Below are 112,762 nucleotides of genomic sequence, written 5' to 3' on the forward strand. Positions count from 1 at the left end.
GGCCACCGAGATCGACGGGTTCGGCCTGGAGACGCCCGACGAGATCGCCAAGGACATCCTCGCGGTGCTGTCCCCGCTGGGCGATGACGGCCTGCGAATCGGCGAGCGGGTGGTGTGGCTGCTCGAGCAGTACGTCGAACGGCACACCGACCACGATCCGGACACCGGCAGGGAACTGCCGAACTTCGCCGCGGGCAGCTATCTGGCCTCTTCGAACGGCGCCGAGCCCACCTCGGAGCAGCACGCGCTCGAAGTCGTCGACTCCTATTCGATGTCGCTGACCCTGTGCCTGGCGGCCCTGAAGTTCCTGCGCGGCTTCAGCGGTCCGGTGTCGGCGCTGGCGGTGGGCCGGCGGAACCGGCTCGCCATCGACCTGGGCCCGCGCATCGACCGCCTGGACGCCCACATCAATACCCGTCTGACCGCCGCGATGGTGGGGCTGATCCGCAGTTTCGTGGTGAACACGGTGACGCCCAAATCCCCGGCCGGCCAGGCCATGCTGTCGATGCTGAATCAGACGGGCGGTTCCACCGACGCGGTGGTGCGCGCGGTGCGGGACCGCCTGGACCGGGTTCGGATCCGACTACGCAACGACGCCACGCTGAGCCAGATCGAGGGCGTCGACCTGGACAGTTCGGACATGTTGTTCGAATGCGGCTGGAGCTGGGCCATCGTCCGCAAGGCCGCCGACATCGACTTCGTGGACCTGCCCATCGCGCAGCGGCCCGGCCACGCCGTCGCCCGCCCCTACCTGCATTTCACCGTGGTGGCGCTGGACGGCATCAACGACCTCACCTCACAGCGCACCCGCGAACTCGACCTGCTCGACACCGAGCAGCGCCGCCTGGCCGAGGCGCTGCAGCTGCGCTGGGATCTGGCCCAGCGGTACTGGGCGGCGGTGGCGCGCTTCGGCAATGGCCGCTGGCCGCTGGAGGACATTCCCTGGCGCACCTCCGACGGCGAGGAGTCCGACTACTTCAGTCTCATCGTGTCCGCGGTGCTCATGCAGGATCTGCTCAACCGCGAGGCCAATGACGACGACCTGGATCGCGCCGCCACCATCTTCGACGAACTGGCCCGCCGCGGCCGCATCATCCGCCGCTTCACCGCCGAGGACCCGGCCCGCACCATGCACACCCCGGGCGTGAGTCTGCGCCTGCTGGGCAGCGAGGAGCTGGACGGCCCGCTGCTGCTGTGGACCGTATCCGACTACGCCACGGTGCTTTTGAAGCGCACCCTGCAGGCGGCCCGGCTCTCCGGCACCATCGAGACCCGGGATCAGCTGATGGCGCTGGCCCAGGCCACCATGGACCACCTCGATCTGCGCGCCTTCCGTGAGGGACCGGCCACCGGCCTCTGGGACGACCCCAGCCGGATCTTCGGCGGCAGCGATTCGCATCTGCCGTCCTGGTATCTCACCGAGCGCGTGGTCGAGTGCATGGTGACCGCCGCCCGCATGTACCGGGAACCGCCGCTGCGCGCGCCGAACTCGGTGACCCGCGCGATGGAACTGCTCACCGAGGCCGAACACCTGCTCAACCGGGAGATGCTGGAGCTCAGCGAAACCGACGTCTCCGCGGGCCGCACCGCTTTGGCGCTGGCCGAACAACGCTTGGAACGGGCCCGCACACTCATCGACGAGCGCCCGGGCACCGCCGTCAGTCTGGCCTCGCAGGCCCTCATGGAGCTGGACGAACTCGCCTACGCCCGGCTCGACGCCACCAGGAGCGAATGACCGTGCTCGTGTTCTCCGCGTCCGACAAGGGCGGCACCGGCCGCTCGGTCACCAGCTGCAATATGGCGTACTGGCTGAGCATGAAGGGCCACAAGGTCGCCTATCTGGACTTCGATTTCGGATCGCCCACCGCGGGCGGCACTTTCGAGATCAGCCGCATCGACAACGGGGTGCGCGACGGCACCGGCCTGCACGCGTACCTGCTCGACGAGAACGGCTCCCCCGCCCGGCTGAGCGTGCGCTCGGAGACCGACCGGATGGAACTGAGCCGGTCCCGGCATCCCTCGGGCCGCTTGGTGCTGTTCCCCGGCGATCTCGGCGGCTCCGAGTTCACCACCCTCGACGAGCGCATGATCGACCGCTGCGCCGCGCTGTTCGCCACCTGCGAGCAGGAATTCGACGTCACCTTCGTGGATCTGAGCGCGGGCCGCTCCATCGCGCTCGCGCTCGCGCTCAGCGCGACCAAGCAGTCGCAGTTGTCGCGCGCCGTGTGCCGGTGGCTCATCTTCCATCGCTGGACCCGCCAGCACATCGCCGCCGCCCGCGGCCTGGTGCACGACGACCACGGGGTGCTGGCCACGGGGGAGGCGTGGGGACACGACCGCACCGGACTGCTGAACTCGCTGCGCTTCGTCCGCATCGCGGTCCCCGAACTGAACCGCACCGCCGGACTGCGTCCGGCCCAGGCCGCCTGGCTCCAGGAACAACACAACACCCTGACCCGCGCGGCCAACCGGCACGGGATGGGTCCGAGCGGGATACTGGGCCAGACCCCGGTGGAACCGATGCTGCAATGCCGGGAGCAGGTGATCCTGGATGTGGATGTCGCCGCCCACGTCGCCAATGCCGAGACCGTGGACGCGTTCCGCACGCTCACCGAGAAACTCATGAACGACGCCGTCTGGGAACAGGTGGAGATACGCAGATGAGCTCCGCGACCGATTACAGCGAGGCCGGTGAACGCAACCGCGTGGCCGGGCAGCCGCTCTCGCACCTGTCCATCGAGGTCGGGCACTTCTACATGGACGAACTGGTGAACGGCGTCGACCGGATCCGCGCGCAACTGCGCAAGGTCGCGCCCATCGTCGAGACCCAGATCGCCGCCGCCGAAAAGGAATTCGGTCCGGGCGCCCGGGTCAGCACCTGCTTCCTGGTCGACGACTACTTCTGGGGCCGCACCCCGGGTCGCGGCCGTGACGCCCGCCGCGTCGCCGACCCCCGGCACGTGCTCGAGAAACTGCTGACCGCCGCGGAGGAATGCGAGGTCCGCATCGACTACCTGGCCCGCGAGGCCGGGTGCGCGGAGGTGCCGTCCTTTCTGGACGGCGAACCCGTGGGCGAACCGGTGCGGCTGGCCGAGATGATGGCGGCGCGCATCGTCGCCGAACCCGAACGCGACAGCACCGGCCGTCGCCCGCCCACCGTCGAATCCGGCTGGCTGTGCAACGGCCGCCGCTCCTCGGAATACGATGCCGGCCAGGCCATGCGGATCGCGCGGTACCGGCCGCCGGAGGAATTCGGGGCGCGCAACCACTCCATCTTCCTGGACGTGCAGCTGTGGAGCCGGCAGCTCGAGGAGGTGGCCGGACAGCAGGAGGAACGCATCCTCTGGTCCTGCCCGTTCCTCGCCTCCATCTGGCAGTTGTTGCGGCTGGGGATGATTCGCGACGAGGGCGCCATGGTGGCCGCCCCCGTGCCGTGGGACGACCCGTGGCCCGAGGAGTGGTCCCGGCTGCCCGCGGTGGTGCAGCTGAATCCGCAGGCCAAACCGTTCGCCGCCTATCGGGCGCTGTCGGTGCTGCCCTACAGCTACCTGGGCATCGAGCACGCGGTGCGGGTGATCCTGGACCACCTGCAAATCGACGACGACGTGCACGCCAAGCTCGCCGAACGCGGTGCGGGCGAACGGATTCCGGTCGAGGTGCCGCGTCAGGCCACCCGCCGGTTGAACCACCTGTTCCTCGGTGACGTCTGAGGTGGCCGCCCTATGAGCGATCCGCTGGTCCTGCTGGGGGAGGTGCGCACGGCGCTGCTGCCGAATGCGGGGGGACTGGCGGCGCGGGAGGCGTCCGCCCTGCTCTCGCTGCTGCCCGGGCAGCGGGTGCTGATGCGGGAGCGCCCACTGGCGCTGGCCATCTCGCCGACTACACCGGTGGGCGTGGACTGCCGACTGGCGACGGTGTCGCGGTCCGACAGCCGGGCCATCGGCACGGTCGCCGCGCACGCGGTGCTGGTGGGCGGCCGGGTGATCCAGAGTTCGGCTTGTTCCACCGTGGTACGGGCGGCCAATCAGAACCGGCGGGCCTGGTCGCACTATCTGAACCGGGTCGGGACCGTCGAACTGGTGCACCGCATCGGCGACGACACCGCCACGGCGGTCGACCTCACCGAGGGCTTCCTGGAGGCGTCCAGCGCCACCACCCTCGACCTCGGCTCGATCAGCGAACGACTGCTCACCCGGGTGCGCAACGATCCGCGGCTGGACCAGGACCCGCCGGTGCACTCCGGGGCGACCCGGCTGCGGTGGGCCGCCCGGGTCGCGCCGCCGGTGGACGGGAGCGCGCGGGGGCGGACGCTGTTCGCCTTCCGGCTGGAGGACGAGAACACCCGATCGGTCCGGATCATGGTGCCGACCGTCCGGGATCTGGCCGGGGTGCAGCGCTTCTGCGAAGATCTCGCCGTGCACGACTGGCTGCTGTCCACCCTCGCCGCCGCGCTGTCGGACGCGAATCGTCCCGTGCTCGAACGCGATCCCACCGGCGAACTGGCTCCCCTGCTCGAACAGCTGGTGCACCTGTGGATGCCGGGCGCGCACACCCCGCCCCGGCTGCGTGAACTGTGGACCCGGCTGGAATCCGATCCCGGCTTCACCCGGCAGTGGACCGCGCAGGTCGGGCACCTGCGCGACCGGCTGGCGGTGGCCACCCTGGAGGCGCTGCGCAGCTCCAAGATCAGCACCGTGCAGTGGTGAGGACTGGTCTCAGAGCCGGAACCAGCGACGCACCAACAGGGCGAAGAACACCGACATGGTGACCGCGCCGGTGTACGCCTCGGTGACGAACACCGCCCGGCCGCCCACCCGCAGGTGATCGGTATCGCCGATACCGAGCGGGTTGAGGTAGTTCATCAGCACCTGGTACACCGTCACGGCCACCGGCTGCTCCGCGCGCAACGCCACCGCGCCGGTGAAGACCAGAAGCTGGAACACCACGAACCACAGCATCCGGAACGGCCGATACCCGTAGCCGCAGACCAGATCCGGGACCAGGCCGCCGAGCCGCCGCCAGGCCTGCGGCTGCGCCTGCCGCCGGGCGCGGGACAGCGCGAGCCCGCAGCGGTCCTCGGCGTCGGTGTCCTCGTCGATGCGGTACAGACTGCCCGCGCGCCGATAGGCCAGGGCGGCATGGCCGGGCAGTCCGGCCTGGACCAGCGGACGGCCCAGACGTTCGTATGCCTCGGCGAGCAGCCGATTCTGGGTGCGGCTCAACCGGAGCGGACCCCGGAACTCGACCTCCGCGGCGATGAGCGCCGCGAGCAGCTCGTTGACCGGCACGGCCTGTGGATCCGGCCCGGCCGGGCGGCGCAGCGCGGGCGCGTAGATGTGGCCGAAGACGAGACTGTCGCCGGCCCGGCGGATTCCGGGCGGATCGTAGGTGGCGACCACCGCCTCGGTGTGCCGGGTGAACAGATCCAGCAGGGGTTGTTCGGTGGCACGCCGGCGCAATCCGTGTGGCTGGGCCAGGAATTCGGTGATGCTCTCGCCGTAGGCGTCGGCGTGGCGCTCGATCCGCATGCTCATATCGGCCACGAAGGGTGACGACGGCGCGCTTCTCTCGAGCATGATCAATGATAGATCCTGTGCACCAGCACATCTCGGGGCTCATCGGCGCCGAAGTAGCTGGGCTCATGGTCCGCCCAGGCGAAGCCCACCTCCTTGTACAGGTGGTAGGCGGTGCGATTGCCCGGCTTCACGGTCACGTAGACCTGTTCGGCGTGGACCTTGCGGCATTGGGCCAGTGCGGCTTCCAGCAGGACCCGGCCGAAACCGCGGCCGCGGCACGCGGAAGCCACGGCGAAGCCGAGGAACCACGCCGTGCTGTCGCCGTCGATGGCGGTGAGGACATAGCCGCACACCTCCCCCGCATCTTCAGCAACCGTCCAGTTTGCTCCGTGCAATTCGAACAATTGCCGCAGAACAAAATACGGATACGCGAGATGCTCGAACTCGACCACCTCGAGCGCCCGAATGGCGTCCAGATCCGCGAGCGACGCAGTCCGACATACCGGAATATCCGGCTCTTCGAAGGCCGACAACGGTGTTCCCCTCCACCCCGGGCGCATAGTGCGATGGATTCCAGGGTAAGCGTCACGCCGAGCGTTGGGTGCGGTTCGGCCCGCCCGCCGTCTGTGGAACAAACGGGCCGAACCGCGCTGCTGCACGCGGTGGGGACCACGCCGCCGCTGCCCGGAGGTTAGGCGCGGGGCGTTCGAAAGCGCTGTGCGGCAGCGTTTATCGCGGCCGGGGGCCTTCCCCGGTATGTCCCGGGCCGCGAAATCTTCCGGGTGTGATGGCGCGTGGAACGGGCGTCGAGCACCAGCCACAACAGCCGATACACGACCCGGTCGAAGCCCGAGTGCGCCGGATCGACGGCCGTCATGGCAACGCGCGCTCGTCGAGCACGCACCGTCCCTCCTCCACCAGGGTGGCCCGGGCTCGTCGACGCACCTTGCAGGTCTGCACGGTGCAATCGAGGTGCAATTGCATTGCTGCGTGCGCCTGTTCGGCGGTCATCACCCCGGGATCCCGGCGGCAGCGCGACAAAACGGCGATGTGCAAATTGAGGGACGTCAGTTGCATGTCCAGACCACTCCTCGTTCCCGCTGGTTCCTGAAGTGCCCGGAGGTTCAGGAAAGGAAAGGGGCCTAGCTACACCGCTCCGGGCACACATCTAGCACACCACGAGCAGACGCCAAGCGGGCGAATTTCGACAAGGAGAACGCAAAATTGCGCGAATTCCCAGCAGCGAATCCACTTGGGAGAGGACGATTCTCCATAGTGGACGAACCTCGCGTCCCCCGATCCATGCCCGCGAACGCGAATGGAGCGTGTTGTGTCAGAAGGTCCCGCGTCATCCACACTGCCGCGCCGCCAGCTCGGCCGCTACCTACGGGACTGGCGTATCCAGGCAGGACTGACCATCGCCGAGGCCGCCAAGCTGATGGAGTGGGGCGCCAGCACCCTGCAGCGGCTGGAGAAGGGCAACGCGGACCGCATCCGCACCATCGACATCCAGGAGCTGTGCCGGATCTACGGGATCCCCGTCCAGATCGCCGACGGACTCAAGGGTTTGGCACAGCAGGCGGCCGTCAAGAGCTGGTGGCACTCCTACGGCGACCTGATTCCCGAGAACTTCGACGTCTACGTGGGTTTGGAGGCATCCGCGCAGCAGTTGTCCTGCTACCAATCGGAATTGGTGCCGGGCCTGCTGCAGACCTCCGACTACGCAAGGGCCCTGAACCGGCTCGGATACCCGGAAGAGACGGTGGCCGAGGTGGATCGGCGCGTTCAGCTGCGCATGCAGCGCCAGGCCATGATCACCCGGCGCATGCACCCGGCCGCCATCGCCATGGTGCTGCACGAATCGGTATTGCGCCGCCTGGTGGGAGGTGCAAGGGTGATGGCGGCGCAGGTGCGGCATTTGGCGGAACTGAGTACCCGATCCAATGTCGTCCTGCGTATCCTGCCCTTCGCCGCCGGTGTCCCCCTGGGACTTTCGACCGGCCCGTTCGTGATCCTGGAGTTCGGATCCGACAGCAAGGGGCAGCCGGTGGAGCCCCCGGTGGTCTACGTGGAGGGGTTCACCGGCGATCTGTATCTCGAGAGACAGGGCGACGTTCAGCGTTACCGCCGGGCCCAGGAGGGGCTGGAACGCTGCGCGTTGGACGTCCAGGACAGCAGAAGCCTGCTGCGGCAGGTGGCGAAGGAGTATTCGGCATGAGTGTGGAGCTTTCCGGGGCCCGCTGGTTCAAGAGCAGCCGCAGCGGGGCCGGTAAGGAATGCGTCGAAGTGGCGTTCCTGCCCGCGGGCCGGGTCGGCGTGCGGGACAGCAAGAATCCGCAGGGGCCGGCGCTGGTGTTCGGCGCCGCGGAGTGGTCGTCGTTCACCGCCGGCCTCGAAAACGGGCGCTTCGACAGGTGATTCGCGTGCGGCGGACGATTCGCGAGCGTTGAGAGAACTGAACGAGGTGCGCGGGCTCTTGGGCCCGCGCACCTCGGTATCAGTCGTTCACGATCACACTCAGAGAATCGCGACTACTCCGATCGCGACGGCGGCCACCAGCACACCGATCGCGACCGAAGGCATCAAAGCGCCGGTCAGTACGTATACGCCCATCGCCGATACCGCGAAGAGCATCCCTACGATCAGCCGTTCGACCCAGTCGTCAGGACCCAATTTGCGGTACCGGGGACGTGCATTCTTCAGTCCTCGGTCCACGAATAGTTGGATACCCATGTTTTAACGCGCGTAAACATGGTTTCGTTGCCGAACGGCTGCCGTTTCGTGATCAACTTCCAGCGCTGGGAATCCGGGGCCCCGCGCTGGTGCGCGGGGCCCCGGTGGCAGATTTTCTGTGGTGTTCGTCAGCGACGGAACAGTTTGTTTCCCAGCCAGACGATCGGATCGTATTTCCGGTCCACCACGCGTTCCTTGAGCGGGATCAGCGCATTGTCGGTGATCTTGATGTGCTCGGGACACACCTCGGTGCAGCACTTCGTGATATTGCAGTAGCCCAGCCCGGCGTCCTCCTGAGCCAGATCGCGGCGATCCGCCACATCGAGAGGATGCATTTCGAGTTCCGCAATTCGCATCAGGTAACGCGGGCCTGAGAATGCGTGCTTGTTGTCCTCGTGATCACGCACGACGTGACACGTGTTCTGGCACAGGAAACACTCGATGCACTTGCGGAATTCCTGTGACCGTTCCACATCGGCCTGCTGCATCCGATAATCGCCGGGCTTCAGATCCACCGGCGGCGTGAACGACGGAACCTCGCGCGCCTTCCGGTAATTGAACGACACATCCGTGACCAGGTCGCGAATGACGGGGAAGGTGCGCATCGGCGTCACCGTCACCACTTCGTCCTCGGTGAACGTCGACATCCGGGTCATGCACAGCAGCCGCGGCCGGCCGTTCACCTCGGCCGAGCACGAACCGCACTTGCCCGCCTTGCAGTTCCAGCGCACCGCCAGATCCGGGGCCTGGGTGGCCTGCAGGCGGTGGATGATGTCGAGCACCACCTCGCCCTCGTTCACCTCCACGGTGAAGTCGTGCAGGCCGCCGCCCTCGGTATCGCCGCGCCACACCTTGAACTTCGCCTGATAACCCATGGCTATTCCGCCTTTCCGGCGTCGTCCCGCAGCTCCGCGAGATCGGCGGGGGAGTAGTACTTTTCGAGTTCGGCCAGGTCGAACAGCCGCAGCAGCTCGGCGCGCATCGGGATCTGGGCCTCGGAGGTGACGGTGACCGCGGGCACCGAGAAGCCGACCTCGTCGTCGCCGATCGTGCAGACCAGCAACTGATTCCGCCACACCGGATCCATGCCCGGGTGGTCGTCGCGGGTGTGGCCGCCGCGGCTCTCGGTGCGCAACAGCGCCGCCTGCGCGACGCATTCGCTGATCAGCAGCATGTTGCGCAGGTCGATGGCCAGGTGCCAGCCCGGGTTGAACTGCCGGTGCCCCTCCACGGTGACGTGGTCGTAGCGATCGCGCAGTTCGGACAGCTTCTCCACGGCCTGCTTCAGCTCGTGTTCCTTGCGGATGATGCCGACCAGGTCGTTCATGGTCTGCTGCAGGTCCATGTGCAGGGTGTAAGGGTTCTCCCCCCGGCCCTCGTCCGGCGGATCGAACGGCGTCACCGCCGCTTTCGCGGCCGCGGCGATATCGGTGTCGGAGATCTTGGGCCGCGCAGCCAGCTGCTCCACATAGGTGGCCGCGCCCAGCCCGGCGCGACGGCCGAACACCAGCAGGTCCGACAGCGAGTTGCCGCCGAGCCGGTTGGATCCGTGCAGGCCGCCCGCGCACTCACCGGCCGCGAACAGGCCGGGCACCTTCGCCGCCTGGGTGTCCGGGTCGACCTCGATGCCGCCCATGACGTAGTGGCAGGTCGGCCCGACCTCCATCGGCTCCTTCGTGATGTCCACGTCCGCCAGCTCCTTGAACTGGTGGTGCATGGACGGCAGCCGCTTGACGATCTGGTCGGCGGGCAGCCGCGAGGCGATGTCGAGGTACACGCCGCCGTGTTCGGTGCCGCGCCCCGCCTTCACCTCTTCGTTGATGGCTCGTGCCACCTCGTCACGGGGCAGCAGGTCCGGGGTGCGGCGGGCGGAGTCGTTGTCCTTCAGCCACTGGTCCGCCTCCTCGATGCTCTCGGCGTACTGCCCCTTGAACACCGGCGGGATGTAGTCGAACATGAACCGCTTGCCGTCGGAGTTCTTGAGCACCCCGCCGTCGCCGCGCACACCCTCGGTGACCAGGATGCCCTTCACCGAGGGCGGCCAGACCATGCCGGTCGGATGGAACTGCAGGAACTCCATATTGATCAGCGAGGCCCCGGCGCGCAGCGCGAGCGCGTGGCCGTCGCCGGTGTACTCCCAGGAGTTGGAGGTCACCTTGTAGGACTTGCCGACACCGCCGGTGGCGATGACCACCGCGGGCGTCTCGAACAGGATGAAGCGGCCCGATTCCCGCCAGTAGCCGAAGGCCCCGGAGATCTTGTCGCCGTCCTTGAGCAGTTCGGTGATGGTGCACTCGGCGAAGATCTTGATCCGCGCCTCGTAGTCGCCGGTCTGCGCGAAATCCTCCTGCTGCAGCGAGACGATCTTCTGCTGCATGGTGCGGATGATCTCCAGGCCGGTGCGGTCACCGACGTGCGCCAGCCGCGGATAGGTGTGGCCGCCGAAGTTGCGCTGGCTGATCCGCCCGTCCGGGGTCCGGTCGAACAGCGCCCCATAGGTTTCCAGCTCCCACACCCGGTCCGGGGCCTCCTGGGCATGGAGCTCGGCCATGCGCCAGTTGTTGAGGAACTTCCCACCGCGCATGGTGTCCTTGAAATGGACCTGCCAGTTGTCTTTCTCGTTGGCATTTCCCATGGCGGCCGCGCAGCCGCCCTCGGCCATGACGGTGTGCGCCTTGCCGAACAGGGACTTGCAGACCACCGCCACCGACAGACCGTGTTCGCGGGCCTCGATCACCGCACGCAGACCGGCACCGCCGGCACCGATCACGACGACGTCGTACTTGTGCCGCTCGACTTCAGGCATGGAACCGAATACTCCTGGGAGACTGAGGAATAGAGGACTGTCAGCCGATGAGGCGAGGATCGGAGATGGTTCCGCTCGCGACCAGCATGACGTAGAAATCGGTGAGGACCAGCGTGCCCAGCGTGGTCCAGGCCAACTGCATGTGCCGGGTGTTCAGCTTCGACACCACGGTCCAGAAGCGGTAGCGCACCGGGTGCTGCGAGAAGTGCTTGAGCCGCCCGCCCGCGATGTGCCGGCAGGAGTGGCACGACAGCGTGTACGCCCACAGCAGCAGGGCGTTCCCGGTGATGATCGCCGTGCCCAGGCCGATGCCGAAGCCACCGTCCTTGGCGTGGAAGGAGATCACCGCGTCATAGGTGTTGATCACCGAGATGAGCACCGCGACGTAGAAGAAGTAGCGGTGCGCGTTCTGGATGATCAGCGGAAGCTTGGTCTCCCCAGAATATTTGGCGTGCGGCTCGGCCACGGCGCAGGCCGGCGGGGACATCCACACCGACCGGTAGTAGGCCTTGCGGTAGTAGTAACAGGTGAGCCGGAACAGCAACAGGAACGGCAGCACCAGGAAGCCCAGCGGAATCCACATGGGCAGGTTGCCGATCGGGGTGCCGAAGTGGCTCGAGCCCTCGACGCACGAAGCGCTCAGACAGGGCGAATAGAACGGTGTCAGATAGTGGAAGTCGTTCACCCAATACGCGGTCCGCACAAAGGATCTGACGGTCGCGTAGACAACGAACGCCCCCAGTCCGAGCACCGTCAATGCCGGCGGCAACCACCACCGGTCGGTGCGCAGCGTCCGTGCCGCGATGGCGGCCCGACCCCTGCTGAAAACCCCGGTACTCGATTCAGAAGCCTTGACTGGTGCGGCGCTCACTGCTGGATGCCTCGCTGCTCTACCCCGTGGAACGTCATCGTTACCTCCGGCATCGAATGTGATGGTGAGCACCCTACGACAGGAGTGCTATTACTCGAGCTCGCATCAGCTATTTCGTGATCCCGTGATTTACGCCACATTTCCTGCGAGCTTTCATGTTTCGTTCGCGTAGTGAACTAACGGCAATCGCGCGAACCCGGCAGGCTGTCACGGGGATTGGGCGATTCGGGATTTCGCAGCTCCGGGGTGTCGTTTCCGCCGGTTACACGCCGTCACACGGCAGCAACAACGGTGTGGTGGCCTGTGCCCCTGATGAGGGTTGAAGGGAGCCGCTGATGAGACGAGCCGCCATCGTGATGCCGATGCGCACGCCCGTGGGCTTGCCCGGTGGAGCATTGGCCGCGGTGTCACCGAACCGTCTGGTCGGAACAGTGCTTTCGGCGGTGCTCGGCCGTTCCGGCATCGACCCGAAGCGAGTGGAACAGCTGGTCACCGCGGTCCCCGACTTCGACGCCATCCGGCCGTCCCTGGCGCACTGCGGCCTGTCCGCCGAGCTCGGCGACTTCGCGGTGGGCACGGGATCCGGTGGCGGACTACGCGCCCTGGTCACCGCCGCCATGATGGTGCGCACCGGCGCGGCCGATGTGGTTCTCGCCGTGGGCTCCGAATACCCTTGCGCAGCAGACTCATTCGATGCGCAATCGGCCAGCGTGCCGCCCTTTCCGGCGCCCCGTCCCGGGCCCGGGGACCCCGCGGGGCCCAGCACCGACGAGCAGATCGCGCTCTGGGCTGCCGAACCGCCGCGCGGACAAGCGGAATCGCTGCTGACCGAACAACTCGCCCACGATCACGGTCTGGACCGCGCCGCCGCCGACGACTTCGCCGCCGCGAGTCACCGCCGCGCCGCCCGTGCGCACCGCCAGGGCGTCTTCGGCGCGGAGATCGCGCCGGTGGTGGTGTGCTCACGGCCCGACGACCCGAGTTCGGACGTGGTGCGTCTGGTCGACCGGGATGAAGGCCTGCGCGACGACGTCTCCCCGCGCGCCTTCGCCGCACTGTCCCCGTTCCGGTCCGGCGGCGTGTCCACCGCGGCCAACTGCAGCACCCGCGGGCTCGCCGCGTCGGCCTGCCTGGTGGTCGCGGAGGATCGCCTGGTGGATCTGGGCCTCGAACCCCTGGGCTATCTGACGGATTGGGCCGGTGCCGGCGCGGCCGCCGGGACGACGGCGCCCGCCGCGACAGCCGCGGTCGCGAAGGCCCTGTGGCGCAATGGAGTCGGATTGCCCGAACTGGAATTGCTGGAGGTCGAGGAGACGTCCGCGGTGGAGGTGCTGGCCGTGGCGCGCACCCTGGGTCTCGTGAGCCACACCGGCGGTCTCGCGGACGCCGCCGGTGACCGGCTGAACGTGCACGGCGGCTCGATCGCCCTGGGCGATCCGGGCGGGGCCGCGGGCCTGCGCATGGTCACCACCATGCTGCACGAATTGGCGCGGCGCGACGGCAGCCTCGGGCTCGCCGTGACGCCGACGGGCGCCGGCCGCGCCCTGGCCGCGGTCTTCGAATCACCGGATCGGACACCGGTTTCCGAGGCTCCGCGCGGGGCCCGCTTCCGTGGTGCGGGCGGCAGACGGTCGGGCCGGGGTCGCCACCGGCCCTGAGGATCGTCGGGACTACTCGGTGCGGGGACGGGAGTGGAAGCCGAGACCCTCGTCCTGCGCGCCCATCCAGGCCGCCTCGTCGTGCTTGGCGTCCGGGACGTAGATCGTCTCCTGCTTCGCGGCGGGGGACTCCGGCGGCGGGGTCTGCTCGAACTCGTCGGCATCGATGCTGAGCCGCTCCAGATCGTTCTCCAGCCGGCGGACGGTGCCCGCGTCTCCGTAGTGCGAGCGCAGCGCGCCCACGCACTGGCGGAGCTGGCCAACCGCGTAGCGGAGTTCCGCAATCTCGCTGCGTGTCATCGAAAACCTCCTCGACCCGTGTGACAGACCACACATCGTGATCTACAACACAGTACGTGATCATGCGGGATTCGTCTCGTTCGCGATGGATATTTGCTGGTCGAGGGCCTGTCGAGAGCGCTCGAATTGGGGTCTGACACGTTTCAGATCCACGAATCGGGCCGTTGCCGAGCGGCTTCCGGCTACCCCGCGATGGCGTACTCGGGACCGCCGTCGGGGCCGAAATCCGGGTCCCCGGCCCGCATGGCCGCGGTCGCCCGCGCCACCAGCCCGACCACCGCCGCGGCCACCTCCTCGGCCCGCTCCAGGATCACGCTGTGCCCGGCCCCGTCCAGGCGCACCAGCTCGGCGTCGTCGACCTGGGAGGCCAGTACCACCGAATGCGCGAACGGGATCATGATGTCCGCCGACCCGGCCAGCACCAGCACCGGAATCGAGCCCAGCCGGTGCAGGGTCGCGGACTCGTCGAACTGGATCAGCGACTCCAGGAAGCTGGCCATGGTCAGCAGCGAGGTGTCGTTGAGCATGGCCGTCGCCACCGCCAGCATGCGCGGGCTCACCTTCCGGGTGCCCAGGGTGGCATCGCGCATGATCGGCTCGAAGATCCGGCGGCTCAGGTGCTTCGAGGCCTGCATGGCCCGCGGCGCGCGCTTCACCGCGGCGCGCAGCGAGCTCACCGCGGGCGGGCTCAGCAGCCGTCCCAGCCCCACCCGGGTCACGCCGTTGGCGGCACTGGAGATCAGGCCGACGCCCACGATCCGGGTGCCGATGGCCAGCGGGTGCAGCCGGGCGTACGCCAGCACGGTCATGGCGCCCATCGAATGCCCCACCAGCACAACGGGTCCGGTCGGCACCACGGACCGCAGCACCGCGTCCAGATCCTTGGCCAGCTGCTCGATGGTGTAGGTCGAGGGGTCCGCATTGCCCGAATCACCGTGTCCGCGATGGTCGTAGAACACCATGTGGGTGTCCTCGCCCCAGGTCTCCATCAGGTGCCCGCGCATGAACGCCCACGATTCGGCGCGCAGGCAGTGCCCGTGCACGAACACCACGGTGACCGGGGCATCGGTGGCGCCGAACTCGCGAACCGCGAGGGGCACGCCGTCATCAGCCGTGACGGTGATGTGGCGGCCGTCGAAATCGGCCGCGCGAGAGTTGAGCGTGGACATGACGTCCTCCTGAAGAGTGCGCCTTCTTGCCCGGTTGTCGGAATGGATGCCCCCGGCGTTAACCCCCCACACCAGGCGTTATGCACAAGTTGTCCAACTGTCTCCGCTGATCTATACAGCCTGCCGACGGATCCTCCCCGCCCTCGGCAACTTGCACCTCATGAATATCTACTTAGATCTAGCGAAAACAATAGAAACTCGTAGATAAGCCACGACTAAAGTTGACCCGGTGACACGAGACCGCTTGTTCGGGTTCGTCCATATCACCGGCCACGTGTGCTGGTGGGTCTTCGTCGTCGCGACCCTGTGGCCGGCCGGCGCCGATTTCAGCTGGACCGGCGACGCCGACATGCCCCGCAGATACGCCGACTACATTCCCTCCGACGGCTTCTGCACGGCCAGCCCGATCGCGGTCATAGCCTTCCTCGTCCTGATCATCGCCGCCGCCGTCGAAGCGGCCGCGGTCGGCCGCCTGCTCCCTGGCCTGATGACCGTCGGCACCCCGTTCGTCGCCGCCATCGTGCTCTGGTCGGTGAATCCGACCGGCTGCGGCGGCCACGGCACCTCCGCCGTCCTCCCCGCCCTGCCGACCGTCCTCCTCGCCATCGCCCTCCGCGAGATCTGGGCCCGAGCCTTCGCCCCCCACCCCTCGTCCTGAGAATCTGCCGCTATATAGGTAAGTCACTAGATATCGGCAGACTTCTATTGCACCCTCGGTCAGAAACGGCGTGCATTCTGTTTCAACCTCCCCGCGGTATCCCGCTGGGTGCCTTCAGTTTTGAGCTAGGAAAAGGATCTACCAACGTGCTCGATCTTCGAATCCGCCGTTCCGGTTTCACTGCCGTGGGCTTCGCCGTCGCCGCGTCGGCCGCGGTCCTGGCAGCGCCGATGGCGGCTGCCAGCGTCTACGGTCTGTCGATCGAGAACGCCGGTGGGGATCACTATGTGGACACCCCGTACAAGCTCACGGCAGGCCTCGGCGGCGGGTTCTATCTCAATACCACCGTGACGTTCTCGGACAACGGCACAGTGCTCGGTACCGTGGGGCCGACCGCGATCTACGACGCCAATGGGGTCGCGGTGGCCGGGAACGCGTATTTCACCTGGACACCGAAGACAACGGGTACGCACACCATCGTGGCCGAACAGCTCACGCCCGAGGCGAACGCGATCCCGCAGCAGACGATCACGGTGACTGTGACGCAGACCCCGGCGCCGGCTCCGGCGCCCAAGACCGGTAGCGCCGACTCGATTCCGGTTCTCGGTGGTCTGCTGAGCGCTCTCGGCCTGTAGTCGGCAGGCGGACACCCATTTCGGCATCCGGGTGTCCGCCAGCCGCTCGGCCGATCCGCCTAGGTCGTGGCTCCCGTCTTCGTGGATGGCAGGAACGGGCGGATCAGGTTCGGCTCCACCGACGGCCCGAACTGCCATTCGGCGATCCAGGGGCCGGTGCCTTCGCTCGGGTCCAGGGCGCCGCCTTCGACCCATCGGTAGCGGCCGTCGAGGATGCCGCGGGTCAGGTCGGTGTCGGCGTCGTCGGTGTTGGACCAGAGGGCGTCGAAGAGGCGCTCGATGCGGATGCGGGACTGGCGGCAGAAGACTTCGGCCAGTTCTTCGGCGGCCTCGCCGTCGGGGCTGCCCGCGACGCGGAGGGACTGGGCGCGGACGCAGGCGGCGGCCATGGCGAACAGTTCGGCGCCGATGTCGACGATGCGGCCGAGGAAGCCCTGCTTGTATTCGAGCTTGGCCTGCCAGCGGGCCATGCCGTACATGAGGGCGCGGGCCTGCTTGCGGGACATGCGTTCGACGTAGCGCATGTGGCGGGCGAGGGGGCCGAACTCGCCGTAGCTCACCGGGGCGGTACCGGCGCCGACGGCCAGTTGCGGGAACCACTTGGCGTAGAAGCCGCTCGCGCCGACCGCCGCCTTGGCCTTGTCCTTCAGTTCGGCATTGCGGTCGACCAGGGCGCCGGCGGCGGCCATGTGGGCGTCGGCCATCTCGCGGGCGATGAGTAGGCGCATGATCTCGCTGGAGCCCTCGAAGATGCGGTTGATCCGCAGATCCCGCACCAATTGCTCGGCGGGGACCGCCCTTTCGCCGCGGGCCCGCAGCGAGGCGGCGGTCTCGTAGCCGCGGCCGCCGCGGATCTGCACCAGTTCGTCGGCGATCTGGCAGGCCATCTCCGAGGCCCACAACTTGGCCAGCGCGGCCTCGATGCGGATGTCGTTGCGGTTCTCGTCGCACATGGTGGCGGACAGGTCGAGCACCGACTCCAGCGCGAAAGTCGTTGCGGCGATGAAGGACAGCTTGGTGGCGACCGCGCCGTGCTCGCCGACCGGGCGGCCCCACTGCACCCGGGTGGCCGACCATTCCCGCGTGATCTTCAACGACCACTTGGCCGCCGCGGTGCACATGGCCGGAATCGCCAGGCGGCCCGCGTTGAGGGTGGTGAGCGCGATCTTCAGCCCGTCGCCCTCACGCCCCACCAGGTTTCGCTTCGGGACCCGCACATTGTGCATGCGGGTGACGCCGTTCTCGATGCCGCGCAGACCCATGAACCCGTTGCGCCGTTCCACCGTGATGCCGGGGCTGTCGGCCTCCACGATGAACGCGGAGATGCCGCCGCGGTGCCCCTCGCTCTTGGGCACCCGCGCCATCACCACCAGCAGTTCGGCCACCACGCCATTGGTGGTCCACAGCTTCACGCCATTGAGTTCGTAGGCCTCGCCGTCGGCGGTCGGGGTGGCGGTGGAGGCCATGCGCGCCGGATCGGAGCCGACATCGGGTTCGGTGAGCAGGAACGCGCTGACCGCGCCCTTGGCGCAGCGCGGCAGGAACTCCCGCTTCTGTTCCGGGGTGCCCGCCAGCTTCAGCGGCTCCGGCACGCCGATGGACTGGTGCGCCGAGAGCAGTACGCCGAGGCTGGCGTGCGCCGAACCGACCAGCATGAGCGCGCGGTTGTAGCCGACCTGCGAGAGCCCGACGCCGCCGTATTCCTCGGGAATCTTGAGCCCGAAGCAACCGAGTTCGGCCAGCCCGCGCACGTACTCGTCGGGGATGCGGCCCTCGGCCTCGATGCGGAGGCCGTCGATGGTCTCGCAGAACGCGCGCAGCCGGGTCAGGTAGGCCTCGATCTTGGCCTCGTCGGCGGCGCTGGGGCGGGGGAACGGATGGATGAGGTCGAGCCGGAATCGGCCGAGGAACATCTCCTTGGCGAAGGATGGCTTGGCCCAGGTGGTTTCGCGGGATTCCTCGACGAGTGCTCGGGCCTGTTCTTCGGTGGCGTCGACTTTGGCGACAGTCGCCATGATGTCCTCCTCGACCGTGATGAGAATCACATTCGAGTGTAGGAGCCTTTGTTACCCACCGGTAGGGGTAGATCCACCGTTCGCCTTTTCCTATTGCACGCCACGGAGATAGCGGCCGAAATGCGGAACCGTGAATCCGATGGTGCCGCGCTCGGCCGAATAGATGAGTCCCTTCTTGATCAGCCCGTCCCGGGCCGGGGACAGAGACGCAGGTTTTCGCCCCAATTCGTTGGCGACCGCCGAGGTGGCGACCGGTCCGTCGTCTCCGGACAGATCGGCCATCGCGCGCATGTATTCACGCTCGGCGGGCGTTGCGCGTTCGTAGCGGGAACCGAAGAAACCGACCGCCAATTCTTCTTCGGCGGCGGGTGACGCCACCGCCACGTCCTCGGCCGAGATCGGACTCCGCGCCGCCGCGTCCCACGCCGCCTTGCCGTACGCCTGCACGAAGTACGGGTAGCCGTCGGCCTTCTTGTAGAGCGCGTCCAGCGCCTCCGTCGAGTACTCCACGCTCTCCCGCTCGGCGGGAGCGATCAAGGCCTGGTCCGCAGACTCCCGATCCAGCCGATCGATCCGGTGATAGGAGAACAACCGCTCGGAGTAGCTCTTGGACGCGGTCAGCACCGCGGGCAGGTGCGGCAGCCCCGCCCCGACCACGATCAAAGGCGCGGCGTCCTGGCTCAATTCGTGGCAGGCCCCGCAGATGGCGGAGATGTCGGCGGCCCCGAGATCCTGCATCTCGTCGATGAACACCGCGATCCCGATGCCGTGATCGCGCACCAGCGCCGCCGCCTCCACGAGCAGCTCGACGAGGTCGATCTCGATGTCTCCGGAGTCGGCGCGCCCGGTCACCGCGGGCACGTCGATGCCCGGGTTCCAGCGGTCCCGCATGCCCTTGTCGGCGGTGGAGCGCAGCGCGAAAGCCTTGAGAATCCCCAGGAAATCGTCCACCTGCTCCGGATTGCGGTGTCCCACAGCCAGGGAACGCACCGCCATGTGCAGCGCCGAGGCCAGCGGCCGCCGCAGTTCCTGATCCGGTCGTGCCTCCAGCTTGCCGGTGCCCCAGCCGCGGGTACGAGCCGCGGAGCGAAGCTGGTTGAGCAGCACCGTCTTTCCGACCCCGCGCAGTCCGGTGAGCATGACGCTGCGCTCCGGCCTGCCCTTCGCCACCCGTTCCAGCACGATGTCGAAGGCCGCGAGCTGCCGGTCCCGGCCCGCGAGCTCCGGCGGCCGCTGCCCCGCGCCGGGCGCGTACGGATTCTTGACGGGGTCCATGCGGCCCAACCGTAGCGCGGGAATCACGGATTATCCGGGTATCTATGGCGGGCCCTAGACGCAGCTATCGACCGGCATGCGGCACATGTGCCCGCGGTGTCGCCGGGGGTCTCTACCCTTATGCCTGATTCGTTGGGATCCAGGGCAGGAGGGTTCATGTCGGAAGAAGTCGTACCCCCCACCGTCGCGGAGGTGGTCGAGTCCTGGAACGTCCCCGCCGAGGCGGTGGTCGCCGCGCGCATCCGCAACAACATCCTGGTCGCCATCGAGCGCGGGTACGACGATCCGCAGCTGGTGGCCGACCTCGCGGTGGGACCGCTGGTGATGGCCCTGGGCCAGTTGGAAGTGGACCTCGCCGACGCGCGCCGGCGGATTGCCGAACTGGAGCGGGGCGCCCAGGCGAAGAGTTGATAACGGCCGGAACGATCACCTATATCGTCTCGTGATCCATGGCTCTTTACACCGAAATGACCGCTTAGCGGGACGTTTTCGGAAACATCGGACACGCCACCCGTGTCGGGTGGACAACCGGGCGACCGAGTCGTAATCTTCTCGTGACTTAGCGGAGTCTGTTGCTTCATCGGAGAGGCAGCCCGCGAAGTTACAAGCAGCACGATCGGAGATGCGTCTCAGTGGGTAAGCACAGCTTGCAGCAGGAATCGAAGCTTCCGGCTTCCGTGAAGGGTGCCATCGTCATGGGTGCGATGGCGGCGACGACTACTGGTGTCTTCCCGGCGATCACCGCCACGGCCGCCACCGTCGAGATCCCCGGCATCGGAAACTTCGATGTGCCGGACGAATTCACGCCTCAGGTGCAGCAGTTCAACCAGACGGTCAAGGACGCCGCGACGGCGCTGCAGACCCCCGGCGCTCTGGGCGGCGGCGCCCAGGTCGGCGCCCCGGCGGTCGCGCCCGCTCCGCAGTTCCAGCTGCCGACCATCTTCAACAAGCCGAGCTCTGTGGGTGACATCGCCCTGCACGCGGCCGAGACCAAGGTCGGCGCCCAGTACTCCTGGGGCGCCACCGGTCCCTACAGCTTCGACTGCTCCGGCCTGGTCCAGTGGGCCTACAAGCAGGCCGGAATCGAGCTGCCCCGCACCAGCTTCGAGCAGTCCAATGTCGGCGCCCCGGTCTCCTTCGACGACCTGCAGCCCGGCGACATCGTCATCACCAACGGCGGCGGCCACGTCGGCATCTACGCCGGCGACGGCAAGTTGCTGAACGCGGTCCAGTCCGGCACCCCGGTCTCCTACACCCCGCTGCACGCGGGCCAGGTGGTCACCGCGCGTCGCGTCGTGGCGTGACCGTATCGTCTAGAGCGTGACCCCTGCTCCACTGAGCACTACGGCCCAGGCCCGAGTTGATTCTTGGACCTGGGCCGTCCGCATTTTCAAGACCCGCTCGGCGGCCGCCGCGGCCTGCCGCTCCGGGCATGTCCGGGTGAACGGCGTGCCGGTGAAACCCGCGCACTCGCTGAAACCCGGTGACGAGATCCGGGTGCGCGTCAATGGGATCGAACGCATCGTCATCGTCGAGCAGCTCATCACCAAACGGGTGGGTGCGGCCGTGGCGGTGCAGTGCATGATCGACAAGAGCCCGCCCCCGCCCGATCCGCAGCTGACCGCTCTGATCCCGCGCCGCGATCGCGGTGCGGGCCGCCCCACCAAACGGGAACGCCGCGAGACCGACAAACTGCTGGGTCGCGAATCCGACTGATCGGGTCGATCAGGACTTCTTATCGCCCTGCACCGGAGCCGGATTCCCCGATTGCGTCGTCGCGGCCGATCGGGCTCCCCAGGCGGCCGCGGCAATGGTCACCAGTGCGCCCAGCATGAGGGCGGCCGGTTCGCCTGGTTTCAGCACATGCAGCTGGGTGCCCACCGTGACCGCCGCGACCGGGACCCCGATCTGCGCCGAGGCGATGGCGCCCAGCGGAACCGGCTGACCCAGCACCCGCATGAGCGCGTGGGCCAGCACCGCGCCCGCCCCGAGCGCCAGTCCGAGCAGGATCAGGTACGGGTGGTCGCCGAACTCGCGCAGGTTCAGTCGCGCACCCAGCCAGACGAAGAACAAGGGTGCGAGGAATCCGTCGCTCAGGGCGAACAGCTGCCTGGCCACCCGGCGCGGTTCGCCGACCGCCGCGACCGCCAGGCCGAGGGCGAAGCCCGCCAACATGATCGACACGTGACTGCGGGTGGCCAGCGCGCCGAGGGCGAAGAGCAGCGCCAGGCTGACCCGCAATTCGAGAGCGAACTTCCGGTCCTCGGACACGGTGTGCAGCCGGTGCCGGATGCCGGATTCCTCGAGCCAGTGCAGAAAGAAGTAGACGATCAGCGCGGCCGCCGCGACCAGCAGGGCGCCGATGGCGGCCCGGCCCGCATTGCCCGGATCGATCACCAGCGGCAAGGCGACCACCGCGGCCGCGTCGGCGAGGGCGACCTGGGCGGTCAACTCCAGGACCGGCTTTCCGCCCAGGCCCTGGGAGTCGATGATCGGCAGCACGATGGCCGCCGACGACGAGGCGATGAGCACCGCGTAGAGCAGCCCGTGCCCGGTGTCGAACCAGGCCGCGATGCCCTGCCCCGCGAGCATGGCCAGCACACCCACCGCCACCGCGCGCACCGCGCCGCGCCCGAGCGCCGAGCGGATCGCCGCGTCGCGCACCGGCACATGGGTGCCCGCCACGAACATGACCACCGCGAAGCCGACGTCGGCCAGGAAGGTGAAGGTCGGGTCGGACGGGTGCAGCAGGCCGAAGCCGGTGGTGCCGAAGACGATTCCGGCCAGCAGCTCGCCCAGGATCACCGGCAGATGCCAGGACTGCCGCCAGGCCAGCCAGGGCCCGGCCAGTCCGAGCAGGGTGATCAGGGTGAGGGTCTGGAAGTTCACGCCGAGCTCACGGCATCGGGGCGATCTTCACCGGGATCGCGATGTTCTCGTCGGTGTAGTAGATGGCGCACACCCGGTGGTAGCCGTCCACGATCTGCATGGGCACGCCCTTGCGGAAGTCGCCGCGCACCACCAGGATCGGCGACAACGCCTTCCCGGCCGTGATCTTGGCCAGGTCGCGCCGTACATAGGGGTTGTAGCTCGGCAGGATCTTCAGGTGCGACGCCCGCAACAGGTCCTTGGCCTTCTTGAGGGTGACCGGCGCGTCGCGCAGCGACTGGACGACCCGCTCGATGACGTCCGGCTCTGCCAGCATCTCGAGGTAGTCCGCGGCGGCCGGGTAATCGTGGTCGTCCGGCTCCTTCTTCCACTTGACCGTGATCTCGGGATCCGTCATCCAGTCATCATGCCTCAGCCGGTCCCGATCCTGGCTCAGCCTGCGCCGATCCTGGTTCAGGCCGCGGGCCCGACCTCCCACTCCACGCAGATGACCCGCCGATCCATGTGCGCTTCCGCGAGTTCCCGCACCGCCTCCGGCCCGCCCGCGCCGGGCGCCGAGGTCAGCAGCACCGTGAAATCCGTGGGATCGGCCGCTGTCAGCTCCAGCAGATTGGTCGCCGCGACCAGTCGCGTCGCGCCGGAGGCGTGCACCACGCCCCGCACCGCCGACCCGCATTCGCGAATGTCCTGCAGGGCCGTCGCGAGGTCGGCGCGGTCGGCGCAGTCGCACCGCATCATGACGATCCGATCCTCCATGCCGGTCAGCCGGGCTGGCAGCGGCCGCGGCGTGCGGGTCAGCACCACCACGTCCCGCGCCCCGGCCGCCAGCAGCCACCGCACCGCGGCCTCGCCCTGCGGCCCCAGCCCGCCCGCGACCACGTACGTCCCCTCCGGGCGGATCTCGACCTCCGGGAACACCGGACCGGGTGGATGTCCGTCCGCGGCGAACCCGGGCCGCGGCCAACTGCCCGAATCGCCGGAATCCGGTCGCCGCCACTGCCGTTGCGGCGGTGCGATCGTGTGCGGACCCAGGGCGGTCCAATCCACGGTCCGCCCTTCCAGATACAGCCGCGCGATCGTGCGCAACAGACTCCCCGCCTCGTCATCCGCCGCCAGCACGGGCCACGCGCCGTCCCGCAGCGCGATCCGCTCCCGCACCGCGGAGGTCAGCGCCGAGGTGGGACCGACCTCGACCACGGTCGAAAAGCCGTCCGCGACAACACCGTCCAATGCCGCCGCGAGCTCGACCGTCTGCGAGACGTTCTCGGCCCAGTACGCGCCGTCCATCCGGAGCGCGCTGTTCGGGCTGGTCGGGAGGGTGGGAGTGCCGGTGTCGTGGGCCGAGCCATCCGGGGTGTCGGGGCGTAGCACGCCGCCGCGGCGGGTGGTCGAATAGAGCGGCCACCATGGGTGCCGGGGCGCGAGATCGGTGAGCTCGCCGCGCAATTCGTGGGCGCGGCCGCGGACCATCGGCAGGTGTGGCGGTTCGTGGTCCGATCCGGCGGGTACCCGCTGTGCGAAGATGGCGCGCCGATGGGCTCGCCGGACCAGCACATCGACATACCGTGGCTCGCCCGCCACGGTGATCGCGAGGCCGTCCACCGCGGCCACCGCGACTTCCGCGCTCATCGGCGTGACCAGCTGATTCACCTCGGCGGGGGTCGCTTCCAGCACCGCCGCGGTCCCGCCGCCACCGGCCCGGGCCACCAACCGCGCTCGCGCCACCGCGACCCGCGCCCCGTCCTCGAGTGACAGCGCGCCGCACACGACCGCCGCAGCGGTCTCGCCCGCACCGTGTCCGGCGACCCCGTCCGCGTGAATACCCCACGACTCCAGCAATTCCGCCAGCGCGTACTGGAAGACGAACAGCGAGATCTGGCCGGAGACGATCCCATCGCGGCCATCCGGGATGCCCGTGTCTCCCCCGTCGCCGCTACTGGAGTTTCGGAGATCGCCGTCGATCCCATTGCCGGTCTCCCCATCGGGAAGATCACCCGCGCAGTGTGTCTCGTCGAGCTCCGAGGCATCTGCCCGGTCCTCGCCGCGACTCGATGCGGCGCCGGCCGCGGACGGCGGTGAGTGGTCCGACGCCGGGTGCGGGTGGGCCGAGGTCGGTACGGGGACATGCCCGTTCCGACCGAAACCGTAGCGTGGCGTCCACACTCGCGGCCCGCCCACCGTGACGACCGCGTCGACAGCCCTGGTGAGGGCGGCGGCGAAGACCGGGTAGCGCGCGGCGAGGGCGCGGCCCATGCGCGGATGGTCTCCGGTTCCGGGGAACAGAAAAAGCACGCCGCCGTCGGCACGTTCGCGGACCGGCGTGAAGACATCGGGCCCGGAGACCGTCGCGAACGGGGCGGCTGTCACGGGGCCGGCGCCGGGCGTCGCCAGCGGTGCCCGGGCGTGATCCGGGGCGCGACCCGCCGTGGTGCTCACCTCGATCCGGCGGGCGAGGGCGCGCAACTGGGCGGCGGCTTCGATGCCGTCGCGCGCGATGACGGCGGCGCGGGCCGGTTCGGGCACGAGTCTGGCGGTGGCGGCGGCGAATTCGCGCAGGGATCGGTACGAGCCGAGCGCGACGGCCCAGCGCAGGGCCAGGTGGTGGATGGTGATGGCGTCGGGTCCGGAGACCGGGATGAGGACGGGCGGTTCCTCGCCGCGGTCGGCGTCGGACGATCCACCCCGGCGCGGATCGTCGAGGGCGATGTGCGCGTCCACACCGCGCGCCTCGCGGAAACCGATTCCGGGGCCGCCGATTTCGGCGTACCGGCGGGTTCGGGTGCGCAGCGCGTCGCCGGTGCGTTGCAGCACCAGAACGGTGCACACCCCGGCGCCACCGCTCGCGCGGTCGCCGCCCTCGAGCCCCGCGCCCCGCGGCAGTGGCAGGCGCAGGTCCGAGATGTCCGGGAGCAGGGTGAGATCCACGCCCCCGGCGAGGACGAACGGCACGGATTCGTCGGCCAGCAGCCGGACGCCCATGTCCACCGCCACCAGCGGTGAGGCCCGCTGGCTGTCCACCGTCAGACTGGGTCCGCGCAGGTCGAGTGCACGCGACAGGTGGTGTGCCGTATTGGTGCCGCCGATCGCGCCGAACACGACCGCCGCCTGGGAACCCGTTGCCAGGCAGCCCAATCCGGAGTCGTCGAGGGCTTCGACGGCCGCTTCGAGGGTGGTGCGCTGGCGCGGGGTCAGGCCGACGGCGGCGAGCCGGTCCAGCCCGAACCACGCGTGGTCGAAGTCGGTGCCGGTGGCCCGGCAGCCGACACCGACAATCGACACCCTCGTCGCCGGGATGTGATCGGTGGTCGTTCTCGTACTGTGGTGCACAGGAATGCCCTCCCGTGTCCGCGCGCTGTCGGCCGTCGAGGTACTCCGGCGATTCTGCCAAGATTTCCTCGCGGTCTGAAGACCTTTCGTGCAGGCACGGCCCCGCAACCGGCGCGAGGCTCACCGCCGCCTGGGATTACGAGGCGGTGCGAGAGTGAAAGGGCTGGTCGAAATCCTCGGCCGTGGCGTGGGTACTGAAGAAGCGCAGTGCTAGGTTCACCGCGTCCTGTTCGGTGTACACACCGGAGATGGCCATGGTCCGGCGCAGCGCGTCGTCGTCGAGATAGATTCGAGTGATTGCCATTTCAGGCACCTCCGCCGCATCCGTCGTTACCGAAAAGCATGACGGATCCAGCGTCCGCGGATACCCCGAATGACGAGAGCCCTCGGCACGAGTGCCAAGGGCTCTTGTCGTAATTGTCTGGGACGTACCGACTTTCGCCGGAATCATCCCGACGGGTCTCAGCCGAGCATGCCCGCCAGTCGCTGCCCGATCAGCGCCTCGGCCTCGGCGACCATGCGCGACACCAGCTCGCCGCAGGTCGGGATGTCGTCGATGAGGCCCTGCACCTGACCGGCCGACCAGATGCCGGCGTCCAGGTCGCCCTCCTCGAACACGCGGCGACCGCGGGCACCCGCGACCAGGTCCCGGACGTCCTCGAACTTGCCGCCGGCCTTCTCGATCTCGACGACCTTGCGGCTGATCTCGTTGTCCGCCACCCGCGCGGTGTTGTGCATGGTGCGGAAGATGAGCTGGGTGGCCCGCTCGGAGTTGGCGACGATCTGCTCCTTGACCGTCTGGTGGATGGCCGACTCCTGGGTGCACATGAAACGGGTGCCCATGTTCACGCCATCCGCGCCCAGCGCCAGCGCCGCGACCAGGCCGCGCGCGTCGGCGATACCGCCGGACGCGATCACCGGGATGTCGAGCGCCCGGGTGGCGGCCGGGATCAGGATCAGACCGGGCACGTCGTCCTCGCCGGGGTGGCCGGCGCATTCGAAGCCGTCGATGGACACGCCGTCGACGCCGATCTTCTGGGCCTTGAGCGCGTGCCGGACGCTGGTGCACTTGTGCAGCACCTTGATCCCGGCTTCCTTGTAGTACGGCAGGAACGGCTCGGGGTTGGAGCCGGCGGTCTCCACGATCTTCACGCCGGAGTCGATGATGGCCTGCGCGTACTCCTGGTACGGCGGCGGGTTGATCGACGGCAGGATGGTGACGTTCACGCCGAAGGGCTTGTCGGTCAGCTCCCGCGCGCGGTCGATCTCGCGGCGCAGGTCGTCTGGGGTGGGCTGGGTCAGCGCGGTGATGATGCCGAGGCCGCCCGCTTCGGAGACGGCCGCGGCGAGCTCGGCGCGGCCGACCCACATCATGCCGCCCTGCACGATGGGGTGCTCCACTCCGAAGGTCTCGGTGAATCTGGTCTTCAGTGCCATGGGCGCTGTCCTCTCCCTGCCTCTCGCAACTGCCCCGATACTCGCATAGTTGCATATGGAGCGACAACCCTGATGTGAGTCGGAGTTTGCATAAACGCAGTGCCGTCACCTGTGGGTCTGCGGATGGGTGCCTGTGGACAACTGGGTGGTACACCCCCGAATACAGCCTCTGAACTGCTGGATGACTGGGTGAGAACTTATCGATGAATCCTTCTCTGTAACCCTTGTCACGTCAGAAAGTTAAGCGGTATTCTCACGGTTGATCAGCGTGAAAGGACACCGCATGACCTTCCAGCCGCTAGACGAGCCGATCCGATCGGTTCGCAACCACTGGGTGAACCAGATCGCCACGCACGCGGCCATGCGGCCCGGGCACGTGGCCTTCAAGTTCAAGGGCGCGGAGACCACCTGGAAGCAGCTGCACGAGCGGTCGGAGAAGTTCGCCGACGCGCTGTCCCGTCGAGGGGTCGGGTTCGGCGATCGCGTGCTCATCCTGGCGCTGAACTACACCGAGTACATCGAGGCGGTCATGGGCATCAACGCCCTCGGCGCCATCGCGGTGCCGGTGAACTTCCGGCTCACCCCGCCCGAGGTCGCCTACATCGTGGCCGACTCCGGCGCGCGGGCGATCGTCACCGACTCGGTGCTGCGGCCGCTCGCGGTGGGCGTGGCCGGACAGGCCGCGGAGCTGTCCACCGTGGTCGTGATCAACGGGCAGTCCGGGGAGGGCGTGCTCGGCTACGACGAGCTGCTCGCCGAGCCGGGCGAACCCCATGCGCCGCTGGACATTCCGGAGGACACGCCCTGCCTGATCATGTACACCTCGGGCACCACCGGCAGCCCCAAGGGCGCGGTGCTCACCCACGCGAACATGAACGCGCAGGCGCTGACCTGTATCCGGGCCCTGGAGATCAGCCCCGATTCCATCGGCTTCTGCACCTCCCCGCTGTTCCACATCGCCGGATTGGGCAGTCTCGCCCCGTATTTCATGCTCGGCGGCACCACCGTGCTGCACCCGCTGGGCGCGTTCGACGCCACCGAGTTCCTGGACGCCATCGAGGCCGAGCAGGCCACCACCGCGTTCTGCGTTCCGGCGCAGTGGCAGCTCATCTGTGAGGAGCCCACCGTCAAGCAGCGCAAGCTGGCCCTGCGGGCGCTGTCGTGGGGCGCGGCCCCCGCCTCGGACACGGTGCTGCGGGCCATGGCCGACTGCTTCCCGGACGCCTTCAACGTGGCGGTCTTCGGTCAGACCGAGCTGTCACCCATCACCTGCGTGCTCGAGGGCAAGGACGCGCTGCGCAAGCTCGGCTCGGTCGGCCTGCCCATCCCGACCCTGCAGGTCCGGGTCGTCGACGACGAGATGAACGATGTCGCCCCGGGCGAGATCGGCGAGATCGTCTACCGCGGACCGACTCTCATGCAGCGCTACTGGAACAAGCCCGAAGCCACCGCGGAGGCCTTCCACGGCGGCTGGTTCCACTCCGGTGACCTGGTCCGCCGCGACGAGGAGGGCTTCGTCTACGTGGTGGACCGCAAGAAGGACATGATCATCTCCGGCGGCGAGAACATCTACTGCGCCGAGGTCGAGAACGTGCTCTTCGCGCACCCCAAGATCCACGAGGCCGCCGTGGTCGGCCGCGCCCACGAGAAGTGGGGCGAGGTGCCGGTGGCGGTGGTCGCGCTGGCGGCGGGCATCGACGAGCTGACCCTCGAGGAGCTCGAGCCGTTCCTGAACGAGTCCCTGGCCCGCTACAAGCACCCCAAGCACCTGGTGGTGGTGCCCGAACTGCCCCGCAATGCCAGCGGCAAGGTCGTGAAGGTCGCACTGCGCGACCAGTATTCGGCCTGATCGGCTACGGCTGGTCGTTCAGATCATGTCTTTGGCGGTGAGCCAGCGCATGATCGGCCAGCCGCAGAACACCGGCAGCCAGCAGGTCAGCACGCGATAGAGGAGCACGGCGGGGACCGCGATCCCCGCCGACACTCCGAACGCGGCCAGACCACCGATGAGCGCGGCCTCCACCGCGCCCACACCGCCGGGCGTCGGCGCGGCCGAGGCCAGCGTGCCGCCGATCATGGTGACGATGGTGACGGTCACGAAAGTCGTACTGCCGCCGAAGGCTTCGATACTGGCCCACAGCGCCAGCGCCATACCGAGGGTGGTGGTGGCGCAGCCGCCCACGATCATGGCCAGCCGTCCCGGCCGCCGGGCCAGATCCTTCAACTGGCCCAGCACGTCCGCCAGCTGCGGGCGCACCTCGTTGAGCAGCCACTTGCGCACCTTGGGGACGAACATGGTCACACCCAGCAAGCCCAGCAGCGCGCCCGCCACCAGGTACAGCACGGTGGCACTGGGCACGAAATGCGAGAGGTCCGTGGAGGTTCCGGCGAGCGCGCCGAAGATCAGCAGCAGCACCACGTGGGTCACCACCTGCACGGTCTGCTGCAGGGCGACCGCGGCGGTGGCGCGCACCGCGCCCAGCCCGCCCTTCTGCAGGAATCGCACACTCAAGGCCAGACCGCCCACGCCGGCCGGGGTGGTGGTCGCGGCGAAGGTGTTGGCGATCTGCATGAGCAGCAGGTTGCCGAACTTCACGGCCTCGGAGGCGCACGCCCACAACGCCATCGCCGCGCCCACGTAGGTCAGCGCGGACACGGTCAGCCCGAGCAGCGCCCACCCCCAGTTCAGGTTGCCCAGTTCGGAGGCGAAGGTCGGCACCGCGCTGATGTACGGGTAGGCCACGTACACCAGGCCGATCAGCAGGACCAGCTGGATGATCTGGTTGCGCGAGAAGCGGTTGATCTGCGCGGCCTCGATCTTGTCCTGCCCGGTCTGCGCGGCCACCTCGGCGCGAATGTCCTTCATCAGATCGCCCGCGTCCGGCACGGCCTTGCGGACGTGGGCGGGCATGGCGGTCTTGGTGAGCCGGGCCGAGGCGTCGAGAACGGCCTGTTTGTCGAGCACCTCGAGCGCGGTCCGCACCGCCGGACCGGTGCCGAACAGGTTCGCCGAGGACAGCAGCAACTGCGCCACGTCGGAGTCGAAACGCACCTGGTACGTGCCGAATTCGGATTGCACGAAGCCGCCGAAGAGGACGGCGTCATCGAGGATGCGGATCTCGTCGGTGCGCAGATCGCCGTGCGACATCTGGGCCTGGTGCATGCGGTGCAGCGCCTGCCACACCCGGGTCAGCGCGGCTTCGCCGTCGGCGGCGGTGAGCGGGTGGCCCTGGGGCACGGTGTGCGCGTACACCGTCCAGCCCCGGTCCAGCGCCGCCACCGTGAGCGGCTTGTTGCTGGCCAGCCCCAGATCGGCGATGGCGAATCCCATCAGCGCCTTGTGCTCGACCGCGCGCCGCATGGACGCGAAGGGGGCCGGATACTCGCCGCTGCGAATCGTCAGCCAGCGCCGCAACTGCTGCAGCATGCCGCGGCTGCGCTGGTTCGCGCCGTACATCTCGACGATCAATTCGTCATCGGGGGACGCGGATTCGCCGGTCTCGGCCGCGCCGGTCGGGCCGTTGGGCGAGGCGCTCAGCTCCGCCTGCGGCGTCGTCGAGGCAGAAAGCACCAGCGGCCCACGGGCGGCTGGGCGCAGCACCGTGAACGCGGTTACCCGGATGCCGCGCTGGGCCAGCACCCGCACCGCGGCGGCCAGCGGCACCTCCAGCGCGGGAGTGCCGACCACCAGCACGATCACCGCGCCCACCAGCCAGCCCACCACCAGGCCCAGCGCCGCGCGGGCGGGCACCACCAGCGAGACGAACAGGTGGATCGGCACGAACGCCAGCAGCAGCGTCCACCACCAGCGCCGGGCCCGGGCGGGCAGCCACGGGCTGGCCACCGTGAGCGTGGCGGCCAGCATGGCGATCCAGCGCGGGTCGTCGAGGAACTGCGACAGGAAGGTGTTGACCTGCCCCGGTGCGGACAGATGCCAGCGCGGCGCGGAGAAGCCACTGTCGGTGATGGAGAACAGCGCCAGCGCGATCAGGCCCGCGGAGGTGAAGCCCGCCAGCAGCTTCCACTGCCGGCGCAGCACCAGCCGCACCAGGATGGCGAAGGGCAGCACCAGCACGGCGATGCCGTAGACGATGTAGACCAGGTTGGACTGTTCCGGGGTCAAGAACCCCACGATCTTGGAGACCGATCCTTCCAGCGCCTCCCATTGCGGCCTGCTGATCAGCGATCCCGCGATGACCACGGCCACCGACAGTGCGGACAGCACGACGCGCAGGATGTCACTGGTTCGGCGGATCCGCGGCTGCAGCAGGCTGCCGGAGACGGGAATCTCCCGCCCGTCGACTCGCATGTCCTATTCGCGCTTTCGGATCGTGGGAACGGCTGCGGTCCCAGGGTCGGCTGACGCCGCTAACCGTAACCCGTGCGCCGGACACTGCCCGACAAGCCTGGCCCGAAGCCTCCGCCGCGCCCGGTTCCGGTATCGGTTTTTCCGGCTTATTCCGAGGATCGGGCGGCGGTTCGACCGGCGTGCGAGGATCTGCCCGTGGTGCTCGATCTGCGTGTCTGCTTTCTGGGGGAGTCATTCGTCGCCGGGGTCGGTGATCAGAAATGCCTGGGGTGGGCGGGGCGGCTGGCGGCCCGCGCCACCGCGGCCGGGCAGCCTCTGACCTACTACAACCTGGGGATCCGCCGCGAGAACAGCACCGAGCTACGGGGGCGGTGGGAGGCCGAATGCGCGCCCCGGCTGCCCGCGGGCGCGGACTGCCGGGTGGTGATCTCCACCGGCGTCAACGACACCCAGTTCGAGAACGGGCGTCCCCGAGTCGATTCCGCGGAGTCGGTGCGCAATCTGGCCGAGATCCTGCGCCGGGCGCGGGAAAAGGGTTGGCGGGCAATGGTGGTCGCGCCGCCGCCGAACGTCGACGACGAGCACAATGCCCGGCTGCTGGACCTCGACGTCCGCTACGCCGAGCTGTGCGAGCAGGCGCAGGCGCCCTACCTGCGGGCCCATCAGCCCTTACGCGAGAACCGGATCTGGATGCGCGATATCGCCGCCGGTGACGGCTTCCACCCGAGCGCGACCGGCTACGACGAATTCGCCGCCCTGCTCGCCCCTCACTGGCTGCTCTGGCTCGCCGATCCGGGCTCGGAACTGCCTGTCGTGCGCTGATTCTCGCCGGGGCCCAGCCACTGGTCCACCATGCCCTCCAGCCGCGGCTGCCGGGTGGAGGCCACCAGCCCGGAACCGACCAGCACCCCGAGCGCGATGGCCAGCACCGTGAGCACCGCGGTGACCAGGATGTGCAGGCTGTTGGGGTCGTTGCGGGTGATCAGATCCGACACCCCGCTCAAACTCATGCCGCCGGGCACCAGCATCCAGAAGGCGGGCAGGAACACCGCCTGCGTCGGCGGCGCGTTGCGGTATCGCTGCACCAGGTAGGCGACCGGCACCGCGATCATGCCGCCCAGGAACGAGCCGAGCAGTCCGCCGCCGAGATGCGTGCCCACCTGCTGGCCCGCGAACGCCGCGTACAGCACGATCAACAGCCAGGGCAGGGATTTGGGCGGTGCGCTGGCCCGCCAGCTGTGCCCCAGCCCGATCAGCAGCACACCGAGCGCCGGTGTCCACCAACCCAATCCGTGCCCGGGCTGCGGCGCGACCGTAGTCGCCCGGTCGCCCAGCAGCTGCAGACCGACCAGCACCCCGAAGGCGAGCAGGATCAGCTTGTTGAAGCTGTAGATGGTGCGACTGGCTCCCGCGATCATGGACCCGGTGGCCAGTTCGATCGAGCCGGTGGTGAGCATGGCGCCCGGCAGCAGGCTCGACACCGCGGGCACCAGCAGCTGGGAGGGATTGCCGCCGCCCAGCGCGTTCGGAAAACCGAAGGACAGCAAGGTGACCACCGCGCCCGCCAGCACCGGCAGGCCCGTCGACACCAGCCGGAACCGGTCGGCGCCCATGATCAGCAGCTGCACCACGAGTCCGAGCACGACATAGCCGAGCAGCGCGGTCGAGGTGGGGTTGAGCATCAGGCCCAGTCCCACGGTGAGCACCACATTGCCGAGCAGCAGCCGCCACACCGGCGTCGGCTGCGGGGAGGTGAGGATCTCCGCGAGGTCGGCGGTGGCCTCGGCGGGCGGTGGCACCTCCCGCTTGATCCGGTCGATGAGCCGGTAGAGCTCCGCGATCTGATCCAGGCGCAGGGTGCCGGAGTCCGCCTCGAGCAGGTCCACCGCCGAGCCGCGCGAATCCTGCACGCGCACGAACACTCCCGTGGGGAGCACGAAGAAGTGCACCTCGGTGGCGTCGTAGCGGTGGGCCAGATCGTCGAGGATGTCCTGCACCATGGTGGTGGTCTCGCCGGAGCGGATGAGCGCGACGCCCATGTGCCGCAGCAGATCCAGCAGATCGGCGGAGATCGGCGGTTCCTCCGGCGGCGGGGCCTGATCGGCGGGCGCGGCGGCGTCGGCGCTCACCCGGCGCAGCCAGCGGTCCATCGATCCGGCGGCCCGGCGGGTGACCCCGTACAGACCGCGCGACACGGCGGCCTGCCCGCGGGTGGCGCGCCGGTGCTGGGGATGGTGCCGGGACTGACTCGTCGTCCTCGCCTTTCGAATAGGGCAACCTCGTAGCAATTCGAATCTAGCGCGCGCGAACGCCCGAATCGCCGGACGCGACCACCGTCACTCCCCGCGTGCCGCCCCTCCCGACACGGAACCGCCGGTAGCATGCCGCCCGAATCCCACCTTCCAAGCCAGGGGGTATGCCTACCGGTTGCCCTGTTCCTAACCTGGTGGCATGGATATCGACACGCGACTGCTGCGTTACTTCCTGGCAGTCGCGGATGCGGAGAACCTGCCGCGGGCGGCGCAGCGACTGCATGTCGCGCAGCCCGCGCTGGCGACCCAGATCAAACAGCTCGAACAGCAGCTGGGTGTGGAGCTGTTCATCCGGTCCCGGGCGGGCTGGACCCTGACCGCGGCCGGCAAGGTGCTCGCCGAGCGGCTGCCCGCGCTGCTCGCGTCCTGGGACCGGATCCTGCGCGACACCAAGAGCGACTCCAGCCGCGCCTCCCGGGTGCTGCGGCTGGGCTGTGTGAACAGCGCGGCCGACAGCCATATCCCGGAGATCATCCGGGTCTTCCACCGGCTGCACCCGGACTGGCAGGTCGATCTGCACCAGGGCGGCTGGACCGACCCGACCGCGGGACTCGACGAGGGCGATGTGGATGTCGCTCTGCTGCGCTTGCCCTTTCCCGGCCAGGACGAATATCACCTGCGGGAACTGTTCGCCGAACCGCGCTGGATCGCGCTGCCCGAGGACCATCCGCTCGCCGACCGCCACGACATCGCGTTCCGGGAGCTGTGGGACGAGCCCTACGTCGCCTCCCCCGCCGAAACCGGTTGGTGGCGCGACTATTGGATGGGCCTGGACTCGCGGCCCGCGGACACCGCCATCATCGGCGCCATCGCCCGCAATACCGACGAATGGCTGCGCGCCATCGCCAACGGCTTCGGGGTGAGCTTCACCCCCGCCTCCACCTCCCGCACCGAATTCCCGGGCGTGGTGTTCCGGCCCGTGCACGGCATCGGCCCCACCCGGGTCGCCGTGGTGTGGCCGGACGCCTCCGAGGCCGATCCGGTGGTGCGCTACTTCATTCGCTGCTGCTCCGACATCATGGGCGGCCAGCACGGCGCGGACGGTCGCCGCACGTCCTAGCCCCCGGGGAGCCGCCGGTCGGACATGATGGAGACATGAGCGACCAGCACGAACACTGGCAGCGCACCTATCGCACGCATCCGGGCATGTACGGCGAGCAGCCGTCGGAGGCCGCGGTGTACGCGGCCGACCTGTTCCGCGAGCAGGGCGCCGTCGAGGTGCTGGAACTGGGTGCGGGCCACGGCCGCGACGCGATCTACCTGGCGCGCCGCGGTTTTCGGGTGACGGCCACCGATTTCAGCGCCGTCGGGCTGGCCCAGTTGCGGGAATGGGCGGACGCGGCCGGGTTGAGCGCGCGAGTGACCACCCTGGAACACGATGTCCGCCAGCCGATTCCGCTGCCCTACCGCAGCGTGGACGCGGTCTACGCGCACATGCTGCTGTGCATGAACCTCAGCACCCAGGAACTGCGGGACCTGGTCGCCGAGATCCGCCGGGTGCTCAAGCCCGGCGGGGCGTTCGTCTACACCGTCCGCAATACCGACGACGCGCACTTCGGCACCGGTAAGGCGTTGGGCGACGACATCTACGAGCACGGCGGGTTCGCGGTGCACTTCTTCTCCGAGGCGCTGGTGGACAGCCTGGCCGCGGGCTGGGAACTGCGCGACCGGCACTCGTTCGAGGAGGGCGAGCTGCCGCGGCGGCTGTGGCGGGTCACCCAGCTGCTGCCCTCCCGCTGACGAGACCCGCTCAGTCCTGTTCCAGGACGGCCATGGCGGCATTGTGCCCGCCGATGCCGCTGACCCCGCCGCCGCGCACCGCGCCCGCCCCGCACAGCAGGACATTCCGATGCCCGGTCGCGACTCCCCAGCGCTCCGCCGGGCTGTCGGCGGAGCCGGTGCGATAGGGAAAAGCCAAGTCCGCGTGGAAGATGTGCCCGCCGGGCAGGCCCACTTCGCGTTCGAGTTCGACCGGGGTCCGGGCCTCGATGCACGGGTTGCCCTCGCCGTCCAGGGCCAGGCAGTCACCGATGGGTTCGGCCAGCACCGAATCCAGCTGCGCCAGAGTGGCGTCCACCAGGCGCCGCTTCGCGCCGCGCGGGTCGTCGGCGAAAAGCCGTGCGGGCGTGTGGAGGCCGAACAGGGTGAGGGTGTGGAAGCCGTTCTCGATCAGCTCCGGCGCGAGGATCGACGGGTCGGTGAGGGTGTGGCAGTAGATCTCCGACGGCGGCGCCGAGGGCAGCTCGCCCGCCGCGGCCTCCCGGTAGGCGCGGTCGAGCTGGGCCGCGGATTCGGAGACATGGAAGGTTCCGGCGAAGGCGGTGCGCGGATCCACGCGTGGGTCACGGAGTTTCGGCAGCCGCCGCAGCAGCATATTGATCTTCAGCTGCGCGCCTTCGGGTTTGTCGGCCGACTCGCCCAGCAGGCCCGCCAGCGTGTACGGCGCGGCGTTCACCAGCACGTGCCGGGCACCGGCCGTGCCGGTGCGATCGCCCTGGGTGAAGCGGACTTCCGCGGTGTCGCCGTCGGTGTCGATGCCGATGACGGTGCGGCCGGTCCGGATCTCCGCCCCCGCCCGGCGGGCCGCCGCCGCGAGCGCGTCGGTGAGCGCGCCCATACCGCCGACCGGCACGTTCCAGTCGCCGGTGCCGCCGCCGATCACGTGATACAGGAAGCAGCGGTTCTGCAGCAGTGACGGATCGTGGGCGTGGGTGAAGGTGCCGATCAACGCGTCGGTGAGCACCACGCCGCGCACGGTGTCGTCGGTGAAGGCGGCCTCCACCGACTCCCCCAGGGGCCGTTCGAAGATCGCCTCCCAGGCGGCGGAATCATCGACCGTGCGCTGCAATTCGGCGCGGGTGGGCAGCGGGTGGGTGAGCGTCGGGAACACCCGCTCGGCCAGCCGACCGGTCGTGGCGTAGAACCGCTGCCACGCTTCGTAATCCCGCTCGGACCCGGTGACCTGCGCGAAGCTCGCGCGGGTCGCCGACTCGGAGCCGTTGTCCACCAGCAGCCCCGCATCGCCGATCGGCGTGTACGAGGAGACGCGGCGCTTGCGGGTCTCGAAACTCAGATCCAGGTCCCGGACGATCCGTTCGGGCAGCAGGCTCACCAGATACGAGTACCGCGACAGCCGCGCGTCGAAGCCGGGGAACACCCGCTCGGAGACGGCCGCGCCGCCGGTATGGTCCGCGCGTTCCAGTACCAGCACCGACTTCCCGGCCCGGGCCAGGTAGGCGGCGGCCACCAACCCGTTGTGGCCGCCGCCGACCACGATCACGTCGTATCCCGCCTGCGTCATACACCCATCGCATCACACCGGGGGCGGCGCGAGCGGCTAGCGGGTGCTCATGTCGAGCGCGGCGAGGTAGCTGAACAGCACCGACGCGCCGATCGGGTTGCCGCCACCCGGGTAGACGGTGCCGCTGACCGCGGCCATGGTGTTGCCCGCGGCGTACAGACCCGGGATGGGTTCGCCCGCCTCGTTCAGGACGCGGGCGGCGGTGTCGGTGCGCAGACCGCCCTTGGTGCCCAGATCGGAGATGCCGAAGGCGGCCGCGTGGAACGGGCCCTGCACGATCGGGGCCAGCGGCGGTTCGCCATTGGAGAAGGCGCGGTCGTAGGCCTCGTCGCCGCGGCCGAAGTCCGGATCGACACCCTCGGTCACGAATTCGTTGAAGCGGGCCACGGTGGCGACCAGCGCGTCGGCGGGGACGCCGATCTCCGCGGCCAGGCCTTCCAGGGTGTCGGCGGTCTTCCACAGGCCCGCCTCGATGAAGCGTTCCGCCTCGACCATCGGCACATTGCTGGCCTTGATCGGCGGCACCACGCCCTCGGCGTCGTCGTAGACCATCCAGAACGGGAGGGTCGCCGACCCGTCGTCCAGGTGCTCGATGATGTCGCGGCCGAGCCGGTCGTAGGGCGCGGACTCGTTGACGAACCGTTCACCGGCCTGGTTGACGAAGATGCCGCCGGTGAACCACAGCGCGAACGCCGCGCGCCCGTCGGGATGGATGAGGCCCGGCGACCACCACGCCTGATCCATCAGGTCGGTGTCCGCACCCGCCGCGATGCCCGCCACGTGCGCCTTGCCCTGATTGCCCCACGGCCCCATGGTGTCCCGGGCCACGCCCGGCACGCCGTAGCGCTGCCGCAGCTCGTCGTTGCCCTCGAAACCGCCGGCCGCCAGCAGCACGCCCTTGCGTGCCCGGATGGCGATCCGCTGCCCGTCGCGCTCCACGATCGCACCGGTCACCGCGCCGTCCTCGGTCACCAGCTCGACCAGCGCGGTGTTCAGGTGCAGCGCCACGTTCGGGTACTTCGACAGGCCCAGCAGGAAGCGACCGACCAGGGCGCGCCCGCCGATCAGATAGTCCGGCTGCGGGTCGCCGTGCCGTTCGGTGGCCAGCGGTCCGCGCACGGACTCGCTCAGCTCACCGAGCTTGGCGGCCTTCAGCGGCGCGGGCACGATGTGCCGCTTGCCGTCCAGGCGCGCCTTCGGGGCCTTGCCGAAGTAGTCCGGCCACGGGAACATCTGGAACTTGAACGCCTCGTCCTGCTCCAGGTACTCGATGACCTTCGCGCCATTGCGGATGTAGGTCTCCTGCAGGTCCGCCGGGGTGCGGTCGCCGACCACCGCGCGGAAGTAGGTGAGCGCGTCCTCCACGGTGTCGTCCACGCCCTCGCGCCGCAGCACCGGGTTGCAGGGGAACCAGACGCCGCCGCCACCGGAGAACGAGGTGGTGCCGCCGAACTTCTCGGTGGCCTCGACCACCGCCACGCTCAGCCCCTCGCGGGCGGCCGTATAGGCCCCGGCCAGGCCGCCGCCCGACCCTGCCACCAGGACATCGACTTCTTCGTTCCAGTCCGTCACCGTTTGCTCCCTGATCGACGCGGTCTCTTCGCGCGACGGTATGCGGCCGGGCGCGGCCCGCGCATCAACTATCCCAATGGCCGGATAGCCGATCTGTTCCAGGAGGTCAGAACGATTTTGCCGCGCACCCGCCCGGACTCGCCCAGCGCGTGCGCCGCGGCCGCGTCGGCGAGCGGCAGCACCCGATCGACCACCGCGAGCAAACGACCGGCCACCACCAGCTCCGCCACCCGGGCGAGGTCCGCGCCGGACGGGGTGAAGTAGTGGCGGTGGTAGCGCGGATCGTCGAGCGCCTCCTCGCCCTGGGCGTCGATCACGCGGCCGTGCGGGGTGAGCACGCACAGAGATCGGGCCGCGTAGTCGCCGCCGACCAGATCGAAGGCCAGGTCCACGTCGCGCACCACGGTGGTGAAATCGGTTGTCGTGTAATCGATCAGCTTGTCGGCGCCCAGGTCGCGCAGAAATTCGTGGTTGGTGGTGCGGGCGGTGCCGATCACATACGCGCCGCGCTCCTTCGCGATCTGCACCGCCAGATGGCCGACCCCGCCCGCTGCCGCGTGCACCAGAACCCGTTGTCCCGGTTCGACTTCGGCGAGGGCCTGCCACGCCGTGAGCGCCGCGGTGGGGAGGGCGGCGGCTCGGATGTGATCGAGTCCGGCGGGCTTGGTGGCGAGGAATTCCGCGGGGGTCACCGTGTATTCGGCGTTCGCGCCCGAGCGGCCGACCACATTGCCGAAAACCTCGTCCCCGGGCCGGAATTCGGTGACCTCCGCCCCGACCTCGGCGACCTCGCCGGACAGGTCCAGGCCCAACGTGAACGGCGGCGGGCCCAGTTTGGTGATCGCACCGGAGCGCAGTTTCCAATCGGCGGCATTGATCGAGGTGGCCGCCACCCGCACCAGCACCTCGCGCGCGCCGGGCCGCGGCCGTTCGACCTCCACCGTCTCCAGCACGCCGGGGCCGCCGAGGGTGCGCTGACTGATCGCTTTCATGATCTCGATCCTGCGCGGGATAGTCTCTGTCGGGAAGAAGGCACTATTTCGATCCCGAGGTACCTCATGGATACCGTCTCCGACTGGGAGCCATCCGGAAATCTGGTCGACAGCTACCTGCGGCGCTGCCCCGCCCGCGACGTGCTCGCCGTGCTCGCCGACAAATGGGTGCTGTTGGTGCTGGGCACGCTGCGCAAGGAGGGCGGCCCGATCCGGTTCAACGAACTGCGCCGCCGCCTCGACGGCATCACCCAGAAGGTGCTCACCCGCACGCTGCGGGACCTGGAACGCGACGGGCTTGTCCGGCGGACCGTGTACCCGACCGTGCCGCCGCGAGTCGAGTACGCGCTGACCGAGCTCGGCGCGGACCTCGGCCACATCACCCACGCCATGGGACAGTGGGCGCTGCGGCACGCCGATGAGATCGCCGTCGCCCGAACGGCTTTCGACGAACGGGCTGCCCGCGCGCCGGAACCGATCAGCTCCTGAACCCGGAGTCGCTCACACCTTGACCGCCAGCACCATGGCCTGTGGGGTGCGCTCGTCGGGACGGGCCTCCCGGGCCAGTGTCGCGGTGGCGCGAAAGCCGTGCGCGGCCAGCACTTCGGCGAACGTGACCGGAGCCCAGCGGTAGGCGGGCGCGACCTTGTGGTCGTAGGCGTGCACGCCGGTCGCCTCGTCGGCGGCCTGGAAGCCGAACAGCGCGTGCCCGCCGGGCCGCAGCACCCGGGCGAATTCGGTCAATACGTCCGGAACCCGGACCGGCGGAGTGTGAATGATGGAGTACCAGGCCACGATTCCGGCCAGCGACTCGTCCTCGAACCGCAGCCGCTCCATCGGGCCGACTTCGAAGGACAGGTCCGGGTACAGCTCGCGGGCGATCCGGATCATCTCCGGCGACAGGTCGATGCCGGACACCTCCAGTCCGGCCGCCGCCAGATGCGTGGTGACCCGGCCCGGACCGCAGCCGATATCGGCGACCGGGCCCGCTCCGTGCTCCCGCACCGTGTGCGCGAACGCGTCCAGCATCACGGCGTCGAACGGGCTGTCCTGCAACTGCCGCCGGAACAGATCGGTGTACAGCTCCGCGACCTCGTCGTACGCGTCCCGGGTCACCGTTATGTCCGCACTGTCCACCATGTTTCGACTCTAGGCCTCCGTCGGCACTGCCCCGATCGCGCCCGTGGACGGGGCCCGAACCGGCAAGTACTCACCGTTCAACAGCACCCGCAGCCGAGCCTGCGGCGGCATCAGGGTGCGCAGCGGCAGGATGGCCAGCCGGGCCAGGCGGCGCAGGTCCCGGGGCAGCGCCGGCAGTTGAAGGTCGATGTGCCACAGCGGATACCGGTGATCGGGATGCTGCCAGCCGTCGCGCAGCATGAACTTCAGGACGCGCGGGGACAGTTCGCGGGCGGTGGCGGTGGCGAGTTCCAGACGCAGCAGGTCGCCGTCCCGGTCGACCCGGGCCCGATGCGGGTCCCCGGCATCCACGGTGAGCTGGCCGGAGTCCGCCAGATCGGTGATGAGAGCGGCCAATTCCTCGTAGCACTGCTCCCATTCGCGATCGTGCGCGCGATGCGCGGCCCGCTGCTGCTCGATGATGAGGCGGCGGTCGCGTTCGCCCGGCCGCACCAGATACAGCTCCACCGTGTCGGCCTCCGGAACCAGGCCCAGGGTGAGGCGGTCCTCCGGCCAGGCCGGTCCGTACGCCTGGCCCAGCACCGCGTGCCGGGGCGCTCCGAACTCGGCGCGGAACCCGTCCAGCGCGCGGGCCTGGGCGGCGGTGCGCTGCGCCGCGACCTCGGCGGGCAGGCCCTCGTCGTAGAGGAAGGACTCGATGCTGTCGCTGAGCGTGACGCAGACCGCCTCGAGCCGGTCGCCGTCGAAGCAGAAGCGGGCGCGCGGATCGTCCACGTGGAGTTCGGTGCCGGCCCACACCGTGCGCTCCCCGACATCGGTGTCGTGCACCGGTTTCCAGCCCACAGCGGCGGCGAAACCGTCCAGGTCGGCGCGGGTCCAGGTCCACGCGAAGGCGCGGGCGGCACGGGCGATCTCGACCCCGGCCGGCACATCCACGCGCAGCGGCCCGGCATCGAATTCGGAGATGGCGTGGCGGCGCAGGAATTCCGCGCGCTGGGTGCGGGAGGTCGGGTGCGGCGGAATGCCGAGCGCGGTCACCTCCAGATCGGCGCCGCCCTCCACCCAGGCGTCGGCCACCAGTTCGGTCGGCGCGGCGACCCCGACCGCGCGCAGGGTGTCGGTGGTGCGCAGGGCCAGCCCGCTCATGGCGACGGTGCCCGCGCGCCGGGAGAGGCCGCGTGTCCAATTGCCCTCGCGGGGCGGGGTCCAGCCCAGCTCGATGAGCTGTCGTTCCAGTTCGGGGCCGTAATACCAGGTGGGATCGATGAATTCGCTGCGGGCCAGCTCCGCCGCCAGCTGCTCCGGCCCGGCCTCGAAGTGCACGAAGCGCCCACCGGGCGCGGTCACCAGCAGTCGCCCGTCGACCGGCAGCGTCTCCAGGAATCCGGCCAGGCTCTCGGCGAACCGGATCCAGGGGCCCGCGGCGGCGCGGCGGCGGGCGGCCTCGTGGCGGCGCTCCATCCAATACCGTTGCGCGGTCGGGTTCACCAGCAGCAGGTCCACGGTGTCCGTGCCGATCGTCAGGCCCGCGAAGACATTCGGGAAACGCCAGGCCAGGCCCTCGGCGGGACCCGCGGAGGTGGTCTCCGGATCGCCCCAGCGGGTGGTGAACTCCGCGGCGGCGCGGGCCATGGCGGCGGCGAGCAGGTCCCGGCTGCCGGGGGCCGCGGGATCCGGGCAGTCGGAGATGGCCACGCGCACATGGTCCAGGCCGCGGTCACTGCCCCAGAACATGGCAGAGTCCCACCACACCGGCAGGCCCGTGCGCGAGAAGACCGGACCATTGCGGAGGGTGCCGACCGGTTGCGGCCCGGTCCAACCGACCAGTCGGGCGAATTCCGCGACATTCCCGGAACCCCAACGCCAGCCGAACCCCGCGGCCGCACCGACGATCTCGACCGCACCCGCGATATCGACCCGTACCTCGAATCCCACCCCGCGACACTAACCCCGGCCCGGCCATGCCGGGAAACTTCCCCGCCGCGACTATTATGTAATCGGCCGGCGCTTCCCACGGGGCGGACAACTCACGGGAAGCCCGGCCACGGTCTTCAATGCTCGGTCGGGAATCGCGCACTTCCCGCGTCGCCCGCCGGAATGATCGGCAGCACCAGCGCCGACGGATGGTCCGGGTCGTGATAGACGGTCTGCGTCGCGACCTGCGTATTCGTGTTCTCCCCGAACGGATCACCGGTATTCGGATTCGGCGCGAACTGCGGGAAATCGCTGCTCGACACCTCCACCCGGATCTTGTATCCCGCTTTCACCAGATAACTCGTCGGCCAGATATCGATCGAGAACTTGTACGGCTGCCCCGGCACGAGCGGCGTCGGATGCTCCAGCGAATCCCGGAACGCCGCCCGAATGATCCCATTGTTGAGGTTCACCGTGGACCCGTCCGGCGCCACCGCCACCAGCTTCGCCGTGAAATCGGTATCCGGCGCACTCGAGGCCGCCCACAACGTCATTCGAACCGGCCCGGTGATCTCGGTATCGCCCGCCATGGGGGCGGTCGTATAGGTCAGCACATCCGACCGCTGCTCCACCACGAACTGATCCACCGGCCCCTGCGGCCCCGACGACGCCCCGCAACACGAATGCCCGCCCGCGCTAGGCACCGGATTCAAGGGGTCGTACTCGTACCGATCCGGCTGCTGCGGATCCTTCGGCGTATCGGTGGTCAGCGCGCCCGTCCGCCCCAGCATCGAATTGCCGCCGTTCCCGGACAGGTAGTAGGTGGTCCAGCGGGTATTCGGCACCGGCCACGCCGACGCCGACTTCCACTTGTTCGCACCCATCACGAAATAGTCGACCACCGGCCGCCCGGAAACCTTGTTGTCCACGCCCTTCAGGAAATGGTCGAACCAGGCCAGCATCAGCTCATTGATCGGACTGTCGCCCGCCTCCCCGGTCGCGGCCAGCATGGGCGTCGTGACCCCGCTGCCGGGCCGACCCCACCCCAGGTGATCCCACGGCCCCAGCACCAACCGCTGCCCGGCCCGCGCTTCCGGCGAACCGCCCCCGGCCGCCATCCCAGTGAAGTTCTCCACCCCGCCGGCCAGGAACGCGTCGTACCAGCCCTCGAAATCCAGGACGGGGACCGTGACCTTCGCGTACCGGTCCCGAATGCTCCACTGCTTCCAGTAGTCGTCGCGGGTGGAATGCCGCACCCAGTCGTAGAACCACGGCGCGATCACCGGATCACCCGGGTGTAGCGGCGGAAACTGTTGATAGGGGCGAAAACCCAGCCACCGGGTGTAGTTCGTGCCGTCGGCCGCAAGCTGCTTGGCGGTGCCGGTATCCCCGCGATTCGCGGCCGCGCTCGCCCCGATCGTCTCCATGGCCCACGGCTCCACGAACCCCAACCGGAACGCCCCGCCCTCGTAGGTCCACCCGTCGTAGTAATCCGACGCGGTATTGGCCGGGACGATCGTGGTCAGATGCGGTGGCGTGCTGACCGCCGCGAGCCATTGCGTCGCACCGACATACGACGACCCGTACATGCCGACCTTGCCATTCGTCCCCGGCAGCGCGGCCGCCCACTCCACCGAGTCGTAGCCGTCGGTGATGTCGTTCCCGAATTCGGTGAACACTCCGGCCGACTGACCCTGGCCGCGAATGTCCTGCACCACAACGAGATAACAGTGCGAGGCGAACCATTCCGGCGTCCGATACCGGTACGGCTGGATCTGCGCCGCCGCCTTCCCGTACTGCGTCCGCATGAGCACCACGGGCACCGCATCGCCGGTCTTCGGCCGATACACATCGGCCTTCAACACCACCCCGTCCCGCATGGTCGCGGGCACGTTCTCCTGCTTGTCGACCGCGCACGCCCCGCGGCCACCCGCGGGCGGCCAGCTCGCCGCGTCCTGCGGCCCCGACCCGCCCCCGCCGCCCCCGCACCCGGCGGCGATCAGCGCGACCACGCTGACCACCGCTCCCACCTGTGCGATCCGGCCACGCCGGCGCCCACTCCGGGTCATGGATCGACGGTAACGCCGCGCCCGCCCCGACCGGCCGACAATCGCTCAAACCGCACCGGTGGGCGGAGCCTGCCGCAGCTCGACGACCGCCAGCACCGCCAACGCCACGAACAGGATCGCGCCGAGACCCGCCACGGTATGCAGGCCGGAGGCGAGGGTGCGCGCGGTGCCGATACTGCCGAGAATCGCGACGCCCGCCGCCACCCCGAACTGCCCACCCGCCTCCGCGGTCGCCGACGCGGCACCCGCGATATCGGGCGGAGCCGCGCCCAGGACCAGGTTGTAGCCCAGCGACATGCCGGGACCGATGCCCGCCATCGCCACCGCGAAACCCATGGTCAAGGGCCACAGCCCGGTTCCGTCACCCACGACGGTGACCGCGGCGTACCCGAGCGCCGCGACCAGCAGACCCGCCGCGGTGATGTAGGCCGGGCGAATGGTGCGGGCCAGAGCCGGACCGAGGCCGATCGTGAACAGCATGGCCACCGCCGGAAGCACCATCCACAGTCCCGCCCGCAGCGTCGAATACCCGAGCGCCGATTGCAGGTACAGATTGATCATCAGGATCGTCCCGCCCTGCACCGCGCCCACCAGCAGACTGAGGATGAATGCGCCCCGGAAGACCCGTGCCCGGAAGAGCCGCAACTCCAGCACCGGATAGCGAATTACTCGCTGCCGCAACAGAAACGCGGCGAATGCAACCACGCCCACCAGCAGCGCCGTCCAAGCGAGCACCCGGCCACTGTCCCGGGCGAGCTCCGTGATGCCGTAGACAACCGGCAGGATCCCCGCCAAAGACAGTGCGACACTGAGCGCATCGAGCCGCGGCACCTCGGGATCGTGATGTTCGGGCAGCAGGACCGGACCCGCCACCAGCAGAAGCAGCATCACCGGAACGGCCAGCAGGAACACCGACCCCCACCAGAAATGCGCCAGCAGCACACCGCCCGCGATCGGCCCGACGATCGCCCCACCCATGAAACACCCGGTGAACGCCGCGACCGCCCCCGCCCGCTCCTTCGGATCGGCGAACATGGCCCCGATCAACGCCAACCCCGACGGCGCGAGCGTCGCCCCCGCGACACCCATCACCGCCCGAGCCGCGATCAGCATCCCCGCACTGTCCGCATACGCCGCCAACACCGAACACGTCCCGAAAGCCGCGGCACCCCACAGCAGCAGGCGTCTCCGGCCGATTCGATCCCCGAGCGTCCCCATGATGATGAGAAACCCGGCGATCATGAATCCGTAGACATCGAGTATCCACAACTGCTGTGCAGCACTGGGTTTCAGCTCAACCGCCAGCTTCGGCAACGCCAGATTCAACACACTGAAGTCGACCGATATCAACAGAATGGGCAGTGCGAGCACGGCCAACCCGAGCCATTCCCGCCCCCGTGCGGTCGTCACTGGTTTGTCGGTGATATCCACGGTAGGTCCTTTCCCGAGTCCTACCGACCCGACGAACAGGACTCCCGCGGATGGACCGGTGCGACCTATGAGTAATCGTCAGGGACCGAGCGAACGTACGCGCGATCTGCAACCCGTTCCATCGCCGAATGGTGCGTGTTGCTATATCTGGTCGAATTCAGTGGTACTTACCACCCGGCGTAGACCGGCACCCCTTGGGCAATGAGGTTCTCAGTGCCGGGGACGGTTACCGAGTACACGGGTTGCTCTCCCAGATCCGTGATCGCGGTGATTCGATCCCAGAAGACATCGTCGGTACAGAGCATTGCAAGTTCAGGGGCCTCGAGGATATCCGCAGCGCGAGCCAGGCGCTGGTGGCTCGGCGAGTGCTTCCACATTGTGGAGCCGCAGAACTTGGTCCCCATCGCCGCCTGGAACTCCCGATGAGTCATCTTGCGGGCAGAGAGAAGCGTGCGGACGATATTCCACACCTCCTTGGGGACCGTGTCCACATTGGGATTCGAGGTCATCGTGTCGAGTTCGGCCAGACATTCCGCGGCAGTGATACCACGCGTGCCATGGGCCCCGATGTCCTCGAGGAAGGTGATCTGGTTGTCCCCACCGTCGATCGTGAGGTGCCAGCAGTCCCGATAGCCTGCTTTGGGCACGAGCCGGATCCGTCCATGGACGCCCAGCCGGAGCAGGAGGTCGGACACATCGTCGATGAGCCGCCGACTGGTCGACGTGTAGTAGATGCGGGCTTGCTTTCCGGTCCTGTCCCAGCGCGCCGAGCCATCGGTCGCCCAGAGATGGCGGAGAAAGATCGCGACCTGGTCTGTGGGCATCCCGAAAACTCTTTCAGGGACGAACTTCTCGTAGCTGCGCAAACCGAAGAGTCCGAGTTCGTCGAGCCACTTGGCGATGGGGTTGCGTCTACCGTGGGTAAGGCGGTACGGCGCAGGCAATCTCAGGGTCGTGACCCGAGCAGCTGCGTACTCGTCTCGGATCGGGGTGATGCCGAAATGCATGGCTGCTTCGGTGACGGCGGCGAGGTTCTCCTCGTCGATGCTCGCGTATCGGATCGGCTGCCGTCGAACGCAAGACCCGTCACCGATCATGTGCGCCAGCATGACAACCTCGGGATCGGGCATCTCCTGGGTTCGGGTAGGCGCTGGAATCCATCGGGGGATGGCGACGCGATCGCCGATACCCAGCTGCCCTACCTTGCGCCATCCATTGATGGTCAGCAGCCGTGCTTCGGTCGCGGTGTCGATCGAACGGCCGGAGGCCAACCGCACTCGATCGACCGTGCAACTCCCACTCGGGTGTACATACTCCAGCGGGCGAGCCGTGAAGCGCATCTGCGGATCAAGTGACCAAACAAGCGGACGCAGCTCATCCCGGATCAGGGTCTCCAGCGGCACCGCGACTCCGGTGTCCGCCCGGCTGATTGGCGTAGCGGCCGTTAGCCAGGCTGCACCATGAGATTCAAAAGTGTTGATGCCCTTACAGTTCCACTCCTCGACAGACTGTTTCGGCTGCATGCCAAAACGATATATCGAATCTGTGTTCGATGTGGCGCTATCCGCGAGCCATATCTACGAACCGGCTCAGATGCAATTGGTGCGCAACGGTAATGGTTGCGGTTGGGCCGTTACGGTGCTTGCCCAGAATGAGGTCTGCTTCGCCGCCGCGAGGGTCGTCTCGTTCGAAGGCATCTGGGCGATGCAGCAGGATAACCATGTCGGCATCCTGTTCTAGACTGCCCGATTCACGAAGGTCGGACACCATAGGCCGCTTATCAGTTCGCTGTTCCGGACCACGGTTGAGCTGCGAGATCGCGATCACAGGGACCTCGAGCTCCTTGGCCATCAGTTTGAGGCTTCGGGAGAATTCCGAGACTTCCTGCTGGCGGGATTCGACCTTCTTGCCGGAGCTCATCAGCTGGAGGTAGTCGACGACGATCAGGCGGAGGTCGTGGCGTTGCTTGAGGCGGCGGGCTTTTGCCCGGATTTCCATCATGGTGAGGTTCGGCGAATCGTCCACGAAGAGTGGGGCTTCGCTGATCTCGCTCATGCGGCGGGCGAGTTTGGTCCAGTCGTCGTCACTCATGCGGCCGGAACGCATATCACCCAATTTGATCTTCGCCTCGGCGGAGAGGAGACGCATGACGATTTCGGTGCGGCTCATTTCCAGGGAGAAGATGACGCTGGCCATGCCGTGTTTGATGGAGCAGCTGCGCATGAAATCCATACCGAGCGTGCTCTTGCCGACGCCGGGTCGCGCCGCGACGATGACCATCTGGCCGGGGTGCAGGCCGTTGGTGATCTCGTCGAGTTCGGTGAAACCAGTGGGAACGCCGAGGGAGATGCCGCCTCGGGAGGCGATGGAGTCGAGTTCGTCCATCGTCGGCTGGAGGATGTCGGTGAGGGGGGCGAAGTCCTCGCTGGAGCGGCGTTCGGTGACGTCGTAGAGCTCGGCCTGGGCGCGGTCCACGACCTCGGCCACGTCCTGGCCGTCGGCGCCCGCGTAGCCGTACTGGACGATGCGGGTGCCCGCTTCGACCAGGCGGCGCAGCACCGACTTCTCCGCGACGATCTCGGCGTAGTAGCCGGCGTTGGCGGCGGTGGGGACCGTTTGGGTCAGGGTGACGAGATACGGTGCGCCGCCGATGCGCTTGAGTTCGCCCTTGCGGTCGAGAGTCGCGGCGACGGTGACCGGGTCGGCGGGTTCGCCGCGGCCGTAAAGGTCGAGGATGGCGTCGTAGACGGCCTGGTGCGCGGGGCGGTAGAAGTCGCCGGGGCGGATGACTTCGATGACGTCGGCGATGGCGTCCTTGGACAGCAGCATGCCGCCGAGAACGGACTGTTCCGCCGCCATGTCATGGGGCGGCTGACGGCCGAAATCCTCACCGGGAGCGTCGGGATAGTCGGAGGGCCCGTGATCGTCGCGGCCGCGATCGTCGACGACTGCCATGGGCTCGACCGTCCTCTCTGCTCGCGCCGCAACGGCGTGCAAGACCCGTTGTACGCCAGCGCACCGACATGTTGGGACCGCCACGCTCGAGCCGTGGTCACGACCTCGAAGGCGAACCTAGGCGACCGGGCGGTGACCCGCCAAACCGAGCTGTGTACACACCTGTGGATAACGTGGGTATTGTTCACCGCCTGTTGTGCACCCCCTGTGGAAAACTTGGGGACAACAGTCGATGTCGCTGCTCAAAGCGCTGGTAGTGGCGGAATTCTCATTGTTCGCAACTGTGGATCAATTTCGTGCGGCGTGTCGCTGGACGGCAACAGCCGGGCGTGTTGGGTAAACGAACGGTCACGCGGATGTGACCGGGCGCACAACGAAAACGGTTGGTTTGCTGGGCAATCCACAACCGATCCGAAATCTGGCGATTCCTGAGCAAACAAAAGAAATCGGAGGCCGCCCCCACGGGTGAGGCGGCCTCCGATCAACCGAATTACTCGGCGGCAGTGACCTGCAGGTCGACCTTGGCGATCACATCCGGGTGCAGATGCACCACGACACCGTGCTTGCCGGTGCTCTTGATGTGGGCCTTCGGCAGCTCGATGCTGCGCTTGTCGACGACCGGGCCGCCGGCGGTCTTGATCGCCGAGGCGACGTCGGCCGCGGTGACCGAACCGAAGAGCTTGCCGGTGCCGGCGGTCTTGACCGCGAGCGACACACCGGTCAGGCCCTCGATGGCCTGCTTCAGCTCGTTGGCGTGGTCCAGGTCGCGCACGCGGCGGGCGTCCTGCGCCCGGCGAATGCCCTCGACCTGCTTCTCCGCGCCACGGGTGGCGACGATCGCCAGGCCGCGCGGGAGCAGGAAGTTACGGCCGTAGCCGTCCTTGACTTCCACGGTGTCGCCGGGCGCACCGAGGTTGTCGACATCAGCGGTGAGGATGAGCTTCATCTCTGTGCCTTCCCTTCTCAGCGAGCGGTGGAGACGTAAGGCAGCAGAGCGACCTCACGCGAGTTCTTCACGGCGACAGCGATATCGCGCTGGTGCTGGACGCAGTTGCCCGTTACCCGGCGCGCGCGGATCTTGCCACGGTCGGACACGTACTTGCGCAGCAGCGCGGTGTCCTTGTAGTCGATCTTCGCGCCGGCCGTGTTGTTCTTCTTGCCGGCCTTGTCTTCCTTGCAGAAGGTGCAAGCCTTCTTCTTCAGCACCTTTTCGCGTGCCGGTGCTTTGGCCATGGTCTTTCAACTCCGTAATTTTGGGAACCCTGCCGAAGCGGATTCCGGGGAAAGCCGTTGTCTAGAACGGCGGTTCGTCGTCCATGGGCCCGCCCCCGAAGGAGCCGGCCGCGGGGGCGCTGCCCCACGGGTCGTCGCCGGCGCTCTGGCCGCCACGACCCCCGCCACTGCCACCACCGGAGAAGCCGCCGCCGCCAGCGTTCTGCTGGCCGCCGCCGCCCTGTCCGCCGCCGCCGAAGCCGCCGCCACCACCGCCACGGGTGGTCTTGTTGACTTTCGCGGTCGCGTACCGCAGGGAGGGACCCACCTCGTCGACCTCGAGTTCGACGACCGTGCGCTTCTCACCCTCGCGGGTTTCGTAGGAGCGCTGCTTCAGTCGTCCGCTCACGATCACTCGCGAGCCGCGGGTCAGGCTCTCGGCAACGTTCTCCGCAGCTTCTCGCCAAATGTTGCAGCGCAAGAAAAGCGCTTCGCCGTCTTTCCATTCATTGGTATTACGGTCGAACACACGGGGAGTCGACGCGACGGTGAAGTTCGCGACGGCCGCTCCCGCGGGCGTGAATCGAAGCTCGGGGTCAGCCGTCAAATTGCCGATGACGGTGATGACCGTGTCGCCCTGGGCCATGGTTCCTCCTGCTTTCCGGTGCAGTCCGCAATGCGCTCGCGTTCATCGGTCAGCCTAGAGACAGGGACCGACGGTTACGAGCGACGTCGCGGGAGGACTGGGTCTTACTTCTTGTCGGTACGCAGCACCTTGGTGCGCAGTACCGACTCGTTCAGCCCCAGCTGGCGATCGAGCTCACTCACGGTCGCGGACTCGGCGGTCAGGGTGACGACCGCGTAGATGCCCTCGGCCTGCTTGTTGATCTCGTAGGCGAGACGACGGCGGCCCCAGATGTCGACGTTGTCGACCTTGCCGCCCTCGGTCCCGATGACACCCAGCATGGTGTTCAAGTTCGGGCCTACGGTGCGCTCGTCCATTGCTGGATCGAGGATGACCATCACTTCATAATGACGCACGGACCTCATCACCTCCTGTGGACTGTAAACGGCCCACGGACTGTCCGTGGGCAGGAGGGTTCGTTGCGTCAGCAACCCGACAAGGCTACATGAGCGGCCGCGACGAACGAAAAGGGGGCCGGACGGCGTTCACGGCGCCGGATCCGGGGTAGATAACCAACGCGTGGCCTGCGAAATCGGGTCAGTCCACATTTTGAACAGGCGAACACGCCGACCAGCCACCTAGGGTGATGCGCATGCCGAATCGACCGGTCGTCAGCGTTGCGGCCGCTTCCCGCCGTCGCGATGCGCGCGGGTCGATGATCGCGGTCGTCTCGACGCTGGTGTGCGCGGTCACATTGTTGATCGCGTTCGTGAACAAGGCGCGCTGCGCGGTCGGCCCGTACGACGAATCCGGGCGCAGCGTGCTGTTCGACGTGATCAAGGATTCGGATGTCTGTTATTCCGACATCCAGTACCTGTGGCTGGGTCGCGGCATCGATCACCACGTCTTCCCCTATATAACCGGCGGCATCACCCCGGACGGTCAGCTGACCGGCGGCGCGGTGGAGTATCCGGTGCTCAGCGGCCTGTTCATGTGGATCGGCGGCATCGGCGCGCACACCGACGCGGCCTTCCTGTGGCATTCGGCGCTGCTGCTGGCCCCGTTCGCCCTGCTGACCGCGTACCTGCTGGCCCGCATGGCCGGCCCGGCGGCATTGTTGTGGGCGGCCGCACCGCCGTTGGTGCTCTACGCCTTTCACAATTGGGAACTGCCGGTGGTCGCGACCGCGGTCGCCGCGTTCTATGTGATGACGACGCTGACCCGGTATTCACTGCGGGATCGCGGGATCGCCGCCGCGGTATTCCTGGCGATCGGCTTCTGTTTCAAGTTGTATCCCGGCATCTTCGTGCTGCCGTTGCTGATCTATGTGCTGCTCGGTGAACATCCCTTGCGGGAGAAGCGATTCGATGTGCGCGGCGCGCTGATGGTGGCCGCGACCGCGATCGGCACGGTGGTCGCGATCAATCTGCCGTTCGCGCTCGCGGGTTATGACGGCTGGCGCGCGTCGATCACCTTCCAGCAATTGCGGCAGGCCGATATCACCACGAATTCCATCTGGTACTGGGGAATGCGCCCGCTGTTCGGTCCGTCGGAGGAGTCGGAATCGGCCTTCCAGCACCTGGTGTCGGTGCTCTCGCCGACGCTGGTGGTGGCGTCGTTCGTGCTGGCCTGCTGGCTGGGTGTGCGCCGGTATCGGCTGGCCGGGGTGTATCCGTGGATCGGGGTCAGCGGCGCCATGTTGTGTGGATTCCTGTTGTTCCACAAGGTGCATTCACCGCAGTACACGCTGTGGCTGATCCCGTTCCTGGTGCTGCTGCGGGTGCCGTGGAGCCTGGTGATCGCCTATCTGCTGGCGGACCTGTGCATCGGCGTCGGTGTCTTCCGCTACTTCTACGAGCTCGGGTCGGGTCACCCGTACGAGGTCGAGCAGTATCTGGTGCAGATCGGCGTGTGGGGCCGGGCGGTGCTGCTGCTGGTGTTCTTCTTCGTGTTCGTGTCCGCCTCGGAGCGGTCACCCTTCCGCATCGGCGTTCCGGGCGCGGAAAGCCTTGCCCTTGGCCCGGTTTCCGCAGACCGTCATATCGCACCACCGGCGCGAACCGCCGCGTGAGGTGTCCAGGTAGAGGCGGGTGCAGGCGTCTCGCCCGCATTCCTTGAGCCGTTCGCGTTCCGGGCCGCCGAGTAGTTCGACGGCCGAGCGGGCGATGGCGGTGAACGCGGATTCGATGGCCCCGCCGCGGGTGACCGAACCGTCCGCGCACAGCGTGAGTTCGGGCAGGTCGCCGTGGGCGTGCCGGTTGAGCAGCCGGCGGTCGGCGTCGGCGAGGGGTTCGCCGTGCAGGGTGGCCTGCATGAGCCGCCAGGCCGCCTCGCGCAGCCGGCGCGCGGGTTCGAGGGCGTCCGCGCAGTCGGGCGCGGTGTCGACGATTCCGGCCGCGACGGTCCATTCGCCCAGGTCGGCGGCACTGGTGAGGCGCTCGATGAAGGTGGTGCGCCGTTCCTGTGCCGTGCCGATGAAGTTCAGCGCGAGATTGCCGCTGACGAACAGGTGCGGGTCGGCGAACGATGACATGTCCCGATCATAACCCCCTTGACAGGTTATGCACCGCGGTGCGACGGTGATAACCACCTGAACGGGTTAGTGATGGGAGGGATCATGGAGAACCGGCTCTTGGACGTGGCGGGCCCACCGGCCCTGATCCTCATGTGGAGCAGCGCCTTCATCGCCGGGATCATCGGCGTCGGCGCGGCCCCGCCGATGCTGGTGCTCTTCGCCCGCTTCGGCATCGCGGGCGCGCTGCTCATCGTGTTCGCGCTGCTGTCGCGCGCGGTCTGGCCGCGGGGCAAGATGCTCGCGCACACCCTGGTCGCGGGCCTGCTCATGCAGATGGTCCAGTTCGGCGCGTTCTACACCGCCATGCACGAGCACGTCACCGCCGCGGTCATCTCCCTGGTCCAGGGCCTGAGCCCGGTGGTGATCGCGGTATTCGCCGGGGCCCTGGGCGAATCCGTGAACGCGCGGCAGTGGCTGGGCTTCGGCGTGGGCGGGGTGGGCGTGGGCCTCGCGGTGCTGGATCAACCGGCCTTCTCGCTGCCGGGCCTGCTGCTGTGCGTGGTCGGGCTGCTCGGCCTGAGCCTGGGCACCGTGTATCAGAAGCGCTTCACCCCGGCGCTCGATCCGCGCACGGGCACCGCCCTGCACGTGGCGGTGAGCGCGCCCTTCGCGGGCGTGATGGCCTGGGCCGGTGGGGAATTCCACGTCGCCGACCCGTCCCGCTTCGCCGGTTCCATGGTGTGGATGGTGCTGGTGAACTCGATGGGCGCGTTCCTGCTGCTGAACACCATGCTGCAGCGCTGGGACACCACCCGGGTCAGCCGCTTCTTCTTCGCGATTCCGGCCGTCACCGCGGTGATGGCCTGGCTGGTGATCGATCAGCCGTTGCGGCCCTTGACGATCGCGGGCCTGGGCGTCGGACTGGTCGGCCTGGTCCTGGCGTCGCGCCGGGCGCCGGCCGCGCCCGCCGCCGCCGAACGATCCGGTATCGCCGGGCGACAGCCCGTGCGGGCCTGACGGTTCCGGACACCCGGGCACGGCAGACTGGGCGCATGCTGCACCTGCGGATCCTGGCCCCCGCCACCCTGACCGACCCGGTACTCGAGGTACTCGACGACGACGCGGTGACGGGCCTGGTGGTCCTGCGCGGCGCGGCGGTGCGCCCGGCGGGCGACCTGATCACCGCGCAGCTCGCCCGCGAGGCCGCCAACGACGTCGTCCAGCGGCTGCGCGACCTGCGGGTGCATCAGGAGGGCAGCATCGAGGTCGAGCAGGTCGGAACCTGGCTGTCGCGCAGCGGTTTCGAGGCGGAGGTGCGCACCCCGGGCAGCAGTTCGGATTCGGTGGTGTGGGCGCAGGTGGCGCAGCGGGCCTACGACGAATCCGAACTGAACTGGACCTACCTGAGCTTCCTGACGCTGGCCATCGTCATCGCGAGCATCGCCATCGTCACCGACTCCCAGATCCTCACCGTCGGCGCCATGGTGCTGGGACCGGAGTTCGGACCCATCGCGGCCTTGGGCGTCGCCCTGGTCCGGCGGCGATTCGTGCTGTTCCGGCTGGCCTTGCGCACCTTGGTGTTCGGCTTCGTGGCGGCCATCGGCGTCACCATCGTGCTGGCGCTGATCGGGCGGGCGCTGGGTTGGATCACCGAGGCGCAGGTGACGGGCCCGCGTCCGGCCACCGCCTTCATCTACACCCCGGACAAGTGGTCGTTCATCGTCGCGGTAATCGCGGGGGCGGCGGGGGTGCTGGCCATCACCTCGGCCAAATCCCTGGGCCTGGCGGGGGTTTTCATCTCGGTGACCACGGTGCCCGCCGCGGGCAATATCGCGCTCGGCGTGGCGATCGCCGATGGCGCGACGGTGTGGGGCAGTCTGGCGCAGTTGCTGGTCAATATCGCGGGCATGGCGATCGCGGGGTGGCTGACCCTGTTCCTGCAACAGGTGCTGTGGTCGCGGGTGTCGGTGCGGCGCGCCAAGCATCTGGTCGTCCCGCGCCGCATGGTGTGAACGGAAAAGCCCGCCGTCCGAAATCGGACGGCGGGCTTCGTGTTTCGTGTGCGGATCAGCTCAGGCTGGGCGACTTCTCCAGCTCGGGTTCCGCATCGTCGGCTTCCGCTTCCTCGCGACGATTGCGAATGATGCTGGTGACGAACGCCGCGCCGATGAACGCCACGCCGACGAGACCGCTGATCACCTCGTTGACGTGCACGCCGATGGTGATGAGCAGGATGACCGCCAGGGCGCCGATGGCCCAGAACGCGCCGTGCTCGAGGTACACGTACTCCGAGAGGGTGCCCTTGCGCACCAGGTACACGGTGATCGAGCGGACGAACATGGCGCCGATCAGGCCCAGGCCCAGGGCGATCAGGATCGGGTCGGAGGTGATGGCGAACGCGCCGATCACGCCGTCGAAGGAGAACGAGGCGTCGAGCACTTCCAGGTACAGGAACAGGAAGAACGCCGCCTTACCTGTCGCCTTCACGACTTCGGAGGGTCCGCCTTCGCCGTTCGCGTGTTCCTCGGTGTGGAAGAGTGATCCGAGTCCGTCGACCACGATGTAGGTGATGGTGCCGAGGATGCCGGCCAGCAGCACGGTGCCGCGGTCGTCGTCATGGGCGATGAACTCCGCCGCGATGACGATGCCCGCCAGGGTGAGTACCACCGCGAGCATGTCCAGCTTGCCGAGCTTGGCCAGCGGGCGTTCGATCCAGCCCAGCCAGGTGACCTCGTGCTCCTCGAGGATGAAGTTGAAGAACAGCAGCAGCAGGAACGCGCCGCCGAAGGCCGCGATCTGCGGGTGCGCGTCGGTGAGCAGCTTCTCGTAGGACGGGCTGCCGTCGGGGAAGCTGAGCGCGCCGTCCGCGGGCGGGTTCATGGCCAGGTCGAAGGCGCGAACGGGGCTGAGCCCGGCCGTGATCCACACGATGGCCAGCGGGAACACCAGGCGCATACCGAAGACGGCGATGACGACGCCGATGGTCAGGAAGATGCGCTGCCAGAACTCGCTCATCCGCTGCAGGATGCTGGCGTTGATGACCGCGTTGTCGAAGGATAGGGACACCTCGAGGATGCCCAGGATGGCGCACAGCACCAGGGCCGTGGGTCCGCCGTACACCAGCGCCGCGATCAGCGACAGTACGGTGACGATGATGGAGAGGCCGAATATTCGCACCGCAGTGGGCCTTTCGTTGTGCCGGGGTCGGGTGACATGCCGGTCGAGCGGACACACGAAGAGGGCTCGTGCGATCGAGCCCTCGACGTGTCGCCGTGTGTTCTATTGAGACGCTGGTACTTCGCGCCGTCGCGAGCTGGTCGCGTCAGACGTTGACGCCGAAGTCCCGGGCGATGCCCGAGAGGCCCGAGGCGTAGCCCTGACCGATGGCCCGGAACTTCCACTCACCATTGTTGCGGTAGAGCTCACCGAACACCATGGCGGTTTCGGTGGACGCGTCCTCGGACAGGTCGTAGCGGGCCAGCTCGGTTCCGTTGGAGCGGTCCACGACCCGGATGTAGGCGTTGCGGACCTGGCCGAAGCTCTGGCCGCGCGAGTCGGCGTCGTAGATCGAGACCGGGAAGAAGACGGACTCCACGGCCGGCGGGGTGTTGGCCAGGTCGATGTTGATGACCTCGTCGTCGCCCTCGCCCTCACCGGTGAGGTTGTCGCCGGCGTGCACGATGGTGCCCTCCGGGGACTGCAGGTTGTTGAAGAACACGAAGTGCTTGTCCGACAGCGCCTTCTTGTCGACGCCGGTCGCGATGGCGCTGGCGTCGAGGTCGAAGTCGGTGCCGGTGGTGGTGCGCACGTCCCAGCCCAGGCCGACGGCGACCTGAGTCAGGTTCGGCGCCGCCTTGGTCAGTGAAACGTTACCGCCCTTGGACAAACTGACACCCATTGCGGGGATCCTTCCGTTGTTAAGCGTTCGAAGCGTTTCTTGTCTAACGGCTTCGCCCACTGTCCAGGTTCCGCCGACGTCGACAGTAATGGTTTCCCCAAGCCATGGGTAGGAATGGGTCAAGGCAACCGTGCGACGACAGCCTGTCACAGGACAGGGTCACACACTCCATCGCCGCGGTCGCGGCAATCGTCAACGCGTGGCCGAGATGTTCGCCGACGCACGGTCGCCGTGATCGTTCCCGGTTGCCTACGATCGGTGGCGTGGCAGGCCGTCGAAGCGGATGGTTCCGGGCACCCCGGAACAACGAATGGGTGCAACAGGCCCGGTCGATGCTGACGGCGGCCTTCCTCGATATGGATCGGCGGCAGAGCATCGCCGAGGCCGCCGTCGACGCGTCCGCCGCGCTGTTCCCCGAACGCGGCGCGGCCGCGCGCTGGGAACCGGTGCGCGCCCGCTGCTATGACGCGTCCGGCGCCTACCTCGCCCTCGACGAGCGCCTCGAGCAGGTGGAACGCGATGGCACGGGGGTCGTCGCGCAGCCCGAGATCGACGGCGTGGTCCGGCGGCTCACCGACGCCGCGCGGGCCGTCGACGACTTCTACCGCGGCGATCAAGCCCACCTCGAGCACGCCGTCGCGGTGTTCGGCTCGGTGCCGCAGCTGGTCTCGCAGACCCGCGCGGACGCCCAGCGGATCCGGCAGCAGGCCGACGCCTCCCCGTACGCCGCCTACCCCTCGGTGCGGCAATGCGCGGCGGCTCTGGATGAGGCGCTGCTCACACTCGAGGCCGCCGCGATCGGCGGCGCCGGGGCACCCGCCCGCGACGCCGCGACCCGGCTCGACTCGCGTACCCGCGAGCTGTCCAGCGCCCTGGAAGCCGCTCCCGGCAAACAGCATTCGGCCACCACCGCGCTGGCGTCGGCGGCCACCCGGCTCGATGCCGCCCGCAACCGTCTGGACCGCGTCCCCCCGGCCATGTCCGCGCTGCTGCGGGAATTCGCGGCTGCGTCATCGAACGATTTGGCCAACAATGAGCGACAAGCCCGGGAGGCCGTCGAGGCCGCCGACGCGGACCTGGCCCGCGCCCGGGCCGCCCTGGCCGCCCACGACCCGGAGGACGCGCTCGACCTGACCACCACCGCCCGCGCCCGCCTCGCCGCCGCCGAGGAGAGCGCCGAGGCCGTCACCGACCGGCTCGCCCAGCTACGCGCGGTCCGGGAGCAACCGGCCGAGCGCGCCAAGACCGTTCGCTTCAAACTGCGCGACGCGCAGATGCTGGCGGTCAACAAGGGCGTCGTCCCGCAATGGGGTTCGGTGCTCGACGCCCAGGCCGAACGCCTGGACCGGGCCACCGCGGGCCTGACCGGCCGCCATCCCGACTATTGGGCGTACGTGTCCGAACTCGACGCGATCACCGCGTTCGTCGCCGGAGTCGTCGAACGCATGCGAAATACCGACAGATAGACCGAAAGTCACCAGGAGGACGTCCGCGACGATGACCGCGATGATCACCAGCGACCCGGACGTCGCACCGGTCTCCTTGCGGAAGCGCTTCCCGCTGCGGCATTTCCGGCAGGTGCCGGGTCCGGAGCTGCGGCGGCTGTTCCACCGCCTGCCCGAGGCCTTCGGCGGCTCCCGCGATCGCGACCTGCTCGCCATGGCGCTGGGCGCGACCCTGTACGTGCCCGCGACCCGCGCCGACCTCACCGCCACCATCCTGCGCCGCGCCGAACGCGGCGTCTGCTCGATGGTCATCGACCTCGAGGACGCGGTCGCCGACCACGCCGTCGAATACGGGAAATGGCAGGCCGCCGTCACCCTCGACGAACTGGCGGCCAGCGGCGAGGCCTACCCGCTGCTGTTCGTGCGGGTGCGCGACCCGCAGAGCATCGGCGAGATCGCCGGACGACTCGGGGCGGGCGCGACGGCGCTCACCGGATTCGTGCTGCCCAAGTTCGACAGCGCCTGCGCCGCCGACTACCTGGACGCGCTGGAACTCGCCTCGGAACGGCTGGGCCGCACCGTCTTCGGCATGCCCGTGCTGGAATCCCCCGCCCTGGTGCACCGCGAGACCCGCGACCGGGAACTGGGCCGCATCGGCGAACTGCTCACCGCGCACCGTGACCGCATCCTCGCCGTCCGCATCGGGGCCACGGACATGTGCTCCACCTTCGGGATTCGCCGCGACCGCGACCTGACCATCTACGACGTGCGCGTGGTCGCCGACGTCATCGCCGACATCGTCAACTATCTGGGCCGCGCCGACGGCACCGGATTCACCATCACCGGACCGGTCTGGGAGTACTTCGCCGACCACACCCGTATGTTCCGGCCGCTGCTGCGCACCGCCCCCTTCGCCGAGGTGGACGCGGTCCCGTTCCGGCAGTCGCTGGTCAGCCGGGACATGGACGGGCTGCTGCGGGAGATCACCCTGGACCGCGCCAACGGCATCCAGGGCAAGACCGTCATCCACCCCACCCACGTCGCGGTCGTGCACGCGCTGTCCATCGTGACCCACGAGGAATACGCCGATGCCGCCGACATTCTCAGCACCGGCGCGGGCGGCGTCGCCGCCTCCGAGTACCGCAACAAGATGAACGAGATGCGCCCGCACCGCAGCTGGGCCCACCAGATCATGCTGCGCGCCCGGGTCTTCGGCGTCGCCAACAAAGGAGTCTCCTTCGTGGACCTGCTCAAGGCCCTGGTCGAATCGTGACCGCCGACCCCGCCCTACCCGCGGCCACCCGCGAACTCCCCTGGGCCACCCGGGAACTCGGCCTCACCCTGCACCACACGGGCACCTGCCTGCCCGGTCCGGAATGGCGCGTGGAGACGCTCGTCGAACCCGGGCTGCGCCGCAATCCGCGCCGCGCCCACCTGCTGGTCTCAACGGTGCTCGGCAAGCATCTGCCCACCGACCCGCACCGGGTGCTCGACGCGGGGGACCGGCTCGGTGACCTGGTGCTCGACGTACTCGCCGCGTCCGGTGACCGGCCCGGCAGCGCCGCCGTGCTCGGCTTCGCCGAAACCGCGACCGGGCTCGGCCACACCGTCGCGGCCCGCATCGGCGCGTGGTGCTACCTGCACTCCACGCGCCGCGACGTGCCGACCGCCGACACCCTCGCGGGCTTCGAGGAGGGCCACTCGCACGCCACCTCCCATCTGCTGCAACCGATGCCCGCCGCGGTCTTCCACAACGACCTGCCCATGGTGCTGGTCGACGACGAGATCTCCACCGGCGCAACAGCGCTGGACGCCGTCCGCGCCCTGCACGCCCTGACCCCGCGCACGCACTATGTCCTGGCGTCCCTGGTGGACATGCGGACCGACGCCGACCGCCGCGCTTTCGAACAGGCGGCCGCCGACCTCGGCGCGCGCATCGACACCGTCTGCCTGGCGGGCGGCAGCACCGTGCTGCCCACCGACCTGATCGACGCGGTCGCCGCACTGCCCGAACCCGTGCTGAACCCGGTCGCCGAACGGCGGGGCGCCTGCGCCCGGGTCGAGATCCCCTGGCCCCACGATGTTCCCGAGGGCGGCCGCCACGGCTTCCTCGACTCCGACACCGAACCCTTCGAGGCGGCGCTCGCCCGCGCCACCAAAGCCCTCTCCGCCGAACTGGCCGAACCGCGGCCGGTCATCGTCATCGCCCACGAAGAACTCATGTACCTGCCGCTGCGCATCGCGGCGGGCTTGGCGGACAACGGGATTCCCGCCCGCTACCAGACGACGACGCGGTCACCGGCCTATGTTCTCGACGAACCGGGGTACCCGCTCCGCCGCGGATTCCGCTTCACCGCGCCCGAGACCGGCGAGGACGCCCCGCGATACCTGTACAACGCCCGGTGGCCGGGCGAGGACCGGGCGGTCGATCCGATCCTGCTGGTCGTCGTCGACACTCCGGCGGACACCGAACGGCTCACGGCCGCGGGCGGACTCGTCGACGTGCTCACCGCGTCGGGTTCCGACGTGCTGCTGGCCGTGCTGACCGAATCGGACCCGCGCGCGCTCGCCGCGACGCGTGCGGCGCGGCCGGAACCGTTGTACGGGCCGGAGTTCGGGTCGTACGCGCGCGACGAGGTGGCGTGGCTGCTCACGGATCTGTCCGGTGTCGCCCTGGAAGCCGATGTGGCCGAGCGCGAACGGCGGATCCAATCGGGGGCGGCACACTACGCGGAATCGCTGCCGGTGGAGTACCAGCCGGACGCCGAGTACCGGGAGCTGTTCGACCGGGTGCTCGCGCAGAGCGCCGAGCGGCTGGCGCTGGCGGTGGCGACCGTCGCGGAACTGGTGGTCGCCGAGCGCGGGGACGACATCGTGCTGGCGTCGCTGGCACGGGCCGGGACACCCGTCGGGGTGCTCATGCGCCGGTGGCTGGGGAGCCGGGGGATCGAGGTCCCGCACTACGCGGTGTCGATCGTGCGCGATCGCGGAATCGATTCGGCCGCACTGGATCACCTCGCGCGCGACCACGATCCGGCGCGGGTGGTGTTCGTGGACGGCTGGACCGGCAAGGGAGCCATCACCCGCGAGCTCGACGCGGCGCTGGCGGCGTATCACGCGGCGGGCGGGGCCCGGTTCGACCCGGACCTGGCGGTACTGGCCGATCCGGGCGGCTGCGCGCGGACCTTCGGCACCCGGGACGATTTCCTGATCGCCTCCGCGTGCTTGAATTCGACAGTGTCGGGCCTGATTTCGCGCACGGTGCTCAATGACCGGCTGCTCGCACCCGGACAGTTCCACGGCGCCAAGTTCTACCGCGACCTCGCGGGCGAGGACCAGTCCAACCGCCTGCTGGACGCCGTGAGCGACTGCTTCGACCGGGTGCGCCCGCAGGTGGACGCGCGGGTGCGCGAGCTGCTGGCCGCAGACCGGACCCCCACCTGGGCCGGCTGGGCCTCGGTGGAGCGGGTGCGGGCCGAGTACGGGATCTCGAGCGTGAACTTCGTGAAACCCGGTGTGGGGGAGACCACCCGGGTGCTGCTGCGGCGGGTGCCGTGGCGGGTGCTGGTGCGTGATCCGGACGCCGGCGAGCACGCGCACATCCGGCTGCTCGCCGCGGCGCGCGGCGTGCCGGTCGAAGTCGTGCCGGATTTGGCGTACGCCTGTATGGGCTTGATCAAGGAAGTGAAGGGATAGCTGGTGCAGCAGCGCGAGGTGATGGTGGCGACCGATCTCGATCGGACGCTGATCTATACGCGAGCGGCTTTCGGGAACGCGAACCCCGACACGGTGTGCGTGGAAGAGTATGAGGGACAGCCGCTCTCGTACATGACGGTGTCGGCGGCCGAACGGCTGAAGATCCTGGCCGAGACCGCCGCCGTGGTACCGGTCACCACCCGCACCATCGAGCAGTTCCAGCGCATCCGCCTGCCCGGCGGGCCGTGGCCCTACGCCGTCACCAGCAATGGCGGCAGCATCCTGCGCAACGGGCTGCCGGACCGGCGCTGGCGTTCCGCCCTCGACGCCCGGGTGCGCGCCGAATGCGCCACCCTCGTCGAGGTGCGCGCGGAATTGCGTGCCCGCGTGGACGAATCGTTCGCGCTGCGACTGCGCGAGGCCGACGACCTGTTCTGCTACCTGGTCGTGGACCAGGACCGGCTGCCCGCCGGATTCCTCGCCGACTGGGACGCCTGGTGCCGCCCGCGCGGCTGGTCGGCCTCGCAGCAGGGCCGCAAGATCTACGCCATGCCGACCCCGGTGTGCAAAAGCCATGCGGTGCGCGAAGTTCGACGCCGCATGCTCGACTCGGGCGAACTGCGCGCCGGGTCGCCGCTGCTGGCCGCCGGCGACGGCTCACTCGACGCGGAGATGCTGATCAGCGCCGACGCCGCCATCCGGCCACGGCACGGTGAGCTGGAGCAGCGGAACTGGCGTCATCCCCGCGTGGCGGTCACCGGGGCTTCCGGTATCCAGGCGTCCGAGGAGATCGTCGACTTCTTCCTCGGCGTGAGGGCTCTGCGGTAGGCGTCAATCCGCGGTCAGGGTACGAACTTTCGAGACGGCCAGGGCCGCGTCGGGTCCGGTCGCGCGCACTTCCAGCCGATGCCCGGGGAGTACGCCGAGGGTGAGGACACGGGTCAGGCTGTCGCCGGGCACCGGTCCGACGCCGGTGGTGTCATTGCGCAGTTCGACGTGTGCGTCGAAATCCCCTAGAGCCGAGACCAACTCGGCTGCCGGTCGGGCATGCAATCCGTGCCGACCGGTCACTTCGAATATCTCGGTGACGGCCGAGTTATCCACAGGTGCACTACCTGTGGATGAATGTGGATCGATCGCGCCCCCCGGTTCTGTGGATGAACCCAGCTGCGACCGCTTCGCGGTGAGCGCGCCGTCGGCTTCGCGGGCGACGGTCTCCAGATCAGCGCCGCCACCCGCCACGGCCAACGCCACGACCAGACCCTCGACCAGCGGTGCTGCCGAGAGGTGAACCCGCACCGGGGATTCGAGCAGATCGAGCGCGGTCTCGGCGGACAGCACGGCGCTCCCCAGATCCATCAACACCAGCACGCCGTCCCCGGAATCGGCCTCCCGGACAGCGTCGGCGACCGCGACCGCGTCGGTGCCGAACTCCGCCGCGGACAGGCCCGCCGCGATCCGCACCGCCACACCCTGATCGGGCAGCAACCCGGCGGCCAGCGCCACCGCGGCCTCGGCCAGCGCGCGGCTGTGCGAGACCACCACCAGTCCGATCATCGCAGGGCCTGCCGGGCCGCCCGCACCAGCAGGGCGGCACTGGTCGCACCCGGATCCTGGTGTCCCGCACTGCGTTCACCCAGATACGACGCCCGGCCCTTGCGCGCCACCAGCGGCGTCGTGGCATCGCGACCGGCTTCCGCCGCGGCGACCGCGGCGTCCAGCGCGACCTCGGCCGAGGCGCCGCCCGCGACTTCCTCGTCCAGGGCGTCGGCCGCTGGACCGAGGGCATCCACCATGGTCTTGTCCCCGCGATCGGCCTTCCCGCGGGCGATCACACCGTCCAGACCCGTCCGGAACGCCCGAGCGAAATCACCGATCTCCGAACCACTCTCGATGGAGCCGGCGAAGCGCAGGAAGAACGTTCCGAACAGCGGACCGCTGGCGCCGCCGATGGTGCGGATCAGTACCAGGGCGGTCTGCTTCATGGTCTCGGCCGGTGACGACGAATCATCCAGTGCCGCAATGGCCGCTGTCATGCCCCGCTGCATATTCGTCCCATGATCCGCGTCGCCGATGGCGGCGTCCAGCGCGGTCAACTCGGTGGCGTGTTCGTCCACCAGCGCCGCGAATCCGCGCACCCACGCCGAGACGTCGACCGCCGCCATCAGATGCCCCACCGCAGCGCCGGAGTGCGCACCGGCGCGTCCCACAGTGCCGTCAGCTCCTCGTCCAGCCGGGTCACCGTGACCGAGCAGCCCGCCATGTCGAGTGACGTGATGTACGGCCCGACCAGCGAGCGCTCGAGGTGGATCCCGCGCCCGCGCAGGATCCGCGCCACTTCGTCGAACATGAGGTACAGCTCGATGAGCGGCGTCCCGCCCATGCCGTTGACGAAGCACAGCACCCGATCACCCGCCGTGAACGGCAGATCCGTGAGAATCGGCTCCAGCAGCATCCCCGCCACCTCGCGGGCCGGGGCCAGCGGCACCCGCTCCCGGCCGGGCTCGCCGTGGATGCCGATGCCGATCTCCATCTCGGCGTCGCCGAGCTCGAAGGTGGGGCGCCCGACGGCGGGGACCGTGCCGGAGGTCAACGCCATCCCCATGCTGCGCGAGCACGCGTTCACCCGCTCCGCGATGCGCGCCACCTCGTCGAGCGGCCGGCCCTGTTCGGCGGCCGCGCCCGCCATCTTCTCCAGGATCACCGTCGCGCCGACGCCGCGCCGCCCGGCGGTGTAGGTGCTGTCCTGTACCGCCACATCGTCGTTCACCACGACCGCGCGGACCTGCGCGCCGGATTCGGCGGCGGCCAGTTCGGCGGCCATCTCGAAATTCATCACGTCGCCGGTGTAGTTCTTCACGATGTGCAGCACGCCCGCCCCGGAATCCACGGCGGCGGTGGCGGCCTGGATCTGATCGGGCACCGGGGAGGTGAAGATCTCGCCGGGACAGGCCGCGTCCAGCATGCCGAGGCCGACGAAGCCGCCGTGCAGGGGTTCGTGTCCGGAGCCGCCGCCCGAGACCAGGCCGACCTTGCCCGGGCGTGGCGCGTCGGCGCGCACCACGATGCGTTGTTTCGGGTCCACCCGCAGCTCCGGATGCGCCGCGGCCATCCCGGCCAGGGCGGCGTCCACCACGTCGGCCGGATCGTTGATGAGCTTCTTCACCGAAATCTCCCGTCGGAAGGCCGGTTCGGGTCCCTGTGAGTCAGACTCGCACCGCCCGTGCGGCGGCGACGCGGTTTCGGGCTTTTGCGACGGGATTCGGGCTAAGCCAGCGGTTCCGCGGTTTCCTCGAGGGTGCGGGCCAGTTCGATGTCGGTGACCAGCTGCACCATCAGATCCCGCAGTTCACCGTCGGGCAGATGGTCGGCGGCGAATTCGAAGGGTTCGGAGACGTCCAGGCCGCCCTGGGTGGCGGCCAGGATCACCCACGGAATCCCTACCTCGGCCACGCCGAGCCGTTCCCGGATCAGATCGGTGGTGTCCTCCACCAGGGCGGTGCGCGCGGCCACCGCGGCCGTCATCTGCTCGTCCAACTCGATCCGGCGGCGCTCCAGCAGACCCGCGTCCGCTCTCGCCTCCTGTTCCGGGGTGGTGCGGACCGAACCGTCGTCGAAGACCTGGAAGCCCTCGTTCACGCAGAGGGTGCCCAGCGACACCTCGGCCTCGGCGAGCTCCGGCAGGGTGCGCAGGCAGTCCAGCACCGCGTCCAGCGCCGCCACCAGGCGGTCCCGAATATCGCGGCGGCGCACCAGCTCCCGATCGGCGTCCTCGCGCTCGGACAGCACCTGCTCGACCGCGCGCCCGATCTGGAATGCCATGGCCGTGGATTCCGGGGCCCAGCCGCCGCGCGGCGTGAACTCGCCCTCCTTGGGCGTGATGGTGTCCAGGAAGGCGTTCACCGCGTCGAGCAGGTCGCGCAGCTGGTCACGGGACACGGCCGGGTGCCGGAAGGCGCGTAGGTACTGTTCGTGCGCTTCCGCGGGTTCCACCTCACCGTCGCTCACGGTGCCGATACTGCCACGCGTTCCCGGCATACTCGGCCACCACGCCTCCAGCCCGTGTCGCCGCGTTCTCGTAGAGTGGCAGCGACCGCACTGTCAAGCGAAGGGTCGATCGTGTCCGCAGTTTTGGTGAAGGGCCAGAACGGTCCGCTGAGTGTCCACGAACTGGTGATCAGCGTGGAGGTGGCCGCACCGGCCGATCTGTCCGCGCTACTCGTCACCCCGGCGGGCACGGTGCGCACCGACGCCGATTTCGTATTCTTCAACCAGCCCTCGGGGCCGGGGGTGACGCTGCGCCCCGGTGCGCCGGGCACGCCCGCCGTGCTGGCGGTGTCGCTGGACGCGATTCCCGCTGATATCGAACAGCTTCGGGCCGTCATCACCCTCGACGACGCCAACGGCAGTTTCGGGCAGCTGTCCGCGCCCGTGGCCCGGGTCTCCGACGCCGCCGGAAACTCGTTGTACGAGTACCGGATCGAGGGCCTGAGCACCGAATCCATCGTCATCGCACTGGAGTTGTACCGCCGCCAGGGCAGCTGGAAGGCCCGCGCGGTCGGGCAGGGGTACGCGGGCGGCTTCGCCGCGCTGGTCACCGACCACGGCGTGCGCGTCGACGACGCGCCGCAGCCCGCTCCCGTGTCCGCGCCCGCACCCGAGCAGTTCGCCCCGGCCACCGGCGGATATCCGCCCCCGCCCGCGCAATTCGAGCCCACGGGCGGCTACCCGCCGCCACCGGCGCCCACCGGCGGCTTCCCGCCGCCGCCCCCGCAGGGCCAGCCCACCGGGGGCTACCCGCCGCCTCCGCCGCCGCCCGCGCCGCAGGACGATCGCGATCTGCCCACCGGCCATGTCGTCAGCCTGGTCAAGGGCCAGCGCATCAACCTGCGCAAAGAGGGCGGCGGCGCACTGAGTTACGTGAAGATGGGGCTGGGCTGGGATCCGGTCAAGCGCGGCGGCATCTTCGGCAACAAGGCCGTGGACGTGGACCTGGACGCCTCGGTGGTGATGTTCGCCGGGCACGGCCCCGTGGACGTCGTGTACTACGGCAGCCTCAGCTCCAAGGACGGGTCGATCCGCCACCAGGGCGACAATCTGACCGGTGAGGGCGAGGGCGACGACGAGGAGATCAGCGTCGACCTGTCGCGCATCTCGCCGTCGGTCACCACCCTGCTGTTCATCGTGACCTCCTACAAGGGCCACACCTTCGAACAGCTCGCCAATGCCTACTGCCGCCTGGTGGACAGCGCCACCAATGCCGAGATGGCGCGCTTCACCCTCACCGGCGGCATGCCGTTCACCGGCATGGCCATGGGCAAGATGTTCCGCCCGGCCCCCGGCGCGGACTGGAAGTTCCAGGCCCTCGGCGAGGGCTTCCAGGCCAAGCACCCGGGCGAGGCCGTACCGCAGCTGGCCCGCTTCCTCTGAGGCCCTGAGCGGGCCCCGGCCCTGAGCGACCGCTCAGGGCACGGGTTCCGGCCGCCGCGGCCACAGCCACGACGGCAGCCACGGATCCTGGGGATCCGGGGCGCGGTCGAGCACACCGCCGCCCGGATCGTCGGCGCCGTCGCGGCGCACCGGATCCTCGGCGGACCGGTAGATCTGGCGGATCACCAGGACGCACAACGCGATCACCGCCAGATCGCGCACCACCACGGTGCCGGTGAACCACTGCTCGGGCAGGCCCTTGTGGTCCGGGCCCAGGTAGTAGTACATGCGCGGCACCCACACCAGGGCGTCGATCGTCATCCACGCCAACAGGATCCGCCGGTGCGGCAGCGCCAGCACGGCCAGCGGCACCAGCCAGATCGAATACTGCGGGCTCCACACCTTGTTGGTCAGCAGGAACGCCGCCACCACCAGGAAGGCCAGCTGCGCCAGCCGCGGCCGCCGCGCGGCGGTCAGGCCGATCCAGCCGATGCCCGCGCACGCCGCGAGGAACAGCAGCAGCGACACCGTGTTCAGCACGGTCGGCACGTCCTGCGGACCGAGCACGCCGTCGAATCCGGCCCAGCCGGTGAACGAGGTGATCACGTTGTAGATCGAATCCGGGTCCGCGTGCCGTTCGGTGTTGAGCCGGAAGAACTCCCACCAGCCGTTCGGGTACAGCGCCGCGATCGGCGCGTTCACCGCCAGCCAGGTGATCGCGGCCGACGCCACCGCCGCGCACGCGGCCCGCATCGGCGGCAGGCCGCCGAAGGCCGCGTCGTCCTCGTCGCGCCGATGGGCGCGGACGCACAGGATCAGGATCGGGCCCAGGAGCAGCAGCGGATACAGCTTCGCCGCCCCGCCCAAGCCCAGCAGGATGCCCGCCAGCACCGGGCGGCGGCGGCCCCAGGCCAGCAGCCCGCCCGCCGCGAAAGCCGTTGCCAGCAAATCGAAGTTGGTGAACGCGTGCACCGCCACCAGCGGCGACAGCGCCACCAGCGCGGCATCCCAGACCCGCCGTCCCGCCGACAGCGCGGTCGCCCAGATGGTCACCAGCCAGGCCAGCGCCAGGCCGATCGCCACCACATTGAAGTAGATGACCACCTCCAGCGCGCCGCTGCCCGGCAGCGGAGAAACCTTCCACGCCTTGGCGATTCCCATGGAGATGTACTGGTACATCCCGGACAGCACCGGGTACTCCATGTAGCGGACCTGCGGCTTGCCGTCGCTGAACTCGACCCACTGCTTCTTGTACGGGAACGCGCCCTCGTTGAGGTGCTCGGCGCCGTACAGCGGCACCGTGTCCGAGTAGCACATGGCCAGGTACTGGCGGCCGTTGTTCCAGTCCAGGCCCATGACTCCCGAGGAGTCCGGCCGCTGCTGGATGCAACCCGCCTTGCCGAACCAGCCGAACGCCAGGAACAGCACCGCGAACGCCATCAGCACCCGCATCGGGGTCCAGAAGCGGACCCGGCCGATCACCGCGTGGTCGCCCACCGGGCCGCCGAGCGGATCGCACAGCTGCGCGGTCAGCGTGTCGGTGCGACTCGGCTTGTCCCGGTCGTCGACCGACCGCAGATCGTCCGCCAGCGGCGCCGGCGACTCGTAGCCGACCGGCGTATCACGCTGCGCGCGAGCCTGTTCCACTCCTGCTGCCTCCCCCGGCTCCGGCGCCGCGCCGGCCGGTCCGCTCGCGGCGGCCGACCGGTGCGCCAGTTGCTGCTCGATCACGCCAGCAGGCTACCGATTCGGCCGCCCATTGCCGTTGCCGGTACCGCCACCGCTGTTCGGAGCCGTGGTCGTGGCGCCCCCGTCCGCGGGCGCGACCGGCTGCCCGGACATCGGACCGGTGCCGCCGCCCTGCTGTTCCTGGGTGGGCTCGGGCTGGGTCTGCTGCCGCTGGTTCTGCGGGTTCGGCGCGAGGCCCGGCACCGGGATGGAGAACCCGGGCAGACCCGGGATCGGCATCTGGCTGGTGGTGACGACCGGGGGCAGCGGCGCCTCGGTGGTCGAGGGCGCGGTGTACGGCGCCGACCAGGACGGCACACCACCCTGCGAGCTGCCGATATTGCCCGGCTTCGGGAAGGACTCGTTCGTCGTGCCCTTGAGCGCGCCGTCCATCGTCGACTTCCAGATGTCGGACGGCAGGCCCGAACCGTAGATCATGCCGCCATTGACGTTGCGCAGCTTCTCGTTTCCGGCGGCCGTGCCGATCCACACCGCGGTGGACAGCGACGGCGTGTAGCCGACCATCCAGGCGTCCTTGTTCTCGATGGTGTCGCCCAGCTGGGCGGTACCGGTCTTGGAGGCCGACTGGCGGTCACCCGCGAGCTGATGCTTGTTCGAGTACTGCGCGATCGGCTTCATCGCGTCGGTCACGTTGTCGGCCACCGCCGCCGAGACCTTGCGCTCACCGGCCACGTCGCCGCGGTCCATCAGCACGGTGCCGTCGGAGGCGACCACCTTGGTCACGAAGTGCGGCGCGTGGTACATGCCCGACGCGGCGAGCGTGGCGTAGGCCGAGGCCATGTCCAGCACGCGAACGTTGTACTGGCCCAGCACGATACCGTTGTTCGGCGACGAGCCGTCCGGCTCCACCAGCGTCTTGCCGATGCCGTCGACGCTCGCGGGGATGCCGAGCCGGTGCGCCATGTCGGCGATCTTCTGCGGGCCGTTGCCCGGCATGTCCAGCATCATCCGGTAGAAGCTGGTGTTGTAGGACCGCTTGGTGGCCTCGGCGATGGTGCACATGCCGCAGTTCTCGTCGGCGACATTGTGGATCGCGATGCCGTTGACCTTGAACGGCGAGGAGCTGTCGTACATGGTCGAGAGCGGCTTGCCCAGTTCCAGGTTCTCGGCCAGGCCGAACACCTTGAACGAGGAGCCCGGCTGCAGACCGGCATTCGCGAAGTCGAAGCCCTGGCCGTCGGAACCGCCGTAGTAGGCGCGCACCGCACCGGTCTTCGGATCCACCGACACCACCGCGGCCTTCAGCTGCTCCGGCTCGCCGTCCATCACCTTGGTCACCGCGTTGACGGCGGCGTCCTGGGCCTTCTGATCGATCGTGGTGGTGATCTGCAGGCCCTGGGTGTTCAGGTCGTGCTCGGAGATGCCCGCGGCTTCCAGCTCCTTGAGCACCTGGGTCTTGATCAGGCCCTCCGGGCCCGAGTCCAGGGTCTTGTCGTGCTGCGCCTCCGCGGCCGAGATCACCGGCGGGTACTGCATGCTGGCGCGGTCCGCGGCGGGCAGGTTGCCGCCGTCGACCATGCCGTCCATCACGTACTTCCAGCGGGTCTGCGCGCCCTGTGGATTCTTCTCCGGATCCAGGTTCGACGGCTGCTGGATGGTGGCAGCCAGGACCGCGCCCTCGGCCACGCTCAGATCCTGCACCGGCTTGTTGAAGTACGCCTTGGACGCCGCGTCGATGCCGTACGCGCCGCGGCCGAAGTAGATGGTGTTGAGGTAGGCGGCCAGGATCTGGTCCTTGGACCACTGCTTGGCCATCTTGGCCGAGATCACCAGCTCACGCAGCTTTCGGGTGAGCGAGTGCTCGTTGCCGACCATCGCGTTCTTCACGTACTGCTGCGTGATGGTCGAACCACCACCGGCGCTCGAATTGCCGGTCAGCTGACCGACGAACGCGCGGCCGAAGCCCTGGATCGAGAAGCCCGGGTTGGTGTAGAACGACCGGTCCTCGGCCGCGATGACCGCGTTGCGGACGTGCGGCGGGATCTGGTCGATCGTCACATCGGTCCGGTTGCCTTCCGGCGGAATGATCTTCGCCAGCACCGAGTTGCCGTCGGCCATGTAGATGGTGGCCACCTGATTGTTCTTCAGGTCGCCGGGCTGCGGCACGTTCACCGTCGAATAGGCGTACAGGAAGACCGTGCTGCCCAGGCCCAGCACCAGCGCCATGCCCACGTAGATGGTCCGGCGGATGATCCGCCAGATGGAGGTCTTGCGGGGCGTGCCCTTACCGCCGCCCTTGCCGCCCCCGGAACCGTTGCCGCCCGGCCGCCGCGGCGGCGGGCCGGGCGGGGTGCCGCCCTGGGGACGCCGGGTGGCGGGCTGGCCGCCGGTCGGCGGTCGATTGCCCTCGGCCGGGCGGGTCCGCGTCGCCGCGCCCGCGCCCGCCGCGACGCCCGCGCGGACCCCGCGATCGTCGACCCGCTGGGTGCGGTCCGAGCCGGCCGCCCGGGAGTTGTGATTCGGAACCGCCTGTCGCGCGCCGGTGTTCACGCGCTGATCGGCGGCGGGGTTCGGAAGCTTGCGGGTCGCATCCGGATTGCCGGGTCTGGGCGGCGGCGATCCGGGCCGCCGGACCGGCTGCCCGCCCTGCGGCGCGCCCCCGCGCTGCGGCTGGCCGTTCGGTCCGCGCGGCGGCATCCCGCCGGGACCGCCGCCGTTGCCGCGCTGCGGGCCACCGGGCCCCATGGGCTGACGCGCCCCGGGCGGCGGCCCCGCGGGCCGTCCTCCCTGGGCCGGCGGCGGGTAACCGCCGGGGCCGGGTTGCGAACCGCCACGGGGGCGGCCGCCGTGCGGTCCGTCGTCATAGGGCGATGTCACAGCCTGGCTCTCCAATTACTTCTCGATACGGTCCGGGTCCCCGGGCAGGGCTCGATGCGGTCACTGTCGGTGCACCGCGGCGGGCATACGTGCCCGCGGATCAGCAGTCGACGTGGCCTCTCACTCGGCGGCCGTACGACGGGTGCCGGTGCGGCGTCGGCCCGTCGGCGCCGGGGCTAGGCCCAGCACATAGGACTGCACGAGATGGTTCCAACTGCAGGTCCGGCACACCTCGACCACATGCACCGAGAACTCCTCCCGAGTCTCGGCCAACCGGACCAGTTCCTCCGGCGCGCGAGCGGAGCCCGCGACGGCGCCCAGGCCGTCGCCGTAGACCCACGAGACGAGTGTCAACTGCTCTTTCCTGCAGATAGGGCATGTGACCTCGCTTCCCCGCCCGTGGAACTTCGCCGCCCGCAGGAGGTACGGATTGGCATCGCACACATCCGCGACGTCCACCCGTCCCGCGTAGACGTCGGCCAGCAGGGACCGGCGCCGAAGCGCATAGTCCACTACCTGCCGCTGTATTCGCACGCGACCCAGAGTACTTGCGGTGGCCCTCGGCCCGCACGCCCCGGATGGACTCTGATCAATTCGCCACACGGCGTAACGCGGCTCACCACACACCGCATCGCGGTGGTTCGGTGCGCCGTTTATATCGGCGCGATATAGTTTGGAACTGCATCCATCGGTTAGGTCTGAACACAACAGTCAGGGGGTGAAGCCCGGTGCTGGAGTTGGCAATCCTCGGGCTGCTCCTCGAGTCGCCGATGCACGGCTACGAGCTGCGCAAGCGGCTCACCGGTCTGCTGGGCCCGTTCCGGGCCTTCTCCTACGGGTCGCTGTATCCGACCCTGCGGCGCATGCAGGCCGACGGCCTCATCGCGGAGGAGAGTCCGCAGGGCTTGGCAACGCGCCGTGCGCGGCGGGTCTACAACCTGACTGACCCGGGACGGGAGCGGTTCGCCGAACTGCTCGCCGACACCGGACCCCAGAACTACACCGACGACGGCTTCGGCGTTCATCTGGCCTTCTTCGGCCGCACCCCCGCGGAAGCGCGGATGCGAATCCTGGAGGGGCGGCGGAGGCAGGTCGAGGAGCGCCGAGAAGGACTGCGGGAAGCGATAAAGCGAGCCAGTGGGCAACTGGACCGCTATACCCGCCAGCTCCATCAACTCGGTCTCGAATCAAGCGAGCGCGAAGTGCGCTGGCTCAACGAGTTGATTGCTGCGGAGCAATCGACGAAGGCGGCACCACAGAAAGAGGGAAATATCGGCCATGAGTGAGATCAACACCGAAGTTCGGGTGGCCATCGTCGGCGTGGGTAACTGCGCATCTTCCCTGGTTCAGGGCGTGCAGTACTACAAGGACGCCGACGAGAATTCGACCGTCCCCGGACTCATGCACGTGAAGTTCGGTCCGTACCACGTCCGTGATGTGAAGTTCGTCGCCGCGTTCGACGTCGACGCCAAGAAGGTCGGCTTCGACCTGTCCGACGCGATCTTCGCCAGCGAGAACAACACCATCAAGATCTCCGACGTGCCGCCGTCGGGTCTGACCGTGCAGCGTGGACCGACGCTGGACGGCATCGGCAAGTACTACGCGCAGACCATCGAGCTGTCCGAGGCCGAGCCGGTCGACGTCGTCCAGGCGCTGAAGGATGCCAAGGTCGACGTCCTCGTCTCCTACCTCCCGGTCGGTTCGGAAGAGGCCGACAAGTTCTACGCGCAGTGCGCCATCGACGCGGGCGTGGCCTTCGTCAACGCGCTGCCCGTGTTCATCGCCTCCGACCCGGTCTGGGCCCAGAAATTCGTCGACGCCGGCGTGCCGATCGTCGGCGACGACATCAAGTCCCAGGTCGGCGCGACCATCACCCACCGCGTGATGGCCAAGCTGTTCGAGGACCGCGGCGTCGTGCTGGACCGCACCTACCAGCTCAATGTCGGCGGCAACATGGACTTCAAGAACATGCTCGAGCGTGAGCGCCTGGAGTCGAAGAAGGTCTCCAAGACCCAGGCCGTGACCTCCAACCTCGAGGGCCCGCTCTCGGGCAAGGTGTACGACCGCAACGTGCACATCGGCCCGTCGGACTACGTCGAGTGGCTCGACGACCGCAAGTGGGCCTACGTCCGGCTCGAGGGTCGCGCCTTCGGTGACGTGCCGCTGAACCTGGAGTACAAGCTCGAGGTGTGGGACTCGCCGAACTCGGCCGGCATCATCATCGACGCCGTCCGCGCCGCCAAGATCGCCAAGGATCGCGGCATCGGCGGACCCGTCCTCCCGGCCTCGGCCTACCTGATGAAGTCGCCGCCCAAGCAGCTGGCCGACGACGTGGCCCGCGCCCAGCTCGAAGCCTTCATCATCGACGCCGAGTAGTCGACGCTCGTAAGGCAAAGGGCGGCATCGCAATCGCGATGCCGCCCTTTATCGCTTTTCGACGTCAGTCGAGGGAGACGTACACCTCGACGGATGTGGGACCGGTGTAGCGCTCGATCTCCGCGGCGTGGGAGCGGGTGATGGTGCCTGCGTTCTCGGCCTTGGCGACCTGGGCCCAGGCGGTGCGGAGCAGGTCGTAAGGCTTGTCCGAGACAACGAATTTCGCGTAGCGGCCCGAGGGGATGCGGGTCATCACGTCGCCGGTGTCCAGGTCGGGCAGGCCCGAAAGCTCGTATCCGAGAACGGCTACCGCGTGATCGTTCTGGCCGATGTAGGCGGCGACGCGTTCGGCCTTCTTCTCCCGGGCCAGGTAGCGGTCCCAGGTGAAGTTCACCAGGTCCAGGTCGCGGGCGGTCACCTCGCGGCCCGCCAGGGGGATGGTCAGCCCGCCGACCAGGAATTCCTCCAGGGTGACGATTTCGAAGTCCACTGCTCCCCTACCCCTCCGCGCTCGGATCCAGCGCGACGAAAACCTCCACCGTCCGGTTGTCCGGATAGTGCTCGAAATCCCCGGTGTAGGCGCGCACCAGGCTGCCGGCCGCCTCGAGGTCCCAGACCGTCCGCCAGATCGACACGATCACGTCGCCGAGATTGTCGCCGCTGCGAATGAAGCGCGCGAATACGCCGCCCGGGATACGCGCCAGTACATCGCCGGGCAATAGGTCGTCCGGATTCTTGCATTCGTAGCCGACGATATGGGTCAGATACGAACCGATCTCGGGTGCGTGATCCACGTACGCGGTCGCGGGCGGGCCCGGCAGATCACGTGCGATCGTTCTTTTCCAGGCCTCCTCGACCTTCGCGCGGCGCGGCCCTTCGACCGCGAGTGCCGGGCTGCGTAGCACCGTTCCGGCTACCAGCGTTTCGTGGCGTTCAACAACATTGAATTCCACCGGCGTCGCCCCTAAGTCTCGTGCTGTCTCCGACCCCACCCTGCTCCCAACCCGCATCCTGCCACCGGCATTCGGAGTCGCTGAATCCGGTAGCGGGTTCCACAATATCCGCGGCCGCGCGCGGATGGAGCGGTAGGCACGAAACATGATCAACAGGACATGAATGTTATGAACGCTACCCGGGGACGGGGACGTTGAGGCCGGGGAAGATCTCGACCTCGCGGGGCGTGGGAGCGGGCGGGATGACCAGGACCGGTGCCTGCGCGGGGGCCGGGGCCGGCGGGTTCAGGATGTCGTAATTGCCGTTGGCCGGGGGATTTCCGGCGACCGGCGCCGACCCGGGGAACTGGTCCACCGGTGTTCCGGCCAGCGCGGCGTCCATGGTCTGCTTCCAGATGTCGGACGGCATGCCGGAACCGTAGATGGCGGCGCCGCGGGCGGTCCGGATCGGTTGGGGCTGTTCGGTTCCCACCCAGACCGCGGTGGACAGGGCCGGGGTGAAGCCGACCATCCAGGCGTCCTTGTTCTGGCCGGTCGTGCCGAGCTGGGTGGTGCCGGTCTTGGCCGCGGACGGGCGGCCGGCCAGGCCGTGGCCGTTGGAGTAGGCGGCGATGGGGAGCATGGCCTGGGCGACGGAGTCGGCGACGCCGGCCTGGATGCGCTGCTCGGACCGGCCGGGCGCGGCGTCACGGTCGAGCAGCACCCGGCCGTCGCCGGTCACGACCTTCTGCACGAAATAGGGTGCGCGGTAGGCGCCGGAGGCGGCCAGGGTGGCGTAGGCCGAGGCCATGTCGATCGGGCGCACCGAGTACGCGCCCAGCACGATGGCGGGCAGCGGCGGGCCGCCGCCGTCCTCGGTCAGGGTCTTGCCGGACACGCCGGGGATCTGGTCGGGGATGCCGGCCTGGTGGGCCGCGTCGGCGATCGCCTTCGGGCCCTCGAACAGGGTTCCGGACAGCCGGTAGAAGCTGGTGTTGAGCGAGCGCTTGAACGCCTCCCCGAGCGAGCAGGTGCCGCAGGATTCGCCGTCGACGTTCTGGATCTTCTCGCCGTTGACGGTGAGTGGAGCGCTGTCGAGCTGGTAGGTCAGCGGAATTCCCTGCTCCAGCGCGGCGACCACCGCGAAAGTCTTGAAGGCGGAACCGGTTTGCAGCGGGGCCTGCGCGAAATCGAAGCCGATGCCATCGGCTCCGCCGTAGTAGGCGCGCACCGCGCCGGTGCGCGGGTCGACCGACACCACCGCCGAGCGCAGTTCGCCCGGCTGCCCGGCCAGCGCTCTGCCGACCGCGGTCAGCGCGGCCTGCTGGGCCTTGGCGTCGATGGTCGTGATGATCTGCAGGGCGCCGGTATTCAGTTCGCGTTCGCTGATCCCGGAGGCGCGCAGTTCGCGCAGCACCTGGGCGCGGATCAGGCCCTCGGGGCCGCGCGAGGTGCCGTCGTCCGCCGCCGTGCCCGGGATGATGAGCGGGAACTGGGTGGCGGCGCGGTCGTCGCGGGTCAGCGTGCCCATCTCGACCATGCCGTCGAGCACGTAGGCCCAGCGGGCGCGCAGCTGGTCGAGGTGGGTCTCCGGGTCCAGCAGCGACGGGGTGCGGATGACCGAGGCCAGCACCGCGCCCTCGGCCAGGGTGAGTTCGGGGGCGGGCTTGCCGAAGTAGGCGTGGGCGGCGGCGGAGATGCCGTACGCGCCGCGACCGTAGTAGATGGTGTTGAGGTAGGCGGCGAGGATCTCGTCCTTGCTCCATTCGCGGGCCATCTTGGCGGAGATGATGAGCTCGCGCATCTTCCGGCTCAGGGTGCGTTCCGAACTCAGGAAGGCGTTCTTCACGTATTGCTGGGTGATGGTGGAGCCGCCGCCCGCGTCGTCGCGGCCGAGCAGGTTGTCGCGGGCCGCGCGCAGGAAGGCCGAGGTGGAGTAGCCGGGATTGGAGTAGAAGTTGCGGTCCTCCGCCGAGAGGACGGCCTGGCGTACGGGTAGCGGCACGTCGGTGAGCGGCACCGGCACCCGATTACCGTCCGGCGGAACGACCTTCGCGATCACGGTGGCGCCGTCGGAGGTGAAGATGGTGGCGATCTGGTTGGTCTGCACCGCGTTCGGGTCCGGGATCTCGGCGCTCCAGTAGGCGACGCCCAGCAGGGTGGTCGGCATGACCACCAGGACCAGGAACAGTGCCAGGACCAGTCGCCGGATCTGCTGTCCACGAGTGCGTGTCGGCGGAGTATCCGGCTGATCAGGGTTGACGGGCGGTTTGACTCGCCGCCGTGGGCGGCTCGGCGAGGGATGCCGCTGCCGATGGGATGCGCTGGCTGCCAGCTCGTTCCACTCCGCCCTGGCGGCGGACGCTTCCGGTTCTCCTGCGTGCCGGTCGTAGGACGAGCTCACGAGCATCTCCTTCCGGAGCGTCGACAAAGCGCGGTTCGACCCCACCCGGGTGGGGAGCACACGAAAACCCCGCAGCACCGGCCGCGGTGGGACCCATGCTAATCGAGGTCCCCCGCGACTCCGCCCATTTGCCTAGCTCTTGACGCCGCCCGCGGTGAGGCCGGAGATGATGCGGCGCTGGAACAGCAGCACCATGATGACCAGCGGAATGGTGACGATGGTGCCCGCGGCCATGATCGCCGTATACGGCTGGACCAGCGGGTTGTTGCCCGAGAAGCGGGCCACCGCGACCGTCACCGGCTCGGTCTTGTCGCTGGAGAGCAGTCGCGCCAGCAGGTATTCGTTGACCGCCGCGATGAACGCGAGGATGGCGGTGGTGAACACGGCGGGCGCGGCCAGCGGCAGCATGATCAGGCGGAACGCCTGGAACCGCGACGCGCCGTCGATCCGCGCGGCTTCTTCGAGCTCCCAGGGGAGTTCGGCGAAGAAGGACGCCAGGATGTACACGGTCATGGGCAGCACGAACGAGATGTTCGGGATGATCATGGCCTGGTAGTGGCCGATCCAGCCGAGGTCGGTGAACAGCTGGAACAGCGGGGTCACCAGCACCACCACGGGGAACATGGAGGCGGACAGGATGAGTCCGGACACCAGGTACTTGCCCTTGAAGGTGAGCCGCGCCAGCGCGTAGGCGGCCATGATGCCGATCAGCAGCGCCACCACCGTGGTGGCCGCGCCGATGATCACGCTGTTGCCCAGCGCCCGGCCGAAGTTGTTGCCGCGGCTGGTGTCGAAGGCGTTGCGGAAGTTCTCGAGCGTGACGTGGGTGGGCCACGGCGTGTTGTCGAAGGTGTAGGCCGGATCGCGCAGCGCGGTCACGACCATCCAGTAGAACGGTCCCAGACCCCACACCAGCACGATCAGCGCGCCCAGGTAGACGCGGCCGGACGCGAGTCGCTTGCTCCACGGAAGCGCTTGCGGCGCGGGCTTGTTCGCGGCCCGCTCGACGACGTTGGTGCTCATCAGTGGGCCTCCCGCTGTTCTTCCTGGGTGCGAACGGCGTTCGCGCCCAACACCTTCACCAGGAAGAACGCCACGGTGAAGATGAGCAGGAAGGTGATCACCGACAGCGCCGACGCGCTGTTCGGGCCCTGGCGCACCTGATCCACCACCAGCATGGAGATGGTGCGGGTGGCCGGGTTGGACTGGGTCATGATCGCGGGCAGGTCGTACATGCGCAGCGCGTCCATGGTGCGGAACAGCACCGCGACCAGCAGCGCCGGCTTCAGCAGCGGCAGGGTGATGTGCCGGAACCGCTGCCACGCGGACGCGCCGTCCACGCGCGCGGCCTCGTACACGTCCTCCGGAATCACCTGCAGGCCCGCGAGGATCAGCAGCGCCATGAACGGGGTGGTCTTCCACACGTCGGCGGCGATGACCGCGAAGCGGGCCGGCCACGGGTCGGCGGTCCACAGGATGTGGGTGCCGAAGATGCGGTTCACCACGCCGTCGTACTGGAACATGAACTCCCACAACCGCGCCGTGACGGCGGTCGGGATGGCCCACGGGATGAGCACGGCGGCGCGCAGCAGGGCGCGGCCCTTGAAGGTCTTGCCCATGATGACCGCCATGCCGAGGCCGATGCTGGCCTCCAGCGCGACGGTCACGACGGTGAACAGCAGGGTGACGCCGATGGCGGCCCAGAACTGCGAGCCCAGGTTGCCGGTCGGGCAGTCCACCGTCTCGCCGAGCGAGTTGGTGCACTGCTGCAGCAGCCAGTGCGTGTAGTTGCTGAAGCCGGCGCCGCCGCCCTCGACGAACATGCCGGTGGACTTGTCCAGGCCGGAGTCCTTCTGGAAGGACATGATCAGGGCCCGGACCACCGGATAGCCGATGACCACGGCCAGGGCGAGCAGCACCGGTGTGACGAACACCCATGCCCGGGCGGAGACGCCCAGTCGCTCACCCCGGCGCTTGGTCTGCGGCGCGTTGTTCTGTGGCGCTACGGATTTCACGCTCGGCTCCGTACGGTCGGGCGACTCGATATCGGTCGCTCCCGAAGGACGTGACACCTGTTCTCTTCTCCTACGGGACTCGGCCCTTGATCGTTCTCCGGGCTTCGCCGTCGAGCACGCCCTACGATCCGGCGGTCTCGATGCCCTTCTGCATGCCCGCGATGGCGTCGTCGACCGACTTGTTTCCGGTCAACGCAGCATAGGCGTTGTCCTGGATGGCCTTCGACACCGCGGGGTAGAAGGGGGTCACCGGCCGCGGCACCGCGGAGGCGATGGATTCCTTCAGTGCGGGAAGATACGGCATCTTGGCGATCAGCGCCGGGTCGTCGTAGACCGAGGCGCGGACCGACGGCAGCGCGCCGGAGGCCACGATGTGCTGGGCGTCCTCGCTGATCAGGAAGCGCAGGAAGTCCAGCGCGGTGGCCTTGTTCTTGGAGAAGGCGCTGATCGCGGCGTTGTAGCCACCGAGGGTGGAGGCGCCGACGCCGTCCTTGCCGGGCAGCGGGGCGACGCCGAACTTGTCCTTCACCGCGGAGGCGTCGGAACCGGCGTCGCCGAAGGTGGACGGCCAGCCGCGCATGAACATGAGCTTGCCGGTGACGAAGGCGTTCTGCGACTCCGGTTCCTTGAAGGAGATGCCCTCCTTCGGGATGTCGCCGTTCTTGTAGGCGTCGACCAGGGTCTGCAGACCGGCCTTGGACTGCGCGCTGTTCACGGTCGGGGTCTTGCCGTCGGCGCCGACGAAGCTGCCGCCGAAGGCGTTGATGACTTCGGCGGTGTTCACGGTCAGACCCTCGTAGGGGGCCAGCTGGCCTGCGTAGCAACCGATTCCGGCGTCCCGGGCCTTCGGGCACATGGAGATCATCTCGGCCCAGGTCTTGGGCGGCTCCGCCGTCAGGTCCTTGCGGTAGAACAGCAGGCCGCCGTTGGTGTTGCGGGGCGCCGCGTACAGGGTGCCGTTGTAGGTGGCCGAGGCGACCGGCGGCGACAGCAGGGTGGAGGTGTCGATCTGGAAGGAGTCCTTCAACGGCTGGATCCAGCCCTTGGCGGCGAACTCCGCGGTCCACGGCACGTCCAGCGCGACCACGTCGTAGTCCGACGCCTTGGCCTGCATGTGCTGCTTCAGGTCGTCGTACTGCTGGGAGGCGTCGTTGGACTGCTCCTTGAACGTCACCTTCTCGTCCGGGTGGGCGGCGTTCCAGCGCTCGACCAGCTGCTTCACCGCACCGGTCTCGGTGGTGTCCTTGCCCTCCACATAGGTGATCGGGCCACGGCCGGTGAGGTTCTCACCGATCGATCCGTTGCCGCTGGAGCTGCTCGAGCAGCCACTGGCGAACGTCGCGGCCAGCAACGCCGTCGAGGTGACGGCCAGCACGGCACGCGGCACCAACGTCGAACGTAGAGAGGACACCTTCTTCAAAGCCATCGCGGATACTCCAGGGTCGAGACGTGAGCGGCGGCACACCCAGCCGGTTGCACAAGGGAAGATACATGGTGGCCGTTCCCCGTGCCTGGAGTACCTGGTCCGATCGCGCGTGACCACCGTGATCACCGATACCGCTACGCTGGGTCGCGATGTCTTCTCAGGACAAGATGCTCACGCGGATCGGGGGGCTGCTGCGGCAGGCCGAATCGACCGACAACGAGCATGAAGCCGAGGCTTTCCTCGCGGCCGCGCAGCGGCTCGCGACCGGCTCGTCGGTGGATCTGGCGGTGGCGCGGGCGCATATCGCCAACCGGGAACGACGCCCCACGCCGACGCAGCGGGTGATCCCGATCGGGGAACCCGGAAAACGTGGTCTACGCACGTATGTTCAGCTGTTCGTGGCCATCGCCGCCGCCAATGACGTGCGCTGTGACGTGGCCCGCAGTTCGACGACGGTGTACGCCTACGGTTTCGACACCGATATCGACACCTGTTCGGCGCTGTACACCAGCCTGCTGGTGCAGATGGTGCGTGCCTCCGACCACTACATCAAAACGGGCGCGTACAAGACGGCCACCGCGCAGAAGGTCGTCGTCGAAAGAAAATTCGGCCGCGTCTACCACCATCCGGTGGAGGTGCCGGTCGCGGCGGTGACGGCCCGCCTGAACTTCCAGATGGCCTTCGCCGCGCGAATCGGCCGTCGCCTCGGCGAGGTGAAGGCGGAGGTCGAGAAGGAAGCCGTGCGGGCCGATGCCGCCGGAGCCGCGCCCACGGGCACCGCGCTCGCGTTGCGGGACAAGGAGCTCGAGCTCACCGACTATTACTCGCGCACCTCGGAGGCGCGTGGCACCTGGCGGGGCCCGCAGGCCTCGGCCGGGTACTCGGCGGCCGCCCGGCGAGCCGGGGACCGGGCGGGCAAGGCCGCGCGACTGGGCGGCGCCGCCGAACTCGGTGGCGCGCGCGGGCAGTTGCCGCGCGGTTCGGGCGAATAGCGGACGCGCGCATGGCTGCCCGGGATGCGCAGCGGTCCCAGGTGTACGACGCCGAGGGGCTGGTGCGCGGAATGTTCGACCGTGCCGACGAATTCGAGACGCGGACGGTCGAGGTGCACGGATCGCATCTGACGCTGCCCATCGAGCGGCGGTTCGGGTCGGTGGAATCGGTGCAGACCTACGCGGACCGGGTGCTGGCGCTGAATTGGGTGCGTGCCCGGTGGGATCGGGCGGGGGTGCCGGTGACGGTGCGCGCCCGGGCCGGGACCAAGGCCGCGCACTACGAGTCGGCGGGCGCCGTGCTCGCGGTGCCGCTGCACGCCGGTGGAAGTGCCTGGGCGCTCCGCGAATTGGTGATCTTGCACGAGCTCGCGCACCATCTGGATCCGGAACTGACCGAGGCCGCGCCGCACGGCCCCGACTTCTGCGCTAGGTATGTGGAGTTGGTGGACGGCGTCATCGGGCCGGAAGCCGCACTGTTGCTGCGCACCACGATGTACTCGTGCGGCGTCCGGATCGCCTGAACAGCGCGCTAGGGCAGCATTTTCCGGACTCGGGCCAGGCGCTGACGCCACCACTCGGTGCGTTCGGCGTCGGGGTGGCGGTACCGGTCCAGGAGTTCGGGGTCCGGGGCCGGGGGAGTGCGCGGCACGTCCAGCCAGCCGTCGACCGGGCGTAGCGGCGCGGTGACCACATCGCCGGTGAGCAGCGACAAAGTGTCGAGGCCGCAGGCGAAATCGAGGTGGGGGAGCGCTCCGGCCAGCGCGACCTGCGCGGCCAGTCCGACGCTGGTCTCCAGCGCCGACGACACCAGGCACGGCAGCCCGGCCGCCTCGGCGACCTCGAGCGCACGCCGCACCCCGCCCAGCGGAGTGCATTTCAGCACCGCCACATCCGCGGCGCCCGCGACCGCCACTCGCAGCGGGTCCTCGGCGCGGCGGATGGACTCGTCGGCGGCGATGCGGACCTCCACCCGCTTGCGCACGGCCGCCAGTTCCTCGATGGTCCGGCACGGCTGCTCGACATATTCCAAACCGCCTGCGGCCCGGTCGATCCGCCCGATCCGGTCGATCGCGGTGTCCACGTCCCAGAGGCCGTTGGCGTCGACGCGCACGGCCCCGTCCGGTCCGAGCGCGTCGCGCACCGCCGCCACCCGTTCCAGATCCTCGCCGAGCGATTCCGGATGGTCGGCGACCTTGACCTTCGCGGTCCGGCACCCCGACGCCGTCACGATCTCGTACGCCCGTTCGGGCCCGACGGCCGGCACGATGCAGTTGACCGGCACCCGATCCCGCACCGCCTCCGGCCATCCCACCGTGGCCTGCTCCACCGCCGTGGCCAGCCACGACGCCGCCTCGCGATCGTCGTACTCCGGGAACGCGCAGAACTCGCCCCACCCGGCGGCCCCGGGAATCAGCATCCCTTCGCGAACGGTGATCCCCCGGAACCGGGTTCGCATCGGAATCGCGTACACCACCGCCGACTCGAAATCCACCGCGCTCTCGTTCACCCACCGCACCCTACCCACCGCCCGCGCCGATCCGAGGTGGCGGCGCGGCCCGCTCCCGGCGACAATGCCGAAGGAAGCCATTCCGGCTCCACAGCCCTGCGCCTTGGGGGAGACCGCAATCATGAACCCGCCCAACGAGCCCCGCCGCCCGCAACCGCCTGGACCGGGGGGACCCACGGACGGGTTCGGTCCGGCGGGACCGGAAGGCCCGACCCTGCCCAGTAGCGGCAGGCAGGCCTCGCCGCCTCCGCCGCCCGGACCGCCGGTCGGCGGGCCGCGTCCCGGCCCGGGGGATCCCGCCGCCGCCACCGTGCACCTGGGTGGCCGTCAGGCCCCGCCGCCCCGGATTCCGCCGCAGGCGCCCGTAAACGCCGGTCCCCCACCGCGATCGGGCGGGCCGGTCGGCATGCCGCAGGATTCGCGCCAGCCCGCGCCCGCCGGCCCGCGCGGACCGCAGCAGCCGCCACGGAATCCCGCGGCGAGCCAGGTCCCGCCGCCGGGGCCCGGCAGTCTCGTCGTGGGATCGCCGGTGGATGCCGACGATCGGACCGTGCCCGCCCCGCTGCCGCGGGCGGAGACGGCCGCACCGGCGCAGACCGCCGCACCCGACGAGCGGAAGCCGCTGCACCGCAAGGACATCGCGCTGTCGCTGGGCCTCTACCTGCTCGGCGTGGTCGCGGCCTTCGGCTTCGGCTACGACCTGTTCGCGAAGTTGTTCGACCTGGTCCACAACCGCTGCACCGCGAAAAGGGATTTCTCGGTGCAGTGCATCGTGATCCGCCCGCCCGCCTCGGCCCTGTGGGGCTTGCTGATCGGCGGGGGCGGCATGTTCCTGGCGCTGGTGGGGGCCATGGTGCTCGCCTCGGTGGCCGCCATGACCGGTCGTCGCGCGTGGATCTGGACGGCCGTCGCGCTGCCGGTGATCCTCGTCGCGGGCGGTGCGGGGCATGTCCTGGTGGCCACGGCCATCAGCTGAGCGCGCCGCGCTGCGATGAGTCGCCGCCCCGGTGGTTGCCGGGGCGGCGTTCGGTTTCAGAGGCGTTCGTAGATGGTGGCGTTGGCGAGACCGCCCGCCTCGCACATGGTTTGCAGGCCGTAGCGGGCGCCGCGGTCGTGCATGGCGTGGACGAGGGTGGTGGCCAGGCGGGCTCCGGAGGCGCCCAGCGGGTGGCCGAGGGCGATGGCGCCGCCGTTCACATTGACCTTGGACAGGTCGGCTCCGGTTTCCCGGGCCCAGGCCAGGACGACGGAGGAGAAGGCCTCGTTGACTTCGAACAGGTCGATGTCGGCGAGGTCGAGTCCGGAGCGCTGCAACACTTTCCGGGTCGCGGGGATGACCGCGGTGAGCATGAGCAGGGGGTCGTCGCCCGCGACGGCGAAGCTGTGCACCCGGGCCAGCGGACGCAGGCCCAGCTGGGCGGCGCGTTCTCCGGTCATGATGAGGGTGGCGGCGCTGCCGTCGTTGATCTGGCTGGCGTTGGCGGCGGTGATGTTCCAGCCGATCTGCGGGAAGCGGGCCGCCATCTCCTCGCTGTAGTACGCGGGGCGCAGCGCGGCCAGGGTCTCGAGGGTGCTGCCCAGGCGGATGCCCTCGTCCTCGGACAGTCCGTTGAAGGGCGACAGCTGGGCTTCGAAGGCCCCGTTCTTGGTTGCGGCGGCGGCCTTCTCGTGGCTGGCGAGGGCGAACTCGTCGAGCTGGGTGCGGGTCAGCCCCCACTTCGCGGCGATGAGCTCGGCGCTGATGCCCTGCGGTACCAGGCCCTCCGGGTACCGTTCGGCGAAGCCGACCCCGGCGATGTCCTCGGCCCCGATCAGGTTGGCCCCCATGGGAACCCGGCTCATGGATTCCACGCCCGCGGCCACCACGATGTCGTAGGCCCCGGCGATCACGCCCTGGGCGGCGAAGTGGATGGCCTGCTGGCTGCTGCCGCACTGCCGGTCCACGGTGGTGGCCGGGACCGATTCGGGGTATCCGGCGGCCAGGGCGGCGCGGCGGGTGAGGTTGGAGCCCTGTTCGCCGACCTGGGTGACCACGCCGCCGATCACATCGTCGATCAGCGCCGGATCGATCTCGGAGCGTCGCACCACTTCCCGCAGGCTGTGCGCGAGCAGGTCGGCGGGGTGCACGCCGTGCAGGGCGCCGGTGGCCTTGCCCTTGCCGATGGGAGTGCGGACGGCTTCGACGATGACTGCGTCTCTCATTGACGTTCCCTTCCGAGCGGGCATCTGACTAGATGTCTCTAAAGCCAGGGTAGGAGCTGGCCATAGTGATAGCAAGTCAGCAGGGTATGATGTACGCCATGTCGGCCGTACTGGAGGGAAAACTCAGCGACCTGAGCTCGTGGAAGCCCGAGGAGTGTTCGATCGCCAAGGCGATGGACATCGTCGGCACCCGCTCGGCCGTGCTCATCCTGCGGGAGTCGTACTACGGCACCACGCGCTTCGACGGCTTCGCGGCGCGGGTGGGGATCACCGACGCGGCGGCCTCCAGCGCTCTGCGCAAACTCGTCGACGCCGGACTGCTGGCGAAGCGGCCCTACCAGGAAGAGGGCAAGCGCACCCGCAACGAATACGTGCTCACCCAGATGGGACGGGACCTGCTGCCCGCCGTGGTCGCGCTCTGGCAGTGGGGTGACAAATACCTGCAGGACGGGCCCGCGCCGCTGGAACGGCTGGAGGACTCCAGCGGCGAGCCGGTCCGCGCCGAACTGCGCAGCGCCTCCGGAAACGAAGTGCCGCTGGAGAACCTGCGCATCCGGGTGAACGACGAATGGCGGCGGAAAGCCCGCCGCCATTCCTGAAACCTGAACCGTCGGTGCGAACCTGAGCCGTCAGTGCAGCCGGCTGCCGTCCTCCGGGTGGAAGAAGTAGGTGTGCGCCGGGTCCGCGACCAGCGAGAGTTGCGCGCCCTTGGTCGGCGGGTTGCGCCAATCCGCGCGCGCCACAATCGATTCCCCCTCACCGAAGGTGCGGCCGTAGATGTAGGCGTCGGAGCCCAGCTCCTCGACCACGTCCACCTCCATGGCGATGCCCGCCCCGGTGCCGACCAGGTCCAGGTGCTCGGGCCGGATGCCGACCACGACCCGCTCGCCGGTGGTCGCCGCCACCGAGCGCGGCAGGGGCAGCGGGCAGCCGCCCAGCGTCACCGAGCCATTGGCGACCGGCAGCGTGAACAGGTTCATGGCGGGCGAGCCCATGAAGCCCGCGACGAACAGGTTGGCCGGATCCCGGTACAGGTCGCGCGGGGACGCGCACTGCTGCAGCAGCCCGTCCTTGAGCACCGCCACCCGGTCGCCCATGGTCATGGCCTCGACCTGGTCGTGGGTGACGTAGACGGTGGTGGTGCCGAGCCGGCGCTGCAACTGGGCGATCTGGGTGCGGGTCTGCACGCGCAGCTTGGCGTCCAGGTTCGACAGCGGCTCGTCCATCAGGAACACCTGCGGGGACCGCACGATGGCGCGCCCCATGGCGACGCGCTGGCGCTGACCGCCGGACAGGGCCTTGGGCTTGCGGTCCAGGTAGGGCTCCAGGTCCAGCAGCTTGGCGGCCTCGAGCACGCGCTGCTGCCGCTCCTCCTTGGAGACCTTGGCCATCTTCAGCGCGAAGCCCATGTTCTCGGCCACGCTCATGTGCGGGTACAGCGCGTAGTTCTGGAACACCATGGCGATATCGCGTTCCTTGGGCTCGGCGTGCGTGACGTCCTTGTCCCCGATCAGGATTCGGCCGTCGCTCACCTCCTCGAGCCCCGCGAGCATGCGCAGCGAGGTGGATTTGCCGCAGCCCGAGGGGCCGACGAGCACCAGGAACTCGCCGTCGGCGATCTCCAGGTTCAATGCGTCGACGGCGGGCTTGCCCGAGCCGGGGTACAGCCGGGTGGCCTGGTCGAAAGTCACCGTTGCCACGGTTAACACTTCCCTTCACCGGCAGGAACGTGCCGGACGATCCGAGTTCGAGGGTCGGCCCCAGAGCGTAGCCGAGGGCAGAATGGGCGGCAGTGATCACCGAGACCAGGAGCATTCATGAGCCGACCGGTTCGTATCGGAGTCCAGCTTCAGCCGCAGCACGCGCCCGACTACGGGTTGATCCGGGACGCGGTGCGTCGATGTGAGGACATCGGGGTGGACATCGTCTTCAACTGGGACCACTTCTATCCGCTGTACGGCGATCCCGAGGGCGCGCACTTCGAGTGCTGGACCATGCTGGGCGCGATCGCCGAGCAGACCGAGCGGGTGGAGCTCGGCGCGCTGGTCACCGGCGGCGGCTACCGTAATCCGGACCTGCTGGCCGATATGGCGCGCACCGTGGACCACATCAGCAACGGGCGGCTCGTGCTCGGTGTCGGTGCGGGCTGGTTCGAGAAGGACTACGGCCGGTACGGGTACGAATTCGGCACGGCCGGAAGCCGTCTCGCGCTGTTCAAGGAGTCGATGGCCCGGATCACCGACCGGCTGGCCAAGCTGAATCCGCAGCCGGTGCGCGACATCCCCATCCTGATCGGCGGCGGCGGGGAGCAGAAGACGCTGCGGCTGGTCGCCCAGTACGCCGACATCTGGCACAGCTTCTCCGACCTCGACGTGCTGCGGCGCAAGACCGGCATCCTGGGCGAGCACTGCGCCGAGGTCGGCACCGACGCCGCGGCGATCGAGAAGTCGGTGGCTTGGCCGGGCCTGGACCAGGCCGACGATTATCACGCGGCGGGCGTGACCCTGTTCACCGTGAGCTCCGGCGGACCCGACTACGACACCGCCCGGATCCAGGAGGCGGTGGCCTGGCGCGACCGGGTCAATCAGGGGTAGACCGGGTCGATCAGGGGTGGATCGGGCTCGGAAGGTGACGCTTCCGAATCGGCGTGAGGCTAAACCTGGAGTGGCAAACATCCGGCACTAGGGTGATTTGCCATGGTTTCCTTGCGGCACCTGGCGGGTGTCCTGTTGGTAGGGCTGGTCGGCGTCGCCACGCTCGGCGTGGGCGGCGCGGCGGCCGACGACCGTGATCTGTGTTCGCCGCCCGGTCCGGCGGCGGCCAGCGCGGCGCCGACCAACCTGGCCTCGGGGCAGCGGAACCAGAGCGCGGACCGGTTCACGACGCCCACCACGACGCCGCTGAACACGATCGACGTCACCAAGCTGGGGCTGCTCACGCCCGGCAAACTGAGCGTCGGAACCCTGTCGGACGCCCCGCCGAGCATCTGCGTGAACTCCAAGGGCACCTTCACCGGCTTCGACAACGAGCTGCTGAAGGCGATCGGCGCGAAACTCGGCCTGCAGGTGGAGTTCACCGGCACCGAGTTCGCGGGCCTGCTGGCCCAGGTCGCCAACGGCCGCTTCGACATCGGCTCGTCCAGCATCACCACCACCGACGCGCGGCGGCAGCTGGTCGACTTCACCAACGGCTACGACTTCGGCTACTTCTCCCTGGTGGTGCCGAACGGCAGCGCCATCCACGGCTTCGGGGACCTGAACCGGGGCAAGCGGATCGGCGTGGTGCAGGGCACCGTGCAGGACGAGTACGTGGTCAACGAACTGCACCTGGATCCGGTGAAGTTCCCCGACTACAACACCGCCTACGCGAACCTGAAGTCCGGGCAGATCGACGCCTGGGTGGCGCCCTCGCAGCAGGCCATCGGCGCGATCAAGCCGGGCGACCCGACGTCGATCACGCAGAACACGTTCAGCGTCAACAACTTCACCGCCTGGGCGGTGCGCAAGGGGCATCAACCGCTCACCGACGCGCTCAACGCGGGCCTGGACGCGGTGATCGCGGACGGCACCTACGCAAAGCTGTACGAGAACTGGGTGCCGCGCGAACTGCCGCCGGGCTGGAAGCCGGGCTCCAAAGCCGCAGCCGCACCGCAGCTTCCGGACTTCGCGAAGATCGCGGCCGAACACGCGGGCGACCGGTCCGGGGCTGGCACAGTGCAGCCGAAGTCGACGCTGCGGCAGTTGAAGGACACGTTCTTCGATTGGTCGTTGTATCGCAAGGCCTTCCCGGACCTGATCAAGACGGGTCTGCCCAATACTCTGATCCTGGCGCTGGTTTCGGGCCTGCTGGGCACCGTGCTCGGCATGCTGCTCGCGGTGGCCGGCATCTCCCGCACCCGCTGGCTGCGCTGGCCCGCAAGGGTTTACACCGATATCTTCCGCGGGCTGCCCGCCGTGGTGATCATCCTGCTCATCGGTCTCGGCGTGGGACCGGTGGTCAAGGGCATCACCGGCAACAACCCGTACTGGCTGGGCGCGGTGGCGCTGGCGCTGCTGGCCTCGGCGTACATCGGTGAGATCTTCCGGTCCGGCATCCAGTCGGTGGAGGCCGGGCAGCTGGAGGCGGCCCGCGCCATCGGATTCGGCTACCGGCAGGCCATGACGCTGGTGGTGATCCCGCAGGGCGTGCGCCGGGTGCTGCCCGCGCTGATGAACCAGTTCATCGCGTTGATCAAGGACTCGTCGCTGATCTACTTCCTGGGCCTGCTGGCCTCCCAGCGCGAACTGTTCGCGGTGGGCCGGGATCTCAACGCGCAGACCGGGAATCTGTCGCCGCTGGTGGCGGCGGGCCTGGTGTACCTGCTGCTGACGGTGCCGCTCACGCACCTGGTCAACTACATCGACAACCGCATGCGCGACGGCCGCCCCGCCGGCGGCGATCCCGCCGAACCCGTCGAACAGGCCGTCATCACGGAAGGGCGTGGAGCATGAGTGCCTCCCTCACCGGCACCGGCCTGCGATTGACGCTGGGCCGCACCGAGATCCTGCGCGGCGTGGACGTGCACGTGGACGCGGGCAAGACCACCACGGTGATCGGGCCGTCCGGGTCCGGTAAGTCGACGCTGCTGCGGGTGCTGAACCGGCTGCACGAACCCGACTCCGGCGACATCCTGCTGGACGGCGCGTCGGTGCTGGGCGAGAACCCGGACCGGCTGCGGCAGCGAATCGGGATGGTGTTCCAGCACTTCAACCTGTTCCCGCACCGGACCGTCGCCGACAATGTGGCGCTCGGTCCGCGCAAACTGCACGGGCTGTCCAAGGAGCAGGCGCGGACGCTGGCGCTACAGCAGCTGGAGGCGGTCGGGCTGGCGGGGAAGGCGGACGCGCGCCCCTCGTCGCTGTCCGGCGGTCAGCAGCAGCGGGTCGCCATCGCCCGGGCCCTGGCCATGAAGCCGGACATCATGTTCTTCGACGAGGCCACCTCGGCGCTGGATCCGGAGCTGGTGAAGGGCGTGCTCGCGCTCATGTCGGAGCTGGCGAGCGGCGGCATGTCGATGATCGTGGTCACCCACGAGATGAGCTTCGCGCGTTCGGTGTCCGACCAGGTGGTCTTCATGGATCACGGCCAGGTGGTGGAAACCGGCACACCCGAGGCGCTCTTCGAGAACGCGGAAACCCCTCGGCTGCGCCAGTTCCTGTCCCAGGTGCTCTAGCTGCTGCCCGCGAAGGGCAGGTTCGCGTAGCGGCCGAAGTCACCTTGGGCTCCGCTGTAGATGTTCATGTCCACGCCCGCGGCGATGCCGGGGATCCGTCCGGCGTCGGTGGTCTGCCAGAAGGTCCAGTGCGGCCAGCCGCCCGGGACCTCGGGCTGGTCGTTGCCGCGGTAGTCGGCGATCCACAGCGGGTAGGCGGTGAACTCGTTGGAGTCGGCCATGGCGGTCTGCCAGAAGCGCGGATAGGTGTAGATGATCGGCATCCGGCCGGTCAGGGCCCGGACCGTGTTCAGGTAGCGGTGGGTCCAGTCGATGAGCGCGGCCGGGGGCAGCCCGCCGGAGTCCTCGAGGTCCAGCACCGGCGGCAGGTCCATGGGCCCGTTCTGGCCCAGCACCAGGGCCGAGTAGAAGGCGGCCTGCGCCTCGGGAAGCAGGTTCGGGCGCGCGAAGTGGTAGGTGCCGCGCGCGACGCCGGCCACCCGCATGGACAGGCTGTCCTGCACGAAGTACGGGTTCACGTAGTTGAGGCCCTCGGTCGCCTTGAGCATGGCGAACGAGTATCCGGCGGCACGCACACCGAACCAGTTGATGCTGCCGCCGCCGGGGTGCTGCCACGAGGCCACGTCCGGGCCCTCGATATCGGCGGCAGCCACCCCGGCGGGGGTAGCCATGAGGATGCCTGTAGCCGCGACAGTTAGCACTTTCATCAGTGTGCGTCCGGTCATGCGTAAAAACGCTAGGCCGAACCACCGCCGGAGCGGTGAAGGCGCGACTGTCTAATTCGCCAATCGTTAGCCGAACTGTCCGGCGGTCAGCCGAGCCAGTCCAGCACCGACGCCGCGGTCCAGGACTGCTGCATGCTGCCCAGGGGTTCACCGGTGAACGGCTCGTAGTACTCGGCGAAGCTGCCGTCACTGGCCTGGCGCAGTCCCTCCGCGCGCAGCATGAACGAGCGCTCGGCCCAGCCGCGGCGGGCGAACACCCAGGAGAACAGCCAGCTGATCACCGGCCACACCGGCCCGCGCCAGTACTCGCGGGACCGGAAGTCCCGCGCCACCGGGGAGGTCGACGGCGGCAGCGCGTAGCGCAGATCCGGGTGCCCGCACCAGCGCGGGCCCTCGAACAGCCGCAGCAGCCGCCGTTCGGCGTCGCGGGGGAGTCCGCCGCTGAGCAGCGGCGCGAAGCTCGCGAGCGTCTCGGTCTCGATCCATTTGTCCGCGCGCACGTCGAAGTCCCGGGCCACGCCGGTGCGCGCGTCGGTGGTGGCGATCACGCCCGCGCGGAAGTAGTCGGCCCACTCGTAGAGTTCGCGCACGTCCGCGTGCGGCTGCTTGTAGTCCTCGCCGATATTGGCGAGCACGTCGCAGGCCAGCGCGAAGATGGCGGTCACGAACACGTCCTCGACCGCGAAGCTCATGGTCGACGCCAGCTGGTAGTCGTCGTATCCGGCGCGGCGCATCTGCTCGACCAGCCACAGGTAGCGGTCGTACTCGCGGTCGGAGGGACGCTGCGTCGGGTCGCCCACCACCTGGGTGTCGGCGCGCTGGTACGGCGGCAGGTCCGGACCGGGAATCACGTTCTCGTAGGCGCGATCCCAGCGCGGCGAGTTGTCCATGCCGGATTCCCAGCCGTGGTAGAGCGTGATTCGCCCGTGCTGCTTGGGATCTCGCGCGTAGGCCAGCCAGCGGTGCCAGCGCATCAGGTCGGGCCAGCGCCGGTTCAGGAAGTCCTCGGCGACCGCGCGGGTGCTGCGTCCGTGCCGGCGCGAGTGGTCCAGAATCCGTTGCACCGCAATGGCATGCACGGGCGGCTGGGTGATTCCCGACGTGTCGGGCCCGTCGGGCGCGTCGGCGGCGAGGCGGCGGCATTCCCAGCGGGAGGGCCCGGGGAAGTAGCCGTCCACCCCGTTGGCGAAGACGATGTGCGGGATCATCCCGTTGCGCCACTGCGCCGACAACAGGGTGTCCAGTTCCAGGGCCGCGCGTTCGACACTGAGCGGCGCCAGACCGACCGCTACGAATGCCGCGTCCCAGCTCCACATGTGTGGATACAGCTTGGGCGCGGCGCTGGTCATGGTGCCCAGGTCGTTGCCGCGCAGCAGGTAGGCCGCGCGGGCCGCGAGCTGGGTGGGCGTGAATCCCGGGTGTGTCATCGCCCTATTCTGCGCCGGTACCCGTAGGTATGCGCGATAGGGCGAGGAGGTGTGGTTCGACGCTCGGTGGATCGTGGATGACGCGTGGACAGTGGACTGCGCTGGGTCGCCCGTGGACGACTCCTGATCGCCAGATTGCACTTCGTTCGCCTTCTCATGAATCAGCTAGCGGTGGTGTGCCCGTCCGGAGCATCGCCGGACCGACGCGGCCGGTTACGGTGATCACATGGCGAATTCCGCGAGGCTCGAATCCGACCGGCCGACAGCGTTGATCACCGGGGCCAGCCGGGGGCTGGGGGCGGCGATTGCGCGGGAACTGGCTCCGGCACACCGATTGTTGCTGGGCGCGCGCACGCAGCAGGCCCTGGAACCGGTGCTGCGCGAGCTGCCCGGCAGTGCCGGATGGCCGGTCGATCTCACCGATTACGCGGCGGTGGCGCGCGCGGTGGACGGCATCGAACGGCTGGATGTCCTGGTGCACAATGCCGGGATCGCCGACCTGGGAACGATAGCCGATTCGTCGGTGGCGCAGTGGCGGAATACGTTGGAAGCCAACCTGATCGCGGTCGCGGAGTTGACCAGACTGTTGCTGCCCGCGCTGCGCGCCGCCAATGGCCATGTGGTGCTGATCAATTCGGGCGCCGGACTGCGGGCCAATCCGGGCTGGGGCGTGTACGCGGCCAGCAAATTCGGTTTGCGCGCCTTCGGTGACGCGCTGCGGCTGGAGGAACCGGCCTTGCGGGTGACCTCGGTGCATCCGGGGCGGATCGACACCGACATGCAGCGCGAGATCATCGCGGGGGAGGGCCGCGACTACGACCCGAACGAGTTCCTCACCGCGGAGACGGTGGCGCGGGCGGTTCGCAATGCCGTGGAGACCCCGCGCGACGCCCATCCGACCGAGATCGTGCTGCGTCCCATCGCCCGCTGAGAGGAACCTGAATTTACGCGCTGAATTGCGATCATTTCGCACAGAATTGGTGCCCGGTTCACGCCGTATGGATATAACGAACGCGATGGACAGACGACAGCTGCTCGCGATGCTCGCCGCGGGCACTGCGGCCGCCTTGACCGGGTGCTCTTCGGAGGGCCCCACCCCGAAGGTGACCCCGCGGATCAGTGGACCCGTCGCGACGCCTTCGCCGTCCGCGGCGCCGAAGTCGATCGCCGGGCCGCCCGCCGCGCCGAAGTCCGCGATTCCCGCGGGCACGATCACGGCGCTGCCCGGGCACGGCAACAGCCTGGCCCTCACCGTCGACGACGGCGCCAGCCCCGAGGTGGTCGGGGCCTACGTGAAGTTCGCCAAGGACACCGGGGCCCGCTTCACCTTCTTCGTCACCGCGTACTACGACTCGTGGACCACGCACAAGGCCGCGCTGCGGCCGCTGGTGGAGTCCGGTCAGATCCAGCTGGGCAATCACACCTGGGATCACCCGGACCTGACCAAGCTGTCCTCGACCGAGATCGCCGCCCAGCTGACCAAGGCGAAGTCCTTCCTGCACAACAACTTCGGCGTGGACGGGACCCCGTATTTCCGGCCCCCCTTCGGCCGCCACGATGCTACCGTCGACAAGGTGGCAGCCGATCTCGGTTACACCGTCCCCACCATGTGGTACGGCTCGCTGTCCGACTCCGGTGTCATCACCGAGGACTATCTGATCGAGTGCGCGCAGAAGTACTTCAACGCGCAGGCCATCGTGATCGGCCACGCCAACGCCCCCGCCGTGACGCACTGCTACGACCGTCTGGTCGAGATCATCCGTGCGCGCAACCTTTCGCTGGTGACCCTCAACGACGTGCTGGTGTCACCGGCCTGACGGCTGCGCCGGGGGGGCGCGGGAGTTTCGTTCGGAAGAGTGATTGAAGGTCGAGATGGACAGACGTCGGCTGTTGACGTTGCTGGCTGCGGGTGGGGTCGCCGGATTGCTGGGAGCGGGGGAAGCCCGCGCCGAATTCCCCTTCGATACCGGGTCTTCCGGGATCGTTCCGCCATTGCCCGGGGTGACACCGGATTTCGGGCCCAAGACGGCGATCGGGCCGGGAACCATCCAGGGGCTGCCCGGCGACGGAAACCATATGGCGCTCACCATCGATGACGGAGCCAGCTCCGAAACCATCGGTGGCTTCATCGATTTCGCGCGCAATACCGGCGCGCGGCTCACCTTCTTCGTCACCGCCTACTACCCGGGCTGGCTCGAGCACCGGGATGCGTTGCGCCCCATGGTCGATTCCGGGCAGATCCAGCTCGGCAACCACACCTGGGACCATCCGGACCTGACCCGCCTGTCCGGCGGCGCGATCGCCGACCAGCTGAACCGGTGCAAGGACTTCCTGTGGGATCAGTACGGTGTGGACACCACGCCGTACTACCGCCCGCCCTTCGGCAGGCACAATGCCGGCGTCGACGCGGTGGCCGCGGACTGCGGCTACACCGTCCCGACCATGTGGTACGGCAGCCTGAGCGATACCAATACGGTGATCAACGAGGGCATGCTGCTCGACGCCGCCCACCAGTGGTTCCGGGCGCAGTCCATCGTGATCGGCCATGCCAACCGGCCGACCGTCACCCACATCTACGACCAGCTCATGGACATCGTCCGTGAGCGCAACCTGCAACTGGTCACCCTCAACGACGTCCTGATCCCGCCGCGGTAATTCCAACTCTCGGAGGCTCTCAGGGGCTTCGCCCCCGCCCCCCCGAAAGACTCAGGCCCGCATGCGCTCTGCGCATGCGGGCCCGAAATGTCAGGGACTCGGCGTCAGGCGACGATGTTCACCAGGCGGCCGGGCACCACGATGATCTTGCGCGGCGGCTTGCCGCCCAGCAGCTCGGCGATCTTCTCGTCGGCCAGGGCGGCGGCCTCGACCGCGGCCTGATCGGCGTCGGCGGGGACGCTGATCCGGCTGCGGACCTTGCCGTTGACCTGGATCGGGTACTCGACCGAATCCTCCACCAGCAGTGCGGGATCCGCCTTCGGGAAGGGGCCGTGCGCCAGGGCGGTGTGGTGGCCCAGGCGTTCCCACAGTTCCTCGGCCACGTGCGGGGACATCGGGGCCAGCATCAGGACCAGAGGCTCGACCAGCTTGCGGGGAGCGCCGTCCCCGTAGTTCTTGGTCAGGTAGTTGGTCAGCTCGATCAGCTTCGCGCCCGCGGTGTTGTCGCGCAGGTTGGCGTAGTCGTCGTCGACCCCGGCGATGGTCTTGTGCAGCAGGCGCAGCGCCTCGGCCGAGGGCTCGGCGTCGGTGACCTTCAGCGCGCCGGTCTCCTCGTCCACGGTCAGTCGCCACACACGCTGCAGGAAGCGGTGCGCGCCGACGACGTCCTTGGTCGCCCACGGGCGCGAGGTGTCCAGCGGACCCATCGACATCTCGTAGAAGCGGAAGGTGTCCGCGCCGTACAGGTCGCACATCTCGTCGGGGGAGATGGCGTTCTTCAGCGACTTGCCGATCTTGCCGTACTCCTGGAAGACCTCCTCCTCGGTGCCGGAGGCGTTGGTCCAGAAGAACTTTCCGTCCCGCTCCACGACCTCGGCGGCGGGCACGTAGGCGCCGCGCTCGTCGGTGTAGGCGAAGCCCTGGATGTAGCCCTGGTTGAACAGGCGGCGGTACGGCTCGAAGCCGGACACGTCACCCAGGTCGAACAGCACCTTCTGCCAGAAGCGCGCGTACAGCAGGTGCAGCACCGCGTGCTCCACGCCGCCGACGTACAGGTCCACCCCGCCCGGATCCTTCGGACCGTGCTCGGCGGTCCGGGGGCCCAGCCAGTACTTCTCGTTCTCGGGGGCGCAGAAGGCCTCGCTGTTGGTCGGGTCCGCGTAGCGCAGCTGGTACCAGGAGCTGCCCGCCCAGTTGGGCATGACATTGGTGTCGCGGCGGTACTTCTTGGGGCCGTCGCCCAGATCCAGCTCGACGTGCACCCATTCGGTGGCCTTGGCCAGCGGCGGGGACGGCTCGGAGTTGGCGTCGTCCGCGTCGAAGGTGACCGGCGCGAAGTCCTCCATCTCCGGCAGCGTCACCGGCAGCATGGATTCCGGCAGCGCGTGCGGCGCGCCGTCCTCGTCGTAGACGATCGGGAAGGGCTCGCCCCAGTAGCGCTGGCGGGCGAACAGCCAGTCGCGCAGCTTGTACTGGACGGTGCCCCTGCCGTGGCCGTCGGACTCCAGCTGGGTGATCACCTTGGCCTTGGCGGTGTCGATGTCCAGGCCGTCCAGGTATCCGGAGTTCACCAGGGTGCCCTCACCGGAGTAGGCGGCCTGCGAGATGTCGCCGCCCGCCACGACTTCCACGATGGGCAGGCCGAAGGCGGTGGCGAACTCCCAGTCGCGCGGGTCGTGGCCGGGGACGGCCATGATGGCGCCGGTGCCGTAGCCGGACAGCACGTAGTCGGCGATGAAGATCGGGACGCGGGCGCCGTTCACCGGGTTGGTGGCGTAGGTGCCCAGGAAGACGCCGGTCTTCTCCTTGTTCTCCTGGCGCTCCAGATCCGACTTGGCCGCGATCGACTTGCGGTACGCCGCAACGGCTTCGGCCGGGGTGTCGGCATTGCCGAAGGTCCAGCGGGCCTCGGTGCCGGACGGCCAGGTGGTGCCGGTCAGCCGGTCCACCAGCTCGTGCTCGGGCGCGATCACCACGTAGGTGGCGCCGAACAGGGTGTCGGGGCGGGTGGTGAAGACCTCGATGAGGTCCGAGCCGGCCTCGAACTTGACCTGCGCGCCCCGTGAGCGGCCGATCCAGTTGCGCTGCATGGACTTCACGTTCTCCGGCCAGTCCAGCTCGTCCAGGTCGTCGACCAGGCGATCGGAGTAGGCGGTGATGCGCATCATCCACTGCCACAGGCGCTTGCGGAACACCGGGAAGTTGCCGCGCTCGGAGCGGCCCTCGGCGGTGACCTCCTCGTTGGACAGCACGGTGCCCAGGCCCGGGCACCAGTTGACCATCGAATCGGTCTGGTACACCAGGCGATAGGAGTCGACCACGGCGTTGCGCTCGACCGGCGACAGGTCGGCCCAGGCCCGGCCGTCGGCGGGAGACCGCTTGCCGGAATCGAATTCGGCGATCAGCTCGGTGATCGGGCGCGCCTTGTTCAGGCCCTCGTCGTACCAGGCGTTGTAGATGCGCAGGAAGATCCACTGCGTCCACTTGTAGTACTCGGGGTCGGTGGTCGCGAACGACCGGCGGCGGTCGTGGCCCAGGCCCAGCCGGTCCAGCTGCCGCTGCATGGTCGCGATGTTCGACATGGTGGTGTCGCGCGGGTGCGCGCCGGTCTGCACCGCGTACTGCTCGGCGGGCAGGCCGAAGGCGTCATAACCCAGCGCGTGCAGCACGTTCCGGCCCTGCATGCGGTGGTAGCGGGCGAATACATCGGTGGCGATGTAGCCCAGCGGGTGTCCGACGTGCAGGCCCGCGCCCGACGGGTACGGGAACATGTCCTGGATGAACAGCTTGTCGGCGGGAACGCCGGCGGCCAGCGGGCCGACCGGGTTGGGCGCGAAGAAGGTGCCGCGCTCGTCCCAGTTGCGTTGCCACTTGCGTTCGACGCGGCCGGCGAGGTCGGCGTTGTAGCGGTGTGCGGGAACGTCGCCGCCCCCCGCCGCGGTCGCGGTGGGTGTTTCGGTTGCACGGGTGTCCTGCACGGTCCTGCCTTCGCTTGTCCAGCCAATCCCCGATAAAGGTCGCTCACCAGGGTAAAACGTCGGTACCTCGGGCCCCAAAAAGGGTCGAGGCTGGTTCCGCCGCCGGTGTCCGGAGCAGGCCCGCGGCGGGTCCCCACCGGCCTGACAGGTACCGTGGCGGGGTGTTCGTCGTGGCGCTGATCCTCTTTGTCCTCGCGGCTGTGGCCGTGGTCACGGGCGTGCTCGGACTCACCGGCACCCTGCCCGGCAACCGCTATTTCGGGGTGCACTCCGACGCGGCGCTGAAGACCGAGGAGGCCTTCAAGCTGGCCAACAAGGTGGCGGGGCCGACCTCCATCGTCGCGGGTCTGCTGCTCGCGGCGAGTGGCGCGGTGGCGCTGGTGTCCGGGGGCGTCCCGGCGCTGGTGCTCGCGGCGGTCGCCGTGGTGATCGCGCTGTTCACCATGGGTGCGGGCGCGGCGGCGGCGGAGAAGGCCATCGCGAACGCGTTCCCGGAGGAGAAGGTCGGCGGGTGCGGCAGCGCCTGCGGCGGGTGCTCGCTGCGCGACACCTGCGAGACCGCCTGACTCAGTCGGTGAGCGAGCGCCGCATCCAGATGTGCGGGATGCCCGCGTCCATGCCGACCTCCCCGAACTGCCGGTAGCCCAGCTTCTCGTAGAAGCCGGTGGCGTGGGTCTGCGAGTGCAGTTCGATCGCGACCAGTCCGCGGGCCCGCGCCCGCTCCTCGATGGCTCGGACCAGGGCCGCGCCGAGTCCGGTGCCGCGGGTCTCGGCCAGCACGGCCAGCCGCCCGAGGATCCCGATCCCGTCGCGCACGAGCAGTCGCCCGGCCCCCGCGGGCCGGCCGTCCAGCAGTCCCAGGAAATGATCGGCGACCTCGTCGAGCTCGTCGATCTCGATCTCCTCCGGCACGCCCTGCTCGGCGACGAAGACCTTCAACCGCACGGCGTAGGCCTCGGCGAGTTCCCGCTCGGTGCTGACGGTGACGACCTCGATCATGAACCCAGCATGCCTCAGTGCGCCGGATCACTCGCCGAGGGTTCGCCGGCGCAGGGCGGGGTCGGAATGCCCCGCGAGAGCGGGCTGCCCTTCGGATTCACGTAGAACACGGTCAGCATGACGGGCCGCCCGCCGCTGTTGCGCGCCAGATGCGCGTGCGCGGCACCGCTGGGCTCCCGGAAGATTCGCCACGGCCGCACGGTGACCGGTGTGCAATCCGCCCGCGGATGATCGAGCGCACCACCGGTGACCAGCACGAACAGGGTTCCGTCGTGGTAGTGCCAGCCGGTCCGGCCGCCCGGCTCGAGGATCGTTCGGCGCAGCACGAATTCCCACCGCGCCACACCGAATCGGAACAGCACCCGACTGGCCGTCCCGGCCGCCGGGGCGGGATTGGGCCGGAAGCCGTGTCGCGGATCACGCCTGGAGAAGACCACGATCCATCATCGCCGATCCGGTCGGCGTCAGTGCCGACCGCGGCCGAGCAGTCGCGCCCGCAGGCCGCGGCGCGGGCGCGGGTCGGGCAGGCCGGCCGATGCGGCGAAGGCGGCCGCGTCCTCGGGGGTGCTGGTCTTCGGGCGGGTGCGCGCCCACTCCAGATACCGGGCGCGAAAATCGGGTCCGGCGGCGACGGCCAGTCCCGGGAAGCGCCGCGCCACCTCGTCGGCCCGCTTGTGCAGCAGGCCGTGGGCGGTGGCCGCCAGGTCGCCGGTGTCGAAGCCGGGCGGCGGACTGTCCCCGGCGACCAGGGCGCGCACGATCGCGGCCTGCTGTTCGGCGAGGGTGCCCGCGGCGCGCTCCGAGTCGATGGTCATGCCGGAATCGCCTCCGGGCGCAGGGTGACGGGCGCGCGGCCGGATGCCGCGGCGATGGCGTTGAGTTCGGCGGCGAGTTCGGTTGCGGGCGGGTAGTTTCCGTCGCGTTCCAGCATGAGCGGGACCGATCGCCCGGTGGCGAACTCGGCCACCAGGTCCAGGACCTCTGCGGGGACGCTGTGCACATGCGTGTCGATGTAGCGGCCGTCCGACTCGTGGCCGCCCGCCACATGGCAGTAGGCGACCCGTTCGGCGGGCAACCGCAACAGCTCGGTCAGCGGGTCACGTGACGTATTGCGGGCATTGGCATAGACATTCGCGATATCGAGCAGTAGATAGACGCCGGTGCGCTCGACCAGTTCCTGCAGGAACTCCGCTTCGGTGTAGTCGGCGTCCGGCCATTCGAACAGCGCCGCGATGTTCTCGACCGCCAGCGGTACGTCCAGCTGCCTGCTCGCGCGGAAGATATTGCGCTCCAAGGCATCCAGCGCCTCCCGGGTGCGCGGCACCGGCAGCAGGTGACCGGCTTCCAGTCCGCCCGCGCGCACGAACGCGATGTGCTCGCTCACCAGCGGCGAACCCAGGGCCCGCGCGCAGTCGGCCAGATGCGCGACCCGCCGGTCGTCCACCGCCTCCGCACCGCCCAGGGACAGCGAAACACCGTGCGGCACCGCCGGTATCCCGCGCGCCACCAACGCGGCGAGTTCCTCCGGCACCACGGCCCCGGCGCTCCGCCCGCGCCGCCGCCCGGAACCGTTCGGCGCCAACGTCTCCGCGATGACCTCGCAGAAGCCGATGCCGTCCAGCGCAGCGACCATGCCGCAGATCTCGCGCCGCCAGCCGATGCCCAGCGCGCCCTCGGGAAGCGGTGATCCGGTCATCCGCCGCAGCCTCCTCCGCCGCAGCTGCTGCCGCAACTGCTGCTGCTTCCGCAACTGCTGCCGCCTCCGCTGTCGCTGGTGCCGCAGCTGGATCCGCTACCGCACGAACTGCTTCCGCCGCCACTGGCTCCGGCCGCGAGATCGGCGGCCCCGGCGAGGGCCGGGTCCAGGGTCCACAACACGAGCGAGCCGTAGAGCGCGACCGCGAGGGCGGCGCTACCGGCGCCGTACGCCGCGTAGGCGGGCGCGTTGGCGGGTCGCAGATGCAGGTTGTCGTTGCGGGCGTGCTCGATGGTGTCGTGGCCGCGTCGGGTCAGCCGCGGCGCGCGCCCCACCACGATGGTGACGACGCCCAGCACGATCATGACGATCACCAGGAAGCCCACCGAATGGTGGCTCGCCACACCGGCGATCAGCCGGGCCAGTCCGAGCAGCAGCACGGCGAAGAGCGGAAACCGGGCCGTCCGCAGAGCTTTTCGCTGCTGGTCGCCGAACAGGTAGCCGCGGTAGCTGAGATCCTTGCGCATCCGATCGGTGACGCCGGCCGTCGCGACCAGCATCGACGTCATGTTCAGCTGGTCCGACCGGCTCAGGCTCGCCCACAGGGTGCGGGAGATCTGATCCAGGTCCGAGGCCTCGCCCGCGCTGTAGGGCCGGACCGGTTTGCCGCTGGAATCGATGATCCCGTGGCCGCGCAGCTGTGCGAGCGCCGCCAGCACCGGCCGCCGGTCGTCGACCAGCAGGGCGGTCTCACTGGGCGTCAGGGGTCCCGCGGGCGGCCAGGCCGGGTCGATCCGCCGCAGCACGCTCGCCCGGATCGCGTATCCCGCGGCGATCGCCAGCAATCCGGCGAGGACATAGAACAAGAGGAAGGCCGGGCCGGATATCCCCCAGGTGTTGGTCGCGGCCGCGGCCGCGACGGTCCCATGGACCATGGCGATTCCCCTCGGGAGTCGTCGTGACAGTCGATCAACTCCAGTATCGCGGCTGTGCGGGTGCCGTGTTATCCGAGCGACCGCGGGGTGGTCATTCGAGGAAACTTTCGGTGATTAGCCTGATCCGGTGCGATTTCTCAGCAAGTTCTATATCGATGGGTTCATTCTGTCGATCCTCGGGATGGTCGTCCTGGCCAGCATCTTCCCGGCCCGGGGCGATGCCGCCGAGGTCGTGAACTGGCTGACGAAGATTGCCATCGCGCTGCTGTTCCTGCTCTACGGCACCCGCCTGGCGCCGCACGAGGCGATCGAGGGCCTCAAGCACTGGCGACTCCACTTGACGGTGCTGGCCTGCACGTTCATCATCTTCCCGCTGATCGGCCTGGCCGCGCGGGTGCTGGTGCCGCACATCCTCACCCCCGACCTCTACACCGGTGTGCTGTTCCTGTGCCTGGTGCCGTCGACGGTGCAGTCCTCGATCGCGTTCACCTCCATCGCCAAGGGCAATGTGGCGGGCGCGATCGTGAGCGCCACGGTGTCGAACCTGCTGGGCGTGTTCCTGACCCCCGCGCTGGTGATCCTGCTCATGAACACCACCGGACAGGCGAGCGTGGATCCGTCCGCGGTGGTGGACATCGTGCTGCAGCTGCTGGTGCCGTTCTTCGTGGGCCAGTTGATCCGGCCCAAGGTGAAGGGCTTCCTGTCCCGCTACGCCGAGCCGACCAAGCTGGTGGATCGCGGGTCCATCCTGCTGGTGGTCTACAGCGCGTTCAGCGCGGGCATGGTGGAGGGCATCTGGCACGCCATGTCGCCGTGGCGGATTCTGGGCCTGGCGGCGGTGTGCTGCGTGATCCTGGCGATCGTGCTGACGGCCACCGGTTTCCTCGGCGAGGCGGTGCGGTTCGATCGCGCGGACCGGATCGTGGTGGTGTTCTGCGGTTCCAAGAAGAGCCTGGCCACCGGGCTGCCCATGGCGACGGTGCTGTTCGCCGGTCACTCGGTGGGCCTGGTCGTGCTGCCGCTCATGATGTTCCACCAGATTCAGCTGATCACCTGTGCCGCTCTCGCAGGACGCTGGGCTCGTACCGCGCCGTGAGCGAGAGCAGCCGGCTGTCCTCGCGCCGCAGCGCGCGGTGCAGTCCGGCGGAGGGCCGGTCGGCCAGGGCGTGCAGTACGGCGCGGTGCGCGCCCGGGTCGCCCACCGCGATGCGGGCGCTGCCGTCCGGGTAGCGCTTGGCCGCGATCCCGGCCCGGGCCAGCGCGGGCGCGATGTCGCGGCCGGGCAGGTACAGGAAGTTGGCGCTCGAGCGCGGCACCCGGATGCCCGCGCGGCGCAGGTCGATCCGGAGCAGCTCGCGTTCGGTGGTGATGCGCAGAATCCGTTCGCCCAGTTCGGCTTCCGCGGCGTAGGAGGCGCGCACCGCCGCCACCGCCGGGCCGGGCATCCCGAACGGCAGTTGCAGCCGCCGCACCCGCCGCACCGGTTCCGGCGCGCCGAAGGCGTAGCCGATCCGCAGCCCGGCCAGCCCGTACGCCTTGGAGAAAGTGCGCAGGACCAGCACATTGGGATGCCTGTGGATAAGTTCGAGGGGGTCCAGTGCGTCGGCCGCGCCGAGGAATTCGACGTACGCCTCGTCCAGGATCACCGGCACCCGGGCCGGGATCGAGCACAGGAACGCCTTCAGCTCGCTGGCCCCGACCACGGTGCCGGTCGGATTGTGCGGGCGGCACACCGCGATCAGTCCGGTGCGATCGCCGACCGCACGCGCCATGCCCCACAGGTCCTGGCGGCCGTCGGCGTCCAGCGGCACCGCCACCGGCCGCAGTCCCACCAAGTTCGCCATGATCGGATAGCCGTCGAAGGTCGGTGTGGCGTAGACGAATTCGGATCCGCGGCGGGGGAGGGTCTGCATGATCTGCATGGCGACCCCCGTCGCGCCCGCCCCCACCACGATCCGGTCGGCGTCCACCCCGAGGTGCTCGCCGATCAGCCGGGGCAGCCGCTGCGGCAGGAATTCCGGGTACCGGTTGGCACCGCCGAGACTGGTGTCGATCGCGGCGATGACGGAAGGCAGTGGCGGAAACGGATTCTCGCTCAGGCTCAGGTCGTAGCGGACGGCGGACGAGTCGCCGCGCAGCCCCGTCGGCCACGGCACCGGGCGCGTCATCGGGCGGCTCCCCAGCGCACGGCGGCGGCTCCCGCGAAGTCGCCCGCGTGCGCGAAGGCGGCCATCAGCACCACCGAGCCGTTGCGCAGCCGCCCCGCCCGGTTCTCGGCGTCGAGCGTCACCGGAATGCCCGCGGCGAACAGGTTTCCGCAGCTGTCGAAGGTGTCGGGATGGCGTTCGGGCGGCAGTTCCATGGCCTCGTTCCAGTTGCGCAGGAACAGCCGGTTGGGCTGGTTGGTGACGAAGGTGTCGAGATCGCTGGACTTCACGCCGATCCGCTTGCACACCGCCTGCGCGACCTCCGGCACCAGCCGATTGCCGCGGGTCATCACCTTGGCCACTTTGGATTCGGTGAAGCTGACGCAACCCTGGCCCTCGCCCGGCTCCCAGTACTTGCGGTCGCCATTGGTGCTGAATTCCATATCGCCCGCGAACTCCGGATAGGTGCGGCATTCGATGTCGAGAATGGGCGCGGAGCTGTTCTTCACCAGCAGGCCGACCCCGCAGCCGTCGCCGGGGACGGGGGCCTGCGCGAGCCCGCGGATGTCGGGCTGGGTGAACACCGGGCCCGCGCAGTTCTGGGTGCAGGCGATGAGCGCGGTGCGCGCGTCGGTGGTCTGCAGGATCATGCGGGCGGTCCACATCATGTGCACGAACGCCGCACAGCCGCCGTTGTGGATGTCGAAGACCCAGCGCGGCTTCATGTTCAGCCGCCGCGCCACCTCCGGTCCCGCCCCCAGCACGGGATTGTCGGGCAGCTGGGTGTGGGTGAGCAGCACGTCGATGTTCGAGATCTCCGATGCGCCATGGCGTTCGATGAGCGGGGCGACGGCCCGCTCGACCATGTCCACGGCGGTCTCGTCGCGGCCCACGTGGTGACGGCCCTGGGGAGCGCGGAACATGACGTTCTTGGCCATCCGGTCCGAGCGCGAGAACTGCGTGAAGTACTCGGTGCCGACCGGATCACCGGGCAGGTACCCGGCGACGTCGACCAGGCTGACCGCCGGCGGCGTCCGCAGGGCGGGATCGGTGAAGTCCATGGCGCATCCTCACTTCATCCAGGCGGGCTTGATGGGCAGTCCGTGCGAGGCGCGGTACTCCGCGATGACCCGCAGGTTGTCGAGCTCCAATTGGTGCCCGGCGGAGAACATCTCCCAGAAGTCGCCCACCCACACCTTGCGCTTGTCCGGCGCGGTGTCCTTGTAGGGGTTCTTGTCGTAGAACGGGTGATGGCAGTTCGTCCACAGCACCACCGAGCCCGGCTTGTCGAACACCACCTGGGCGTCGACCACCCGCATCAGATAGACCATCCACAGGTGTTCGCGCTGATCCCAGGCGCAGTGGTAGTCCACGGTCATGGCCTCGGGATTGGCCACCGTGCGGGTGTAGATCCGGGTGCTGTCGCCCAGCCGGTCGTAGGACTCCCACAGTCCGGGTTCCTCGGTCTCGGTGAATCCGCGCAGGCTGTAGGTCCACTCCTCCAGGCACCGGGTGTCGGCGAGGTACTCGTACAGGTCGCGGGGCGGGGCGTCGATATAGCCCTGCACCGGGCAGAAGTCGCCGAAGATCTGGTCGTGCGGATACACCGAGCGGAGCATGTCCAGGATGATCGGGGTGGTGGCGTCGCGATCGGAGTTCTCGATCCGCAGCACGCCGGGCACGACTCCGTCCGGAATGTCACTGAGGGCGGGCAGGGCGCTGGTGGTCACGGATTACCTCCTGGGTGGCGTCAGGAACGGTGTGAACGGCGGGATTTCGTCGGGATCGCAGTCGATCGCGACGAACGACGGACCCGGGCGGTCGAGACAGTGCCGCAGTGCCGCGGCGAGCTCGGCCCGGTTCTCCGGTGCGTGGGTGCACAGATCCGGGAACATGGCGGCCATCCCCGCGCCCGGATACGCGGGACGAAATCGGTTGAAGCTGTACCGATCCCCGTAGTACAGCTGTTCGCGCGTGACGCACATGGCGTGCGCGTTGTTGTTGAGGACGATGAAGGTGATCGGCAGCCGGTGCTCGACGGCGGTGTGAATCTCCATGCCGTGCATGAAGAACGCCCCGTCCCCGGCGATCACGAAGGTGCGCCGCGGACCGCCGTCGGGGCGGCGGTGGCGGGCGAACGCGGATCCGATGCCCGCCCCGAACGCGTACCCCATGCCGCCCATGCCGAGCGCCACCGTGAACCGGCCGCCGCGCGGCAGCCGCAGGTGATGCACCACGGCCGCACCGGTATTGCCCGCGTCGGCGAATACGTCCGCGCCCGGCGGCAGCGCGTCGTTGATGATCTCGACCACCTCGCGATACCGCAGTCCGGGACCGTGTGCGGGCGGGACGGGCAGCGGCGTGAGGGCGGGCTCGCGGTGCGGGTGCGGCCGCAGCGGAATGATCCGGGCCGTGTCCTCGGCCGGGCCGGAATCCAATTCGGCGATCAGCTCGTCGAGTGTCTTGGCCAGATAGTTACTGTGCGCGTGGGCGGTGGGCAGGAACGGCGGCAGCGCGCCCACGCTCGCCAGCGGCACGGCCGCCAGCGCGTCCTCCATACCCGCCCGCGCGGTGACCGGCATGCGGGTGCCGATCAACAGGCACAGGGCGGCGCCCTGCAGCGCGTCCAGCAGTTCCGGATTGCCCATGCTGCCGGAGACGCCGCAGAACCCCGGGTCGGCGTGGTGGTAGACGTCCTTGGCGTCGGGCGCGACCCCGACGGCCGCGTCCAGCCGGGCGGCGAAGCGGGCCAGTTCCTCACGGGCGTCGTCGCGGGCCACCTGGTCCCCGGCGATGATCACGATCTTGCCGAGGGCCCGGGCGCCGCGCACGATGTGCACCACCCGCCACAGGCTCTCGATCTCCCGGCGGTAGGTGCGCGCGGGCGGCACGAAATCCGGGGTGACCAGGTCGGCCTGCTGAATGTCCTTGGGCAGCAACAACACCGCGGGGCCGCCGCGGCGGGCGGCGGCGACGGCGCGGGCGAGGTGCGCGGGCAGGTCGGCGGGGGCCTCCACGCGCGCGCAGTACCGCGAGATCGGCGAGTACAGCGCCACCGCGTCGAAGCTGCCCGCCTGCCCGCTGGAGTCCTGGAACGCGCCCTTGCCCTCCAACGCGGTCGGGGGCTGGCCGATCAGGGCCAGCACCGGCACCCGGGAGGCGAAGGATTCGGCGAGTCCCGCGACCAGGTTCACGGCCCCGCCGCCGGAGGTCGCGCAGACCACTCCGAGGCCCGAGGTGGAGCGCGCGTAGCCGTCGGCCATGGTGGCCGCGCCGAACTCGTGCGTGGCGACCACCGCGGTGATCAGGTCGCGCTGTTCGTAGGCCGCGTCGTACAGATCCTCGATATTCGCGCCGCCGACCCCGAACAGGTGCCGGACGCCCAGCGTCGAGATCGCCTGGACCAGCCGGTCCGCGACCCGTGTCCCGCTATGCATGGGCGATTCCTTTCGGTGGTCGCCACCGGCGACCGAGTACCGCTCACTCGGGATACGAAATCCGGGTACCCAGCGGTTCAATGCCGCTGCTCGACCGCCTGGCGTTCTCGAACCGAACCTTGCCGTGTATGTATACGTCTACGTATAGTTGGGTCATGCCGAACAAGACGATCTACGTGTCCGATGACGACCTCGCACTCTTTCAGCGGGCTCAGGAGCTGGTCGGGGGCAATCTCTCGGGGGCGATCGTGACGGCGTTGCGGCGCTTCATCGAGCTCGAGGAGGGCCGCCGGCAGGGCTACGACGAGGTGGTCCTCAAAGTCGGCAAGGACGGGATCCGACAGGTTCGATTCTCCGCCACCCTGCTGACCGACTGGCACCAGGTGACCAATGAGCGCATCGAGGACATCCGGGTGTACCGCACACGCAAAGGCGCGTACGCGGTGCACAGCCACTTCTCCAACTGGTCGGAGTTCCCGGCCGACACCAACATCCTCAAGGACTGGCGGCAGTGGCGGCGCTTCCTCGGTGTGGGGGAACAGAATTGGGGGGACTTCACCCTCGAGGTCTTCGACACCGTGCGGGAGCTGAAGGGCAAGATCCCGGATCGGCTCTACGCCCGCGTCATCGACGCCACCGAACATCCGAACGTCGAGGACCTCGACATCTGATCCGGCAATCCCGGTAGCACAACCGAACAGCTGTAACCGGCAACCTTGACCGCAAGCCTCGGCGGTCACGGCGTAGATAACGCATGCATTCATGCCTATTAATTGATGAGAGGGAGACATGAACCTCGACCCCGGTCCGGCGGCCATCAGCGTCACCGGCCTGTGCAAATCCTTCGGCGAGCAGATCGTGCTCGACCGCATCGACTTCACCGTGCCCGCGGGCAGCGTGTTCTCGCTGCTCGGACCCAATGGCGCGGGCAAGACCACCACCGTGGAGATCCTGTCCACGCTGAAGCGGCCCGACGGCGGCGAGATCAGCGTCGGCGGGCACGATCCGGTCACCGATGCCGACGGGGTGCGGTCGGTCATCGGGGTCACCGGCCAGTTCTCGGCCGTCGACGAACTGCTCACCGGGCGCGAGAATCTCCTGCTGATGGGAGACCTGCACCATCTGCCCCGCGCCGAGAACCGCAGGCTCGCAGCGGAACTGCTGGCCACCTTCGATCTCGAGGAGTCCGCCGACAAGATCGCGTCCAGCTACTCCGGCGGCATGACGCGGCGACTGGATCTGGCCATGACGCTGGTCGGCGATCCCCGCATCATCTTCCTCGACGAACCCACCGTCGGATTGGATCCGCGCAGCCGCCGGGCCATGTGGGACATCATTCGCGACCTCACCGCGCGAGGCGTCACCATCTTCCTCACCACCCAGTACCTCGAAGAAGCCGATCAGCTGGCCGATCGCATCGCCGTGCTGCATCAGGGGCGGCTGGTGGCCGAGGGCACGGCGGACCAGCTCAAGCGCATGGTGCCGGGCGGATACATCCGGCTCGACTTCCTCGAACGCGGTGAATTCGACTCCGCCGCACAGCTGTTCGGCGACGCGGCGCAGGTCAACGGCGATCTCACCCTGGCCATTCCGAGCGACGGCGCGGTGCGCTCGGTCCGCGAGGTGCTCGACCGGCTGGACGCCGCACGGGTGGAGCCCGCGGGACTGTCCGTGCACACCCCCGATCTCGACGATGTCTTCCTCGCCCTCACCGGTGGCCACGCTCCCGCAAAGGAGAACCTGAGATGAGCACTCTCACCACGTCGTTCGCCGATTCCAAGACGATGCTGCGGCGGAATCTGGTGCACGCCAAGCGGTATCCGGGCATGACCTTCGCACTGGTCGTCATGCCGGTGGTGCTGCTGCTGTTGTTCAACTTCGTGTTCGGCGGCGCGCTGAAGTCCGCTACCGGCGGCCGGTACATCGACTATCTGACGCCCGGCATGATGCTGCTGATCCCGGCCTACATGGTCGCGGGCATCGCGGTCGGGGTGTCCACCGATATGACCAAGGGCATCATCAATCGTTTTCGCACCATGCACTTCTCGCATCCGTCGGTGCTGACCGGGCATGTGGTGGGCACCTGGATCCAGGGCATGGCCGGGGTGGTCGTGATGACGCTGGCCGCGCTCGCCATCGGCTTCCGGCCGCACGCGAACGCGCTGGAATGGCTGGCGGCGTTCGGGCTGCTCGGGCTGATGGTGTTCGCGGTGAACTGGCTCGGCGCGGGCTTCGGCCTGGTCGCCCAGACCCCGGAGAGCGCCTCCAACCTGCCCATGCCGATCATGTTGCTGCCCTTCCTCGGCAGCGGGCTGGTGCCCACCGACACCATGCCCGCCGGGGTGAAGCAGTTCGCCGAGTACCAGCCGTTCACGCCGATCACCGAAACCCTGCGCGGGCTGCTGATGGGCGGGCCGATCGGGCACAACGGGGCGCTCGCCATCGGCTGGTGCGTGGTGATCACCGTCGCCGGATACTTCTGGGCCACCACGACTTTCCGTCGGAAGACCGCCTAGAGCCCGGCCGCCAGCAGGACCTTGCCGGACGGATTGCGGATCTCCACCGTCTTCAACTGCTCCGGCGAGGCCGACGCGGTGCCGTCCACGGTCAGGCTCTGGCCCGACTTGACCGTCCACTCGGCGAGTTTGGACTGCACGCCGTCATCGCGGGTCACCCACATCGACAGCGTCCACCCGTACACCTCGTCCTTCTCGTCGGACGGCGGGTAGGAGCACCACATGTCCACCCGGGTCCGGCCGTTGATCGACACCACCTTGAAGGTGGCCTGGATCGGGGTGTCGGTCTGCGGCTTCAGCGGTCCCTGCGCCACCACCTGCTGCACTACCGCCGGACGGTCGGACTGTGCGACGGTGGCGGTCACCGGCACCGCGATCGCTATCGCCGCGGCCGCCGCGGCCACCGCCGCGCCGATCGACCACCGGCGGCCGCGCCGACGGCTCGCCAGCGCCCGGTCCGCCAGGGCGGGCAGCAGGCGTTCGGGCGGCGGCGGCACGCTCGCGGACGGATCCTCCTGCGCCGTAATCGACAGCGCGGTCTCAGGGTCCACCAGCCCCAGCAGGCCGGGCAGTCCCGCCAGTTTCGACACGGCCGCGCGGCAGGACTCGCATCCGGTCAGATGCTCCTCGTACTCGCGGCGGTCGTCCCGGGCGAGAGCGCCGAGCACATACGCGCCATCCCACGTGGTGTAGCCATCGCACAGCTCATGGCCCTCGGTCATCTCGTCACCCCCATCTCCTGCAGCACCAATCGCAATGCCCGCATGCCGTAGTGCATGCGGGACTTGACCGTGCCCTCCGGGATCTCCAGTTCCCCCGCGATCTGATGCGTGGACAGACCCCGGTAGTAGGCGCGGACGATCACTTCGCGGTGATCGACGCTCAGCCGCGCCAGCGCGTCCGCCACCAGCCAGCCGTCCAGCGCCCGATCGGTCTTGTCCGGTTCGGGCACCTCCGGCGGGTGATCGGTGCGGAATTCGCGTCGGCTGCGCGCGCTGCGATGCTCGTCGACCGCCAGATTACGGGCGACCGTGAACAGCCACGCTCGCGCGGAACTGGTGGACTGATCCAGCACATTCGGCCGCTGCCAGGCGCGCAGCAGGGTCTCCTGCACGATGTCCTCGGCCCGGCCCGGATCCCCGACCAACCCGTAGGTATAGCGCCACAACGCGCCCGCGTGCTCCTCGTAGAGCGCACGGAGCAAGGCGGCCTGGTCCTCCGGCATCGCGCTAACCCGCCTCTCCGCGACTCTTGCCGACGGCCGGGTGCCACATCGGTCGCGCACCGGACCGGCGGTGTGAAGCTGGTCGAGTTCTGGTCGTACCCGGTGAGTTACCCATAGGTCACCGGATCAGTGGTCGCGTTCGGGACGGCAGTGTGTGCCATACCGGATCCACGATCCTAGTTGCGTTCCAGTTCGATCGGGTGCGTGGCGAGGAGGGCGAGGGGGAGGGGTTGGCGGCGCAGGACGTGGGCCCAGAGGTCGACGCGGCCCGCCAGGGGGTCG

The 112,762-nt window shown here is 68.9% G+C and carries 107 protein-coding genes (2 of these 107 only partly in view); 42 read left to right on the forward strand and 65 right to left on the reverse strand.

Translation table 11 applies throughout. The features are described 5' to 3' along the window. The 4 genes in view from ACWEOI_RS05800 to ACWEOI_RS05815 are tightly spaced (at most 12 nt apart) and all read left to right on the forward strand, a layout consistent with a single transcriptional unit that may run on beyond the window. Window positions 1–1,735, forward strand: partial view of an SCO2524 family protein gene (locus ACWEOI_RS05800; protein ID WP_433669423.1) — the 3' portion only. The gene continues 146 nt to the left of window position 1, outside the view; only the last 1,735 of its 1,881 coding nucleotides appear in the window; the start codon falls outside the window, past its left edge; it ends in the stop codon at window positions 1,733–1,735. Further along, the gene (locus ACWEOI_RS05805) at window positions 1,732–2,664 is read left to right on the forward strand and encodes an SCO2523 family variant P-loop protein (RefSeq protein ID WP_379275767.1); all 933 of its coding nucleotides are present in this window, start codon (window positions 1,732–1,734) and stop codon (window positions 2,662–2,664) included. Before ACWEOI_RS05800 ends, ACWEOI_RS05805 begins: the two co-directional genes overlap by 4 nt. Further along, the gene (locus ACWEOI_RS05810) at window positions 2,661–3,710 is read left to right on the forward strand and encodes an SCO2522 family protein (RefSeq protein ID WP_433669421.1); all 1,050 of its coding nucleotides are present in this window, start codon (window positions 2,661–2,663) and stop codon (window positions 3,708–3,710) included. Before ACWEOI_RS05805 ends, ACWEOI_RS05810 begins: the two co-directional genes overlap by 4 nt. A 12-nt stretch (window positions 3,711–3,722) precedes the next feature. After that, window positions 3,723–4,706, forward strand: coding sequence for an SCO2521 family protein (locus tag ACWEOI_RS05815; protein ID WP_433669419.1), 984 nt, complete (start codon window positions 3,723–3,725; stop codon window positions 4,704–4,706). 9 nt (window positions 4,707–4,715) lie between these two features. Here the strand turns inward: ACWEOI_RS05815 and ACWEOI_RS05820 are convergent, their stop codons facing one another. The 3 genes from ACWEOI_RS05820 to ACWEOI_RS05830 all read right to left on the reverse strand — a co-directional run bounded on the left by ACWEOI_RS05820 (window position 4,716) and on the right by ACWEOI_RS05830 (window position 6,593). Beyond that, window positions 4,716–5,576 (reverse strand): hypothetical protein, encoded by an 861-nt coding sequence (locus ACWEOI_RS05820; RefSeq protein ID WP_433669417.1) that lies wholly within the window; start codon window positions 5,574–5,576, stop codon window positions 4,716–4,718. 2 nt (window positions 5,577–5,578) lie between these two features. After that, complete coding sequence (locus ACWEOI_RS05825; protein WP_452359043.1) at window positions 5,579–6,049, reverse strand: N-acetyltransferase family protein; 471 nt, start codon at window positions 6,047–6,049, stop codon at window positions 5,579–5,581. A 340-nt stretch (window positions 6,050–6,389) separates the two neighbouring features. Continuing rightward, window positions 6,390–6,593: a hypothetical protein gene (locus ACWEOI_RS05830; RefSeq protein WP_357088694.1), complete on the reverse strand. Its 204-nt coding sequence runs from the start codon at window positions 6,591–6,593 to the stop codon at window positions 6,390–6,392. Window positions 6,594–6,846: 253 nt separating this feature from the next. Here ACWEOI_RS05830 and ACWEOI_RS05835 point away from each other — a divergent pair, with 253 nt between their 5' ends. Both ACWEOI_RS05835 and ACWEOI_RS05840 read left to right on the forward strand, forming a co-directional pair. Continuing rightward, window positions 6,847–7,734, forward strand: coding sequence for a Scr1 family TA system antitoxin-like transcriptional regulator (locus ACWEOI_RS05835; RefSeq protein WP_433669414.1), 888 nt, complete (start codon window positions 6,847–6,849; stop codon window positions 7,732–7,734). Next, window positions 7,731–7,934, forward strand: a complete 204-nt coding sequence (locus ACWEOI_RS05840; protein ID WP_357088699.1) for a DUF397 domain-containing protein — start codon at window positions 7,731–7,733, stop codon at window positions 7,932–7,934. The genes ACWEOI_RS05835 and ACWEOI_RS05840 overlap by 4 nt, the downstream gene beginning before the upstream one ends. A gap of 99 nt (window positions 7,935–8,033) precedes the next feature. Here the strand turns inward: ACWEOI_RS05840 and ACWEOI_RS05845 are convergent, their stop codons facing one another. From ACWEOI_RS05845 to ACWEOI_RS05860, 4 genes are all read right to left on the reverse strand, one after another. After that, entirely contained in the window at window positions 8,034–8,231 is a 198-nt protein-coding gene (locus tag ACWEOI_RS05845; RefSeq protein ID WP_357098833.1) for a hypothetical protein, read from the reverse strand. A gap of 146 nt (window positions 8,232–8,377) precedes the next feature. Further along, the gene (locus ACWEOI_RS05850) at window positions 8,378–9,124 is read right to left on the reverse strand and encodes a succinate dehydrogenase/fumarate reductase iron-sulfur subunit (RefSeq protein ID WP_357274730.1); all 747 of its coding nucleotides are present in this window, start codon (window positions 9,122–9,124) and stop codon (window positions 8,378–8,380) included. A 2-nt stretch (window positions 9,125–9,126) separates the two neighbouring features. Further along, window positions 9,127–11,055, reverse strand: coding sequence for a fumarate reductase/succinate dehydrogenase flavoprotein subunit (locus ACWEOI_RS05855; protein ID WP_433669412.1), 1,929 nt, complete (start codon window positions 11,053–11,055; stop codon window positions 9,127–9,129). Window positions 11,056–11,095: 40 nt separating this feature from the next. Continuing rightward, a complete protein-coding gene (locus tag ACWEOI_RS05860; RefSeq protein WP_433669410.1) occupies window positions 11,096–11,926 on the reverse strand; it encodes a hypothetical protein in 831 nt (276 codons plus the stop codon). Window positions 11,927–12,261: 335 nt separating this feature from the next. On the opposite strand from ACWEOI_RS05860, the gene ACWEOI_RS05865 reads away from it, so the two are divergent. Further along, a complete protein-coding gene (locus tag ACWEOI_RS05865) occupies window positions 12,262–13,584 on the forward strand; it encodes a thiolase family protein (RefSeq protein WP_452359044.1) in 1,323 nt (440 codons plus the stop codon). Window positions 13,585–13,596: 12 nt separating this feature from the next. Here ACWEOI_RS05865 and ACWEOI_RS05870 read toward each other — a convergent pair whose 3' ends face one another. Together ACWEOI_RS05870 and ACWEOI_RS05875 are read right to left on the reverse strand one after the other, a co-directional pair. Then, complete coding sequence (locus ACWEOI_RS05870) at window positions 13,597–13,884, reverse strand: hypothetical protein (protein WP_433669407.1); 288 nt, start codon at window positions 13,882–13,884, stop codon at window positions 13,597–13,599. A 182-nt stretch (window positions 13,885–14,066) separates the two neighbouring features. Continuing rightward, entirely contained in the window at window positions 14,067–15,053 is a 987-nt protein-coding gene (locus tag ACWEOI_RS05875; RefSeq protein WP_433669405.1) for an alpha/beta fold hydrolase, read from the reverse strand. A 229-nt stretch (window positions 15,054–15,282) separates the two neighbouring features. On the opposite strand from ACWEOI_RS05875, the gene ACWEOI_RS05880 reads away from it, so the two are divergent. Next, window positions 15,283–15,711, forward strand: coding sequence for a hypothetical protein (locus ACWEOI_RS05880; protein WP_452359045.1), 429 nt, complete (start codon window positions 15,283–15,285; stop codon window positions 15,709–15,711). 146 nt (window positions 15,712–15,857) lie between these two features. After that, on the forward strand, window positions 15,858–16,346 hold the full coding sequence (locus tag ACWEOI_RS05885; RefSeq protein WP_433669401.1) for a hypothetical protein: 489 nt from the start codon (window positions 15,858–15,860) through the stop codon (window positions 16,344–16,346). Between the two features lie 59 nt (window positions 16,347–16,405). On the opposite strand, the gene ACWEOI_RS05890 is transcribed toward ACWEOI_RS05885, so the two are convergent. Together ACWEOI_RS05890 and ACWEOI_RS05895 are read right to left on the reverse strand one after the other, a co-directional pair. After that, window positions 16,406–18,361, reverse strand: a complete 1,956-nt coding sequence (locus tag ACWEOI_RS05890) for an acyl-CoA dehydrogenase family protein (protein WP_433669399.1) — start codon at window positions 18,359–18,361, stop codon at window positions 16,406–16,408. Window positions 18,362–18,451: 90 nt separating this feature from the next. Next, complete coding sequence (locus ACWEOI_RS05895) at window positions 18,452–19,636, reverse strand: AAA family ATPase (protein WP_379277031.1); 1,185 nt, start codon at window positions 19,634–19,636, stop codon at window positions 18,452–18,454. A 156-nt stretch (window positions 19,637–19,792) separates the two neighbouring features. Between ACWEOI_RS05895 and ACWEOI_RS05900 the strand changes: the two genes are divergently transcribed. From ACWEOI_RS05900 to ACWEOI_RS05910, 3 genes are all read left to right on the forward strand, one after another. Further along, entirely contained in the window at window positions 19,793–20,047 is a 255-nt protein-coding gene (locus ACWEOI_RS05900) for a hypothetical protein (RefSeq protein WP_433669396.1), read from the forward strand. A gap of 284 nt (window positions 20,048–20,331) precedes the next feature. Next, window positions 20,332–20,940, forward strand: a complete 609-nt coding sequence (locus ACWEOI_RS05905) for an NlpC/P60 family protein (RefSeq protein WP_433669395.1) — start codon at window positions 20,332–20,334, stop codon at window positions 20,938–20,940. Window positions 20,941–20,956: 16 nt separating this feature from the next. After that, window positions 20,957–21,352 (forward strand): S4 domain-containing protein, encoded by a 396-nt coding sequence (locus tag ACWEOI_RS05910; protein WP_433669394.1) that lies wholly within the window; start codon window positions 20,957–20,959, stop codon window positions 21,350–21,352. A 9-nt stretch (window positions 21,353–21,361) separates the two neighbouring features. On the opposite strand, the gene ACWEOI_RS05915 is transcribed toward ACWEOI_RS05910, so the two are convergent. From ACWEOI_RS05915 to ACWEOI_RS05935, 5 genes are all read right to left on the reverse strand, one after another. Further along, window positions 21,362–22,525 (reverse strand): cation:proton antiporter, encoded by a 1,164-nt coding sequence (locus ACWEOI_RS05915; protein WP_452359046.1) that lies wholly within the window; start codon window positions 22,523–22,525, stop codon window positions 21,362–21,364. Between the two features lie 7 nt (window positions 22,526–22,532). Beyond that, window positions 22,533–22,922, reverse strand: coding sequence for a hypothetical protein (locus ACWEOI_RS05920; RefSeq protein ID WP_452359047.1), 390 nt, complete (start codon window positions 22,920–22,922; stop codon window positions 22,533–22,535). A gap of 56 nt (window positions 22,923–22,978) precedes the next feature. Further along, complete coding sequence (locus ACWEOI_RS05925) at window positions 22,979–25,804, reverse strand: acyltransferase domain-containing protein (RefSeq protein WP_452359048.1); 2,826 nt, start codon at window positions 25,802–25,804, stop codon at window positions 22,979–22,981. Between the two features lie 184 nt (window positions 25,805–25,988). Further along, window positions 25,989–26,156, reverse strand: a complete 168-nt coding sequence (locus ACWEOI_RS05930; protein WP_357098794.1) for a type II toxin-antitoxin system VapB family antitoxin — start codon at window positions 26,154–26,156, stop codon at window positions 25,989–25,991. Between the two features lie 158 nt (window positions 26,157–26,314). Further along, window positions 26,315–27,289: a nitronate monooxygenase gene (locus ACWEOI_RS05935; RefSeq protein ID WP_433669387.1), complete on the reverse strand. Its 975-nt coding sequence runs from the start codon at window positions 27,287–27,289 to the stop codon at window positions 26,315–26,317. 283 nt (window positions 27,290–27,572) lie between these two features. Here ACWEOI_RS05935 and fadD5 point away from each other — a divergent pair, with 283 nt between their 5' ends. Continuing rightward, entirely contained in the window at window positions 27,573–29,138 is a 1,566-nt protein-coding gene (fadD5, locus tag ACWEOI_RS05940; RefSeq protein ID WP_433669385.1) for a fatty-acid--CoA ligase FadD5, read from the forward strand. An 18-nt stretch (window positions 29,139–29,156) separates the two neighbouring features. Here fadD5 and ACWEOI_RS05945 read toward each other — a convergent pair whose 3' ends face one another. Further along, a complete protein-coding gene (locus ACWEOI_RS05945) occupies window positions 29,157–31,598 on the reverse strand; it encodes a lysylphosphatidylglycerol synthase domain-containing protein (RefSeq protein WP_433669383.1) in 2,442 nt (813 codons plus the stop codon). 195 nt (window positions 31,599–31,793) lie between these two features. On the opposite strand from ACWEOI_RS05945, the gene ACWEOI_RS05950 reads away from it, so the two are divergent. Continuing rightward, entirely contained in the window at window positions 31,794–32,420 is a 627-nt protein-coding gene (locus ACWEOI_RS05950; protein WP_452359049.1) for a GDSL-type esterase/lipase family protein, read from the forward strand. Here the strand turns inward: ACWEOI_RS05950 and ACWEOI_RS05955 are convergent. Beyond that, complete coding sequence (locus ACWEOI_RS05955) at window positions 32,366–33,793, reverse strand: threonine/serine ThrE exporter family protein (protein ID WP_452359050.1); 1,428 nt, start codon at window positions 33,791–33,793, stop codon at window positions 32,366–32,368. The genes ACWEOI_RS05950 and ACWEOI_RS05955 overlap by 55 nt on opposite strands. A 256-nt stretch (window positions 33,794–34,049) precedes the next feature. Here ACWEOI_RS05955 and ACWEOI_RS05960 point away from each other — a divergent pair, with 256 nt between their 5' ends. Both ACWEOI_RS05960 and ACWEOI_RS05965 read left to right on the forward strand, forming a co-directional pair. After that, on the forward strand, window positions 34,050–34,970 hold the full coding sequence (locus ACWEOI_RS05960) for a LysR substrate-binding domain-containing protein (protein WP_433669378.1): 921 nt from the start codon (window positions 34,050–34,052) through the stop codon (window positions 34,968–34,970). 35 nt (window positions 34,971–35,005) lie between these two features. Then, window positions 35,006–35,650, forward strand: coding sequence for a methyltransferase domain-containing protein (locus ACWEOI_RS05965; RefSeq protein WP_433669376.1), 645 nt, complete (start codon window positions 35,006–35,008; stop codon window positions 35,648–35,650). Window positions 35,651–35,660: 10 nt separating this feature from the next. Here ACWEOI_RS05965 and ACWEOI_RS05970 read toward each other — a convergent pair whose 3' ends face one another. The 3 genes from ACWEOI_RS05970 to ACWEOI_RS05980 form a co-directional block, all read right to left on the reverse strand. Next, on the reverse strand, window positions 35,661–37,211 hold the full coding sequence (locus ACWEOI_RS05970; RefSeq protein WP_452359051.1) for a phytoene desaturase family protein: 1,551 nt from the start codon (window positions 37,209–37,211) through the stop codon (window positions 35,661–35,663). Between the two features lie 36 nt (window positions 37,212–37,247). Next, window positions 37,248–38,783: an FAD-binding protein gene (locus ACWEOI_RS05975; protein ID WP_452359052.1), complete on the reverse strand. Its 1,536-nt coding sequence runs from the start codon at window positions 38,781–38,783 to the stop codon at window positions 37,248–37,250. Between the two features lie 68 nt (window positions 38,784–38,851). After that, window positions 38,852–39,775, reverse strand: a complete 924-nt coding sequence (locus tag ACWEOI_RS05980; protein ID WP_452359053.1) for an NADP-dependent oxidoreductase — start codon at window positions 39,773–39,775, stop codon at window positions 38,852–38,854. A 66-nt stretch (window positions 39,776–39,841) separates the two neighbouring features. Between ACWEOI_RS05980 and ACWEOI_RS05985 the strand changes: the two genes are divergently transcribed. Next, the gene (locus ACWEOI_RS05985) at window positions 39,842–40,264 is read left to right on the forward strand and encodes a winged helix-turn-helix transcriptional regulator (protein WP_452359054.1); all 423 of its coding nucleotides are present in this window, start codon (window positions 39,842–39,844) and stop codon (window positions 40,262–40,264) included. Between the two features lie 12 nt (window positions 40,265–40,276). Here ACWEOI_RS05985 and ACWEOI_RS05990 read toward each other — a convergent pair whose 3' ends face one another. The 10 genes from ACWEOI_RS05990 to rpsF form a co-directional block, all read right to left on the reverse strand. Beyond that, window positions 40,277–40,915, reverse strand: coding sequence for a class I SAM-dependent methyltransferase (locus ACWEOI_RS05990; RefSeq protein WP_452359055.1), 639 nt, complete (start codon window positions 40,913–40,915; stop codon window positions 40,277–40,279). Between the two features lie 9 nt (window positions 40,916–40,924). Then, window positions 40,925–42,850, reverse strand: a complete 1,926-nt coding sequence (locus ACWEOI_RS05995; protein ID WP_452359056.1) for a DUF6301 family protein — start codon at window positions 42,848–42,850, stop codon at window positions 40,925–40,927. 116 nt (window positions 42,851–42,966) lie between these two features. Next, on the reverse strand, window positions 42,967–44,898 hold the full coding sequence (locus tag ACWEOI_RS06000; RefSeq protein WP_452359057.1) for a CocE/NonD family hydrolase: 1,932 nt from the start codon (window positions 44,896–44,898) through the stop codon (window positions 42,967–42,969). 45 nt (window positions 44,899–44,943) lie between these two features. After that, entirely contained in the window at window positions 44,944–46,329 is a 1,386-nt protein-coding gene (locus ACWEOI_RS06005) for an MFS transporter (protein ID WP_452359058.1), read from the reverse strand. A gap of 167 nt (window positions 46,330–46,496) precedes the next feature. Continuing rightward, the gene (locus tag ACWEOI_RS06010; RefSeq protein WP_452359059.1) at window positions 46,497–47,852 is read right to left on the reverse strand and encodes an LAGLIDADG family homing endonuclease; all 1,356 of its coding nucleotides are present in this window, start codon (window positions 47,850–47,852) and stop codon (window positions 46,497–46,499) included. A gap of 37 nt (window positions 47,853–47,889) precedes the next feature. Then, a complete protein-coding gene (dnaB, locus tag ACWEOI_RS06015; protein ID WP_433669358.1) occupies window positions 47,890–49,284 on the reverse strand; it encodes a replicative DNA helicase in 1,395 nt (464 codons plus the stop codon). 490 nt (window positions 49,285–49,774) lie between these two features. Next, window positions 49,775–50,230, reverse strand: a complete 456-nt coding sequence (gene rplI, locus ACWEOI_RS06020; protein WP_379276715.1) for a 50S ribosomal protein L9 — start codon at window positions 50,228–50,230, stop codon at window positions 49,775–49,777. 17 nt (window positions 50,231–50,247) lie between these two features. Beyond that, on the reverse strand, window positions 50,248–50,517 hold the full coding sequence (gene rpsR, locus ACWEOI_RS06025) for a 30S ribosomal protein S18 (RefSeq protein WP_040814320.1): 270 nt from the start codon (window positions 50,515–50,517) through the stop codon (window positions 50,248–50,250). Window positions 50,518–50,578: 61 nt separating this feature from the next. Beyond that, window positions 50,579–51,142 carry a single-stranded DNA-binding protein gene (locus ACWEOI_RS06030; protein WP_433669357.1) on the reverse strand — a complete coding sequence of 188 codons (564 nt, stop codon included), beginning with the start codon at window positions 51,140–51,142 and terminating at the stop codon, window positions 50,579–50,581. Window positions 51,143–51,246: 104 nt separating this feature from the next. Then, window positions 51,247–51,537: a 30S ribosomal protein S6 gene (gene rpsF / locus ACWEOI_RS06035; protein ID WP_357097462.1), complete on the reverse strand. Its 291-nt coding sequence runs from the start codon at window positions 51,535–51,537 to the stop codon at window positions 51,247–51,249. Between the two features lie 236 nt (window positions 51,538–51,773). On the opposite strand from rpsF, the gene ACWEOI_RS06040 reads away from it, so the two are divergent. Beyond that, window positions 51,774–53,192 (forward strand): hypothetical protein, encoded by a 1,419-nt coding sequence (locus ACWEOI_RS06040; RefSeq protein WP_452359060.1) that lies wholly within the window; start codon window positions 51,774–51,776, stop codon window positions 53,190–53,192. Here the strand turns inward: ACWEOI_RS06040 and ACWEOI_RS06045 are convergent. Beyond that, window positions 53,094–53,654 carry a CGNR zinc finger domain-containing protein gene (locus tag ACWEOI_RS06045; protein WP_452359061.1) on the reverse strand — a complete coding sequence of 187 codons (561 nt, stop codon included), beginning with the start codon at window positions 53,652–53,654 and terminating at the stop codon, window positions 53,094–53,096. The genes ACWEOI_RS06040 and ACWEOI_RS06045 overlap by 99 nt on opposite strands. A gap of 84 nt (window positions 53,655–53,738) precedes the next feature. Between ACWEOI_RS06045 and ACWEOI_RS06050 the strand changes: the two genes are divergently transcribed. Together ACWEOI_RS06050 and ACWEOI_RS06055 are read left to right on the forward strand one after the other, a co-directional pair. Further along, window positions 53,739–54,653, forward strand: coding sequence for a DMT family transporter (locus tag ACWEOI_RS06050; protein ID WP_452359062.1), 915 nt, complete (start codon window positions 53,739–53,741; stop codon window positions 54,651–54,653). Window positions 54,654–54,688: 35 nt separating this feature from the next. Then, window positions 54,689–55,648: a DUF389 domain-containing protein gene (locus tag ACWEOI_RS06055; protein WP_433669350.1), complete on the forward strand. Its 960-nt coding sequence runs from the start codon at window positions 54,689–54,691 to the stop codon at window positions 55,646–55,648. A gap of 55 nt (window positions 55,649–55,703) precedes the next feature. On the opposite strand, the gene ACWEOI_RS06060 is transcribed toward ACWEOI_RS06055, so the two are convergent. Together ACWEOI_RS06060 and ACWEOI_RS06065 are read right to left on the reverse strand one after the other, a co-directional pair. Continuing rightward, complete coding sequence (locus tag ACWEOI_RS06060) at window positions 55,704–56,813, reverse strand: DUF475 domain-containing protein (RefSeq protein WP_433669348.1); 1,110 nt, start codon at window positions 56,811–56,813, stop codon at window positions 55,704–55,706. 145 nt (window positions 56,814–56,958) lie between these two features. Continuing rightward, entirely contained in the window at window positions 56,959–57,534 is a 576-nt protein-coding gene (locus ACWEOI_RS06065; RefSeq protein WP_357097452.1) for a TerD family protein, read from the reverse strand. 263 nt (window positions 57,535–57,797) lie between these two features. On the opposite strand from ACWEOI_RS06065, the gene ACWEOI_RS06070 reads away from it, so the two are divergent. From ACWEOI_RS06070 to ACWEOI_RS06085, 4 genes are read left to right on the forward strand one after another with little or no spacing between them, the layout of a single operon-like run. Further along, the gene (locus ACWEOI_RS06070; RefSeq protein ID WP_452359063.1) at window positions 57,798–59,000 is read left to right on the forward strand and encodes a hypothetical protein; all 1,203 of its coding nucleotides are present in this window, start codon (window positions 57,798–57,800) and stop codon (window positions 58,998–59,000) included. Window positions 59,001–59,040: 40 nt separating this feature from the next. Beyond that, on the forward strand, window positions 59,041–60,252 hold the full coding sequence (locus tag ACWEOI_RS06075) for an HpcH/HpaI aldolase/citrate lyase family protein (RefSeq protein WP_433673525.1): 1,212 nt from the start codon (window positions 59,041–59,043) through the stop codon (window positions 60,250–60,252). After that, window positions 60,249–62,675 (forward strand): phosphoribosyltransferase, encoded by a 2,427-nt coding sequence (locus ACWEOI_RS06080; protein ID WP_452359064.1) that lies wholly within the window; start codon window positions 60,249–60,251, stop codon window positions 62,673–62,675. The genes ACWEOI_RS06075 and ACWEOI_RS06080 overlap by 4 nt, the downstream gene beginning before the upstream one ends. 21 nt (window positions 62,676–62,696) lie before the next feature. Continuing rightward, window positions 62,697–63,503 carry an HAD family hydrolase gene (locus ACWEOI_RS06085; RefSeq protein ID WP_452359200.1) on the forward strand — a complete coding sequence of 269 codons (807 nt, stop codon included), beginning with the start codon at window positions 62,697–62,699 and terminating at the stop codon, window positions 63,501–63,503. A gap of 3 nt (window positions 63,504–63,506) precedes the next feature. On the opposite strand, the gene dhaM is transcribed toward ACWEOI_RS06085, so the two are convergent. The 4 genes from dhaM to ACWEOI_RS06105 all read right to left on the reverse strand — a co-directional run bounded on the left by dhaM (window position 63,507) and on the right by ACWEOI_RS06105 (window position 66,683). Continuing rightward, window positions 63,507–64,232 (reverse strand): dihydroxyacetone kinase phosphoryl donor subunit DhaM, encoded by a 726-nt coding sequence (gene dhaM / locus ACWEOI_RS06090; protein WP_452359065.1) that lies wholly within the window; start codon window positions 64,230–64,232, stop codon window positions 63,507–63,509. Continuing rightward, window positions 64,229–64,840, reverse strand: a complete 612-nt coding sequence (gene dhaL, locus ACWEOI_RS06095) for a dihydroxyacetone kinase subunit DhaL (RefSeq protein ID WP_433673523.1) — start codon at window positions 64,838–64,840, stop codon at window positions 64,229–64,231. The genes dhaM and dhaL overlap by 4 nt, the downstream gene beginning before the upstream one ends. Continuing rightward, the gene (gene dhaK, locus ACWEOI_RS06100; RefSeq protein WP_452359066.1) at window positions 64,840–65,841 is read right to left on the reverse strand and encodes a dihydroxyacetone kinase subunit DhaK; all 1,002 of its coding nucleotides are present in this window, start codon (window positions 65,839–65,841) and stop codon (window positions 64,840–64,842) included. Before dhaK ends, dhaL begins: the two co-directional genes overlap by 1 nt. Window positions 65,842–65,942: 101 nt before the next feature. Beyond that, window positions 65,943–66,683, reverse strand: coding sequence for a hypothetical protein (locus ACWEOI_RS06105; RefSeq protein WP_433669339.1), 741 nt, complete (start codon window positions 66,681–66,683; stop codon window positions 65,943–65,945). 111 nt (window positions 66,684–66,794) lie between these two features. Between ACWEOI_RS06105 and ACWEOI_RS06110 the strand changes: the two genes are divergently transcribed. Continuing rightward, window positions 66,795–68,105: a TerD family protein gene (locus tag ACWEOI_RS06110; protein ID WP_452359067.1), complete on the forward strand. Its 1,311-nt coding sequence runs from the start codon at window positions 66,795–66,797 to the stop codon at window positions 68,103–68,105. 33 nt (window positions 68,106–68,138) lie between these two features. Here ACWEOI_RS06110 and ACWEOI_RS06115 read toward each other — a convergent pair whose 3' ends face one another. From ACWEOI_RS06115 to ACWEOI_RS06125, 3 genes are all read right to left on the reverse strand, one after another. Then, on the reverse strand, window positions 68,139–69,752 hold the full coding sequence (locus ACWEOI_RS06115; RefSeq protein ID WP_452359201.1) for a glycosyltransferase family 87 protein: 1,614 nt from the start codon (window positions 69,750–69,752) through the stop codon (window positions 68,139–68,141). A gap of 93 nt (window positions 69,753–69,845) precedes the next feature. Next, window positions 69,846–72,020, reverse strand: coding sequence for a transglycosylase domain-containing protein (locus tag ACWEOI_RS06120; protein WP_452359202.1), 2,175 nt, complete (start codon window positions 72,018–72,020; stop codon window positions 69,846–69,848). A gap of 771 nt (window positions 72,021–72,791) precedes the next feature. Next, on the reverse strand, window positions 72,792–73,205 hold the full coding sequence (locus ACWEOI_RS06125) for a DUF5318 domain-containing protein (protein ID WP_357097436.1): 414 nt from the start codon (window positions 73,203–73,205) through the stop codon (window positions 72,792–72,794). A gap of 194 nt (window positions 73,206–73,399) precedes the next feature. Between ACWEOI_RS06125 and ACWEOI_RS06130 the strand changes: the two genes are divergently transcribed. Together ACWEOI_RS06130 and ACWEOI_RS06135 are read left to right on the forward strand one after the other, a co-directional pair. Continuing rightward, window positions 73,400–73,957, forward strand: a complete 558-nt coding sequence (locus tag ACWEOI_RS06130) for a PadR family transcriptional regulator (RefSeq protein WP_357097434.1) — start codon at window positions 73,400–73,402, stop codon at window positions 73,955–73,957. After that, complete coding sequence (locus tag ACWEOI_RS06135; RefSeq protein ID WP_379276733.1) at window positions 73,950–75,047, forward strand: inositol-3-phosphate synthase; 1,098 nt, start codon at window positions 73,950–73,952, stop codon at window positions 75,045–75,047. Before ACWEOI_RS06130 ends, ACWEOI_RS06135 begins: the two co-directional genes overlap by 8 nt. Before the next feature lie 64 nt (window positions 75,048–75,111). Here the strand turns inward: ACWEOI_RS06135 and ACWEOI_RS06140 are convergent, their stop codons facing one another. The 6 genes from ACWEOI_RS06140 to ACWEOI_RS06165 form a co-directional block, all read right to left on the reverse strand. Then, window positions 75,112–75,537 (reverse strand): GyrI-like domain-containing protein, encoded by a 426-nt coding sequence (locus ACWEOI_RS06140; protein WP_357097430.1) that lies wholly within the window; start codon window positions 75,535–75,537, stop codon window positions 75,112–75,114. 7 nt (window positions 75,538–75,544) lie between these two features. Then, window positions 75,545–76,000, reverse strand: coding sequence for an effector binding domain-containing protein (locus ACWEOI_RS06145; protein WP_387305169.1), 456 nt, complete (start codon window positions 75,998–76,000; stop codon window positions 75,545–75,547). A gap of 175 nt (window positions 76,001–76,175) precedes the next feature. Further along, entirely contained in the window at window positions 76,176–78,389 is a 2,214-nt protein-coding gene (locus ACWEOI_RS06150) for a transglycosylase domain-containing protein (protein ID WP_452359068.1), read from the reverse strand. A 126-nt stretch (window positions 78,390–78,515) separates the two neighbouring features. Then, window positions 78,516–79,406, reverse strand: coding sequence for an ABC transporter permease subunit (locus ACWEOI_RS06155; protein WP_433669333.1), 891 nt, complete (start codon window positions 79,404–79,406; stop codon window positions 78,516–78,518). After that, window positions 79,406–80,398 carry an ABC transporter permease subunit gene (locus ACWEOI_RS06160; protein ID WP_433669331.1) on the reverse strand — a complete coding sequence of 331 codons (993 nt, stop codon included), beginning with the start codon at window positions 80,396–80,398 and terminating at the stop codon, window positions 79,406–79,408. The genes ACWEOI_RS06155 and ACWEOI_RS06160 overlap by 1 nt, the downstream gene beginning before the upstream one ends. Before the next feature lie 121 nt (window positions 80,399–80,519). Beyond that, entirely contained in the window at window positions 80,520–81,824 is a 1,305-nt protein-coding gene (locus ACWEOI_RS06165; protein WP_433669329.1) for an ABC transporter substrate-binding protein, read from the reverse strand. 149 nt (window positions 81,825–81,973) lie between these two features. Between ACWEOI_RS06165 and ACWEOI_RS06170 the strand changes: the two genes are divergently transcribed. Continuing rightward, a complete protein-coding gene (locus ACWEOI_RS06170; RefSeq protein WP_433669328.1) occupies window positions 81,974–82,816 on the forward strand; it encodes a DUF2786 domain-containing protein in 843 nt (280 codons plus the stop codon). Between the two features lie 11 nt (window positions 82,817–82,827). Beyond that, window positions 82,828–83,340, forward strand: a complete 513-nt coding sequence (locus ACWEOI_RS06175; protein WP_452359069.1) for a TIGR04338 family metallohydrolase — start codon at window positions 82,828–82,830, stop codon at window positions 83,338–83,340. 8 nt (window positions 83,341–83,348) lie between these two features. On the opposite strand, the gene ACWEOI_RS06180 is transcribed toward ACWEOI_RS06175, so the two are convergent. Next, on the reverse strand, window positions 83,349–84,326 hold the full coding sequence (locus ACWEOI_RS06180; RefSeq protein ID WP_452359070.1) for an o-succinylbenzoate synthase: 978 nt from the start codon (window positions 84,324–84,326) through the stop codon (window positions 83,349–83,351). A 121-nt stretch (window positions 84,327–84,447) separates the two neighbouring features. Between ACWEOI_RS06180 and ACWEOI_RS06185 the strand changes: the two genes are divergently transcribed. Continuing rightward, window positions 84,448–85,302, forward strand: coding sequence for a hypothetical protein (locus tag ACWEOI_RS06185; protein ID WP_452359071.1), 855 nt, complete (start codon window positions 84,448–84,450; stop codon window positions 85,300–85,302). 56 nt (window positions 85,303–85,358) lie between these two features. On the opposite strand, the gene ACWEOI_RS06190 is transcribed toward ACWEOI_RS06185, so the two are convergent. Beyond that, entirely contained in the window at window positions 85,359–86,528 is a 1,170-nt protein-coding gene (locus ACWEOI_RS06190) for a thiolase family protein (RefSeq protein WP_452359072.1), read from the reverse strand. A 98-nt stretch (window positions 86,529–86,626) separates the two neighbouring features. Between ACWEOI_RS06190 and ACWEOI_RS06195 the strand changes: the two genes are divergently transcribed. After that, window positions 86,627–87,127: a winged helix-turn-helix transcriptional regulator gene (locus ACWEOI_RS06195; RefSeq protein WP_357274614.1), complete on the forward strand. Its 501-nt coding sequence runs from the start codon at window positions 86,627–86,629 to the stop codon at window positions 87,125–87,127. Window positions 87,128–87,157: 30 nt separating this feature from the next. Here ACWEOI_RS06195 and ACWEOI_RS06200 read toward each other — a convergent pair whose 3' ends face one another. Next, a complete protein-coding gene (locus ACWEOI_RS06200; RefSeq protein WP_433669318.1) occupies window positions 87,158–88,228 on the reverse strand; it encodes a sn-glycerol-3-phosphate ABC transporter ATP-binding protein UgpC in 1,071 nt (356 codons plus the stop codon). Window positions 88,229–88,345: 117 nt separating this feature from the next. Between ACWEOI_RS06200 and ACWEOI_RS06205 the strand changes: the two genes are divergently transcribed. The 3 genes from ACWEOI_RS06205 to ACWEOI_RS06215 all read left to right on the forward strand — a co-directional run bounded on the left by ACWEOI_RS06205 (window position 88,346) and on the right by ACWEOI_RS06215 (window position 91,740). Further along, entirely contained in the window at window positions 88,346–89,122 is a 777-nt protein-coding gene (locus ACWEOI_RS06205; RefSeq protein ID WP_452359073.1) for an LLM class F420-dependent oxidoreductase, read from the forward strand. A gap of 102 nt (window positions 89,123–89,224) precedes the next feature. Then, window positions 89,225–91,018: an ABC transporter substrate-binding protein/permease gene (locus ACWEOI_RS06210; protein ID WP_452359074.1), complete on the forward strand. Its 1,794-nt coding sequence runs from the start codon at window positions 89,225–89,227 to the stop codon at window positions 91,016–91,018. Further along, a complete protein-coding gene (locus tag ACWEOI_RS06215; protein WP_452359075.1) occupies window positions 91,015–91,740 on the forward strand; it encodes an amino acid ABC transporter ATP-binding protein in 726 nt (241 codons plus the stop codon). Before ACWEOI_RS06210 ends, ACWEOI_RS06215 begins: the two co-directional genes overlap by 4 nt. Here ACWEOI_RS06215 and ACWEOI_RS06220 read toward each other — a convergent pair. Beyond that, on the reverse strand, window positions 91,737–92,411 hold the full coding sequence (locus tag ACWEOI_RS06220; protein ID WP_433669311.1) for a GH25 family lysozyme: 675 nt from the start codon (window positions 92,409–92,411) through the stop codon (window positions 91,737–91,739). The genes ACWEOI_RS06215 and ACWEOI_RS06220 overlap by 4 nt on opposite strands. 140 nt (window positions 92,412–92,551) lie before the next feature. After that, the gene (ggh, locus tag ACWEOI_RS06225; protein ID WP_379272837.1) at window positions 92,552–93,892 is read right to left on the reverse strand and encodes a glucosylglycerate hydrolase; all 1,341 of its coding nucleotides are present in this window, start codon (window positions 93,890–93,892) and stop codon (window positions 92,552–92,554) included. 226 nt (window positions 93,893–94,118) lie between these two features. On the opposite strand from ggh, the gene ACWEOI_RS06230 reads away from it, so the two are divergent. The 3 genes from ACWEOI_RS06230 to ACWEOI_RS06240 all read left to right on the forward strand — a co-directional run bounded on the left by ACWEOI_RS06230 (window position 94,119) and on the right by ACWEOI_RS06240 (window position 96,547). After that, a complete protein-coding gene (locus tag ACWEOI_RS06230) occupies window positions 94,119–94,823 on the forward strand; it encodes an SDR family oxidoreductase (protein ID WP_452359076.1) in 705 nt (234 codons plus the stop codon). A gap of 85 nt (window positions 94,824–94,908) precedes the next feature. Then, on the forward strand, window positions 94,909–95,709 hold the full coding sequence (locus ACWEOI_RS06235; protein ID WP_433669307.1) for a polysaccharide deacetylase family protein: 801 nt from the start codon (window positions 94,909–94,911) through the stop codon (window positions 95,707–95,709). A 55-nt stretch (window positions 95,710–95,764) separates the two neighbouring features. Further along, the gene (locus ACWEOI_RS06240) at window positions 95,765–96,547 is read left to right on the forward strand and encodes a polysaccharide deacetylase family protein (protein ID WP_433669305.1); all 783 of its coding nucleotides are present in this window, start codon (window positions 95,765–95,767) and stop codon (window positions 96,545–96,547) included. A gap of 104 nt (window positions 96,548–96,651) precedes the next feature. Here ACWEOI_RS06240 and leuS read toward each other — a convergent pair whose 3' ends face one another. Next, window positions 96,652–99,525, reverse strand: a complete 2,874-nt coding sequence (gene leuS / locus ACWEOI_RS06245) for a leucine--tRNA ligase (RefSeq protein WP_452359077.1) — start codon at window positions 99,523–99,525, stop codon at window positions 96,652–96,654. Window positions 99,526–99,686: 161 nt separating this feature from the next. On the opposite strand from leuS, the gene ACWEOI_RS06250 reads away from it, so the two are divergent. Then, the gene (locus ACWEOI_RS06250; RefSeq protein WP_433669301.1) at window positions 99,687–100,091 is read left to right on the forward strand and encodes an SdpI family protein; all 405 of its coding nucleotides are present in this window, start codon (window positions 99,687–99,689) and stop codon (window positions 100,089–100,091) included. Between the two features lies 1 nt (window position 100,092). On the opposite strand, the gene ACWEOI_RS06255 is transcribed toward ACWEOI_RS06250, so the two are convergent. The 5 genes from ACWEOI_RS06255 to ACWEOI_RS06275 are packed head-to-tail and all read right to left on the reverse strand — an operon-like array spanning window position 100,093 to window position 103,155. Then, window positions 100,093–100,524 (reverse strand): GNAT family N-acetyltransferase, encoded by a 432-nt coding sequence (locus ACWEOI_RS06255; protein WP_452359078.1) that lies wholly within the window; start codon window positions 100,522–100,524, stop codon window positions 100,093–100,095. 14 nt (window positions 100,525–100,538) lie between these two features. Then, window positions 100,539–100,961 (reverse strand): cupin domain-containing protein, encoded by a 423-nt coding sequence (locus ACWEOI_RS06260; protein WP_452359079.1) that lies wholly within the window; start codon window positions 100,959–100,961, stop codon window positions 100,539–100,541. Between the two features lie 27 nt (window positions 100,962–100,988). Further along, the gene (locus tag ACWEOI_RS06265; RefSeq protein WP_452359080.1) at window positions 100,989–101,339 is read right to left on the reverse strand and encodes a hypothetical protein; all 351 of its coding nucleotides are present in this window, start codon (window positions 101,337–101,339) and stop codon (window positions 100,989–100,991) included. Next, window positions 101,336–102,220, reverse strand: coding sequence for a DUF692 domain-containing protein (locus ACWEOI_RS06270; RefSeq protein WP_452359081.1), 885 nt, complete (start codon window positions 102,218–102,220; stop codon window positions 101,336–101,338). Before ACWEOI_RS06270 ends, ACWEOI_RS06265 begins: the two co-directional genes overlap by 4 nt. Beyond that, window positions 102,217–103,155: a TIGR04222 domain-containing membrane protein gene (locus ACWEOI_RS06275; protein ID WP_452359082.1), complete on the reverse strand. Its 939-nt coding sequence runs from the start codon at window positions 103,153–103,155 to the stop codon at window positions 102,217–102,219. Before ACWEOI_RS06275 ends, ACWEOI_RS06270 begins: the two co-directional genes overlap by 4 nt. 127 nt (window positions 103,156–103,282) lie before the next feature. Between ACWEOI_RS06275 and ACWEOI_RS06280 the strand changes: the two genes are divergently transcribed. Continuing rightward, complete coding sequence (locus ACWEOI_RS06280) at window positions 103,283–104,251, forward strand: bile acid:sodium symporter family protein (RefSeq protein WP_452359083.1); 969 nt, start codon at window positions 103,283–103,285, stop codon at window positions 104,249–104,251. Here the strand turns inward: ACWEOI_RS06280 and ACWEOI_RS06285 are convergent. From ACWEOI_RS06285 to ACWEOI_RS06300, 4 genes are read right to left on the reverse strand one after another with little or no spacing between them, the layout of a single operon-like run. Next, window positions 104,205–105,323, reverse strand: a complete 1,119-nt coding sequence (locus ACWEOI_RS06285) for an aminotransferase class I/II-fold pyridoxal phosphate-dependent enzyme (protein WP_452359084.1) — start codon at window positions 105,321–105,323, stop codon at window positions 104,205–104,207. The genes ACWEOI_RS06280 and ACWEOI_RS06285 overlap by 47 nt on opposite strands. Next, window positions 105,320–106,363 carry a 3-oxoacyl-ACP synthase III family protein gene (locus tag ACWEOI_RS06290; protein WP_452359085.1) on the reverse strand — a complete coding sequence of 348 codons (1,044 nt, stop codon included), beginning with the start codon at window positions 106,361–106,363 and terminating at the stop codon, window positions 105,320–105,322. The genes ACWEOI_RS06285 and ACWEOI_RS06290 overlap by 4 nt, the downstream gene beginning before the upstream one ends. Before the next feature lie 9 nt (window positions 106,364–106,372). Further along, a complete protein-coding gene (locus tag ACWEOI_RS06295) occupies window positions 106,373–107,032 on the reverse strand; it encodes an SRPBCC family protein (protein WP_357097374.1) in 660 nt (219 codons plus the stop codon). Between the two features lie 3 nt (window positions 107,033–107,035). Continuing rightward, window positions 107,036–108,739 (reverse strand): thiamine pyrophosphate-binding protein, encoded by a 1,704-nt coding sequence (locus tag ACWEOI_RS06300; protein ID WP_452359086.1) that lies wholly within the window; start codon window positions 108,737–108,739, stop codon window positions 107,036–107,038. Between the two features lie 155 nt (window positions 108,740–108,894). Between ACWEOI_RS06300 and ACWEOI_RS06305 the strand changes: the two genes are divergently transcribed. From ACWEOI_RS06305 to ACWEOI_RS06315, 3 genes are all read left to right on the forward strand, one after another. After that, a complete protein-coding gene (locus tag ACWEOI_RS06305) occupies window positions 108,895–109,410 on the forward strand; it encodes an EXLDI protein (protein ID WP_404205185.1) in 516 nt (171 codons plus the stop codon). A gap of 118 nt (window positions 109,411–109,528) precedes the next feature. Next, window positions 109,529–110,488, forward strand: a complete 960-nt coding sequence (locus ACWEOI_RS06310) for an ATP-binding cassette domain-containing protein (RefSeq protein WP_433669285.1) — start codon at window positions 109,529–109,531, stop codon at window positions 110,486–110,488. Then, window positions 110,485–111,255: an ABC transporter permease gene (locus ACWEOI_RS06315; protein ID WP_452359087.1), complete on the forward strand. Its 771-nt coding sequence runs from the start codon at window positions 110,485–110,487 to the stop codon at window positions 111,253–111,255. The genes ACWEOI_RS06310 and ACWEOI_RS06315 overlap by 4 nt, the downstream gene beginning before the upstream one ends. Here the strand turns inward: ACWEOI_RS06315 and ACWEOI_RS06320 are convergent. From ACWEOI_RS06320 to ACWEOI_RS06330, 3 genes are all read right to left on the reverse strand, one after another. Continuing rightward, complete coding sequence (locus ACWEOI_RS06320) at window positions 111,252–111,977, reverse strand: anti-sigma factor family protein (RefSeq protein ID WP_452359088.1); 726 nt, start codon at window positions 111,975–111,977, stop codon at window positions 111,252–111,254. The two genes, ACWEOI_RS06315 and ACWEOI_RS06320, sit on opposite strands and share 4 nt — an antisense overlap. Next, the gene (locus tag ACWEOI_RS06325; RefSeq protein WP_433669280.1) at window positions 111,974–112,480 is read right to left on the reverse strand and encodes a sigma-70 family RNA polymerase sigma factor; all 507 of its coding nucleotides are present in this window, start codon (window positions 112,478–112,480) and stop codon (window positions 111,974–111,976) included. Before ACWEOI_RS06325 ends, ACWEOI_RS06320 begins: the two co-directional genes overlap by 4 nt. A 176-nt stretch (window positions 112,481–112,656) precedes the next feature. Further along, window positions 112,657–112,762 carry the end of a YqgE/AlgH family protein gene (locus tag ACWEOI_RS06330; RefSeq protein ID WP_433669278.1) on the reverse strand. It continues 509 nt past the right edge of the window, so 106 of the gene's 615 nt are visible here — the last part of the coding sequence; its start codon lies off the right edge, out of view — the gene reads right to left on this strand; it ends in the stop codon at window positions 112,657–112,659.

Source organism: Nocardia sp. NPDC004340, from assembly GCF_053602575.1.

Excerpts from the sequence above, each read along its gene's own strand:
- ACWEOI_RS05850 (WP_357274730.1), bottom strand. The coding sequence starts at position 9,124 with ATGGGTTATCAGGCGAAGTTCAAGGTGTGGCGCGGCGATACCGAGGGC.
- ACWEOI_RS05965 (WP_433669376.1), top strand. The coding sequence starts at position 35,006 with ATGAGCGACCAGCACGAACACTGGCAGCGCACCTATCGCACGCATCCG.
- ACWEOI_RS06310 (WP_433669285.1), top strand. The coding sequence starts at position 109,529 with ATGAACCTCGACCCCGGTCCGGCGGCCATCAGCGTCACCGGCCTGTGC.
- ACWEOI_RS06315 (WP_452359087.1), top strand. The coding sequence starts at position 110,485 with ATGAGCACTCTCACCACGTCGTTCGCCGATTCCAAGACGATGCTGCGG.
- ACWEOI_RS05820 (WP_433669417.1), bottom strand. The coding sequence starts at position 5,576 with ATGCTCGAGAGAAGCGCGCCGTCGTCACCCTTCGTGGCCGATATGAGC.
- ACWEOI_RS06085 (WP_452359200.1), top strand. The coding sequence starts at position 62,697 with ATGGTGGCGACCGATCTCGATCGGACGCTGATCTATACGCGAGCGGCT.
- ACWEOI_RS06305 (WP_404205185.1), top strand. The coding sequence starts at position 108,895 with ATGCCGAACAAGACGATCTACGTGTCCGATGACGACCTCGCACTCTTT.
- ACWEOI_RS05960 (WP_433669378.1), top strand. The coding sequence starts at position 34,050 with ATGGATATCGACACGCGACTGCTGCGTTACTTCCTGGCAGTCGCGGAT.
- ACWEOI_RS05855 (WP_433669412.1), bottom strand. The coding sequence starts at position 11,055 with ATGCCTGAAGTCGAGCGGCACAAGTACGACGTCGTCGTGATCGGTGCC.
- ACWEOI_RS06210 (WP_452359074.1), top strand. The coding sequence starts at position 89,225 with ATGGTTTCCTTGCGGCACCTGGCGGGTGTCCTGTTGGTAGGGCTGGTC.
- ACWEOI_RS06205 (WP_452359073.1), top strand. The coding sequence starts at position 88,346 with ATGAGCCGACCGGTTCGTATCGGAGTCCAGCTTCAGCCGCAGCACGCG.
- ACWEOI_RS05875 (WP_433669405.1), bottom strand. The coding sequence starts at position 15,053 with ATGTCCACGCTCAACTCTCGCGCGGCCGATTTCGACGGCCGCCACATC.
- ACWEOI_RS06065 (WP_357097452.1), bottom strand. The coding sequence starts at position 57,534 with ATGGGTGTCAGTTTGTCCAAGGGCGGTAACGTTTCACTGACCAAGGCG.
- ACWEOI_RS06075 (WP_433673525.1), top strand. The coding sequence starts at position 59,041 with ATGATCACCAGCGACCCGGACGTCGCACCGGTCTCCTTGCGGAAGCGC.
- ACWEOI_RS05900 (WP_433669396.1), top strand. The coding sequence starts at position 19,793 with ATGTCGGAAGAAGTCGTACCCCCCACCGTCGCGGAGGTGGTCGAGTCC.
- ACWEOI_RS06215 (WP_452359075.1), top strand. The coding sequence starts at position 91,015 with ATGAGTGCCTCCCTCACCGGCACCGGCCTGCGATTGACGCTGGGCCGC.
- ACWEOI_RS06120 (WP_452359202.1), bottom strand. The coding sequence starts at position 72,020 with ATGGCGCTGGTGCTGGGCCTGGGCAGCACGGTCTTCCTGTACGCCTAT.
- ACWEOI_RS05970 (WP_452359051.1), bottom strand. The coding sequence starts at position 37,211 with ATGACGCAGGCGGGATACGACGTGATCGTGGTCGGCGGCGGCCACAAC.
- ACWEOI_RS05985 (WP_452359054.1), top strand. The coding sequence starts at position 39,842 with ATGGATACCGTCTCCGACTGGGAGCCATCCGGAAATCTGGTCGACAGC.
- ACWEOI_RS06235 (WP_433669307.1), top strand. The coding sequence starts at position 94,909 with ATGGACAGACGACAGCTGCTCGCGATGCTCGCCGCGGGCACTGCGGCC.
- ACWEOI_RS05815 (WP_433669419.1), top strand. The coding sequence starts at position 3,723 with ATGAGCGATCCGCTGGTCCTGCTGGGGGAGGTGCGCACGGCGCTGCTG.
- ACWEOI_RS06000 (WP_452359057.1), bottom strand. The coding sequence starts at position 44,898 with ATGACCCGGAGTGGGCGCCGGCGTGGCCGGATCGCACAGGTGGGAGCG.
- ACWEOI_RS05980 (WP_452359053.1), bottom strand. The coding sequence starts at position 39,775 with ATGAAAGCGATCAGTCAGCGCACCCTCGGCGGCCCCGGCGTGCTGGAG.
- ACWEOI_RS06300 (WP_452359086.1), bottom strand. The coding sequence starts at position 108,739 with ATGCATAGCGGGACACGGGTCGCGGACCGGCTGGTCCAGGCGATCTCG.
- rplI (WP_379276715.1), bottom strand. The coding sequence starts at position 50,230 with ATGAAGCTCATCCTCACCGCTGATGTCGACAACCTCGGTGCGCCCGGC.
- ACWEOI_RS06135 (WP_379276733.1), top strand. The coding sequence starts at position 73,950 with ATGAGTGAGATCAACACCGAAGTTCGGGTGGCCATCGTCGGCGTGGGT.
- ACWEOI_RS05865 (WP_452359044.1), top strand. The coding sequence starts at position 12,262 with ATGAGACGAGCCGCCATCGTGATGCCGATGCGCACGCCCGTGGGCTTG.
- ACWEOI_RS05930 (WP_357098794.1), bottom strand. The coding sequence starts at position 26,156 with ATGGCAATCACTCGAATCTATCTCGACGACGACGCGCTGCGCCGGACC.
- ACWEOI_RS05905 (WP_433669395.1), top strand. The coding sequence starts at position 20,332 with ATGGGTGCGATGGCGGCGACGACTACTGGTGTCTTCCCGGCGATCACC.
- ACWEOI_RS05990 (WP_452359055.1), bottom strand. The coding sequence starts at position 40,915 with ATGGTGGACAGTGCGGACATAACGGTGACCCGGGACGCGTACGACGAG.
- ACWEOI_RS05895 (WP_379277031.1), bottom strand. The coding sequence starts at position 19,636 with ATGGACCCCGTCAAGAATCCGTACGCGCCCGGCGCGGGGCAGCGGCCG.
- dhaL (WP_433673523.1), bottom strand. The coding sequence starts at position 64,840 with ATGGCGGCGGTCGACGTCTCGGCGTGGGTGCGCGGATTCGCGGCGCTG.
- ACWEOI_RS06230 (WP_452359076.1), top strand. The coding sequence starts at position 94,119 with ATGGCGAATTCCGCGAGGCTCGAATCCGACCGGCCGACAGCGTTGATC.
- ACWEOI_RS06185 (WP_452359071.1), top strand. The coding sequence starts at position 84,448 with ATGAACCCGCCCAACGAGCCCCGCCGCCCGCAACCGCCTGGACCGGGG.
- ACWEOI_RS06220 (WP_433669311.1), bottom strand. The coding sequence starts at position 92,411 with ATGGCTACCCCCGCCGGGGTGGCTGCCGCCGATATCGAGGGCCCGGAC.
- ACWEOI_RS06175 (WP_452359069.1), top strand. The coding sequence starts at position 82,828 with ATGGCTGCCCGGGATGCGCAGCGGTCCCAGGTGTACGACGCCGAGGGG.
- ACWEOI_RS06320 (WP_452359088.1), bottom strand. The coding sequence starts at position 111,977 with ATGACCGAGGGCCATGAGCTGTGCGATGGCTACACCACGTGGGATGGC.
- ACWEOI_RS05805 (WP_379275767.1), top strand. The coding sequence starts at position 1,732 with ATGACCGTGCTCGTGTTCTCCGCGTCCGACAAGGGCGGCACCGGCCGC.
- ACWEOI_RS06290 (WP_452359085.1), bottom strand. The coding sequence starts at position 106,363 with ATGGACTTCACCGATCCCGCCCTGCGGACGCCGCCGGCGGTCAGCCTG.
- ACWEOI_RS05870 (WP_433669407.1), bottom strand. The coding sequence starts at position 13,884 with ATGACACGCAGCGAGATTGCGGAACTCCGCTACGCGGTTGGCCAGCTC.
- ACWEOI_RS05830 (WP_357088694.1), bottom strand. The coding sequence starts at position 6,593 with ATGCAACTGACGTCCCTCAATTTGCACATCGCCGTTTTGTCGCGCTGC.
- fadD5 (WP_433669385.1), top strand. The coding sequence starts at position 27,573 with ATGACCTTCCAGCCGCTAGACGAGCCGATCCGATCGGTTCGCAACCAC.
- ACWEOI_RS06240 (WP_433669305.1), top strand. The coding sequence starts at position 95,765 with ATGGACAGACGTCGGCTGTTGACGTTGCTGGCTGCGGGTGGGGTCGCC.
- ACWEOI_RS06030 (WP_433669357.1), bottom strand. The coding sequence starts at position 51,142 with ATGGCCCAGGGCGACACGGTCATCACCGTCATCGGCAATTTGACGGCT.
- ACWEOI_RS05890 (WP_433669399.1), bottom strand. The coding sequence starts at position 18,361 with ATGGCGACTGTCGCCAAAGTCGACGCCACCGAAGAACAGGCCCGAGCA.
- ACWEOI_RS06325 (WP_433669280.1), bottom strand. The coding sequence starts at position 112,480 with ATGCCGGAGGACCAGGCCGCCTTGCTCCGTGCGCTCTACGAGGAGCAC.
- ACWEOI_RS06255 (WP_452359078.1), bottom strand. The coding sequence starts at position 100,524 with ATGATCGAGGTCGTCACCGTCAGCACCGAGCGGGAACTCGCCGAGGCC.
- ACWEOI_RS06195 (WP_357274614.1), top strand. The coding sequence starts at position 86,627 with ATGTCGGCCGTACTGGAGGGAAAACTCAGCGACCTGAGCTCGTGGAAG.
- ACWEOI_RS06045 (WP_452359061.1), bottom strand. The coding sequence starts at position 53,654 with ATGTCATCGTTCGCCGACCCGCACCTGTTCGTCAGCGGCAATCTCGCG.
- ACWEOI_RS05945 (WP_433669383.1), bottom strand. The coding sequence starts at position 31,598 with ATGCGAGTCGACGGGCGGGAGATTCCCGTCTCCGGCAGCCTGCTGCAG.
- ACWEOI_RS06270 (WP_452359081.1), bottom strand. The coding sequence starts at position 102,220 with ATGACCGGATCACCGCTTCCCGAGGGCGCGCTGGGCATCGGCTGGCGG.
- ACWEOI_RS06275 (WP_452359082.1), bottom strand. The coding sequence starts at position 103,155 with ATGGTCCATGGGACCGTCGCGGCCGCGGCCGCGACCAACACCTGGGGG.
- ACWEOI_RS06010 (WP_452359059.1), bottom strand. The coding sequence starts at position 47,852 with ATGCAGCCGAAACAGTCTGTCGAGGAGTGGAACTGTAAGGGCATCAAC.
- ACWEOI_RS06285 (WP_452359084.1), bottom strand. The coding sequence starts at position 105,323 with ATGACGCGCCCGGTGCCGTGGCCGACGGGGCTGCGCGGCGACTCGTCC.
- ACWEOI_RS05935 (WP_433669387.1), bottom strand. The coding sequence starts at position 27,289 with ATGGCACTGAAGACCAGATTCACCGAGACCTTCGGAGTGGAGCACCCC.
- ACWEOI_RS05840 (WP_357088699.1), top strand. The coding sequence starts at position 7,731 with ATGAGTGTGGAGCTTTCCGGGGCCCGCTGGTTCAAGAGCAGCCGCAGC.
- ACWEOI_RS06170 (WP_433669328.1), top strand. The coding sequence starts at position 81,974 with ATGTCTTCTCAGGACAAGATGCTCACGCGGATCGGGGGGCTGCTGCGG.
- ACWEOI_RS06055 (WP_433669350.1), top strand. The coding sequence starts at position 54,689 with ATGCTGCACCTGCGGATCCTGGCCCCCGCCACCCTGACCGACCCGGTA.
- ACWEOI_RS06150 (WP_452359068.1), bottom strand. The coding sequence starts at position 78,389 with ATGCTCGTGAGCTCGTCCTACGACCGGCACGCAGGAGAACCGGAAGCG.
- ACWEOI_RS06165 (WP_433669329.1), bottom strand. The coding sequence starts at position 81,824 with ATGGCTTTGAAGAAGGTGTCCTCTCTACGTTCGACGTTGGTGCCGCGT.
- rpsR (WP_040814320.1), bottom strand. The coding sequence starts at position 50,517 with ATGGCCAAAGCACCGGCACGCGAAAAGGTGCTGAAGAAGAAGGCTTGC.
- ACWEOI_RS06265 (WP_452359080.1), bottom strand. The coding sequence starts at position 101,339 with ATGACCATCGACTCGGAGCGCGCCGCGGGCACCCTCGCCGAACAGCAG.
- ACWEOI_RS06040 (WP_452359060.1), top strand. The coding sequence starts at position 51,774 with ATGCCGAATCGACCGGTCGTCAGCGTTGCGGCCGCTTCCCGCCGTCGC.
- ggh (WP_379272837.1), bottom strand. The coding sequence starts at position 93,892 with ATGACACACCCGGGATTCACGCCCACCCAGCTCGCGGCCCGCGCGGCC.
- ACWEOI_RS06190 (WP_452359072.1), bottom strand. The coding sequence starts at position 86,528 with ATGAGAGACGCAGTCATCGTCGAAGCCGTCCGCACTCCCATCGGCAAG.
- ACWEOI_RS05810 (WP_433669421.1), top strand. The coding sequence starts at position 2,661 with ATGAGCTCCGCGACCGATTACAGCGAGGCCGGTGAACGCAACCGCGTG.
- dnaB (WP_433669358.1), bottom strand. The coding sequence starts at position 49,284 with ATGGCAGTCGTCGACGATCGCGGCCGCGACGATCACGGGCCCTCCGAC.
- dhaM (WP_452359065.1), bottom strand. The coding sequence starts at position 64,232 with ATGATCGGACTGGTGGTGGTCTCGCACAGCCGCGCGCTGGCCGAGGCC.
- ACWEOI_RS06050 (WP_452359062.1), top strand. The coding sequence starts at position 53,739 with ATGGAGAACCGGCTCTTGGACGTGGCGGGCCCACCGGCCCTGATCCTC.
- ACWEOI_RS05920 (WP_452359047.1), bottom strand. The coding sequence starts at position 22,922 with ATGACGGATCCCGAGATCACGGTCAAGTGGAAGAAGGAGCCGGACGAC.
- ACWEOI_RS06155 (WP_433669333.1), bottom strand. The coding sequence starts at position 79,406 with ATGAGCACCAACGTCGTCGAGCGGGCCGCGAACAAGCCCGCGCCGCAA.